Annotated in this window: 96 protein-coding genes and 1 tRNA gene; 47 read left to right on the top strand and 50 right to left on the bottom strand. The window is 70.2% G+C overall.

Going from position 1 to position 110194, the window contains the following annotated elements; all coding sequences use genetic code 11:
* Positions 1 to 88 precede the first annotated feature (88 nt).
* Positions 89 to 865, bottom strand: a complete 777-nt coding sequence (locus IT371_12210; GenBank protein ID MCC6748417.1) for a hypothetical protein — start codon at positions 863 to 865, stop codon at positions 89 to 91.
* Positions 866 to 1266: 401 nt separating this feature from the next.
* Between IT371_12210 and IT371_12205 the strand changes: the two genes are divergently transcribed.
* Complete coding sequence (locus IT371_12205) at positions 1267 to 2652, top strand: sodium:solute symporter family protein (GenBank protein ID MCC6748416.1); 1386 nt, start codon at positions 1267 to 1269, stop codon at positions 2650 to 2652.
* A 23-nt stretch (positions 2653 to 2675) separates the two neighbouring features.
* On the opposite strand, the gene IT371_12200 is transcribed toward IT371_12205, so the two are convergent.
* Positions 2676 to 3416 (bottom strand): C-type lectin domain-containing protein, encoded by a 741-nt coding sequence (locus IT371_12200; GenBank protein MCC6748415.1) that lies wholly within the window; start codon positions 3414 to 3416, stop codon positions 2676 to 2678.
* A gap of 320 nt (positions 3417 to 3736) precedes the next feature.
* Between IT371_12200 and IT371_12195 the strand changes: the two genes are divergently transcribed.
* The gene (locus tag IT371_12195) at positions 3737 to 4180 is read left to right on the top strand and encodes a CBS domain-containing protein (protein ID MCC6748414.1); all 444 of its coding nucleotides are present in this window, start codon (positions 3737 to 3739) and stop codon (positions 4178 to 4180) included.
* A 22-nt stretch (positions 4181 to 4202) separates the two neighbouring features.
* Here the strand turns inward: IT371_12195 and IT371_12190 are convergent, their stop codons facing one another.
* The 4 genes from IT371_12190 to IT371_12175 form a co-directional block, all read right to left on the bottom strand.
* Positions 4203 to 6395 (bottom strand): PAS domain S-box protein, encoded by a 2193-nt coding sequence (locus tag IT371_12190; GenBank protein ID MCC6748413.1) that lies wholly within the window; start codon positions 6393 to 6395, stop codon positions 4203 to 4205.
* Between the two features lie 18 nt (positions 6396 to 6413).
* Positions 6414 to 7640, bottom strand: a complete 1227-nt coding sequence (locus IT371_12185) for a C40 family peptidase (GenBank protein ID MCC6748412.1) — start codon at positions 7638 to 7640, stop codon at positions 6414 to 6416.
* Positions 7637 to 8719, bottom strand: a complete 1083-nt coding sequence (locus tag IT371_12180) for a hypothetical protein (protein ID MCC6748411.1) — start codon at positions 8717 to 8719, stop codon at positions 7637 to 7639. The genes IT371_12185 and IT371_12180 overlap by 4 nt, the downstream gene beginning before the upstream one ends.
* 217 nt (positions 8720 to 8936) lie before the next feature.
* The gene (locus IT371_12175) at positions 8937 to 10454 is read right to left on the bottom strand and encodes a tetratricopeptide repeat protein (GenBank protein ID MCC6748410.1); all 1518 of its coding nucleotides are present in this window, start codon (positions 10452 to 10454) and stop codon (positions 8937 to 8939) included.
* A gap of 265 nt (positions 10455 to 10719) precedes the next feature.
* On the opposite strand from IT371_12175, the gene IT371_12170 reads away from it, so the two are divergent.
* The gene (locus IT371_12170; GenBank protein ID MCC6748409.1) at positions 10720 to 11799 is read left to right on the top strand and encodes an adenylate/guanylate cyclase domain-containing protein; all 1080 of its coding nucleotides are present in this window, start codon (positions 10720 to 10722) and stop codon (positions 11797 to 11799) included.
* 44 nt (positions 11800 to 11843) lie between these two features.
* On the opposite strand, the gene IT371_12165 is transcribed toward IT371_12170, so the two are convergent.
* Positions 11844 to 12992, bottom strand: coding sequence for a hypothetical protein (locus IT371_12165; protein MCC6748408.1), 1149 nt, complete (start codon positions 12990 to 12992; stop codon positions 11844 to 11846).
* A gap of 390 nt (positions 12993 to 13382) precedes the next feature.
* Here IT371_12165 and IT371_12160 point away from each other — a divergent pair, with 390 nt between their 5' ends.
* Positions 13383 to 13871 (top strand): hypothetical protein, encoded by a 489-nt coding sequence (locus IT371_12160; GenBank protein ID MCC6748407.1) that lies wholly within the window; start codon positions 13383 to 13385, stop codon positions 13869 to 13871.
* 16 nt (positions 13872 to 13887) lie between these two features.
* Positions 13888 to 14574, top strand: coding sequence for an alpha/beta hydrolase (locus IT371_12155; protein MCC6748406.1), 687 nt, complete (start codon positions 13888 to 13890; stop codon positions 14572 to 14574).
* Here IT371_12155 and IT371_12150 read toward each other — a convergent pair.
* On the bottom strand, positions 14567 to 14980 hold the full coding sequence (locus IT371_12150) for a nuclear transport factor 2 family protein (GenBank protein ID MCC6748405.1): 414 nt from the start codon (positions 14978 to 14980) through the stop codon (positions 14567 to 14569). The genes IT371_12155 and IT371_12150 overlap by 8 nt on opposite strands.
* Before the next feature lie 163 nt (positions 14981 to 15143).
* Between IT371_12150 and IT371_12145 the strand changes: the two genes are divergently transcribed.
* The 4 genes from IT371_12145 (at position 15144) to IT371_12130 (ending at position 20357) form a co-directional block, all read left to right on the top strand.
* On the top strand, positions 15144 to 15551 hold the full coding sequence (locus IT371_12145; GenBank protein ID MCC6748404.1) for an ASCH domain-containing protein: 408 nt from the start codon (positions 15144 to 15146) through the stop codon (positions 15549 to 15551).
* The gene (locus tag IT371_12140) at positions 15548 to 16276 is read left to right on the top strand and encodes a hypothetical protein (GenBank protein ID MCC6748403.1); all 729 of its coding nucleotides are present in this window, start codon (positions 15548 to 15550) and stop codon (positions 16274 to 16276) included. Before IT371_12145 ends, IT371_12140 begins: the two co-directional genes overlap by 4 nt.
* A 174-nt stretch (positions 16277 to 16450) precedes the next feature.
* A complete protein-coding gene (locus tag IT371_12135) occupies positions 16451 to 17290 on the top strand; it encodes a hypothetical protein (protein ID MCC6748402.1) in 840 nt (279 codons plus the stop codon).
* A 316-nt stretch (positions 17291 to 17606) separates the two neighbouring features.
* A complete protein-coding gene (locus IT371_12130) occupies positions 17607 to 20357 on the top strand; it encodes a zinc-dependent metalloprotease (protein MCC6748401.1) in 2751 nt (916 codons plus the stop codon).
* A gap of 72 nt (positions 20358 to 20429) precedes the next feature.
* On the opposite strand, the gene IT371_12125 is transcribed toward IT371_12130, so the two are convergent.
* Both IT371_12125 and IT371_12120 read right to left on the bottom strand, forming a co-directional pair.
* Positions 20430 to 21122, bottom strand: coding sequence for a response regulator transcription factor (locus IT371_12125; protein MCC6748400.1), 693 nt, complete (start codon positions 21120 to 21122; stop codon positions 20430 to 20432).
* Positions 21123 to 21133: 11 nt separating this feature from the next.
* A complete protein-coding gene (locus tag IT371_12120) occupies positions 21134 to 22003 on the bottom strand; it encodes a sensor histidine kinase (protein MCC6748399.1) in 870 nt (289 codons plus the stop codon).
* Between the two features lie 242 nt (positions 22004 to 22245).
* Here IT371_12120 and IT371_12115 point away from each other — a divergent pair, with 242 nt between their 5' ends.
* Positions 22246 to 23907: a B12-binding domain-containing radical SAM protein gene (locus IT371_12115; GenBank protein ID MCC6748398.1), complete on the top strand. Its 1662-nt coding sequence runs from the start codon at positions 22246 to 22248 to the stop codon at positions 23905 to 23907.
* On the opposite strand, the gene IT371_12110 is transcribed toward IT371_12115, so the two are convergent.
* From IT371_12110 to IT371_12100, 3 genes are read right to left on the bottom strand one after another with little or no spacing between them, the layout of a single operon-like run.
* Positions 23798 to 24298: a hypothetical protein gene (locus IT371_12110; GenBank protein ID MCC6748397.1), complete on the bottom strand. Its 501-nt coding sequence runs from the start codon at positions 24296 to 24298 to the stop codon at positions 23798 to 23800. The two genes, IT371_12115 and IT371_12110, sit on opposite strands and share 110 nt — an antisense overlap.
* Positions 24299 to 24341: 43 nt before the next feature.
* Complete coding sequence (locus IT371_12105; protein ID MCC6748396.1) at positions 24342 to 25622, bottom strand: DNA-protecting protein DprA; 1281 nt, start codon at positions 25620 to 25622, stop codon at positions 24342 to 24344.
* Between the two features lies 1 nt (position 25623).
* On the bottom strand, positions 25624 to 27735 hold the full coding sequence (locus IT371_12100; protein ID MCC6748395.1) for a RecQ family ATP-dependent DNA helicase: 2112 nt from the start codon (positions 27733 to 27735) through the stop codon (positions 25624 to 25626).
* A gap of 330 nt (positions 27736 to 28065) precedes the next feature.
* Here IT371_12100 and IT371_12095 point away from each other — a divergent pair, with 330 nt between their 5' ends.
* The 3 genes from IT371_12095 (at position 28066) to IT371_12085 (ending at position 29724) form a co-directional block, all read left to right on the top strand.
* On the top strand, positions 28066 to 28950 hold the full coding sequence (locus tag IT371_12095; GenBank protein ID MCC6748394.1) for a hypothetical protein: 885 nt from the start codon (positions 28066 to 28068) through the stop codon (positions 28948 to 28950).
* 88 nt (positions 28951 to 29038) lie between these two features.
* Positions 29039 to 29401 carry a type II toxin-antitoxin system RelE/ParE family toxin gene (locus IT371_12090; protein ID MCC6748393.1) on the top strand — a complete coding sequence of 121 codons (363 nt, stop codon included), beginning with the start codon at positions 29039 to 29041 and terminating at the stop codon, positions 29399 to 29401.
* Between the two features lie 2 nt (positions 29402 to 29403).
* On the top strand, positions 29404 to 29724 hold the full coding sequence (locus tag IT371_12085) for an XRE family transcriptional regulator (protein ID MCC6748392.1): 321 nt from the start codon (positions 29404 to 29406) through the stop codon (positions 29722 to 29724).
* A 13-nt stretch (positions 29725 to 29737) separates the two neighbouring features.
* Here the strand turns inward: IT371_12085 and IT371_12080 are convergent, their stop codons facing one another.
* From IT371_12080 to IT371_12070, 3 genes are all read right to left on the bottom strand, one after another.
* A complete protein-coding gene (locus tag IT371_12080) occupies positions 29738 to 31396 on the bottom strand; it encodes a hypothetical protein (protein ID MCC6748391.1) in 1659 nt (552 codons plus the stop codon).
* Between the two features lie 109 nt (positions 31397 to 31505).
* Positions 31506 to 32138 (bottom strand): hypothetical protein, encoded by a 633-nt coding sequence (locus IT371_12075; protein MCC6748390.1) that lies wholly within the window; start codon positions 32136 to 32138, stop codon positions 31506 to 31508.
* Positions 32139 to 32293: 155 nt separating this feature from the next.
* Positions 32294 to 32890, bottom strand: a complete 597-nt coding sequence (locus IT371_12070; protein ID MCC6748389.1) for a hypothetical protein — start codon at positions 32888 to 32890, stop codon at positions 32294 to 32296.
* Positions 32891 to 33034: 144 nt separating this feature from the next.
* On the opposite strand from IT371_12070, the gene IT371_12065 reads away from it, so the two are divergent.
* Positions 33035 to 33964 carry a pirin family protein gene (locus IT371_12065; GenBank protein ID MCC6748388.1) on the top strand — a complete coding sequence of 310 codons (930 nt, stop codon included), beginning with the start codon at positions 33035 to 33037 and terminating at the stop codon, positions 33962 to 33964.
* Positions 33965 to 34044: 80 nt separating this feature from the next.
* Here IT371_12065 and IT371_12060 read toward each other — a convergent pair whose 3' ends face one another.
* From IT371_12060 to IT371_12045, 4 genes are all read right to left on the bottom strand, one after another.
* Positions 34045 to 35376, bottom strand: a complete 1332-nt coding sequence (locus tag IT371_12060; GenBank protein MCC6748387.1) for a hypothetical protein — start codon at positions 35374 to 35376, stop codon at positions 34045 to 34047.
* Between the two features lie 84 nt (positions 35377 to 35460).
* Positions 35461 to 36786, bottom strand: coding sequence for a hypothetical protein (locus IT371_12055; GenBank protein MCC6748386.1), 1326 nt, complete (start codon positions 36784 to 36786; stop codon positions 35461 to 35463).
* Positions 36787 to 36806: 20 nt separating this feature from the next.
* Entirely contained in the window at positions 36807 to 41006 is a 4200-nt protein-coding gene (locus IT371_12050) for a PKD domain-containing protein (protein ID MCC6748385.1), read from the bottom strand.
* Entirely contained in the window at positions 41003 to 43279 is a 2277-nt protein-coding gene (locus IT371_12045) for a hypothetical protein (protein ID MCC6748384.1), read from the bottom strand. Before IT371_12045 ends, IT371_12050 begins: the two co-directional genes overlap by 4 nt.
* A 365-nt stretch (positions 43280 to 43644) precedes the next feature.
* On the opposite strand from IT371_12045, the gene IT371_12040 reads away from it, so the two are divergent.
* The 4 genes from IT371_12040 (at position 43645) to IT371_12025 (ending at position 49056) form a co-directional block, all read left to right on the top strand.
* Positions 43645 to 44217, top strand: a complete 573-nt coding sequence (locus tag IT371_12040) for a hypothetical protein (GenBank protein MCC6748383.1) — start codon at positions 43645 to 43647, stop codon at positions 44215 to 44217.
* A 124-nt stretch (positions 44218 to 44341) separates the two neighbouring features.
* The gene (locus IT371_12035; protein MCC6748382.1) at positions 44342 to 45640 is read left to right on the top strand and encodes a trypsin-like serine protease; all 1299 of its coding nucleotides are present in this window, start codon (positions 44342 to 44344) and stop codon (positions 45638 to 45640) included.
* Positions 45641 to 45749: 109 nt separating this feature from the next.
* A complete protein-coding gene (locus tag IT371_12030; protein ID MCC6748381.1) occupies positions 45750 to 46946 on the top strand; it encodes a hypothetical protein in 1197 nt (398 codons plus the stop codon).
* Between the two features lie 115 nt (positions 46947 to 47061).
* Complete coding sequence (locus IT371_12025) at positions 47062 to 49056, top strand: hypothetical protein (GenBank protein MCC6748380.1); 1995 nt, start codon at positions 47062 to 47064, stop codon at positions 49054 to 49056.
* A gap of 29 nt (positions 49057 to 49085) precedes the next feature.
* Here the strand turns inward: IT371_12025 and IT371_12020 are convergent, their stop codons facing one another.
* Both IT371_12020 and IT371_12015 read right to left on the bottom strand, forming a co-directional pair.
* A complete protein-coding gene (locus IT371_12020) occupies positions 49086 to 49895 on the bottom strand; it encodes a hypothetical protein (GenBank protein ID MCC6748379.1) in 810 nt (269 codons plus the stop codon).
* A 153-nt stretch (positions 49896 to 50048) separates the two neighbouring features.
* The gene (locus IT371_12015; GenBank protein ID MCC6748378.1) at positions 50049 to 51023 is read right to left on the bottom strand and encodes a hypothetical protein; all 975 of its coding nucleotides are present in this window, start codon (positions 51021 to 51023) and stop codon (positions 50049 to 50051) included.
* 480 nt (positions 51024 to 51503) lie between these two features.
* On the opposite strand from IT371_12015, the gene IT371_12010 reads away from it, so the two are divergent.
* Positions 51504 to 51863 carry a hypothetical protein gene (locus IT371_12010; protein MCC6748377.1) on the top strand — a complete coding sequence of 120 codons (360 nt, stop codon included), beginning with the start codon at positions 51504 to 51506 and terminating at the stop codon, positions 51861 to 51863.
* 23 nt (positions 51864 to 51886) lie between these two features.
* Here the strand turns inward: IT371_12010 and IT371_12005 are convergent, their stop codons facing one another.
* Both IT371_12005 and IT371_12000 read right to left on the bottom strand, forming a co-directional pair.
* Entirely contained in the window at positions 51887 to 52243 is a 357-nt protein-coding gene (locus tag IT371_12005; GenBank protein MCC6748376.1) for a type II toxin-antitoxin system PemK/MazF family toxin, read from the bottom strand.
* On the bottom strand, positions 52240 to 52545 hold the full coding sequence (locus IT371_12000; GenBank protein MCC6748375.1) for a hypothetical protein: 306 nt from the start codon (positions 52543 to 52545) through the stop codon (positions 52240 to 52242). The genes IT371_12005 and IT371_12000 overlap by 4 nt, the downstream gene beginning before the upstream one ends.
* Positions 52546 to 52812: 267 nt before the next feature.
* On the opposite strand from IT371_12000, the gene IT371_11995 reads away from it, so the two are divergent.
* On the top strand, positions 52813 to 53955 hold the full coding sequence (locus IT371_11995) for a hypothetical protein (GenBank protein MCC6748374.1): 1143 nt from the start codon (positions 52813 to 52815) through the stop codon (positions 53953 to 53955).
* Between the two features lie 145 nt (positions 53956 to 54100).
* Here IT371_11995 and IT371_11990 read toward each other — a convergent pair whose 3' ends face one another.
* Entirely contained in the window at positions 54101 to 55111 is a 1011-nt protein-coding gene (locus IT371_11990) for a hypothetical protein (GenBank protein MCC6748373.1), read from the bottom strand.
* 240 nt (positions 55112 to 55351) lie between these two features.
* Between IT371_11990 and IT371_11985 the strand changes: the two genes are divergently transcribed.
* Entirely contained in the window at positions 55352 to 55876 is a 525-nt protein-coding gene (locus IT371_11985; protein MCC6748372.1) for a hypothetical protein, read from the top strand.
* Between the two features lie 62 nt (positions 55877 to 55938).
* On the opposite strand, the gene IT371_11980 is transcribed toward IT371_11985, so the two are convergent.
* The 6 genes from IT371_11980 to IT371_11955 all read right to left on the bottom strand — a co-directional run bounded on the left by IT371_11980 (position 55939) and on the right by IT371_11955 (position 61768).
* Positions 55939 to 56142, bottom strand: a complete 204-nt coding sequence (locus IT371_11980; GenBank protein MCC6748371.1) for a hypothetical protein — start codon at positions 56140 to 56142, stop codon at positions 55939 to 55941.
* 89 nt (positions 56143 to 56231) lie between these two features.
* Complete coding sequence (locus IT371_11975) at positions 56232 to 57935, bottom strand: hypothetical protein (GenBank protein ID MCC6748370.1); 1704 nt, start codon at positions 57933 to 57935, stop codon at positions 56232 to 56234.
* A complete protein-coding gene (locus tag IT371_11970; protein ID MCC6748369.1) occupies positions 57932 to 59062 on the bottom strand; it encodes a hypothetical protein in 1131 nt (376 codons plus the stop codon). Before IT371_11970 ends, IT371_11975 begins: the two co-directional genes overlap by 4 nt.
* Complete coding sequence (locus IT371_11965) at positions 59059 to 59730, bottom strand: sigma-70 family RNA polymerase sigma factor (protein MCC6748368.1); 672 nt, start codon at positions 59728 to 59730, stop codon at positions 59059 to 59061. Before IT371_11965 ends, IT371_11970 begins: the two co-directional genes overlap by 4 nt.
* 213 nt (positions 59731 to 59943) lie before the next feature.
* Complete coding sequence (locus IT371_11960) at positions 59944 to 60900, bottom strand: radical SAM protein (protein ID MCC6748367.1); 957 nt, start codon at positions 60898 to 60900, stop codon at positions 59944 to 59946.
* On the bottom strand, positions 60863 to 61768 hold the full coding sequence (locus IT371_11955; protein MCC6748366.1) for a hypothetical protein: 906 nt from the start codon (positions 61766 to 61768) through the stop codon (positions 60863 to 60865). Before IT371_11955 ends, IT371_11960 begins: the two co-directional genes overlap by 38 nt.
* Positions 61769 to 61938: 170 nt before the next feature.
* Between IT371_11955 and IT371_11950 the strand changes: the two genes are divergently transcribed.
* Positions 61939 to 62241 carry a phosphate starvation-inducible protein PsiF gene (locus IT371_11950; protein ID MCC6748365.1) on the top strand — a complete coding sequence of 101 codons (303 nt, stop codon included), beginning with the start codon at positions 61939 to 61941 and terminating at the stop codon, positions 62239 to 62241.
* Between the two features lie 41 nt (positions 62242 to 62282).
* On the opposite strand, the gene IT371_11945 is transcribed toward IT371_11950, so the two are convergent.
* The 4 genes from IT371_11945 to IT371_11930 all read right to left on the bottom strand — a co-directional run bounded on the left by IT371_11945 (position 62283) and on the right by IT371_11930 (position 65321).
* On the bottom strand, positions 62283 to 63068 hold the full coding sequence (locus IT371_11945; GenBank protein MCC6748364.1) for a hypothetical protein: 786 nt from the start codon (positions 63066 to 63068) through the stop codon (positions 62283 to 62285).
* A 150-nt stretch (positions 63069 to 63218) separates the two neighbouring features.
* Positions 63219 to 63944, bottom strand: a complete 726-nt coding sequence (locus IT371_11940) for an SDR family oxidoreductase (GenBank protein MCC6748363.1) — start codon at positions 63942 to 63944, stop codon at positions 63219 to 63221.
* Positions 63945 to 63975: 31 nt separating this feature from the next.
* A complete protein-coding gene (locus IT371_11935; GenBank protein MCC6748362.1) occupies positions 63976 to 64554 on the bottom strand; it encodes a hypothetical protein in 579 nt (192 codons plus the stop codon).
* A gap of 206 nt (positions 64555 to 64760) precedes the next feature.
* Positions 64761 to 65321, bottom strand: a complete 561-nt coding sequence (locus IT371_11930; GenBank protein MCC6748361.1) for a hypothetical protein — start codon at positions 65319 to 65321, stop codon at positions 64761 to 64763.
* Positions 65322 to 65600: 279 nt separating this feature from the next.
* On the opposite strand from IT371_11930, the gene IT371_11925 reads away from it, so the two are divergent.
* Entirely contained in the window at positions 65601 to 65921 is a 321-nt protein-coding gene (locus IT371_11925) for a hypothetical protein (GenBank protein MCC6748360.1), read from the top strand.
* 7 nt (positions 65922 to 65928) lie between these two features.
* Here IT371_11925 and IT371_11920 read toward each other — a convergent pair whose 3' ends face one another.
* Positions 65929 to 66762 carry a hypothetical protein gene (locus tag IT371_11920; GenBank protein MCC6748359.1) on the bottom strand — a complete coding sequence of 278 codons (834 nt, stop codon included), beginning with the start codon at positions 66760 to 66762 and terminating at the stop codon, positions 65929 to 65931.
* A gap of 117 nt (positions 66763 to 66879) precedes the next feature.
* Here IT371_11920 and IT371_11915 point away from each other — a divergent pair, with 117 nt between their 5' ends.
* Positions 66880 to 67293 (top strand): hypothetical protein, encoded by a 414-nt coding sequence (locus IT371_11915; GenBank protein ID MCC6748358.1) that lies wholly within the window; start codon positions 66880 to 66882, stop codon positions 67291 to 67293.
* Between the two features lie 121 nt (positions 67294 to 67414).
* Here the strand turns inward: IT371_11915 and IT371_11910 are convergent, their stop codons facing one another.
* Positions 67415 to 67837, bottom strand: a complete 423-nt coding sequence (locus IT371_11910) for a hypothetical protein (GenBank protein ID MCC6748357.1) — start codon at positions 67835 to 67837, stop codon at positions 67415 to 67417.
* Between the two features lie 300 nt (positions 67838 to 68137).
* Between IT371_11910 and IT371_11905 the strand changes: the two genes are divergently transcribed.
* Both IT371_11905 and IT371_11900 read left to right on the top strand, forming a co-directional pair.
* Entirely contained in the window at positions 68138 to 68344 is a 207-nt protein-coding gene (locus tag IT371_11905; protein MCC6748356.1) for a type II toxin-antitoxin system HicA family toxin, read from the top strand.
* Entirely contained in the window at positions 68341 to 68742 is a 402-nt protein-coding gene (locus tag IT371_11900) for a type II toxin-antitoxin system HicB family antitoxin (GenBank protein ID MCC6748355.1), read from the top strand. Before IT371_11905 ends, IT371_11900 begins: the two co-directional genes overlap by 4 nt.
* A gap of 65 nt (positions 68743 to 68807) precedes the next feature.
* Here IT371_11900 and IT371_11895 read toward each other — a convergent pair.
* Both IT371_11895 and IT371_11890 read right to left on the bottom strand, forming a co-directional pair.
* A tRNA-Phe gene (locus tag IT371_11895) sits at positions 68808 to 68880 on the bottom strand.
* A 260-nt stretch (positions 68881 to 69140) separates the two neighbouring features.
* Positions 69141 to 69467: a helix-turn-helix transcriptional regulator gene (locus tag IT371_11890; GenBank protein ID MCC6748354.1), complete on the bottom strand. Its 327-nt coding sequence runs from the start codon at positions 69465 to 69467 to the stop codon at positions 69141 to 69143.
* Between the two features lie 132 nt (positions 69468 to 69599).
* Between IT371_11890 and IT371_11885 the strand changes: the two genes are divergently transcribed.
* The 12 genes from IT371_11885 (at position 69600) to IT371_11830 (ending at position 84603) form a co-directional block, all read left to right on the top strand.
* On the top strand, positions 69600 to 70739 hold the full coding sequence (locus IT371_11885) for a hypothetical protein (GenBank protein ID MCC6748353.1): 1140 nt from the start codon (positions 69600 to 69602) through the stop codon (positions 70737 to 70739).
* A gap of 136 nt (positions 70740 to 70875) precedes the next feature.
* Complete coding sequence (locus IT371_11880; GenBank protein MCC6748352.1) at positions 70876 to 71214, top strand: thermonuclease family protein; 339 nt, start codon at positions 70876 to 70878, stop codon at positions 71212 to 71214.
* A gap of 561 nt (positions 71215 to 71775) precedes the next feature.
* The gene (locus IT371_11875) at positions 71776 to 72180 is read left to right on the top strand and encodes a helix-turn-helix transcriptional regulator (GenBank protein MCC6748351.1); all 405 of its coding nucleotides are present in this window, start codon (positions 71776 to 71778) and stop codon (positions 72178 to 72180) included.
* Complete coding sequence (locus IT371_11870) at positions 72177 to 72503, top strand: hypothetical protein (protein MCC6748350.1); 327 nt, start codon at positions 72177 to 72179, stop codon at positions 72501 to 72503. Before IT371_11875 ends, IT371_11870 begins: the two co-directional genes overlap by 4 nt.
* Positions 72504 to 72746: 243 nt before the next feature.
* Positions 72747 to 73898: a TolC family protein gene (locus IT371_11865; protein ID MCC6748349.1), complete on the top strand. Its 1152-nt coding sequence runs from the start codon at positions 72747 to 72749 to the stop codon at positions 73896 to 73898.
* Positions 73895 to 75250, top strand: coding sequence for an efflux RND transporter periplasmic adaptor subunit (locus IT371_11860; GenBank protein ID MCC6748348.1), 1356 nt, complete (start codon positions 73895 to 73897; stop codon positions 75248 to 75250). Before IT371_11865 ends, IT371_11860 begins: the two co-directional genes overlap by 4 nt.
* A gap of 14 nt (positions 75251 to 75264) precedes the next feature.
* Positions 75265 to 78348, top strand: a complete 3084-nt coding sequence (locus tag IT371_11855; GenBank protein ID MCC6748347.1) for an efflux RND transporter permease subunit — start codon at positions 75265 to 75267, stop codon at positions 78346 to 78348.
* Between the two features lie 19 nt (positions 78349 to 78367).
* Positions 78368 to 80653, top strand: coding sequence for a heavy metal translocating P-type ATPase (locus tag IT371_11850; protein ID MCC6748346.1), 2286 nt, complete (start codon positions 78368 to 78370; stop codon positions 80651 to 80653).
* A gap of 98 nt (positions 80654 to 80751) precedes the next feature.
* Positions 80752 to 81882, top strand: coding sequence for an AAA family ATPase (locus IT371_11845; GenBank protein ID MCC6748345.1), 1131 nt, complete (start codon positions 80752 to 80754; stop codon positions 81880 to 81882).
* 329 nt (positions 81883 to 82211) lie between these two features.
* The gene (locus tag IT371_11840; GenBank protein MCC6748344.1) at positions 82212 to 82577 is read left to right on the top strand and encodes a hypothetical protein; all 366 of its coding nucleotides are present in this window, start codon (positions 82212 to 82214) and stop codon (positions 82575 to 82577) included.
* Positions 82578 to 82808: 231 nt separating this feature from the next.
* On the top strand, positions 82809 to 83927 hold the full coding sequence (locus tag IT371_11835; protein ID MCC6748343.1) for an AAA family ATPase: 1119 nt from the start codon (positions 82809 to 82811) through the stop codon (positions 83925 to 83927).
* A complete protein-coding gene (locus IT371_11830) occupies positions 83920 to 84603 on the top strand; it encodes a DUF4276 family protein (protein MCC6748342.1) in 684 nt (227 codons plus the stop codon). The genes IT371_11835 and IT371_11830 overlap by 8 nt, the downstream gene beginning before the upstream one ends.
* Positions 84604 to 84648: 45 nt before the next feature.
* On the opposite strand, the gene IT371_11825 is transcribed toward IT371_11830, so the two are convergent.
* The gene (locus IT371_11825; GenBank protein MCC6748341.1) at positions 84649 to 85848 is read right to left on the bottom strand and encodes an IS66 family transposase; all 1200 of its coding nucleotides are present in this window, start codon (positions 85846 to 85848) and stop codon (positions 84649 to 84651) included.
* Between the two features lie 407 nt (positions 85849 to 86255).
* Between IT371_11825 and IT371_11820 the strand changes: the two genes are divergently transcribed.
* The 4 genes from IT371_11820 (at position 86256) to IT371_11805 (ending at position 90779) form a co-directional block, all read left to right on the top strand.
* Positions 86256 to 86996, top strand: coding sequence for a recombinase family protein (locus tag IT371_11820; protein ID MCC6748340.1), 741 nt, complete (start codon positions 86256 to 86258; stop codon positions 86994 to 86996).
* A gap of 21 nt (positions 86997 to 87017) precedes the next feature.
* Complete coding sequence (locus tag IT371_11815; GenBank protein MCC6748339.1) at positions 87018 to 87344, top strand: hypothetical protein; 327 nt, start codon at positions 87018 to 87020, stop codon at positions 87342 to 87344.
* Between the two features lie 418 nt (positions 87345 to 87762).
* Entirely contained in the window at positions 87763 to 89187 is a 1425-nt protein-coding gene (locus IT371_11810) for a recombinase family protein (GenBank protein MCC6748338.1), read from the top strand.
* Positions 89188 to 89516: 329 nt separating this feature from the next.
* Positions 89517 to 90779 (top strand): hypothetical protein, encoded by a 1263-nt coding sequence (locus tag IT371_11805; protein ID MCC6748337.1) that lies wholly within the window; start codon positions 89517 to 89519, stop codon positions 90777 to 90779.
* A gap of 25 nt (positions 90780 to 90804) precedes the next feature.
* On the opposite strand, the gene IT371_11800 is transcribed toward IT371_11805, so the two are convergent.
* Positions 90805 to 90972 carry a hypothetical protein gene (locus IT371_11800; protein ID MCC6748336.1) on the bottom strand — a complete coding sequence of 56 codons (168 nt, stop codon included), beginning with the start codon at positions 90970 to 90972 and terminating at the stop codon, positions 90805 to 90807.
* Positions 90973 to 91459: 487 nt separating this feature from the next.
* Here IT371_11800 and IT371_11795 point away from each other — a divergent pair, with 487 nt between their 5' ends.
* Complete coding sequence (locus IT371_11795) at positions 91460 to 95176, top strand: hypothetical protein (protein MCC6748335.1); 3717 nt, start codon at positions 91460 to 91462, stop codon at positions 95174 to 95176.
* A gap of 65 nt (positions 95177 to 95241) precedes the next feature.
* Positions 95242 to 98508, top strand: a complete 3267-nt coding sequence (locus IT371_11790; protein ID MCC6748334.1) for a hypothetical protein — start codon at positions 95242 to 95244, stop codon at positions 98506 to 98508.
* Positions 98509 to 98541: 33 nt separating this feature from the next.
* On the opposite strand, the gene IT371_11785 is transcribed toward IT371_11790, so the two are convergent.
* Positions 98542 to 99465: a hypothetical protein gene (locus IT371_11785; GenBank protein ID MCC6748333.1), complete on the bottom strand. Its 924-nt coding sequence runs from the start codon at positions 99463 to 99465 to the stop codon at positions 98542 to 98544.
* Positions 99466 to 99583: 118 nt separating this feature from the next.
* Positions 99584 to 99820: a hypothetical protein gene (locus tag IT371_11780; GenBank protein MCC6748332.1), complete on the bottom strand. Its 237-nt coding sequence runs from the start codon at positions 99818 to 99820 to the stop codon at positions 99584 to 99586.
* Between the two features lie 241 nt (positions 99821 to 100061).
* Between IT371_11780 and IT371_11775 the strand changes: the two genes are divergently transcribed.
* Positions 100062 to 100655 (top strand): hypothetical protein, encoded by a 594-nt coding sequence (locus tag IT371_11775; GenBank protein MCC6748331.1) that lies wholly within the window; start codon positions 100062 to 100064, stop codon positions 100653 to 100655.
* A gap of 25 nt (positions 100656 to 100680) precedes the next feature.
* Here the strand turns inward: IT371_11775 and IT371_11770 are convergent, their stop codons facing one another.
* Both IT371_11770 and IT371_11765 read right to left on the bottom strand, forming a co-directional pair.
* The gene (locus IT371_11770; protein ID MCC6748330.1) at positions 100681 to 101394 is read right to left on the bottom strand and encodes a hypothetical protein; all 714 of its coding nucleotides are present in this window, start codon (positions 101392 to 101394) and stop codon (positions 100681 to 100683) included.
* A gap of 116 nt (positions 101395 to 101510) precedes the next feature.
* Positions 101511 to 102173, bottom strand: coding sequence for a hypothetical protein (locus IT371_11765; protein ID MCC6748329.1), 663 nt, complete (start codon positions 102171 to 102173; stop codon positions 101511 to 101513).
* Positions 102174 to 102561: 388 nt separating this feature from the next.
* Here IT371_11765 and IT371_11760 point away from each other — a divergent pair, with 388 nt between their 5' ends.
* Positions 102562 to 104088, top strand: coding sequence for a hypothetical protein (locus tag IT371_11760; GenBank protein MCC6748328.1), 1527 nt, complete (start codon positions 102562 to 102564; stop codon positions 104086 to 104088).
* Here IT371_11760 and IT371_11755 read toward each other — a convergent pair.
* The 3 genes from IT371_11755 to IT371_11745 are packed head-to-tail and all read right to left on the bottom strand — an operon-like array spanning position 104072 to position 106894.
* Entirely contained in the window at positions 104072 to 104872 is an 801-nt protein-coding gene (locus tag IT371_11755) for an enoyl-CoA hydratase/isomerase family protein (GenBank protein MCC6748327.1), read from the bottom strand. The two genes, IT371_11760 and IT371_11755, sit on opposite strands and share 17 nt — an antisense overlap.
* Positions 104865 to 105470 carry a 3-isopropylmalate dehydratase small subunit gene (locus tag IT371_11750; GenBank protein ID MCC6748326.1) on the bottom strand — a complete coding sequence of 202 codons (606 nt, stop codon included), beginning with the start codon at positions 105468 to 105470 and terminating at the stop codon, positions 104865 to 104867. The genes IT371_11755 and IT371_11750 overlap by 8 nt, the downstream gene beginning before the upstream one ends.
* Complete coding sequence (locus IT371_11745) at positions 105464 to 106894, bottom strand: 3-isopropylmalate dehydratase large subunit (protein ID MCC6748325.1); 1431 nt, start codon at positions 106892 to 106894, stop codon at positions 105464 to 105466. The genes IT371_11750 and IT371_11745 overlap by 7 nt, the downstream gene beginning before the upstream one ends.
* A gap of 63 nt (positions 106895 to 106957) precedes the next feature.
* On the opposite strand from IT371_11745, the gene IT371_11740 reads away from it, so the two are divergent.
* Entirely contained in the window at positions 106958 to 107704 is a 747-nt protein-coding gene (locus tag IT371_11740) for a class I SAM-dependent methyltransferase (GenBank protein ID MCC6748324.1), read from the top strand.
* A gap of 25 nt (positions 107705 to 107729) precedes the next feature.
* Here IT371_11740 and IT371_11735 read toward each other — a convergent pair whose 3' ends face one another.
* Both IT371_11735 and IT371_11730 read right to left on the bottom strand, forming a co-directional pair.
* Positions 107730 to 109493 carry a mechanosensitive ion channel family protein gene (locus IT371_11735; GenBank protein ID MCC6748323.1) on the bottom strand — a complete coding sequence of 588 codons (1764 nt, stop codon included), beginning with the start codon at positions 109491 to 109493 and terminating at the stop codon, positions 107730 to 107732.
* A 378-nt stretch (positions 109494 to 109871) separates the two neighbouring features.
* Entirely contained in the window at positions 109872 to 110102 is a 231-nt protein-coding gene (locus tag IT371_11730; protein MCC6748322.1) for a hypothetical protein, read from the bottom strand.
* Positions 110103 to 110194: the final 92 nt, after the last annotated feature.

Below are 110194 nucleotides of genomic sequence, written 5' to 3'. Positions count from 1 at the left end.
GCTCGTCCCGGTGCTCCAACACCAGCCGCACCGCGCGCTCCCGTACCTCTGGTGAAAACGTGCTCGGTCGTCCCATGTCTCCATCCTCTCAACAAATGGAGCCTCCAGGAAAGCCGGGGCGGTTCAAGAGCTTCGAGGGGTTGGGCGTGGGCGTCGGCGTGGGAGGGACATCCTGCCACGTCGCGCTGGTCCAGGTGCAGCGCGCGCCGGGCTCGATTTCGCGTCCGAGGGGGTTGCAGAAGCAACGGTTCGGGTTGGTGTTGCCGCAGCACTCGCCTTCGCCGCAGTAGTAGTCGCCGTAGCAGGTGTGGCTGACGTTACCGCTGCGGTTCAGGCCGCAGGGCCCGTAGACGGGGTTCGACGAGACCGTCGACGGAGCGGGCGGCGAGGCCAGGAGCGAGGAGTTGACCCTCAGGGCGCAGGCGCGCTGGGCCTCGCACGCGGATTGCGAGGCGTAGTTCTTGAAGTAGGGCGAGCCGTCGTAGATCGCGCGGTTGTCGTAATGGCAGGCCACGCCAGCCGCCCAGAGCTCCGTGTCGAAGTACCAGCCCCAGTCGGCGCGGTAGGAGCAGGTCCCCGCGACGCTGAGCTCCTGGCAGACGGGCGGCTGGTTCCGCTGGCACTCGGCCTCGAAGGTGAACGTGGCGCTCTGGGCCGTGCTGCAGGTGTTGTCGTCGCGACGCTCGACCGAGACGAAGGCCCACAGGCCGCCGGGTCGCTGGGCGCAGCTCGCCGCCGCGCAGCGCGCCGAGGAGGCAGCGCGCGTGGGCTGGGTGCCGCGGGAGGACGTCCCACTCTGTCCGCACGCGGCGAGGAACACGACCACGCTGGCGAGGTGCAACACACACGTATCCTGTCGACGCATTGGGGCCTTCCTCTCGCGGAGCGCGTCGTGCGCTGAAAAAACTGGTTGTTCTGGCGCGCGCTCAGCAAGTCCCGTACCGCTGGCGCAACGCGGCGAAAGGACGCCATGCGTCACGTGGGGCGGCGGTCGGGTCGCGAGACGCGTCGGGCGCGGGCTCGGCGAAGTGGCGAGGATCACGACGTAGGGCGCCGGCGTGGCAGAACGCGCCGGCCTCCGACGGCGCCGCGCCGAGGGGCACTTTCCGTCGAGAATCGTGCCCCGCCGCGTTGGAGGCGGCGGACGCGGTGAAGCGCGCCACCGTGGAAGGCGCTGCTGCCGGTCGATGGGCCGTTCGCGACCGAAGCGCGCGTCGGGTCCTCGAGGCGGTGTGTCGGTGTGTCGGTGTATTATGGGCCTGCTCCATGACCGTCGTCTCCCTCGGTGTCCTCGGCTACGTCGTGCTGCAGCTCGTGGTGGGGCTCGTCGTGTCGCGTCGGGTGCACACCGAGGAGGAGTACCTGGTGGCCGGGCGCTCGCTCGGGCCCGTGCTCACCACCGCGTCGCTCTTCGCCACCTGGTTTGGCGCCGAGACGTGCCTCGCCGCGGCCGGCGAGGTCTACCAGCGCGGACTCTATGGCGCGACCGCCGACCCGCTGGCCTACGGTGCGAGCCTCGTGCTCGTCGGACTCGTCTTCGCCGTCCCGCTCTGGCGCCGCAAGCTCACCACGCTGGCGGACCTCTTCGCCCAGCGCTACTCCGGCTCGGTGGAGCGGCTGGCGGCGCTCATCGCGATCCCGAGCTCCCTCATCTGGGCTGCAGCGCAGGTGCGCGGCTTCGGCCAGGTCCTCGCCTCGTCCTCGGCGCTCGAGGTGCACACGGCCATCGGCCTCTCGGCCGCGATCGTCGTCGTCTACACCGTGGCGGGGGGCCTGCTCGCCGACGCGGTGACCGACGTGGTGCAGGGGATCGCGCTGGCCGTCGGACTCATCGTGACCCTCGTGGTGGTGACGCTGAACCTCGGCGGACCGGCCTCGACGCTGGCCGCAGTGAGGCCGGCCCTCCTTCCCGCGGCCGCTACGCCCCCCGGGTGGCTCGAGGTCGTCAACCTGTGGGCGATACCCGTCTGCGGCTCGGTTCTCGCGCAGGAGCTCGTCTCGCGCCTCATCGCCAGCCGGTCGGCGAGGGTCGCGCGTGGCTCCGCGCTCGTGGCGGGTCCGCTCTACCTCCTCTTCGGTGCGATCCCCGTCTTCCTGGGTCTGCTCGGCTCGCGCCTGCTTCCCGGGATCACAGCGCCCGAGCAGGTCCTCATGCGCCTGGCCCAGGAGCACCTGCCCATCTGGGTCTACGTACTCTTCGCCGGGGCGCTCGTGTCGGCCATTCTCTCGACGGTGGATAGCTGCCTGCTGGCCGCCGCCGGGCTGCTCGCGCACAACGTGATCGTCCCGCTCAAGCCGGGCCTGAGCGACGCGGGGCGTTTGCGGCTGGCGCGCCTCGCAGTCGTGCTCTTCGGCGCCATCTCCTACTTCCTCGCGGTGCACGCCGACGGGATCTACCAGCTCGTGAAGGATGCGTCGGCCTTCGGCAGCGCCGGAATCTTCGTCATCGGGCTCTTCGGGCTCTTCTCGCGCTTCGGTGGACCGCCGGCCGCCACCGCCTCGCTCGTGGTCGGGACGCTCGGCTGGTTCTCCGCGGCCTACTGGCTCAAGGTCCCGTACGCGTATCTGCTCTCGCTCGGGGGGGCGTTCGCGGCCTACCTCGTCGTCGGGTTCTTCGAGCGACGACCCGCGAACGAGCCCCTCGAGCGCTGACCGATCCCATGGCGCGCCGGACCCTACGGCACGCGCTCGCAGATCACGGTGTCGCGACCGGGGTCGGAGCAGGGGGCGTCGTTCCAGTAGCCGCGCAGGCTGGCGGTCGGCAGGTCGGGGGCCCACAGGACCACGCAGCTCTCGATGCCCTTGTCGTTGTTCGGCTCCCCTTTGGCCCAGCGGGTGTAGGTCGGCTTCTTGCCGCTCTCCCAGACGAAGTCGTTCAGGCCCGTTCCGTTGCGCCGTAGCCCGATGAAGGCCGCCCAGGAGTAGCGAGGGATGAGGTTGTAGATGAAAGTGTTCTCGGCCGCCGACTCGACGGATACCACCACGGCGCCCCTGCTCTTGCACACCTGCTTCGCCGCTGTGTAGTCGAGCCACTTGTAACCGAGGGCGCTGTAGCAATGCCCTCCGAAGGGGGTTTCCCCGTGCTGACAGGTGATCCCGCCGCCGGTGTCGGGCAGCGGCGGGGGCACGAGGTCCGTACCTCCGTCGGCGCGGGACCCGCCTCCGTCGAGACGATAGGGAGTGATGCCGTCGCGGGTCGGGGTCGGCGGCGGGCGGCGCGCGTCGGGCGGCGTATTCGAGAAATCGATCTCCCCTCCGCAGGCGGCCAGAGCCAGCAGCCCGAGCAGGAGCGAGCGCGATGCGGGGCGAGGCGAGGTCAGTCGTGACCGCCGGCTGGGGTCGCGGGTCGGAAGGCGCTCACCGCGCCATTCTGCCGAGGCTCGTGGTTTCCCGGCCTTCGGGCCGCACCGGTCCATGCCGTCAGCTCTCCTCCCCTCTAGGGTAGCAACGGGCGGGCCAGGCCGCATGTTTGGCGACGTGGGGGGCGACGATCGCCCGAGCCGGGCCGCGCCGGCCCCTTCCGACCCGGGGCTGCGCCGGATAGGGGTCAGCTCGCTACGCAGCGGGGACCCATCCCCCACCCGCGCTCGCCGGCGGCGTGAGCCAGGTTACGCTCCGAGGGCCCGCCACGGCGCGCAGTGGCCTGGGACCACACGCTTTCCCCTCCGCAGGCGTACGACGACGGTGGCCACGGCACATGGGTTGCTTCATTCAATAGGTCCAGCCGAGGAGTGACATGGGAACGGTGAAGGAGCTCTTGAGGGCGCGCAGGACGCAGTCGGTGCTCACGATCCCGGGAGACGCCACGGTGCTCGAGGCCGCGCGGCAGATGGCGCAGCACGAGCTCGGCGCGGTGGTGGTGGCCGAAGGGGAGGTTCCGGTCGGGCTCCTCACCGAGCGGGACGTGCTGGCGCGCGTCGTGGCGGTGGAGCGCGACGCCGGTGCCACGCCGGTCGCTGCGGTGATGTCGCGGCCGGTGCGCACGATCCGTCTCGGGGCGAGCATCGCCGAGGCGCGGCGCGCGATGGTGGCGGAGGGACGCCGGCACCTCGTCGTGGTGCGCGAGGACGGCGGGTTGGCGGGGGTCCTGTCGATGCGCGATCTGCTGCATCACGAGGTAGCGGAGCAGAAGCAGACGCTCGGGTTCCTCAAGGACTACTTCTTCGATTATTACCGTTAGGCGATTGATCGGCGGACGGCGCTCATTCCTCGTCGAGCGTCGCGCGCACGCGATGCAGTAGCTCGTTCGCGCGGAAGGGCTTCTGCACGAAGCGCGTCCCCGGCTCGAGCACGCCCCGATGCACGATGGATTCGTCCGGGTAGCCCGACATGTAGAGGACGCGCATGCGCGGCTGGAGGAGCCGCGCGCGGTCCGCCAGCTCGCGCCCCGTGATGCCGGGCATCACCAGATCGGTGAGCATGAGGTGGAGCGATCGATCGGGCTCTGCGCAGAGGGTCAGCGCCTCCTCGCCGCTCGCCGCTTCGAGCACCTGATACCCCTGGGCCTCGAGGAGGACGCGGGTGAGCTTGCGGACCTGCTCCTCGTCTTCGACCACCAGCACGAGCTCGCTGCCGCGACCGGCGGTCGGGGGTGAGCCGTCGCTCGCGGCAGCCGCCGCCGAGGGCGACAGCACGCGGGGCAGGTAGATCGAGAAGGTGGTGCCCTTGCCCGGCTCGCTCTCGACGACGATCTGCCCGCCGCTCTGGCGCACGATGCCGTAGACCGTGGCGAGGCCGAGGCCGGTCCCCTTTCCCTTCTCCTTGGTCGTGAAGAAGGGCTCGAACACGCGCGCGCGCGTCTCTGCGTTCATTCCCACGCCGGTGTCTTTCACACGAAGGAGCACGGCGCCTTCCAGGGCGAGTCCATCCGGCGCGATTCCCTCGAGCGGTGAGGGGCCCACGTTGCGCGTCTCGATGACGAGCTTTCCGCCGCCCGGCATGGCGTCCCGCGCGTTGACGGCCAGGTTCATCACCACCTGCTCGAGCTGGTGCGGGTCCACGCGGGTGGTGTGCAGTGCCGGCTCGAGGTCTACGGCGAAGTGGATGTCTTCTCCGATCACGCGCCGCAGCAGCCGTTCCGTGTTTCCGACGAGCTGATTCAGGTCGAGGATCTCGGGGGCCAGGATCTGTTTCCGGCTGAAGGCGAGGAGCTGGCTGGTCAGCGCCGCGGCGCGTTCGCCCGCCCGCTGGATCTCCTCGAGCTCGTCTCGAAGGCGCTCGGACTCGGGGCCTCGGGAGAGCGCGAGGTTGGCGTAGCCCAGGATCACGCTCAGGAGGTTGTTGAAGTCGTGCGCCACGCCGCCGGCGAGTCGCCCCACGGACTCCATCTTCTGGGCCTGGACGACCTGTTCCTCGAGGCGCTTCTGGTGGGTGAGGTCTACCCCGAGACCCACCACGCCGACCACCTCTCCGCGGGAGTTACGCAACGGCGCCGCGTGGACGTTCACCGTCACGCCGCGCCCGTCCTTGGTGGCACAGGGCATCTCGACCCCGGCCATTCCGGTGCTCTCTCCCGCGCGAAAGCGCCGCAGGCCCTCCCAGAAGAGCGGGCGAGTGGCTTCGGTCACGGTGGGCAGCAACTTGCCGAGAACCTCCTCGGCGGTCCAGCCGAAGAGGCGCTCGGCGGCCTTGTTCCAGAGCTTCACCTTTCCGTCGAGATCCAGGATATCGATCACGATCGGCGCGGCGTCGATGAGGGCCCGCAGCGTGTCGCTCGTCTCGCGCAGCGCCTCCTCCGTTCGTCGACGTCGCACGAACTGCCCGAGCTGGCGGCCGAGGTCGTCCATCATGTGCAGCATGAAGCTGTCGGGTTCGAGGGGCGCGGCGCTTAAGAGCTCGAGCACGCCGAGGAAGCGACCGTCGAGGACGAGGGGCGAGCCCAGCGCCGCGTGCAGGCCGGCCTCCGTACTCGCGCGGGCCCGCGGGCAATCGGGCAGCCCCGCGACGTCGGGGATCCACGTGGCGCGTCCCGAGGCCCAGACCTGCCCTGGCACCCCCACGCCGCGTTCGAAGCGGTGCCGGCGGCACGCGTCGGCGAAGGCCTCGAGCTCGGTCCCCGTAGAAGGCCAGAGCTGCGCGCAGCGCAGGCAGTCCAGCCCCTCCTCGGGCAGCCAGAGCGCGCCGAAGCGGAAGCCGAGCGTCTCGCAGAGGATCTGCAGGACGTCCCGGGCGGCGTCGTCGAGCGAGCTCGCCTCGGCGAGCGTGCGGGTGATGGCGAGCTGGGCTACGAGCCGTCGCTCGGCTCGCTTGCGTTCCTTGATCTCGCGGGTCCAGTTGGCCTGCTGGTCGGGCGTGGGGTCCTGCGCGCCGCGCAGCAGCCGAATGGTCTCGTGCGCCTCGGCGAGGAGGCGGCGGAGCTCAGCGACGTGGTGAGCCAGCGGCTCGTCGGTACTCATGAACGGAGGCTGTATCCATCATAGCGTCTTCGCGGAGCGACGGCGAGAGCGACGGGCGTGGATGAGCGCAGCGAAAAGCAGAAGCCCGATGGGAAGCGCCGTCGGAGAGGGCGCGTTCGCGACCGCGGCGCAACCGCCGACGGCCCTCTGCCCCGCAGGGCTCGCCTGGTCGGCGAGGGCCGGGTCCGTATCCTGCGACGCCGTGGGCGAGGGGGCCGAGGTCGCGGGTGCGGGGACGCTCCCCTGCGTGGGCATCGGCGTCTCGGCGCACTGGCCGCCGGGGGGCGTCGGCGTGACGGCGAAGGTCAGGCTGGCCTTCGGTCCGTACCACTCCGACAGCTCGCTGATGAGCTGCCACTCCGTGCGGTAGGTGCCGGGGGCGGTCGGCACGGCTCCTTCGATCGTGAAGCGCACCGTCTCGCCCGGGCGGACCTCCCGGTCGCTGGCCTGGTTCAGGCTGACGCGCGTCTCGCTGCTCAGCACCTCGCCGCCACGGTGACCGAGGCGCACCGCCTTGCCGGGGTCGGCGCCGCCCTGATCGGTCCAGGTCAGGGTCCCGGTGTTCTTCAGCTCCACCACGAGTCGCAGCTTCTGGCCGGGGCACACCGAGGCGGACGCGGCGCCCTGTCCGGCGAACGCCCCCTCGGCGCCCTGCCGGACGAGCTGCGCCGCCAGCGCGGGCGTGGTAGCGGGAGGCGGCGTGGTGGTGGGAGGCGGCGTGGTGGTGGGCGGCTGCGCGTCGTCGGTCGTGAGGTACTTGCGGCGGATGGCCTTGTGCTCGGGTCCGATAAAGCGCGTGGTGTTGACGATCCCGGTGCTCGGGTTGAGCGCTTCGTAGGTCTGCATCTTGCCCCACTTGTCGCCGCCCGCGTAGAGCAGCACGTGGTTGCCCGCGCTGCCATGCACGACCAGTCCGTCGCCCGGGAGGAGCTCGTCGCGCTTGATGCCCGTCCAGTGGGTCGTCTCGTTGTAGAAGTGATAGGTCGTGTAGGCGCGGGTGCAGGTCGTCGTGGGGGAGGCGTCGGGGACCTGCCAGACCTTGCCCATGTAACCGGAGCAGTCGGCGCCCTTCCAGCTCTTGTTGTTCGGGTCCCAGCAGCTCCCCCCCCAGACGTAGTTGCAGCCCACGCCGCTCGCCGCGCGGTCGATGATCTGCTTGCGCGACATCGTGGGGGGCGCGGCGGTCGCCACGCCGAGGAGCACGAGAGGAAGGCCGAAGGCCAGGGCCAGCGCACGGCGCGTCATGGGCGGCTCGCCTCTCGCGCGGCTGCGCTGAAGCGTCGCAGCGTGACGCCGTCGGGCGTGACGTGGAGCTGCACGACGGCGCCATCGGGAGCTACGGCCACCGGACGCGCGGGTTCGAGCGCCGTGGGGGGCGCGAGCTCGAGCTGACGAGGGGCGCTGCGGCCGTCGAGGACCACGAGGACCTGGCGCAGGCCGGCGGTCTCCGGGTCGGGCCCGCGCGCGACGACGATCACCACGAACAGCCGTCCCGCGGCGTCGGTCGTCACCTCGCGGATGGCGGTGATGGGGTGGGCGCTCTGCAGGTCGGCGAGCGGGCGAACGTGGCCGCGCTCGTCGAGCTCGCCCACCGTGAGATCGGTGCGGCCGGTGAGGGCCGCGACCAGCGGTCGGCGGGAAGAGCGCGTCGGCCGTCCGAGGACGGGGCGGAGCTGGGCGGTGGCGGGAACGGGGGCGCCGGCCCGAAGGAGCGGGACGCAGCGCAGCGGGTCGGCTTCGATCCAGAGATCGGGCGCGGCGGGCGAACCCGCCACGAGGAGAGCACCGGGGACGCGCGCGGCGGCCGGCACGGGGAGCGTGCGTCGGAGCTGACCGGTCGTCAGGTCCAGCGCGTGGACTTCGTAGCGGTCCGGGGCGCCGCTCGCGTGGGCCAGCACGAAGAGGTGCGCGCCGAGGGCGACGAGATCGCGGGGGTGACCGCCCGGCAGGGGCAGGGCGCGTTCGGGTCGCCCGCGCGGACTCAGCACGAGGACGCGACGGTTGGCCGCGTCCAGCACGAGGAGCTCGCCCCGGGGACCGAAAGCCAGGGCCGCCGGCCCGAGCCCCGCACCGTCGGGGTCGCGGCCGAGCTGGCCTGCCCCTCGACCCCAGCCGGTTCGCACGAGGAGCTCGCTGGCGGCCTGCGTGGCGTCGGCGCGCTCCGTGACGCGATGCGTAATCGACCGCGCGGCGACACGGTCCGCAGTGGCAGCGGCTGGGAAGCCGAGAGCCGCGAGCAGCCCGAGCCCGGCCACGAAGGTCCCCCACCATCGGGGGCGGCAGCCCGGCGCGGTCGCCGGGGAGAGTGAAATGGCCGGGTGCATGCGGCCTGGTTTAGCAGGATGCGTGCCGGCGGGCGGCCCGGGGAACGCGCACACGATATCAAGGCCTTGCCTGGCCTGACGGGCCTCCCGCGAGGTCTGGGCCCCCTCTTGCGCAGGCCCTGCCGCAGCCAGGTGACCCACCCAGGTTGGTGACCTTCGTCCCCAGCGGGGTCGTGGCCGGACCGAGCCAGCGGGGGCGGCCGCGCTGCCGGCGTCGCTACCGGCGTCGCTCGAGGTGCCTGAGCTCGGCCCGTGCGACGGCCAGCCCGCGGTCCACCGAGAGGGCCCGGCGGTAGTACGAGAGCGCCTTGTTCCGGCGCGACTGCGCGCGGTAGAGGCGGGCCAGCTCGAGGCAGCCGGTGGCCGAGGGCTCCCCAGCGTGGCACGCGGCGAGCAGCAAACCCTTCGCGCGGCGCAACTCGGGGTCTGCTCCCTTACGGAGCCAGCGGCCGAGGCGGGCGCGCGCCACTGCGGCCTGGCGCCGCTTGCCGTCTACGACGAGCTGCTGCAGCGCGGGCTGTCCGACGGCCCACACCTTGGTGTGCTGACCGAGCTGGCCGTAGATCTCGGCCACCTGCAGGCGCAGCTCCACGTCGTCCGGGCGCTGCGCGAGCGCTTGCTCGAAGAGCCGGTCCGCGCTCTCGAGCCGTCCTTGTGTGGCGTCGAGGTGACCGAGGGAGACGAGCGCGTCGGGAGAGCGCGCGGGGGTCGGCTCCGTCGGAGGTGGATTCGGGGCTGGAGTTGCAGCCGCCGCGGCTGCGGCGCGCGGGCCGGGCGGTGTGCCGCTGCGTTCGCCGGTTGCCGCGGGCTCGGGAACCGCGCGCGGCCCGGGCGCGCTCTCCAGCTCGAGGGAGGCGTTGCTCGCGGCGGGCGCCAGTCGCTCGGTGCGTAGCTGTCCGATGAGCAGTCCCGCGGCCAGGCTGGAGGCGGCCACGGCGACCGGTACGGCAATCCAGAGCCACGGAGGGCGTCGACGCGGGCGCACGAGCTCCGTCGGCAGCTCGGCGCTGGTTACCGGCTCCGCCGCGGGCATCGCCGCCTCGGGACCAGGCCGTGCGCTCTCCCGGCCGAGAGGCCTCGGCGTGGGGGTGCGGTCGGAGGGGGCGTGGCGAACCCGGAGCGCTGGATCGATCGGGCCTTCCGGGGTTGGGGCGTCGGCGCTCGGCACGCCGGCGCCAGGCACTCTGGCGCTCGGTGGCTGGGCAGCCGGAGAACGCTTCGCCTCGACGATCAGATCCCCGGAGGAGGAGACGCCGCGCGGCGCGGGCGCTCCGGGCTCCGCGCGACGCGGATACCAGGGCGCGCCGGTCCCCGTGCGGGACGCGACGTTGTCGCGTAGCTGGGACAGGTCCGCGGCGCTCAGGATCACCTGAGGCTCCGCCCCCGTCATGGACGGGGTCGGCGTACGTTCCGCCCCCAGCTGATGCCGTGGCCGTTCGGCCGTCATGTCCGTCAGGTCGAACAGCCGGTGGGCGGTCGTGCGGCGACCCACGGGCCGGATGGATTGGTCGAGCAGACCCGTGGTGCTCGAGAAGTGCGCCCGCGCCGCGTGCTCCTGCTCCACCTGCTGGCGGTTGAGCATGCCGAGGTCCACCAGCGCATCCCCGATGCGGCACTGGCGTCTCTCGGACTGCGCGAGGGCCACCGCGCGCTGGTGCTCGTCGATTAGCCCGCGGTGCACGAGCCAATCGCCAAAGCGCAGCGTCGAGCTGTCGGCTCGGTGATGAATCCGCATGTTTGGCTCCCTGACCCACCCGCGCCACTGCACCCGATGGGCCACATGCTAAGTGGCCAAGATGGAAGCCGTCTCTGCGCAGCGGGTGACCACCGGCCCTCCTGTTTTCAGCAGGTGGGCGGCAGCGCTAGCCAGGATCCGGACGTGGCGCGCCGCGGCGCCGGCGGCGGTGCCCTCCCGGGGAAGGATCCCGCATCGCACACGTCTTCCGCGTGGCTGCGCGGATCGCGGGCGCAGTACACTCGGCCCGTCTCGGGAGGCATCCATGGTGCGAGGTCAGGGATCGGAAGGCGCCTTCGCCGGAGGCCACAGCATCATGGGCCTCGAGGAGCTGGTCCTCGCGGTGGAGCCCGACGACCGGGTCGCGTATCTCAACTCGGCCATGGCGCGCCTGCTCGGGGTTTCCAGCCGTGAGGCGGCGCAGGGAATGGCGCTCGAGGCGCTCGATCGGGGACCGCTCGGCGAGGGGGTGCTCTGCGGCCTGGTGCGCGCCGCGCGGCAGTCCCCCGTGCCGGTGACCGTGGAACGACTCTGCCCGGGGCTGCCCGTCGAGGCGCTTCCCTCCTCGGGAGAGCCGCGACCGACGGGAGATCCGGTCCTGCGCCTCACCGCCGGCGCGCGCGCGGGGGCCGTGCACCTCGTGCTGCAGGACGTCACCCGGCAGCGCTGGCTCGAGGCCACCTTCTCGCGCTACGTCTCGCCCGCGGTGATCGAGCAGCTCGAGCGCATGGACTCCTCGGCCTGGCTGCGCATGTCGCGCCGCGAGGTGACCATCCTCTCGGCGGACCTGCGCGGCTTCAGCGGGCTCTGCCAGGAGCTGCACCCCGAGGAGGTGCAGGAGCTGGTGAACGCCTTTCTCGGCAACATGCTCGACTGCGTGGATCTCTTGCGTGGGACCGTCGAGAAGTTCGAAGGCGATGGGGTGATGGCCATCTTCGGCGCGCCCCTCGAGCAGCCGGATCACGCGCTCCGCGGCCTGGTCTGCGCGCTCGAGATGCAGCAACGGCAGCGGCGCTGGATCGGCGAGCGGCGCACGGCGGGACGGGCCGCGCCCGCGCTCGGCGTCGGGGTGAGCAGCGGCCCCGCGGTGGTCGGCAACGTCGGCACGCGCCAGCGCCTGCACTACACGGCGCTCGGCCACACGACCAACCTGAGCGCGCGCCTCTGCGGGCTGGCCGAGGGGGGCGAGGTGCTCACGAGTCCCGAGACGCGCGAAGAGGCGCTCCGCGCGATGGCCGATCCGCGCGTGCAGCTCCCGCGCTTGCCGCTGACCTTCACCAGCCGCGGCGAGCTCCGGTTGAAGAACCTGGCCGCGCCGGTCGAGGTTCTCGTCGTCGGGGGTTAGGCGGCCGGCCGCCTTAGCGCGGGTCCTGACTTAGCTCGTGGCCTTCAGTCGCTGAACGGGTCGAGCAGGTCGCCGCCCGCCACGCGCATTGCCGCGCGCGCACCGCCTTCCGAGGGACGCAACGCAGCCCGCGCCGGCCGCGCCGGCCGCGTGGGGCGCCGAGCCAGCGCGCGACGAACCGACGGGATGGACGCCGGCGCCGTCGTGCTGCCTCGCTCTGGATTCGCCGGCTGCGCCTCGGGGGCGTCCGGCTCGGCGGATTCGGTGATCTGGGGCGCGACGGGCGGGGGGGCCGCGAGGCGTATGGGCGCACGCACGGCAGGGGCCGCTGCGGCGACGCGCGCACGCGCCGCGTTCGACACGGCGTCCGGTCGCGCGCGGAGCAGCTGCCACGCGCTCACGCCGGCTCCTGCGACGAGCACGCAGCCGGCGAGGGCGCCGAGGAACGCGAGGGCGCGACGTCGAGCCTCCGGGGCCGAGCGTGCCGGCAGAGGTTCCAGCCCGAGGTGGAAGCGCTCGGTCGGCACCTGGCGCTGCGTCAACGGTGTCAACGGCGGCAGGGGCGGTGGCAGGGCCGGGAGCGGCATGGGCAGCGGCGGCGCCTGCCGCGGAGCATCGTCGGGGTCCGTCGACGCGAGAGCCAGGAAGCCAGGGCTCGAGCGCACGGGGATGCGCGTCGGTAGCGCCTCGGGGGGACGCGGCGCGGGGTCCCGCGGGCTCGGGTCTCGTGGGCCCGGGTCTCGCGGCGCACGCCCCGTGGCGGCCGGCGGCAACGTCGGTCTGGGCGGCAGGGCCTGCGTCCCGCATCGCCGCGAGCTCGTCACGACGAGGCCATACGAGAGGGCGGGGCTCGACGGCACGAAGGTGGCGAGCCGGTCGTCGGGGACGCCACATGCGAAGGTCGACCCGTCGGGGGCGAGGGTGCGAAGCTGATCCTCGGCCAGCGGCCCGGCGAAGCCCGCCTTCGCCGGCACGACCGTGCGCACGCGATCGGCCCCGAGAAAGGCCGTCGACCCTTCTCGTTGCTCCGGGGAGAGCAGGCTCGCCCGTCCCTCCGGAGTGACCGCGACGCCGCGTCCGTTGACTACGCGGTACTGTCGCTCGTGCGGGGCGCGGCGGAGTTCGACGAGGTCGCGCTCCGTGGTGAGGTCGGGGAGAGCGTCAGCAAAGGGGCGCTTTCGACCGTGGGCCACGAGAACACCTCCGCGAGGAAATCACGTTGCACGGGTCGGGCCACGAGGCGGGCGTGGCTCGTGCGGCGCGGAACTGACGGCCAGCGCTGCGCTTGGTGGATCCACTGGCCTCACGGGCCGGCGCACTTGGGGTCATGAGTCCCCATGCCGGATCCTCGGCCTTCACCGCCTCAGGTCCTCCCACATTGGATTACCGTGTGATCGTGTAACTATACAGACTTGACGGGCGGCGGAGGGCCCTAGCGCGTCGGTGAGCGGCGCGCGCGGCTCACGTCGGTCGCAGGGGCCAATCCGCCCGCAGCTGGGGTCATTAGTTCCCTCCTGCGGTCGGTCTCGCGCTGCAAAAAGTCGGCACCTCGTGCGGCCTCCGTCGCTATCATGGCCGCGACCATGACGAGCACTCGGCGCATGACCTCCTCGAGCTTTCGACGGTCGCGGTGTCTCCTCGTCGCGTGCGCGGCGCTCGGCGCGGCGTGCGGCGGGGGCGGTGCCGCGACGGATGGGCGAGCCGCCGCCGGCGACGGGGGAGCGCGCGCGGAAGGCGGGGTGCAGGTCCCGGCGGGGAGCTTCGGCGCGCACTGCGCGGTGCTCATCGAGCCCTGCACGAGTCCGCTCTTCTGTGCCGAGGCGCAGGCCGCGCGCGAGGGCTTCTGCACCAAGACCTGCGCCACGAAGGACGCGCCGTGCGCCGACGCGCCGGCCGGCACCCACGCGGTCTGTCTGACGGAGATCCAGACGCAGACCGGCCTGCTCTACGCCTGTCAGTTCCTCTGCCGCGTGCCGCAGCCGGGCGGAGCCGCCGCGACCTACGCCTGTCCGAAAGGCCTCCGCTGCCTCAACACGGGGGACCCGAGCGGCCGCTACGTCTGCCTCCAGTGAGCCGGAGTGCCGCGTCGTGGTGAGCGCCACCCCCCCCGGGCTTCCGCCGGCCGCCCCCGAGAGCTCCATCGCGCTGCACACGCGCGACGGGCTCGTCCTCGAGGCGCTCGAACATCGTCCCGCTCTGGAGCGCGCTCGCGGGCGCGTCGTGGTCTGCCATCCGCATCCGCTGCACGCGGGCACCATGCACAATAAGGTGGTGACGACGGTGGTGCGCGCGGCCGCCGCGCGAGACCTCGCGACGGTGCGCTTCAACTTTCGCGGCGTGGGAGGCAGCCAGGGGACCCACGACGAGGGTGCCGCCGAGCGGCTCGACGTGCTCGCCGCACTCGCGCGCGCCGACGAGCTTTCGGACCATCGGGGGATGCGCGTCCTGGCCGGCTACAGCTTCGGCTCGGCCGTCTCGTGCGCGGTGCTCGCGGGGGGCGAGCGCGTGGACCGGTTGCTCCTCGTCGCGCCGCCGCTCGACGTGCGAGCCGTGCCGCCTCCGCCGTTGCCCGCGGAGGGGCTGCTCCTCGTGGTGGCCGACGACGATCCTTTCTGCAGTGTGACGGCGGCCGAGCGCTTCGTCGCGAGCTACGGCGACGCCCGGGTGCGCCTGCAGCTCGTTCCGGGGGCGGGACACTTCTTTCACGGCCTGCTGCAGCCGCTGGCCGAGGCCGTGGGCGCGTTCCTCGGGCCGCGCGACGACGTGCTCAGTTAAGGAGCGTGGGCTCCCCGTCGCTGTCCTCGTCGTCCTCCTCGTCGTCGGTCTCGGCCAGAGGCCCGGCCTGATGGTGGGCCAGTCGCCAGCGCCCGTTCTCCAGGACGAAGAGGTTGGTCGCGATGAGCGTTCCCTCACCGGCCGTCTCGCGACAGACGACGTAGGCCGCGTCACCGCAGACGTGGATCGATTCGTGGCTGCAGACGATCTTGGGGGCCGAGGGGCTGGAGAGGATCGCGTCCCAGGCGGCCATCACCTGCTCGCGCCCGAGGAGCACGTCCCACCCCGGGTGGATGCACGCGACGGGAGCCTGCTCCGCCCAGACCAGATCCATCGCCTCGAGGTCGCGCTGGGCGAACGCCTCGTAGAAGGCTTCATTGGCGGCGAGGATGGCTTGTCGAGACATCGGTGCGGTTCCGTGCTCTCGCGCCGAGCCGAGCGGGCGAGTGTCGCGCACTCTACTTCCGCTCCCCCTGCCGCGCAACCGCTCCCTGATCCGTCGTTACGCGATGCGCCGCCGCCCCTTGGCTGAAGCGCGCGCGTGGGTCACACTCGTTGAATAGCGCTCCATGCACGGACTCGTCATCAAAGATGCGCCGCTCGAGGCGATCCTCGCCGGTGAGAAGACCTGGGAGATCCGCGGCAGCGCGACGACGCGCCGGGGCCTCATCGGGCTCATCCGCAGCGGCAGCGGCACGGTCACGGGCGTGTGCGAGCTCGTGGGCGTCCGGGGGCCCCTGTCCGTCGAGGAGCTGGCGGCGCACGCCTCCAACGCGGGGTTTCGCGCGACGCGCTTGCCCTACGCCCGAACGCACGCCTGGGTGCTGGCCGGCGCGAGGCGCCTTCTGCGGCCCGTGCCGTACCGTCATCCTCCCGGGGCCGTGATCTGGGTTCGGCTCGCCGACGAGGTGTCCGAGGCGGTGCAGGCGCAGCTCCACACCGTCCCGGCATCGTTTGCCCGAGGAGGTCGCGCATGAGGTTCTCGATCTGGAGCTCGCGCGCGATGCGCCTGGTTCTTGCCGCGCTGCTGGCCGGCGCGGCCGCGTGCACCGTGCAGAACCCGAACTTCGTGCCCGGCTCGGGAGGCGCGACCGACGGCAGCGCCGCGGCGGATCGTGGAGCGGGGTCCTCCGACCGAGGCACCACGACGCCCCCCGGCGAGTGCGACATCCTCATGCCCTCGTGTCTGACCTGCACCCCCGGCGTGACGGTGGCCATCTGCGACGGGCGCCTGTCCATCTCCTGCGGGTCCGACGGCCGGCCGGTGAGGCAGCTCTGTTCGGGAACCTGCAAGGACGGTCGTTGTCAGGGGGGCTGCACGAAGGTCGCCTTCTATCGCGACGCGGACGGCGACGGACACGGTGACCCCGACCGCTCGCAGCAGGCCTGCACGGCTCCGCCCGGGTTCGTGCAGAGCCGAGACGACTGCGACGACGACGACAACCTCGTCTTCCCGGGGCAGACCCGCTTCTTCGAGGAGCGCAGCAAGAACAACGACGACTTCGACTACAACTGCGACAACCGCGAGGAGGCGCGCAGCTCGACCATGATGGCCAAGTGCACCCAGAATGCGTGCACCTCGGAAGGCTGGATCGGCTTCGTCCCCGACTGCGGCGCCGAGGGGACCTACGGGCGCTGCACGAAGCCGCCGCAAGGCGGATGCACGCCTTCGACGACCACGGTGGTTCAGGCTTGCCGGTGAGCCGCCTCGCCCTCCGCGCCGCTCTCTGATCTTTCGACGAGCCTCCGACTTCCGAACGTTTCGGCCGTAGGTCGCCGCGTCATTGCGTCGTGATCTTCAGCTCGCGCCGCTGAGGGTGCGTGGTCTGGCCTTTGCTACCGCGTCGTGCGGACCCCTTACGAACAAGGAATGACGATGCGAATGTTTCGAGTTTCGAGCTGCGCCTTGGCCCTCGCCAGCCTCTTTCTTGCCGGGCCGGCCTTCGCGGTGCCGTGCGGTGCCATCGCGAAGGAAGGCTGCTGCGACGGCGAGACCATGAAGTGGTGCTCCTGCGGGATGCTGAAGACGAAGGACTGCAACGCGGCGCCCAACACGCCCAGCTGCGGGTGGGACGGCAAGTGGTACGCCTGCGGCACGAGCGGCGGCGCGGACCCGGCCAAGCTGTTTCCGAAGTCCTGCGGGCCGGCGAGCGATGCCGGGCCGGTGAAAGAAGCCGGCGTGGCGTCGACCTGCCCCGACGCGGGGGTCAGGGACGCGGGGGCCGGCTCCTGCGGCGCGATCACCTCGAAGGGCTGCTGCGCCGGTGAGACCGTGAAGTTCTGCAACAAGGGGAGCGTGCTCACCCGCGACTGCAACACCTCTGACGCGGGGCCCAAGTGCGGCTGGAGCGGTTCGAAGAACTACTACACCTGCGGTACGCCAGGGAGCGCCGACCCCGCGGGCAAGAACGCGATGAACTGCGACGTGGTGACCGATGGCGGCGTGAAGGCCGACGGCGCCGCGCCGACGCGCGACGGCGGCGTGCCGACGGCCGACTCCGGAGTCGCGGACGACAGCGGCGCGGGCGATGATGCCTCCACGACCGACGGAGGTTCGACCCCGACCGACGGAGGCGCCGCGGCTGGGGACGGCAGCGGCACGACCAAGAAGAAGGGCTGCGGCTGCGAGGTTACCGACACCCGCTCGGGCTCCGGTCTCGCGCTCCTCGTGCTCGCCCTGCTCGCCTTCCGTTTTCGCCGCGCGCGCCGCGCTTAGTACTCCCTCCTTCGCGGCGATCCACCGCTTCCCGTAGACCCTCGCGCAAAATCGGAAGCCACCTGCGTCGTCCGGTGGGCGAGAACCCGCAGGGTCCTGCGGGATCGCGAGTTGGTCCCACACTTGCTGGGGGCCGCGAGCATAACAAGTGGCGTCATCGTCGGCGACGCGCTCGGTGAAGCGTCCTCGACGAGACCTGACGAACGAACTGGCCCGCAACTCGGTGGAGTGGGCACGTCGTGGCGGCGAGAGTGCGCACGCGGACGGTGGTCGTGTGTCCGCGGTCCGGCTCGAGCGGTCGCAAGGAGGATGCGTGATGAGTCGATTCAAGGGATGGAGCTGGCTGGCCGTCGCCGCGGCGGTGGTCGCTGGCTGTGGCGAGGGTGCGGGGCCGGAGGACGTCGCCGCCGACCCGAACATCAACAACTCGTTCATCGTCGGGGCTCCGCAGGGCAAGGCGGACACCATCGGCACCAACCGCGCGAACATCACGATCAAGCGCGACGCGCTGGGCAAAGAATTCCTGCTGCAGAGCAACTGGATCTTCCCCTGGGGCGCCCCGATGTTCGGCGCGACGCAGAGCCGCATCGTCTACTTCAAGGAGGTCGGCCGCGAGCTGTTCATGCTCGAGGCGCCGAGCGACTACGCGCTCGACAAGAGCCAGGAAGTGGACATGAAGCTGGTGCTGGCCAAGTTCCCGATCGTGGCCCGTCCCTTCAACGATTTCCTGCGCAAGGAGATCACCTTCGACTTCAACCAGGGGATGGCCCAGATCTTCGTGGACTGGGACTGGTGGACCCCCGACTTCGACTATCCCGACCCGCTCCGCACCTTCGCCGTCCCCGTCGACGCGAGCTACATCGAGTCGGCGAAGGCCGACCGCGCCGACCGCGTGACCATCACGCAGGTGGGCAAGGCCAAGCACGAGTGGGGCAACTTCCCCTTCACGGTGAAGTACTACCTCTCGCCGTACCGCCCCGACCCGACCTACAAGCCCCTCGCGGCGCCGGCCACGATGGACGACATGGGCTTCTTCCAGGTGACGCCGAAGGCGGGCAAGAACGACCGGACCTACGTGTCGAAGGTGGCGCGTTTCCACCCCGAGAAGCAGACCACCTGGGCTCTCTCCACGAACACGCCGGTGCAGTTCCGCCAGGCGGTGCGTGACGGCGTGCTCTACTGGAACAAGGCGCTCGGTCGCGAGTTCTTCAAGGTAGTCGACGCGCCGGCCGGCGTCTCCGCGCCGAACCCCGACTACAACGTGATCCAGTGGGTGGATGCGCCGACCGTGGGCTTCGCCTACGCCGACGCGCAGATGGATCCGCGCACGGGTCAGGTCCTGCACGCGCAGGTCTTCCTGAGCTCCATCTTCGCCGTGTATGGCAAGGCGGACGCGCAGGCGCTCCTCCGTCGCCAGGAAGCCCACAAGCTCTCCGACCCGGTGTCGAAGTACCGCACCAAGCACCGCTGGGCCGGGCTGAAGGGCCTCGGCGCCCGCTTTCAGCACATCCGCGACGCGCGAGAGGTCTACGCTCTGGCGCGGCAGGCGCTCACCACGGGCGCGAGCGACGCGCAGGTCCTCGAGGCCGCCGCGAACGTGGTGCGCTCGGTCGTCGCGCACGAGGTGGGCCACTGCCTCGGCCTGCGGCACAACTTCGCGGCCTCGCAGGACGCGAACGCGGCGCCGGAGACCTTCGACAACCACATGACGAACTTCCTCAAGGGTCAGCCGACCCGCGCGGCCACGGCCATCCCGTCGTCCTCGGTGATGGACTACCTCACGGTGAGCGCGGACTTCGTGGCGGGTCAGCGCATCGCGCTCGGTCAGCCCGGCCTCGAGTACGACGTCCAGGCCGCGAGCGTGCTCTACAAGGGCGCGTCCGTGGTGCCCGGCAAGCACCCCATCTTCTGCAGCGACCTGCCCTCGGGCTGGGCCGGCCTCTTCGGGGCCTACCAGGACTGCCAGGCCTACGACGTGGGCCGTAACCCGATCGAGTTCGCCAAGTGGTACCGCAAGGAGATCCTCGACAACCTGGCCAGCCACTTCTTCGAGCAGTACGTCGGGGCGAAGTCCCCCACCCCCGGGGACCAGCCGGTGGCGCTGAACTACGTCGATCTGTACCCCAAGTACTACGCGATGGACGCCGTGACGCCGCTCTTTACCGCCTTCCGCGGCCTCACCACGGCGGCGAAGACCCTCGCCGTGCGCCGGACCTTCGGCGTGGCGAACGACGCCAACCAGAAGGAAGTGCTCCTGGCCGAGTACGCGGCGACGGCGAGCCGCCTCACCGCGAACGGCGGCTACGCCGGGGCCTTCGGCTGGATGCCCAAGGACTTCGCGGAGACCGCGGCGGCCAAGTTCGACAAGCTCGTCGCGGCGCACGGCACGACCACGGGCTTCTTCGACCAGAAGGTGAGCTTCAGCGACGCCGAGAAGACCCTGATGAAGGCGACCGCACGCGCGGCCTTCAAGAAGGTCGCCGAGCTCGGGACGCAGTACGACCTGACGCTGCTCGGCAACGGCCAGAATCCGTACGAGAGCGAGATCTTCATGCAGAACCCCTGGCTGATGGAGTACATGCAGCCGAGCGACTCGGGGAAGATCGCCGACCAGCCGATGACCAAGAAGCTGCCGGCGTACGCCGCGGAGCGGGTGGCCGACGTGCTCCTCTCCGAGACGGGCAAGAAGATCACGGGTGAGATCACCGTCACCGTCGAGCCCGCGCCGCCGGCCGAAGGGGAAGAGCCCCCGGCCGAGGCAGGTCCGACGGAGAAGAAGATCAAGGTCTCGCTGCCGGTCTACTTCTACCCGGTCGAGACGCGCGTGGTCGCTGCGGGCCTCTTCATGGGGATGCAGGCCGAGTTCGCCTACTACGGCAAGGTCGAGAAGAAGGCGCTCGACGAGAAGTACACCGACGCCATGAACGCCCTCTACGAGGGGACGGTCAAGGACCCGCACCTTCTCCCCTCGGCTCTCTCGCACTGGTTCGCGGACCGTGAGGCCGTGGAGGGCGCGCTCGGCGCCGACATGAGCGGCGGGATGCCCCCCGGCATGCCCCCGATGTAGCTCTTCCCTCCCGAGGCGGGGGGTTCCCGGTGGACCCCTCGCCTCTTTTTCCTTCCGCCTTACCGGCCCGCCCTACGGATCGAACCTGTAGCCCACCCCTCGTACCGTGAGCAGGTGACGCGGAGCCTCGGGGTCCTCCTCGATCTTCGCCCGGAGCCGGGCCACGAAGTTGTCCACCGTGCGGGGCGTGCCGTAGTGCTGGGGTCCCCAGACCGCGTGCATGAGCTGTTCGCGCGTGAAGACCACGGCCGGATGGGCGAGGAAGTAGCGCAGCAGGTCGAACTCGCGCGCCGTCATCTCCACCTCGCGGCCCCGCACGACCACGCGCCGCGAGGCGAGGTCCACCTCCAGGTCGGCGGGGAGCGCCACGCGCGGCTCGGCGGGCGGGGACTGGAGCTGGCGTCGTCGACGCAGGCCGGCGCGCACGCGCGCGAGGAGCTCCGCCAGGCCGAAGGGCTTGGTCAGGTAGTCGTCCGCGCCGAGGGAGAGCCCCAGCACCTTGTCCGCCTCGTGCCCCTTGGCCGAGAGCACGAGGATCGGCAGGTCCGGGTCGGCGGCGCGCACCTCCTCGATCACGCGGAAGCCGTCGAGCTTGGGGAGCATGATGTCCAGCACCACGAGATCGGGGTGGCGCTCGCGGATCGCGCGCAGCCCCTCCTCTCCGTCGCTCGCGCAGAAGACCTCGTACCCCTCGAGGCGCAGGTTCAGCTCGAGGCCTTGCTGGATCGACGGGTCGTCTTCGACGAGCAGGACCTTTTCCGCCATGGGGGGCTCTCTCAGCTCACCGCGGGGAGAGTGATCACGAAGATCGCCCCCCTCTCCGGGCGGCGGCAGAGCGCCACCGTGCCGCCGTGGGCCTGCACGATGTTCTCCACGATGGCCAGGCCGAGCCCGGTGCCGGGGACATTCCCGAGCTCGGCGTCGGGAGCGCGGTAGAACTTCTCGAAGATGCGGCGCTCGGCCACCTCGGGGACGCCCGGGCCGTTGTCTTCCACCTCGAGCTCGACGACCGGCCCGCGGCTCTGCGCGCGCAGGGTGATCTGCTTGTCGGCCCCGGTGTAGCGGTGCGCGTTCTGGAGCAGGTTCAGGAGCGCTTCGGTCATGGCCTGCAGGTTCACGTTCACGCGCGGGAGGTCGGGGGGGAGCTCGCAGGTCACGCGCGCGGGGGTGACGAGGAGCTGCGGGGCAAAGGCGTCGAGCGCCGATTCGACGAGGTCCTCGACGGTGTGCGGGGCCGTGGCGTAGCGGAGCTGGCCGGCCTCCATGCGGGCCCAGAGGAGCAGCCGGTCGATGAGCGTGGTGAGGCGCGCCGTCTCGGTGGCGATCACGTTCAGGCACTGGGCGGTCGTCTCGGGGCTCTCGACGCGCCCCATCTGCAGCGTCTCCACGAACATGCGGATGCTGGTGAGCGGGGTGCGGAGGTCGTGCGAGACCTTCGAGACGAAGTCGGTCTGCAGGCGCGCGATGCCGCGCTCTCGACGGACGTAGACCAGCGTCGCGATCACGCCCGCCACCAGCACGGCGGCAAAGCTCAGGATCAAGATGCCGAAAACCGTCTCGTGGGCCTTCTGGCCGAAGGCCAGCACCAGGATGCCGACCGACAGGATCAGCGCGCTCGGGGTGACGATGAAGATCAGCGCCAGCAGGCCGAGGCGGCGGAACTCCCCGGCTCTCGCCCGGCGCCTCGCACGAGGACGCGGCGCGGCAGGGGCGGGAGCAGGGGTGGGGGCGGCGGATACGCTCTCGGCCAAGGATTCGGTCACGGGCGCGCCGATCTCGGAGGGTCCCCGGACAGCCTCGGTCGGCCGGGGATCGCCGCCGTGCGGCAAGGACAAGGAATGATGAACCTGTGACACAACCGTGACATGCGCCCTCCCATAGTAAAGCCATGAGAGCGTTGCTTGTCTATCCGCGCTTCCCGCGCACGTACTGGGGCCAGGAATACACCCACGCCATCACCGGAAAGCGCGCGGTCTTGCCGCCGCTCGGGCTGCTCACGGTGGCCGCGCTGTGCCCCGCGCACTGGCGCCTGCGGCTCGTGGATCTGAACGTGGAGCCGCTGTCCGACGCCGACCTCGCCTGGAGCGACGTGGTGCTGCTCTCCGCCATGCGCGTGCAGCAGGAGTCGTTCCACGAGGTGGTGCGTCGCGCGCACGCGGCGGGGAAGCGCGTCGTGGCGGGGGGCCCGTACGTGACGACCGATCCCGAGGCGGCCCCCGAGGTGGATCATCTCGTGCTCGGCGAGGCGGAGGACCTTCTGCCGGGGTTTCTGGCCGCGCTCGAGGCGGGGGACGCGCCCGCTCGGGTGGGCCCGGCCGCCGCGCGGCCCGATCCGGCGAAGAGCCCGCCGCCGCGCTTCGACCTCCTCAAGGTCCAGCACTACACGGCGGTCGGGGTGCAGTTCTCCCGCGGGTGCCCCTTCAACTGCGAGTTCTGCGACATCATCGAGATCTTCGGTCGCGTGCCGCGGACCAAGTCGCCCGAGCAGTTCGTCGCGGAGCTCGACGCCGTGCGGGCTACCGGCTATCGCGGCGCGGTCTTCGTCGTCGACGACAACTTCATCGGCAACAAGGTCGCGGCGAAGCGCATGCTCGGTGCGCTTGGCACGTGGAGCCGGACGCACGCCTTTCCGTTCGATTTCTTCACCGAGGCCTCGGTCAACCTGGCCGGGGAGGACGCGCTCGTCGCGGCGCTCGTCGCGGCCGGCTTCTCCGCGGTCTTCCTCGGCATCGAGACGCCCTCGCGCGAGGCGCTCGCCGAGACGCACAAGCGGCAGAACCTGCACCTCGAGCTGGATCGCGCGGTGGAGAAGCTCGTCTCGAGCGGCCTGAACGTGATGGCCGGCTTCATCGTGGGCTTCGACGCCGACGACGCCCAGATCTTCGAGCGGCAGCACGAGTTCATCTCGCGCTCGCCGATCGCCATGGCCATGGTGGGGATGCTCACGGCGCTTCCTGGCACGCAGCTCTGGCGGCGGCTCAAGGCCGAGGGTCGGCTGCGCCACGTCAGCGAGGGGGGTAACCAGGGGCGGTCGAACTTCGTCACTCGGCTCCCCGAGGACGAGCTCGTGGCAGGTTACGAGCGCCTCCTCGCGCGGCTCTACGAACCGCGGGCCTACTTCGGCAGGGCGCTCCGGAGCCTCGAGCTCCAGCGCGGGGCGAAGGCGAGCCCCTATCGCCGGCCCCTCGGGTTCGCGGCGCGCGCGCTGGCCCTGTCGATCTGGAAGCAGGGGGTGCGCGGGAGCTACCGCGCCGAGTACTGGCGTTTCCTCGCGCAGGCGGCGCTGCTCGGCCGCCAGAGTTTCGCGCGCGGCATGGCCTTCGCCATCGCGGGGGAGCACATGATCCGCTTCACCGCGGAGGACGTGCTCCCGGCGCTGGCCTGCACGGGCGGACCCAGGGAGAGCGCGGTCGAAGAGGCGACGGCGAGCGCGGCGGCGACTACTTCGAGGCGGGCGGCTCGAGCGGCTGCTTCGCGAGGTAGCGCTTGGCCAGCGCCTCCACCTGCTCCTTCTTCTCTCCCGCCCCGAGCACAACCCACTGCTTCTTGACGTAGATGAGCGCGGCGTGGACGTCGTCCACGGCCTTCTCCCTCTCCCAGGACCAGATGTCGCAGTACACGATCCACGGGCCGCCGCGGCCCACGCTGGTGAGCTTCGAGAAGTCGGCCTTCAGGTACCACTTCTTGCGCGAGCCCTGGCCGAAGACCGCCTTGCCCGGTAGTCCCGAGCCGCCGACGAGGTTCTTCTCGTAGCCCGCGGGGAACCAGTGGGCCTTGAAGACCTTCTCGTTCGGCGTGCGCAGGGCGCCTTCCATGGCGGTGAAGATGCGCTGCATCCCGGCCACGTCCGGGTCGCTGGCGCGAGTGGGCGAGGGTGCGACGATGGTGACGAGCGCCGCACTGGCGGCGAGGATGGATCCAGCCAAGCGAGTATCGAGCATGAAGACCTCCATGGGGCCCGGTCATAGCATGGCTCCGGAGGGTTCACGTAGCGCGATAGCGAACCGGTCGGGCAAGCCTGGCCGCGTGTCCCTCGGTCACGGCGCGCTTCAGCCAGGTCGTGAGCTGGGGCTTCGTCAGCTCGAGCGCCGCGAGCAGCGCAGCCTCGGTGAGCGGCCCATCGGCGGTGAGGGCGCGTAGCCGGGAGAGGAAGAAGGCGTAGAAGGAGTCGGGTGGAGGGGCCTCTGTAGGCGGCGGGCGGGGCGGCGCCTCGGGCTTCGGGGCCACCGCTCGGGGTCGGAGGTCGAGCTCCACCTGAGCGGGTGCGAGGGCGACGGTGCGCGGCGTGCGCTCCCCAGTCGAAGGGGAGGCGACGGGTGCGGCGTTGGCAGGGGCCTCCGACGACGCGGCGAAGAGCGCTGCGAGGTCGAGCTCGCCGTCGGGAAGCGGCCGTGCTCCGCGCCCCAGCAGCGCCGCGTTGCCCGGCGGCGTATCGCCGGTGCGCCGCACCCAGAGCGGCACCCAGCGGTGCTTGAGGTCTTCGAGCGCGCCGGCCCAGGTGCCGCCCTTGCCCTCGGTGGAGGTGACGACCACAGCGGCTTCGGCGAGCGCGTAGATGTACTTGTTGCGCCCCATCGCGTTGCCCACCTCGAAACCGGTCTCGGGGCCGAAGGGAGAGACCAGCACGAGGTTCTTCGCGAGAAGCCCCTGGCGAAATCGCGCCGAGGTGGCGGACTTCAGCAGGTCGTCCGCCAGCACGCCGACGACGGTGCCCTCGCGGTCCAGCGCGCCGAGCATGGCGGCCTCGTCGATGCCGCGCGCGCCGCCGGAGACGATCGAGTGCCCCTGGGCGGCGGCGGTGCGCCCGAGCTCGGTGGCGAAACCGAGCTCCTCGGCCGTGGCGTTGCGCGAACCCACCACGGCGAGCCCCCCCTTGTCGAGGAGCTCGCGCTTGCCGCAGCCGAAGAGCACGGGTGGAGTCGCGTTCTGGAAGTGCTTCTTGAGGCGCGACGGATAGGCCGTGTCGCCGCGCGTGAGCACCCAGATCCCCGCCCGCGCCCAGCGCTCCGAGGCCAGGCCGAGCGCCGCGCCCCGTCCGAGCAGAAAGCCCACGCGCTCGGGGCCGATGCTCTGGTCGGAGAAGCCGTCGAGCCGCCCTGTGGGGTCGGCCTCGAGCAGGTCCTCGGGGCGAAGCCCGCGTTCGTGCAGCCAGAGCGCGAAGCGGCCCCACTCCGTCGGGGAGAGGGGCCGGGGCTCCGTCGGGCCGGGCTTGCCGAAGCGCGCGGTGAGGAGCAGCACCGCCTGCGTCTGGGGCCCGAGGGTCATCTCAGTCTCCGGTGCTCGTCGAGGCCAGCGCCACGGGCAAGACCGGGCCGCTCCCCGCGCGTCGGAGCAGCGCCGCGATCACCGTCAGGGTCCAGCCCGAGTCCACGATATCGTCTACCAGAAGGACGGGGCCCGGGGGAATGCCCTCTTCGACGGCGAAGACCCCGTCGAGGTTTTGGCACTGCTGGAAGCGATTCTGCTGCTCCTTCTGCGGCGCGTTGTCCCGCACCTTGCGCACGGCGGGCACGAAGGGCAGGCCGAGTCGCGCGGCCAGCCGGCGTGCGAAGTCGGGGACGAGCTCGGGGTGCCGCTGCGATGGGACGCAGGTGAGCCACAGGGGCTCCGGGCACGGCCTCCAACGTGTCGCGATCATCTCCGCCGTGGCATCCACGAGCCCAGCGCCGAAGTGGCCGGCCGCCTTCTCGTCAGCCACCACCTGACCCCATCCCGAATCGCGCCACCGACTGAGCACCCGCCCCTCCTCGGGCAGCAGGTGTGGCGGGATACGTCTGGAGAACCCATATTTCGGCAACGTCCCTCCGTCGAGCTCCTCCCGTGCAACGAAGGGGAAGTCACGTCGCGTGAGGAAACGTGCGGCGTCCTCCTTTGGCACCGCTTCGCTCGCGCCACGGACCACCGGCCGGCCCGTGCAATTCGCGCACCGACCACAGTCGGCGGCGCTCGGATCATCCAGCGCACGAGCGAGAAACCTCATCAGACACTCTTTGGTGTCGAGGTAGCGCTGAACCTCGCGCCATTCCGCCTCGCGGCGAGCCCTGATGTGTCGAACGTATTCCTCGTCGAGCCTGTACTCGACGGGAAGGCGCCTCCATTGGCCGTCCACCTTCATCAGGGGGGCCGACTCGAGGGCCTCGAGGAAGCGCAGCGTGTATCTTAGGCGCGTCTCCTTGAGGTTGGTGCTGCGAAGGAGGCCCTCCTCGCCGAGTCCATCGCACGCGTCGAGCGCGTCGAGCACGGTTTGCACCTCGCCGTCCTTCGGGAAGGCGGCGTCGCGGAAGTAGGCGTTCGTCTTTTCGTCCTCCGGCGACGAGAGCAAGACCCCGACGGCGCGCTCGAGAGCTCGTCCGGCTCGTCCGACCTGCTGGTAGTAGGAGACGAGCGAACCGGGGGCTTGGAGGTGAATCACGAACCCGAGGTCTGGCTTGTCGAACCCCATGCCCAGGGCCGTCGTACAGACCAAGGCCTTGACGCGGTTCTCGAGGAGCATCCGTTCCAGTTGGACGCGGTGGTCGGCCTTTCTGCGGCCGGAAGAGTCCTCGACGCCGGCATGGTAGGGCCGTGCGTCGATGCCTCTCTGCTGAAGCCACGTCGACGCTTCCTCGGCGAGTCGCTTGGTCAGCACGTAGATGATGCCCGCGCCCTCCAGGCCCGGCAGATATTTCGCGAGCCAGGTGAGGCAGGCGGCCTGGTCCGGGAGGCGAAGGTTCTGCAGGGCCAGGCTATTGCGCACCAGGGAGCCCCGCTGGATGCCGATGCCCCCCAGTTGGGTCACGACGTCGTCGATGACGCGCTGGTTGGCGGTGGCCGTGGTGCCCAGGACCGCGACCTGGGGCGTCATGTGTTGCAGGACCCTGACGATGCGCCGGTAGTCGGGACGGAAGTCGTGTCCCCAGTCGGAGATGCAGTGCGCCTCGTCGACGACGAGCATGCCGACGTTCCGTGCCACCGGTTCGAGGGTCTCCCGCACGAAGGCGTCGTTGCTCAGACGCTCGGGCGAGATGAGGAGGGCGTCGACCTGATTCGCACGCAGGGCGCGCTGGATCGCCGGCCAGTCCTGGCGGTTGGCGGAATTGACGGTACGGGCGCGCAGCCCCAGTCGTTTCGCCGCCTCGAGTTGGTTGCGCATGAGCGCAAGCAGGGGCGAGATGATGATCGTTGGTCCACGCCCTCGGTTGCGCAGCAGCCGCGTGGCGATGAAGTAGACGCTGCTCTTGCCCCAGCCCGTGCGCTCGACCACGAGCAGTCGCTCGCGCCGGTTGACCAGGCGGTCGATGGCTTCCCACTGACCTGGGCGAAAGTCCGCTTCCGGATTAGCCAGGGCCTGTCGCAGGATCTCCCGTCCTTCCAGCCGATCTCGTGCGAGCTTGCTCACGCGCCTTGTCCCCCCCTTCGTTGCCCTGCGATGGCATCGCGGTCCCCGGGCTCTATTCCAGACCGCACCCGGTCGGGTAGCAGACGCTGGAGCCCGCGAGAATCTGACAGGGGGTCAGGTCCTTTCTGCGGCGCGCCGCTTGGCCCTGGGCCGCACTCCCTACCTCTGGTAGCATGAGCCGCCGGAACAGCCCATCGGCTTCGCCAGACAGGGGGATGCATCCCGACCCGCAGCAGACCGGAGAAGACTTCGTCAACGAAGCGCGGCGGCGGAGCGAGCGGCGCCAAGGCCCAGGTCTGGGCCGTGCTCGGTCGACCGGACGGAGAGGGCGTGGAGGGCGATCCCACGCCGGGGGTCAGGGTGCGCTGGACGACGCCCCGCTCGCCGTACACCTGGCTCCGCGAGGACCTGGTGCTGGTCTGCGACGGTCCGCGGGAGCCGAAGGTGGTCGCCGTCGCCGAGCTCGCCGGGGTGGAGGGCATCGGCCCGCGCGGGCACTTCATCTTCTATCTGCGCCGACGGACGGGGCAGCTCGCGCGACCCGTGGCACTGGGGGTGCCCGTGCCGACACGGAGCGGCGTGGGCACTGTCGTGCGCGTTGGTCCCGTCAAGGCGAAGGCCCTGCTGGCGGCCATCGCGAAGCAGAACCCGAGCGCCGGGGAGGAGCTCGAGCGCGCGGCCGAGGCGAAGCAGCTCGCGGAGCGGGCCGAGCGGGAGGCGAAACGGGGCCTCGTGCGCCGCCGGATGGAAGCGCGAGCGGCCGCGAAGCGCATCCGGACTGTCGAATACGGGGACGCGTCGATGCTGCGCGAGGGGCCGAACGTCGCCCCCGGCCGAGGGATCGCCACGCTCAGCGTCCGGCAGCCGTGGGCCTGGGCCATACTGCACGCCGGCAAGGACGTGGAGAACCGCGCTATGAACTGCACGCGGCGGGGCCGGATTGCCCTTCACGCCTCGGCCGCGCCGCCCAGCCTCGAGGCGCTCGAGGAGTGCGAGGCCCTGTGCGGGCTCCACGTTCCCGACGAGCTGCCCCTCGGTTGCATCGTTGGTACCGTGGAGGTCGTCGGCACGAGCCAGGCCTCGCCTTCGCCCTGGGCCATCCACGGCGCCTGGCACTGGCAGCTCGCGGCCCCGCGCGTCCTCGAGGAGCCGCTCCCCGCCAAGGGCGCCGTGGGCTGGTGGTTCTTCGATGCGGTGGCAAAGAAGCGGGGGTAGGGGAGGGGAGGTCGCCACAAGCCAGCTCGACCGCCTGATCGCAGAATAGACACTCGACAGCATATTCACCATAGTTCATAATCATCCCATGGTCGAGGTGCTGGTCACCGACGAGTTCGTCGGCTGGTTCGAGACCCTCGACGATGCAGACGGCCGCGCGGTGAAGCGGTGCGTGGACCTACTCGAGCAGCGTGGCGTGGCGCTCGGCCATCCCCATGCGAGCGCGATCAATGGAAGCCGCTACGCGCTCCGTGAGCTGCGCATTCAGTCCGGAGGCCGTCCGTTGCGCGTGCTCTACGCTTTCGACCCGAGGCGAAATGCGGTGCTGATCATCGGTGGTGACAAGACGGGTGACGGTCGCTTCTACGAAAGGATGGTTCCGCGGGCGGAAAACATCTGGGCGCAGTACCTGGCCGAGCAGGCCGCAGGGCTGCACGACGAGGAGGATTGAGCATGCCGAGCAAGCCGAAGCGCTGGAAGGACGTCAGAGCGCGTCTCGACGCGCGGCTGACCCCGGCCCAGGTCGCCGAGGATGAGCAGTGGGTGGAACGAGCGTCGCTGGAGCTGGACCTGCGCGAGGTTCGCGAGCTCCTCGGCATCACCCAGGAGGAGCTCGCGCAGAGGGTCAAGACCACCCAGTCCGAGCTCTCCCGCCTCGAGCGCCGCGAGGACAAGCGCCTCTCGACCCTGCGCCGCTACGTCGAGGCCCTGGGTGGTGAGCTCGAGGTGACGATCCGCTTCGGCAACAAGATGGTGCGGCTGAGCGGTCGGTAGGGCTCTTCCCCGCTCAGCGGTTCTTCTTGCGCGCCTTGCTGGTCGCCGTGCGCTTCCCCTTCTTCTTTGCCCGCGCCTTTGCGCCCGGCGCGGCCTTCTTCGGGGCGCGCGGTGGCTCGCCGAACGAGGGCAGGCCGAAGGAAACCGGCAACGGCCTGGACTCGATCGCTCGCATCCACGCCTGCAACCCGGCCTCGGTGCTCGTGTCGTAGCCCGCGTCGCGGCCCGCCACGACGAGGGACTTCCCCATGCCAAAGTTGCTCGAGTCCGACAGCGCGGCCTCAAGCTTGGCCACGGCCTTGCCTCCGAGCACGCGCAGGCAGGCCTCGGCTTGCGGCAGCTCGAGCTCACGCTTGAGGAAGGCGTAGAACGCCCGGCTCTGCTCGATGGTCGATCGCGCGGCCTCCGCCTCGATCAATACCTTGCGTGGGATGATAGCGAAGACAATCTCCCGCAGCTCGCTTGGCCCGAGCGTCGCGATCGTGGCGCCGAAGTGGTCCGCGCCGAAGTCCATGATCATGCGGCACGCGCCGAGCTCGGTGAGTGACGCCGCCTCGGGAGACGCCGCGAAGCTCCGCATGAGCTCGTCCTCGAGTGGGCCCAGCGCGTCGGGATCGAGCTCCTCTCCGTCCTGGTCGAGCGCTCGTAGCGCGGCGAGCACGTCGTACGGGGGCCGCAGCTCCGTGGCCACCCGCTCGTACGGCGCCTGCAGCGTGACCTCGAGCTCGCCGACGTGGGTTCGAACGGAGAGGGTTTGGGCAAAGGGCCCGTCGCCGTCCCACGCCGCGTCGAGGGCCTCCCTGGCGCCGAGCACCTCGGTCAAGGCGAGCGCGAGCGCCTCTGCAAGCGTCAGCTCCTCGGCGGTGGTCGGGCGCACGACGAGATCCTCGTCGACCGCGACGAGCCACGGGTAGGCGTCTGCGGCGGCGACCTCCCAGCCGTGCTCCGCGATCTCCTTGCGCAGCGCCGGGCTGAGCTCCGCCCCGCGCTCGAAGTTGAGCGCGACGTGCGGAGGCAACGCGGGCTCGTCGCCCTCCTCGATGGCGTCGGCCGCGTCGACAAAAGCTTCGTAGTCGTCGAGGTCCGCGAAGAGGACCAGCCCGAGATGGTGCCCCATCTGGCCGATGACGGAGACCACCGCCCCGCGCACGCCGAGCGCCTCGATCGTCAGGCGGAAGAGGCTATTGTCGCCCGGCACGATCTCCCAGGGCTTCGCGCGAAACAAGGCCGCCGCGGCGCGGAAGAACGAGGCCACGTGGTCGGGCCCGACCTTGGGCGACAGGTACGATGTCTCGTCGTCGGCGTCCGCCGCCAGCGCCTCCCGCAGCGAGGCGAGCGCCGCGTCGATCTCCGGCGTCGGTGCGCACACCACCTCGAGCGTCGGGTGCCCCGCGCGGAGCGCTGCTGCAAGCTCGGGCGAGGCGACGCGCACGCGGGACGGGGCGCGCGCCGGCCCCCACATCGGGCGCTCGATTGTGTCGCGCAGTATGTCGGCAGCCCGCGCGAGGAGCGTCCCGGGCTTGCCGGCCCGGTGGCCGAGCATGGCCCCGTCGGCGTTCATCCAGAAGAGCGCCTCGGGTCGGTACGGCTCGCCCTCGCCCGTCACGTACGCCGGCATCGAGACGATGCCCCCCACCCACTCGATGCCCCTGCGCCGCGTGTTGGTCGCCATCGGCTTCGCCCTCCCGACGTGGGCGCGAGCCTAACGCTGGGGCGGCAGGGAACACCAGGGTCTCTGAGGTCGTGGCGCTCTCGAGGTCGCGGCCAGGCGGGGGCACTACTCAGTAGTCGTAACCCGACTCGTAGTCGTGGGTGTCCCAGTCGAGCTCGCCGCTCCCGAGGCCCTCGGGGGCCAGGTCGTCCTGGTCCGGATGGCCGTCGTCCCAGTCGTCCCCGCCGACCCCGTCGTCGCTGTCCTCGGAGAGCACGTTACCGTCACGGTCGAGGCGCGCGAACTCCCACTCCCCGTCGACGCCGTCGTCCTCGTCGGCACCGGCGTCCTCGAGCGCGCGCACGATCGAGCGGGCGTCCGTCGCCGACCAGCCCGGAAGCCGTCGACCGCGGAACGCCGCCCGCTCGGCGCGTGTCTCGAGCTCGGCCTGCGCGTCCAGCTCGGCCTCCCAGCTCATGGCCGCCTCGATCTCCCAGAGCTCGAGCCCGTCCACCTCGCCCTCGACCCGCGTCTCCTCCAGCCCCTCGAAGGAGATGGAGATCAGCGATGCCGCCGCGTCCATCCAGCTCGGCGGCTCCGCCGCGGCCAGTCCCTCCGCCGCGCGCAGCAGCCCAAAGAGTCCCAGCTCATCGCCGACCACGTCCTCCTCCAGCCCCTCCGGCGCCACCGTCGCGCGATCGCGCACGTCCACCACAGGCGGCTCCGCGCCCATCCACGCTGCCTCGTAGAAACCTCGATGCATGGCGTCACCTCCTCCGTCGAGCGGCCGCCTCGGCGGCGGCAGTGGTTGATCGAGGGTGAAGACGCTCCGAGGGCCGGGAATCTGACAGGGCGGTTGCGTACGAAGATGGCACGGGTGGCTGGCGCCGTTCGAAGGCCGTCGGCGCCGCGCGAAGGTCAGTCGCACGAGTTGGCGAGTGAGAGCTCGGCCCGGGTCCTCTTCTGGGCCTCGACGGTCACCGTGACCTTGCGCAGACCCGGCAGACAGGTGTCGCGGTAATCGGAGCTCGACGTGTCGTTCGCCCCGGCGTTCGCGTTGTCGTCGAGGAACGCGCGCACGTCCGTCGAGCCCGCGGCGAGGCAGCCGAGGTCTACGCTGAAAGACGCGCTCGTCGGTTTCAAATCGGAGCTCGGCAGGACCTTCCGGGCGAGGACGGAGGTGCCCTGCGTCGCGCTCACGATCAACGGGCCCACGCCATCTACCTCCGTCGGCCACACCTTCCAGGGGAAGTTGGACTCGTCGGCGAGCCGCGTGACCACCGCCAGGAGGCAGCCCTCCGAGGGGCCGCACGTGCAGCCGGAGGGTGCCGAGGTGTCCCCGGGGCTCCGATCCAGCGCGGGGCGCCCGTCGCCGGGGGACCTGCCGTCCACGGTTCGGCTGTCGCCCGAGGGGAGACTTCCGTCGGGCGAGGGACTGCTCGAGGACCCGCATCCTGGGCCCAGGGCGAAGAGCGGCAGGAGCAGAAGAGACCCGATACCGGCACGCACGCGCATGTCGCCCTCCTTGTGATCGATGGACCGTACCGCATCGAGGCGGCGCCACCGCTGATACCGGCACGCCCGCCCTTGGCAGTCGCTCGAGGAGACGTATCTTTACGTCAAGACCGTGGGCGGCGCTATCGCCGAGGAGGCTGAGACATGGTACCCGGACAGGATCTTCAAGGTCGCACGGCGGCGCAGCCAACCCCGGCGGCCGCGGCCAGGGCCATCGAGGGCATCTACCAGGCCCCCAGCCTCCACTGGGTGGGCGACGGGTTTCGCGTCGCCGGCTATTTCTCGGCGATACCGGACGCGGTCCGCAAGCTGGACCCGTTTCTCTTGCTCGACTACCACCCGACGTACGAATACCCGCCGGCGGTGCGCCCGCGGGGCGTCGGTGTGCATCCGCATCGCGGGTTCGAGACCGTGACGCTGGCCTTTCAGGGGAGCGTCGCGCACCACGACAGCACCGGCGCCGGCGGCGTGATCGGGCCCGGCGACGTCCAGTGGATGACCGCGGCCTCGGGCATCCTCCACAAGGAACACCACGAGGCCGGCTGGGCGAAGCACGGCGGCCCGTTCCAGATGGCGCAGCTCTGGGTGAACCTGCCCCGGGCGCACAAGATGGACGCGCCGCACTACCAGGCCATCGCCGCCGACCGGATGGGCCAGGTCGCGCTGCCCAACGACGCCGGCCAGGTGCGAATCATCGCGGGCGAATTCCAGGGCGCCAAGGGACCGGCGAAGACCTACACGCCGATGAGCGTGCTCGACGTCCGCCTGAACGCCGGGGGCACGGTCGAGCTCCCGTTCCCGGCCCGCCAGAATGTTGGGCTGCTGGTGATGCAGGGTGAGCTCACGGTCAACGGCGCGGCGAAGGCGACCATGCACGACTTCGTTGTCTTCGAGAACCAGGGCGACCGGATCGTCGTCGAGGCGGGCCCCGAGGCCCAGCTCCTGGTCCTCGGGGGAGAGCCGATCGGCGAGCCGGTGGTGCAGTACGGGCCCTTCGTCATGAACAGCCGGCGGGAGATCGAGCAGGCGATCCACGACTTCAACAGCGGGAAGTTCGGGGACCTCGAGGACTGATGGAGGAGACGGCCATGACGTCGGGCAGCTCGCGCCGGACGGCGTCGGAGCTCCTCAAGCTGCGGCGGTGGAACGCGGAGCTACCGCTTCGGGTGCGGCGGAGGAGCAGGCGGCAGGCCCGGCGTGCAGCTCGCCACGAACTCCTGCGTCGTGCTCGCCCCCTGCGCGTCGGTCACGCGGGCGCGGACCACGGCCGGGGTGGGCTCGCCTCCTTCTACCAGGGAGGGACAGTCCACGGTCCAGATCACCTCGCTCGTCGTGGCGGTCGTCGTGGGCGTCGCGAGTGTGCCGCCCGTGGCCGACCAGGCGAAGGTGAGGGCCTGTCCCTCGGGATCTCGGGCCTGCACTCGGAAGGTCATGGTCGTGCCCACCACGCCCGTCGTCGCCGACTGGTAGGCAAGCTCGATCTCCGGCGCGACGTTCGGCGTCGGGGCCGGGCCCACCTCGATCGTGATCGCCCCGCTCGTGCTCCCGCCGGCTCCGTCGCTCACCGCCACGCTCAGGGTGCACCGCCGGCCCGCCGGCGCCACCGCCGGCGCCGTCCAGGTCGGGCTCGGGCTGGAGGGCACATCGAAGGTCCCCGCGCACGCGCCTCCCCCGTCGCTCCAGGCGAACTGGAGCGCGGCCTGCTCGGGATCGAACGCGCTCGTCGAAAGGCTCACTACGCCGCCCCCGTCCACGCGGCCGGGCGTCGCGACGAGCTGGCTCAGGACCGGCCAGGTATTCAGCGTGGCCACCACCAGCGCTCCGCCACGTGCTCGCGACTGGCTCACGGTGATCGCGAAGCCAAGCGACCGCGTGCCGCCGCGCCCGTCGCTCACCTGCACGGTGAGCTGCGCCGCACCCTCGGTCGCGGGCGCAGTCCAGACGGGATCCTGCACCGCCGCATCGTCAAAGCTGCCGAGGGTCGCACTCCAGTCGTAGACCAGCACGTCTCCGGCGTCGTCATCGCGGGCCGAGAGATCGATCGTCACGGTCTGTCCCGGCGCCACCGCCTCGGACGAGAGCACAAGCCCATGGATGATCGGCACGCGGTTGGCAAAGGGGGGCGGAGGCGTCACCTGCTGGAGGACCAGCATTACCGTCGCGGTGCGCCCGGGCTCGATCAGCACCCCGCTCAGCTTTCCGCCGTAGACGCGCGCGCCGCCCGCGTCGAAGGCATCTCCCGCGAAGGTCCGAGCCGTGCCGGCGGGAATGCCGCTGATCGTCCCCGTCCACTGTCCGGAGCTGAGGGTGAGGTCCTGCACGATCGGCGTGGGGATCCCGGGCCCCGAGATCGTCACCGCCACACGGCGTACGTCCGCGGCCGAGAGCTTGGGCGTCACGACGTGGATCGTGCCGCTCTCGACCGTCCCCTTGCCGCAGCCCGCGCCCAAGCCCACGAGGGCTCCGACTAGACCCCAGACTCGCATCCCGCTTCTGCTTCCCATCGCCAGCCTCTACTTCGTTTCTCGGGTTACAGCTTCCGTCAGTTCTAGAACTAAACGTCTAAAAAACTAGGGCCCGCAGCTCGTGACGCCGAAGACATGCCGGCTGGCGCCTCCCGCCGGGTCGCGCGCCTCGAGCGTGATCGCATGCTGGCAACCCTGCGTCGGCGCCCTCCAGCGCACCTCGCTGCGTCCCGTCGTCTCGACCGGCACCTCGAGGGTTCCCCCCGAGGCACTCCACGCGAAGGTCACCCCCTGTCCCTCGGGGTCCACGGCCTCGCCCAAGAGCCGCACCGTATCCCCGGGTGCGACGAGTTCGCGCGACTGGTAGACGCTCGTGAAGCGCGGTGCGACGTTCACCCCCGCCGGGCCGCCGACGGCCACCACCACCGCGGCCCTCCCCGTGCCGCCGCGACCATCGTCCACGGTCACCTCCAGCCGGCAGGTCCTCACGGCTGGCGCCACCAAGGGTGCGGTCCAGTTCGGGTTACGTAGCGCGGCGCTGTCGAAGGCCCCGCCGCAGCCGCTGTCGGTCCAGAGGAACGAGAGCGCGTCCCCGTCGGCGTCGCTCACGAACAGCGTGATGGCGGTGCTCCCGCCCGGCTCGACGCGCGAGGGGCGCGGAGAGATCGCGCTCACGACCGGCCAGGTGTTGAGGCTGACCCGGACCTCCGCCCCGCCGCGGGCGAAGCTCGCCCCGACGGAGAGGGACAGGTCGAGCGCGCTCACCCCGCCGCGGCCGTCGCTCACCTGCACCGTGAGGGTGACCGGCCCCTCCGTCGCGGGCGCGGTGTAGACGGGCCTGCTCGAGCCCGGCTGATCGAAGCTCCCGGCGGTGGCGGACCAGGCATAGCTCAGGGTGTCAGCCGGGTCCGGGTCGTGCGCCGTGACCGCGAGGCCCACGCTGCCCCCGGGCACGACCCCGCTCGCCGAGGCCAGAAGGCCGTCGATTACGGGGGCGCTGTTCTCGAACGGCGGAGGTGGGGTGGTCTGCTGGAGCACGAGCGCGACGGTCACCGTGGCGTCGGCGACGATCGTCACCCCGCCGAGCTGTCCGGCGTAGAGCCTCGCTCCCTGCGCATCGAAGCCCTCGGCGGCGAAGGTCCGGTTCGTCCCGGCGGGGATCTGGGCCATCCGCCCGCGGTAGGCGCTGCCGTCCCAGGAGAGGTCCGTGACGAGCGGTGCGGCGATCCCGGCTCCCGTGACCGAGAGCGTAACGCGAGCGAGAGGCGCCCCGCCGAGCGCCGCGCGGTGGACTCGCAGCTCGGCCCCGCCAAAGGGCGCCGCCGGGCCGCAGCTCACAAGGAGCACCAGCAGCGCCGCCCGTCCCCGTATGGGATTAGTTCTAGAATGTACATTCTGCATCGTCGGCGCTCGTCCTTGCATCGCGCGCATCAGGTCCTCCGCAAGAGCGCCTAGGGCGCCACGCTCCAGAGCTCGGTGCCGACGAAGCCGTCGTTGGCCGCGAAGTAGAGCCGGCCGTTGGCCGCCTTGAGCTGGGTCGGCGAGCTGCCGCTGGGACCCGGGTAGAGATCCCAGACGAGCTTGGTCCCCGCGCTCGTGCCGTCGGTCCGCCAGAGCTCCGTGCCGTGAATCCCGTCGTCGGCGGGGAAGAAGTAGCTGCCCCCCAGCACCGCCACGGAGCCCGTGGACGAGGCCACGGATCCACTCACGCCGGGGTTGAGGTCCTTGATGAGCAGCGTCCCTGCAGGAGTGCCGTCCGAGACCCACGGCTCGCGCCCGTGGACCCCGTCGTCGGCCGTGAAGACCAGCGTCCCGCCGACCGCGGCGAGGTGCCCAGGGTACGAGCTCGCGGCGCCGGCGTTGAGGTCCGCGACCGGCGTGGTCCCGGCGACGGTCCCATCGCTGACCCAGAGCTCCGTGCCCCGCGTGCTGTCGGTGGCGGTGAAGAAGACACGGCTTCCGACCGGGGTCAGCGCCTTCGCTTCGCCCACGCCCGCGGGAGTGAGGCGCTGCAACGTGCTGAAGGTGGCAGTACCGTCTCTCGCGTAGAGTCCCGTGCCGAGCGGGACGAGAAGTCGCCCTGCCGCAGCCACCATCGGCTGGCCCGTGCTCTGCAGGCCTAGCCCCGTGAGCTGGCTCACCACCGAGGTTCCGGCGGCGGTCCCGTCGCTGCGCCACAGGTTGACGGTGTAGGTCGAGCTATCGTAGGCGATGAAATAGACGCCACCGTTCAGCTCGGTGAAGGCTCCAAGCGAGAAAGAGCCCGAACCGGCCTTGAGATCCTTGACCAGCACGGTGCCTTCTGCCGTACCGTCGCTCCGCCAGAGCTCCGTCCCATTCACGCCGTCGTCCGCGGCGAAGTAGACCAGACCGCCCGAGGCGATCCAGCGAGAGTAGGGGTACAGCCCGGTGACCGACGAGCCCGACCCCGGCTTGACGTCCTTGAGCCGCGTCGTGCCCGCTGCCGTGCCGTTCGTGCTCCACGGCTCGTACCCGAGTCCGCTTGCGACGTCGTTCCCCGCGAAGAGCACCTGCGAGCCAAGGGCCACGAACGAGTCCGCAAAGAGGCCACTATCTGCGCTGCCCGGATTGAGGTCCGCGACGACGACCGTGCCTCCGCTCGTGCCATCGGTGCGGCGGAGCTCGTAGCCCTCGGCATCGCTCGCCGCCGCGAAGTAGAGGAACCCTCCCGCCTCGAGCAGAGGCCTCGGGTAACTTGTGGAGGTCGAGGGCCTGAACACGCGCGGGATGCGCGTCCCGGCGGGAGTGCCGTCGGTGACCCAGAGCTCCTGGCTCGATGCCGCGTACCCCGTGAGGTAGAGCAGCCCTCCTGGCCCGGAGCCATGGAGCGACGGGCCGCGGATGGCCAGACCCGAGCGTGGGTCCACGATGGGCGTCGTGCCGGCCGCGGTGCCGTCGGTGCGATAGAGCACGCAGTTCACCGTGGCATCGCGGGCTCCGAAGTAGAGGAAGCCGCCATGCGCGAATGGCCGGGGCGGGGGATTGGTGCTCCCCCACGAGAGGCTCTGGCTGGTGACCTGCTGCGTGCCCGCCGTCGTCCCGTCGCTCCGCCAGAGGGTCCAGTCCCCGCCGCCCGACGAAGCATAGGACGGGAAGTAGATCCGGCCACCGAAAGGCACGAGATCGTATTCGCGCGCGACGGGATAGCCCGTGTTTGGCCACGATCCGATAGAGGTCAGGCGGACCGTCCCCGCGGCTGTGCCGTCGCTCTTCCAGAGCTCCTTGACCACCGCGTTAGAGGCACCGCTTCCGCTCGTCCAAACGATCATGTAGAGGGTGCTCCCGGCGACCTTCAGGAGCTCGGGGCCGTAGCCGTTGAAGGTCCTGACCGCGACCGTGCCCGCCGCCGTGCCGTCGCTGCGCCACAGCCCGCAGGCGCTCGCCTCGCAGGCCCGGAAGTAGAGTGCGCCGCCGAAGACCGTGAGACCGCTCGGGGCGGTGTAGTTTGCCCCGCCCGCGAAGGACTTCACGAGCGTCGTACCCCCGAGCGTACCGTCGCTCCGCCAGAGCGCGCGGCCGAGCACCGCGTCGGTGGCGGCGAAGTAGAGCGCCCCGTTGAAGACCACGAGGTCGGTAGGGGCGCCATCGCCCACGCCCGGATTGAGGTCCTTGACGAGGTAGGTCCCGTCGGAGGTCCCGTCGCTGCGCCAGAGCTCGCTCCCGCTCGAGGGGTCCCTGGCCGAGAAGTAGAGCACGCCGTTCAGCAGCGTGAGGTAGGAGGGCCTGCCGCTGGTGAAGTGATACTGAGTCAACGAAGGCTCCACTCCCGGATAGAGGTCCTTGACCCGCGCCGTGCCTGCGGCGGTCCCGTCAGTCTTCCAGAGCTCGAGGTCCCCGTCGGCCCCACCACCCGAGAAGTAGACCGTGTCCCCCACCGCCACGGCGTAGCGGGAGGGGTTGTTCGCCGCGTCTTCGGGCAGCGAGAGGGTGGCGAGCGCCTCCGTGTCGAAGGCCCCGCCGGCGGACCGCAGGAGCGTTCCGCTCGCGCTCCATGGACTGAACACGGCCAGATAGCTCTGCGCGGCGACGCCCGGCGACGCGGCCGAGGGGCAGGTATTGCTGTAGTTCGGAGCATCGGGCGTGTCGAAGTTCTTCAGCAGCGCTGGAGCCACCGTGCTCCCCAGGCAGGTGGTGTGACCGTTGCAGCTCGGCTCCCCGCAGTCCACGAGGCCGTTGCCGTTGTCGTCGACCCCGTTGGCGCAGCTTTCCGGTGGAGGCAGCGAGCAGCGGTAGGTGTCGAAGTTGCACCCGAGGCAGCTCAGAGTGCCGCCGAAGTAGCCGAGCTGGACGCAGCCCGTTCCGCCGAGGTCGCTGCCGTCGCACTGCTCTCCCGCCTCGCGCACGCCGTTGCCGCAGCTCGCGCAGGAAGAGAGAGGGAAGTCGAAGCGCGCGCTCGCGCCCACCGAGTCTCTCGCCTCCACAGTGACCGTCGCCACGCACCCCGCCTGGGGAGCGGTCCAGGTCACCTCGCTCGTGCCGCGGCTCTCGGTCGCCGCGGAGAAGGTCCCCTGGCTCGCGCTCCAGGTGAAGGCGATCGGCTGCCCCTCGGGGTCGGTGGCCGCCGCGCGAAAGAGGATCGCACCGCCCGGCGTCACGCCCCGCGCCGACTGGAAGAGGCTCGTGAAGGTCGGGGGCAGGTTCACCACCACCGTGCCGATCGGCACGGCCAGCGCCCCGGTGGCGCTGCCGCCGCGACCGTCGGTGACCGTGACCGAGAGCGTGCAGCTCGTGCCCGCGGGAGCCGTCCAGCTCGGGTTCTGCGCGGTCACGGCGCTGAAGCTGCCCGTGCAGGCGCCCTGCGTCCAGGCGAAGGAGAGCGGATCGCCGTCGGCGTCGAGCACGCTCAGGGCGAGCGTGGTCGCCGAGCCGGGCGCGACCGGGGTGGGGCTCGAGGTGAGCCCGCCGATCACCGGCCAGGTGTTCACGGTGACCTGCACGTCCGCGCCTCCCGCGCCCCCCGAGGTCGTCACCGTGACCGTGAAGCTTGCCGAGGCCGTGGCCCCCTTCGGGTCGCTCACGGCCAGGGTGAGCTGCAGGTCTCCCTCGGTCGCGGGCGCGGTGAAGACCGTGCTCGCCGCTCCGGGCGCGCTGAAGCTCCCCGCGGGTACACTCCAGGCGAAGGTGAGCGGATCGCCGTCGGCGTCGATCGCCGTGGCCGAGAGCTCGACCGTCTTGCCGGGCCCGACGAGAACGCGAGAGGCGGAGAGCGACAGGATCTCGGGCACGCGGTTGGCGAAGACCGAGGCCGGAGCCGTCTGCTGGAGCAGGATCGTCACCGCCGCGCGGGCGCCGTCCACGATGGTCACGCCCGTGGCCTCGCCGCGGTAGAGCTCGTCGCCGTTCGCGCCGCGGGCCGACGCGGCGAAGGTCCGCCCTGGGCCGGCGGGGAGCTCGTCGATCAAACCACGCCACGTTCCTTGCGCCGGGTCCAGGTCGTACACGATCGGCGCGCCGATCCCGTCACCCGTGACGGTCACCGTGACGCGCGCCACCTCGGCCGCGGAGAGCTTGCCCAGCCTGACCTGGATCGCCGCGCTCCCCTGGCCCACGCCGCGGCAGCCGAGTGCGACGAGGAGCCCTGCGAGCACGAGGAAGGAAGGAATGCGCAACACGAGCGAGGTGCGGATCATGGGGTCGCTCCACCGACGATCGAGAGGAGCGTGCCGCCCCCGCCGACCACGAGCGCCTCGCCCGAGGCGCCGCCGAAGATGCCGAAGAGGTCCTGAGTGGTGCCGGAGGGCACACGCGAGAGCGTCGAGCCGTCGAAGCGCAAGAGCGTCCCCGCGGCCCCGGCCATCCAGACGTCGTTTGGCCCGCTGCCCCAGACGGCGTGGAGGTCGGCCGTGGTGCCGCTCGCGACGCTGGTCCAGCTCCCCCCGTCGAAGCGCAGCACCGTGCCACCCGTGCCGACGGCCCAGACGTCGTTCGCCGCGCTGCCCCAGATGCTCGTCAGGCGCAGGGCCTTCGGGCCCGTGCGCGCCGTGGCGAAGCCCGTGAGGCCTCCGCGCAGGATCGTCCCCTCGGCCCCGACGGCCCAGACCTCTGTCGGGCCCGCCCAGAGGCCAGCGAGGGCCTTGGCCGTGGAGGTCGGGATGCGGGTCCAGCTCCCCCCGTCGAAGCGGAGCACCACTCCGGCGTCGCCCGCCGCCCACAGGTCGCTCGGCCCGGTGCCCGAGAGAGCCCGCAGACTGCCCGGGACGGGAGCCGGCCAGACGGCCCACTGCCAGCCACCGAAGCGCAGGAGCGTCCCGGAGTCCCCGACCACCCAGGCCTCGGCCGCGCTGCTCCCGAAGGCCGCGCGCAGTAGGGTCGTCACCGGCGACGGCACGCTCGCCGCCCCCGCGGCGGTGAGGCGCACGATCGCGCCCCCCTGGCCGACGGCCCACCGCGTGGAGGCGCTGCCGCCCACGCCCTGAAGCGCGCGCGTCGTCGGCGAGGACAGCCCAAGGAGGGCGCGGCAACCCGACAGGTCGAAGCCGCAGGTCGTGCCACAGCCGAGCCGCCCGACCACGAAGCCCTGGCTCGCGCAGCTCTGTCCTCCGAGGAGCGGGCCATCGCAGCTCTCACCGCTCTGCAAGGACCCGTCGCCGCAGGTCGGACAGCGCACCGAGAAGCGCCAGCTCGTCGCCGCGCCGGCCAGGTCCCGCGCGGTCGCGGTCACGACATGCCCGCAGCCTCCCGTGGGCGCTTGCCAGGTGACCTCGCTCCCCTGGGCGGACTCGGTCGGCGCGGTGAGGGTGCCTGCAGAGGCGCTCCAGCCGACGGAGACCGGCCCCCCTTCCGGGTCGCGCGCCGCGAGGCGCAGCACGATGGATTCGCCGCTCGCGGCTACCTCGCGCGACTGATAGGCGCTCGCAACCTCGGGCGCGCGGTTCGCGCTCGGCGGCTGCCCGACGGAGATCGTGACCGCGGCCTCGTTCTGACCACCCAGGCCGTCCGCTATTTGCGCTCGCAGCGTGCAGCGTCCGCTCGCCGGGGCCTGTGCCGGCGCCGCCCACGAGGGCGCGAGCCCTGCCCCGAGAAAGCTTCCTCCGCAGTTGTCGCTCCAGAGCACGTTCAGCGGGTCGCCGTCGGGGTCCGAGGCCACGAGCTGGACGCTCGCCGATCCCCCCGGCTCGAGCGCGGCCGGCTCGACCGTCAGGCGGCTCGCGATCGGCCAGGTATTGAGGCGCGCCGTGACCGCTGCCGAGCCGCGGCCCCCGACGGCCAGCGTGACGCCGAGGTTGGAGGTGAAGAGTCCGCCGTGGCGTACCGAGAGGCTCAGCTCGAGCGCGTCACGGTCCTGCGGCAGGAGCCACCGCGTGGACGTGCTCCCCGGGCTCTCGAGCAGCCCCGCGCTTGCGCGCCACTCCACGGTCTCTGGCCCCTCCGACGACGGTCGTCCGAGTGCGCGCACGAAGACCGCTTCGCCTGGCCCGGGTCGTGCCGGTGCGAGCAGCAGGCCGCCCAGTGGCGAGGCGTTCCGGGGGAACTCGCCCGGCGCGTCGATGGGCAAGATGAGCAAGGCCTCCTGGTCGGAGTCGAGCGCGAACGGTCCCACGAGTCCGCAGGCGAGCTCGCTGCCCGCTTGCCCAACCACGCAGGACTCGACGATCAGGGCCTCCCGCAAGGGAAGGCGCTCGAGGCGCGCCGCGAAGGGCGGCTGCGTGAGCTCCCCGCGCTGCACCACCCTCCTCGCGGTGCTCGTGGTCCGCGCAAGGAACCGCAGCCCCGTGGCCGAGGAGAGAAGAGCTGTCGCGGGGGCGGCGCTGAGCTCCAGGGTCCCGTCCTGCGCGCTCGCCTGGCAGGCCAGCTGGCAAAGGCCGAGCAGAGGGACCCCGAGGATGGTCCATGCCGCCCGAGTCCGCGTCGCCTGTCTTCCCTCGGCAGGCGGCGCCCACACGTTGAACCTCCACCCATCCACGCGGCGTCCTCCTCACTTCGTGGCGCGCGCGATAGGGGAGCAAGGCACGGACCATTGATCTGCTGCACCAACCTTCAGTCAAGTCGTGCAGGTCCGACCAAGCGTGCGAGAGCCCTCCTCTCATGACCGAAGGAAAGTCGTTCGGATCGTTCGAATCTCGGTGCATCCGGCGCTCGCCCGCGCGCGGACGCATCGACGCCGGTCTTCATTGATATCGATACGAAGAACAGCCCATGCGACGCGCCGTTCGCCGAGCCGGCCTCGGTCTAGGTACCCCTCGCCCCGCCCTGCCTACCCCCGGGGAAGGCTCCGTAGGCCACCCCGCGTAGGACGCTACGGGGTGGGGCTGCACGAAGGGAGCCGAGATGGATCGCGTGGCAGGTGTGTTTGGGGCGGTTGCGCTGTTGGTCCTTGTCGCCGGGTCGCCGACCGGGGCCGCGGAAGCTCCCGCCCCGGCTGCGGGCGCGAGGGTGGGCGCGAGCGGGAGCCCGGGCGGGAACGGGAACGTAAGCGCGAACGCGAACGCTGGTTCGTTTTCGGCCGGCGCGATCCTGGTCGAGACGCCGGCGGGACGGGTGGCGCTCGAGAGGCCCGGGCTTCAGCAGCTCGGCGGCCGGGCTTTTCTCGTGGGCCAGACGATCGACGCGCCGGAGCTGGGGACGGGCCTCGGCGCGCGCCGCACGGTCTGGCTCGCGCTCGAGCAGGTGCTGCGCTTCACGGAGTTCGACAGTGCGGCCCAGCTCCGGAAGGCGCTCGTGGCTGACGGACCCGCGGTACGCGAGGAGGTGGAGGTGGAAGAGGGCGGCACCTGGTGGCGTGCGCAGGTCCTCGAGGTGCGCCGCGGGCAGTACAAGATTCACTACGTCGGCTGGGGGCCGGAGTTCGACACCTGGGTCACGAAGAATCGCATTCGCCGCCTGCCGCGCGCCTCTCAGTAGCCCAACTGGTCCGACCGTTTCTCGACGGAAAACCCCCCTCCGGGCGTGAACGCTCCGCCGCGGCCAGGCAACCAACCCGCGTCCCGTCGAACGCTGTTTCCGCCAAGCCCCGGAGAGGTCTGCCATGCTGACATCCCCTCGCTCGTTCTTGCCGCTGCTCTGCCTGACGGCGGCCGCGCCCCTCGCGTGTGCTCCCGACGAGCTGGCCGCGCCTCCGTCCGCGGCGTCCGTTGCGCGTCGTGCGCTTCCGATCATCAACGGTCGCGATTGCAGCACGCAGGAGTACTCGTCGGCGGTCGGGTTGATCGCGGAGCTGACGCTCTCGATGGAGGGCCAGACCGTGACCGTGCCGATGCTGATCTGCTCGGGGACGCTCATCGCCCCCGACGTGGTGCTGACCGCGGCGCACTGCGTGGGGGACGAGCTGCCGCTGCCGAAAGAGGTGACGGTGACGAAGGCCGAGTACTACGTGAGCTTCCAGGCCGACCTCTCCGCGCTCGGTGGAGGCGCGGCCGCGGGCCTCGCCGGCCTGCCGAAGGATGCGATCCGCGTGACGAGCCGGCACGTGAACCCCGGCTACGGAGCCGCGGGCGGCAACGAGAGCGGGGGTCTCGGCAACGTGGGGGATCTGGGGCTCGTCTTCCTCGCGAAGCCGGTCACGGCGGTGCGGCCCGCGGTGGTCATCTCCGCCGCAGAGGCGAAGCAACTTGTGCGCGGCGCGCCCGTCGGTATCGCGGGCTGGGGCATGCAGACGCCGGGTGCGGATCCGCTGGGCGGCGGCCCTGGCGGCGGCCCTGGTGGCGATCCCGGCCAGGACGAGCCCGGGGAGGCGCCCCACGGGCGCAAGCGCTGCGGCCAGGCGGTGCTGAACGAGCTCGGCGCGCACGAGATGCAGATCGGCGCCGGGCCGGAGACGGTTCGGAAGTGTCACGGCGACTCTGGGGGACCGACCTACTTCGTGGCGAAGACCGAGGCGAAGATCAAGGAGCGGCTCATCGGCGTGACTTCGCACGCCTACGACGCCTCCGACTGCGCGAAGGGGGGCGTGGATACGCGCGTGGACGCGTGGCTCGGCTGGATCGAGCAGGAGCTCACGGACGGCTGCACGAGCAAGGAGCGCGTCTGGTGCGAGGTGAAAGGGATCGTTCCGGCGCGCCACTACGATGGACCGGCCCCCCTGCTCGGGCGCTTGACCGGGACAGCGCGGGTCCCGCCGGCCACAGCTGCACGGCCGTCAACCGATCCGGCGAGCGTGCCGGAAGACACCGCTCCCGGTGCGGCGGGCGGCTGCGCGCTGTCGGGTGCGCGGGGCGCCTCGCAGGAAGCCTCGACCACCGCCTGGCTCGCCATTGCCGTGGCCCTCGTCTTTGCCGGCCGCGCGGCACGACGGGCGCGCTCCCGGTGGGACACCTCCGCGCGCTAGACGTCCTCGCTCGCGCGGGGTCCGTCAACGGGCTGGACCCCCATCCTGCCTCCGGTTACCGTCACCTCTCCAGCCCCTCAACCGTCACCCGGGAGGTCGCATGTTCGCCATGCATCGATCGCTCCATCGAAGCGCGTTGCTCGTCGGCGCCAGCATCGTGACGCTGCTCGCGCTCGTCGGCTGCAACTCCTCCAGCTCCACGACGCTCGACGCCGCGGTGGGCACTCCCGACGTCGCGGTCGGCGCCACCGACTCAGGCTCCCGAGACGGTGCCGTCACCCACGACGGCAAGGCCCCCGCGGACCAGGGGACCTCCGACGCGACAGGCAGCAAGGACTCCGTCGCTCCCGCCGACGCCGCCCCGCCGCTCGACCTGACCATCGAGGGCTGCACGCAGGTCTCCGGGGACCGCCCGGCCTCGAACGGCAGCACGGCCGCTCCCCAGGTGGCGAACGCCAAGCTGGCCGCGGCCACGCCCGGGCAGCCGCTCTCCGGTTCCTTCGATTTCACCGACCCGCAGAGCGATACGGTGGACGTGATCATCCAGGTCAACGGCGCGACGGTGCACTACGTTTGCACGCTCTCCGGCGCCGAGAATGCGGCCAAGAAGTTCGACCTCTCCCGCCTCAAGCTCGGGGCGAAGTTCACGCCGGGGACCTATCTCATCTACATCGGCGTGCGCGACGCGGCGGGCAACGTGAGCGGCTACCTCGTCGTGTCGCTGGTCGTCGGGACCGGCGGCTCGATCAAGGTGTGCGCGACCGGCACCGGCTCCGCGGCTCCGTTCCAGCTCGCGGGCAAGGCTCCGAGCTACTCGACCTCGTTCTACGAGCAGAAGAACGGCTCGCACCCCGAGTACCGCAACGGCACCTCGGCCAGCGGCACTCCGCTGACCATCGTCTACCAGTCCGAGGCGAACCTGGATCTCGGCAGCTGCACGAAGCTCCTGCTGTCGGGCGACGCGGCCGGCACGAAGCCCGTGGGCTGGGACAACTGCATGCTGGCCCAGGTTCGCGACGCGCCCGGCGGCGCGATCGTCGCGCACTGGTACTACTGCTCGGGGGGAATCTCGGGAATCTACCACGTCCCGACGAGCACCCCGCTCGCGCAGCACCTGGCGCCCACGATTCCGGGCACGAGCCTCGATCCCGCCGTCCCGAACGGCGCCGCCTTCGGCTATCCGGCCAAGGCCATCGATCTGATGGCCAAGGTCCCCGCGGGCAAGACGCGCTTCGTGCTCACGCTCTACGTGCTCGACTTCGGCTCGGTGGGAAGCACGACCGAGATCTGGGCCCAGCCCCAGTAGCTCGCTCCCCTCCCGACTCCCGAAACTACGCATCCGCATCAAATACGGCGATCTTGACGCGCCGGCGGGGCTCCTGTAACCGTAGCGCCCCCACACTCCACAGGAGATGCGCCTCATGAGACGGTGGCTCGTCGCGTTCGGTGTCCTTGGACTCTGCAGCTGCTCCTCGACGAGCAGCACACCGACGGCAGATTCGCAGGCCGTCGACGCGGCGGTGGGCGACGGTCCTGCCGCCCAAACCGACGGCGGTCCCGACCGGAGCGCGAGCGACGGGGCTCCGAGCGGTGACTTCGCGGCGGGGGATCGCGGCCCGGCGGGGGATCGCGGCACCACGGACGGTCGCGCGTCCGACCGCGGCACCGTCGACGGCGCTGCTTCCAAGGACGCCTCGGCGCGTGACGGCAAGGTCGCCGACGCCGGCGTGGTGGGACACATCGTCTGGGCCGAGCAGACGACCCACGCTCCGTGCCAGCCCGATCTCCCCGAGGTGGTCGTGGCGGGCCGTGCCTCCGGCGACTTCTTCGCCGCCGGCACCTTCGCCGACTCCCTCGCGTACCAGGGGACGACGGTTGAGACGCAGCCGCGCACCAACATCGCGCATCGGGCGCAGGACCCCGAGGGTTTCCTCGCCCGCGTGACGGCCACCGGCACCCTGAGCTGGCTCATTCGTCTGGGGGGTGACCCCTGGGGCGCGCGGATCCACGCCGTCGCGGCCACGCCGAGCTCGGGCGCCTACGTGGCCGGGCGCTTCAACGGGCCGACGAGCTTCGACGCCACGACCTCCCTCACGTCGGCCGTCAAGACGGCCTCGCCCCCCACCTGGCGTGACGAGGGCTTCGTCGCGCGCTACGACGACGCGGGCAAGCTCGGCTGCGTGGTGCACCTCAAGGGAAACGGGACCTCCGACACCCGCGCGACGTCGCTCGCCGCCGACAGCGCGGGCAACGCCTACGTGATGGGTACCTACACCAAGAGCGTCGCGCTCGACGCCACGACGACGCTCACCGCGGCCAACCTTGGGGTCTTCGTGGCCAGCTACGACACGAGCTGCAAGTTGCGCTGGAAGGCGAACGTCGACGGCGGTATGACCCCGTCGCGTCCGATGGCCGTGGGTAAGAACGGCACCCTCTACCTGCACCTGATCATCGGTCAGAAGGTCACCTTCACGGATGGCGCGGGGATCACCTGGGACGTGAACCAGACCGTCACCTCGAGCACCCTGGTTCCCCTGCAGGCGGCGACGGGACGCTTCCGCACGGGCTCGTCCTGCGGCCTTTGCACGGGCCCGAGCGACTGCAGCGACCCGGGCAGCACCTGCGGCCCGCGCGGCGTGTGCAACAAGACCACCGGCGGAAATGCCTACGGCTGCTTCATCGAGCAGACCTGCCAGAGCTGCCCCTCGGACCCCTGCCCGACCGGCTCGGGCTGCGTGAGCAACCAGTGCCGCCTGGATGCGGACCCGACGAAGTGCGTGCGGCTCTACGCCGGCAACGGCGCGCAGCCGATCCTTCCGCGCAGCGCCGGGGCGCAGTGGGAGGCCATCGACATGGCCCTCGACGCGAACGACAACGTCTTCATCGTGGGGAGCTTCAAGGGCAAGGTGCAGTTCATCAACGGCAACGCGGCCCAGCCCGACGGGGGAACCTACGGCAGCATGTTCGTCCTTGCGCTCGACCCGTACCTCTCGACCAGGTGGGTCAACCGCGTGGGGCACACCGTGGGCGAGGTTCGCGGGCACGGCGTGGCGATCGACGCGCAGGGGCGCATCGTCGTCAAGGGCATGGCGGCCGTGGGCGCGGACACCTGGAGCCAGACCGTCAACACGAACGGTGCGACGACCTCCGTCTCGACCGACAAGGTGTCCTCCTACGGGCCCTTCTACGCCCTCTTCAGCGCCGACGGAAAGGCGCTCGGTTGGTCCGAGGCCTCGAAGGCGATCGGGATCGTGAAGAGCACCCACCGCTCCGCCAACCTCTCCGCCGCCGGGTCGGGCTTCGTCTCGGCGGCGCGCTTCAGCACCCAGGCCACCACGACGTATGGCCCGAGCACCTTCACGCAGCCACCGGGCCTCGGCGTGACGCGCTTCTACTTCGCACGCATTCTGCCGTAGCGCGAGTGGAACGGACCTCGCCGCCGGTCCTACACCGGCGGCAGGGTCTTCGATCGCAGCATCGTCGCGTTCAGCACGTCGACCACGGCGTGGACCACCAGGTGCGCCTCGTTGTGCGACGGGAGGTGCGGTACTCCCCGGGCGTGGATGGCGCTGATGCGGGCCTGATTGATCACGTTGCAGACGTTGGTGATGGTGGGCGGCAGCTCGCGGTCGAGGCCGAGCTCGCGGACCTTGGCCAGCAACGTGCCGACCATCGCCCCTTCGTTCGGGACTTGGTTGTACTGCAGGAGCAGCCAGCGCAGGGCGATCTCCAGCACGCGGCCGGAGAGCGCCACCGCGGCGAGGTTCGAGCCGTTCTCGACGCAGCGGCTGATCTCGGCGAGCGTGGCGACCAGGTCGTGGCGCACCTCGGGTTCCAGCCGGGCCTGCGCCGCAGCGTGGAGCGCCTGTGCCATGGCCTGCCCGGTTTCGGAGCCGGCGCGACCGATCTTCGCCGCCTGCTCGGCGAGGCTCAGATGCAGCACGTCCTGCAGCTCCCGCAGGCGCGGCGTGACGGAGAGGATCTTTTGCGCGCTCCGCGCGATCAGCCCGAGGTGCTCGAGCGCGTCGACGTGGGTCCGGAGCTGGCGCGAGATCGCCTCGCGGCGCAGGTCCAGAAACGAGGGCGACACGAATTCGCCAGCCGAACCGTCTCCGGACTGCCCGTGCAGCTCCGCTTGATGGACCAGATCGAAGAGCTCGAGCGACGAGAGGGGGCCGCGGTCGCGGATGAGCTGCAGCAGCACGGCCGGGTTGTTGTAGGCCCCCCTGGGAACGCTCGTACTGCTACTGCGCATGGCTCGGTGCTCCGTGCTGCCTTCGCGGCGCAGACGCCACGGCCTCTCGCGTCGTCGGCGCCGAACGCGGCCGGATGCTAGCACAGGCGCGGCGGGAGCGGTCGCCGTGGGAGGGCATCAGGGGCCTTGTCCGCGCACGAACGCAGCCCGGGATCATCTGGCGTGGTGGTGGAAGACGAGCGGCTGGCGGGCGCGGCTCGGGTCCGCGAAGGAGAGGGCCGCGTTGAAGGCCTGGCCCGCGCGTCCCTCGTGGCTCCAGAGGCTCGGATTGAGCTCTTCGGCCTGGGCAAAGGCCTTGCGCGTGTTTTCGGGGGAGCCGGCGAGCAGCGCGGCCTGCGTGAGGATCGCGCGGCTCTCGTGAGTCCAGCCGCCGCTCTCGAGCGCGTCCGCGAGCGCGAAGGCTTCGCGCAGCTTGGTCGTGCTCGGGGCGGTCAGGGCGGCGATGGTGAGGATGGCGCGGCCTTCGTGGGACCAGAAGTTGCCCTCGAGCTCCTGCGCGAGCGCGAAGGCCTCGCGCAGCTTGGTCGCGCTCGAGGCGGTCAGGGCGGCGACAGTGAGGATGGCGCGGGACTCGTGGGTCCAGCCGCCACCTTCGAGCTCCTGGGCTTGCGCGAAGGCGCGGCGCATGGCCGCGGCGCTGGGTGCCGTCGTGGCGGCGATGGTCAGGATCGCGCGGCCCTCGTGACTCCAGAAGTTGCCCTCGAGCTCCTGCGCGAGCGTGAAGGCCTCGCGCAGCGCCGCCGGACTCCGGGCGAGGAGAGCCGCCTGGGCGAGGAAGGCGCGGGCCGCATGGGACCAGCCGTTACCCTCGAGCTCCTGTCCGAGCCTGAAGGCCTCGCGGGTCGCGTCCGCATCGCCGGCGAGCAGCGCGGTGCGCGTCAGGATCGCGCGGCTGTCGTGACTCCAGGAGCCGCCCTCGAGCTCGTTCGCGAGGCAGCTCGCCGGACTCAGGCTCGTCGGCTCGCCGCAGCTCGGCTTGGGTTGCGGCTCGCGCGGCTTCGGGCACAGCCAGGCGGCGAAGCGGCAGAGGAGGTCGCCGAGGCCCTGGGCGGAGCGGCTGAGCCCTCCGCGCAGCTCGTCGCAGCTCTGTGACAGGACCGTCTGCGCCTCGGCGTCGGAGCAACCCATGGCGGGGGGCGTGGGGCTTTCTCCGAGGCAGGAGGCTACGTGCTCGGCCGCGCGTTCGCATGTCGAGCCGCCGCCGCACGCGACGAGGGAGAAACTGGCCGCAAGGCCTACAATCAGTCCAGCGGACCGGCCAGAACGAACGGCGTGGCGGAGCATGCGTGTCTCCAGAGGTGCAGGGAGCCCGGGAGGGGGTGTAGCAGGTCACGTGCCAGCGGGCGTTGCCCCCCGGGCCGGACGCCGGCCAAGGTATTTCAAGGACTATCGCGAGATGGCTCGACGCGCGGACGGCGCGCGCCTGGCCAGTCCGGTGGCCGAGGTGCCAAGGTGGCCGACCAGGTCACTCGCGGCGCCACCCAAGCGACCTACCCCGCGCGAAGCGATTCCGCGGTGATCCTCGTCGACGCTCGCGGACACGGCCCGGGGCTGCGCGGCCCGAGGCTTGCACCGGCGCGCCGCAGACCCGTCGAGGAACCCCAGCTCATGCCGACACCCGCCCGCACGCTCGCCTGCCTTCTCGTCTTCGCGACGATCGGCCTCTGCGGCGCTGCGCACGCCGGTCTGCCGACGCCGGCGCCGCCGGCGATGTCGCGCTCGACGACGCCGTCGCCAAAGCCCGGGTTCCTGCGCCCGCTCCTCTCGCGGCTCCCTACGCGCGAGCGCGTCTTTCGGGCTCTGCGCCGGCCGGCCGTGGTCCTCGTCGGCACCGCCGCGACGGTGGGCGGCACGTTCTTGCTGTATCGCCTGACCGGCGAGCCCCGACTTGCAGTCCCCGGCGGCTTGGTTGGCCTCTGCGGCACCCTCCTCGCCGCCGAGACGCTCTGGGGACCGGACGGGTATTGAGACGACGGGGGGAGACCGGGGAGTCAGGAATCGGGAGTCAGCCCGAGGAAGAGCTCGAGTCCTAGATCGATCGCCGCCAGCTCGACGCTCTTCAGCGAGCCATAGATACGCCGGATGCGGCGCTTGTCGATCGATCGCAGGTGATCGACGAGCGCGCACGACGGCTTGGTGAGACCGCTCTCGCCGGGGCTGAGTTGCGGATACAGCGCGCCCTCGCCAAGCGTACCCGTCACGGGGACGACAGCGATGAGAGGGAACCGTTGGTCGGCATTCACGGCCGGGTCGCTCACGACGACGCAGGGACGAAGCCCTCGCTGCTCGTGCCCAACGGTGGGGTCTAGCTCGACCAGCACGACGGTTCCGCGACCGACGACGGTCACGCTGATTCCTCGACCCAGCCCTCGCCTTCGATCCAGCGGACGGGCTTGCCAGCCGACGTGTCGACGAGTGCCTCGTCTTCCGACGGCAGTGTTTCGGCCCAATCGCGAAGCGCCACCTCCGCCTGGTCCGACGCCTCCGGGTGGGGGTTCGCCAGAGACTTCTTCAGCTCCTGCCGCCGACGCCGGGCAAGCTCCCGCGCGACGGCCTGAGCGATGAACCGGCTGCGATTGCACTCTATCCGATCGATGCCCTCGACCAGCTCGGACGGCAGGGTCACCGTCACGCGTTCCGTCGTCGCCACGCGCCACCTCTTGTATGAGTAAGGATATGATCATACCCATGCCTGGCCGTACCGGCCACCCCCGAGCGCCGCACTAGCCAGGGATGGCGGTCGACGCGCGAGGCGTGGTCGCGCGCTCGCCCCGAGAGATCCCACGATCCTGATGGGTTGTCACCGCTCCCGCCCGGCGCGGGGCGTGGTGGACGCGCCACGCGCTCGGTACGCCCCCTGCAAGGGACCCTGCCGCGGGGCTGCGCGATGCGGCCGAACCCCGGGAAGGGATCGATCATGATGGCCCGAGCACGCACCATCGGCCTGTGCGCGATCGCCCTGGCGGTCGCCTGCGGTGAGACCGTCCGGCCCGAGGAGGGCGCGTCGGCGCCGCCGGGCGAGCGCCAGGCGCAGGGCGGCCTGTGTGGGATCCTCGGTTGGCTCTTCCCCGCGCAGTGCGCGAACCCGAGCCCGTCCGGCCCCGAACCGGCGCCACCCGCGACAGCCATCCCAGCCCCGCCCCCGCCGTACGCCACAATCTCGTACGCGAAGTCTTTCGGCTGTTGCGAGTCCGGGGTCGGCGCGGCGCTCAACGCCTCCGGAGAGCTGCTCGTCGCCGGGCCGCGCGCGGCGTACCTCACGAGCGGCGGCGTCGCGCGCGAGCTTTCTTTCACCGAGAGCCTGGGTTGCTGCGACGCGGGCGTCGGCGCTTCGATCAACAGCGACGGAGACTATGTCGTGGCCGGGTCGCGCGCCGCCTTTGTCGGGCGCGACCAGGTGGCCCAGAAGCTCGGACTCGCGAAGAGCCTCGGTTGCTGCGACTCGGGGGTGGGTGCCGCCATCAGCGCTACCGGCGACTACGTCATCGCCGGCCCACGTGCCGCCTATTTCGGCCGCGGCACGAGCGTGCGGGAGATCGCGCTGCCGGCCTCCCCCGGCTGCTGCGAGTCCCACATCGGCGTCGCGATCAACGCGCGCGGCGACTACCTCATCGCCGGCCCGCGCCAGGTCTATCTCGGTCGCGAGGGCCACGCGACCGCGCTCGACAACGCCGGTGACTTCGGCTGCTGCGACTCGGGCGCCGGCGCTGCCATCAACGACGCTGGCGACTACGTCGTGGCTGGTCCGCGGCGCGTGATTGTCGGCAAGGGAACGACCTTCAGCGTGCTCGACGTCAAGACGAGCCTCGGCTGCTGCGACTCGGGCGTAGGTGTCGCGATCAACAACTCCGGCGATTATGTTATCGCCGGCCCGCGCGGCGCCCTCTTTGGCAAGGGCACCGAGCACCACGCTTTCGCCACCCAGGAGTCCTTCGGCTGCTGCGACGCGCAGGTCGGCGTGGCTCTCACCGACGCTGGCGACTACGTCATCGCCGGCCCGCGAGAGATCATCTCGGGCAACCTGAGCCAGCTCAAGGTCAGCCCCGCCCCGACGAACTAGGCCGCCGCGCCGCGGACGCCCGAACCACGAGCGGCGCGGACTATCGGGCGATCGTCGCTTGCAGGAACGCGAGCGTCCGGCGCCACGCGTCTTCGTTTGCGATGGCGTCCGCCGTGGGATCCCAGGCCCGCGGCGGATTCCTGGTCTACCGCTCCCAGGCCACGCCGGCCGAGGCGGCGACGTTGTAGTAGCTCGGGGCCAGGACGCCGCGCACGGAGACCGAGGAGAAGGCCTTCTCGAAGAAGAAGGTGGCGCGCAGCGAGAGCCCGCGCCAGAGGGAGACGCGTGCGGTGGGCTCGAGGGTGAGCACGGTGTCCGTACGCGAGAGGGAGCTCGTGCCCGTGGCCTCGGTTGTGACGAGCGGCTCGAGGTAGGCGCGACGTCCGACGCGACCGCTCAGGCCGAACGCGAGGCGCGCGAGGGGACGCCACCGGGCGAAGAAGAAGACGTAGTGCCCGTTCGAGGAGAGCGGCGCGCGCACGGAGACCGTCGTGCCGGTGCGCCCGGTGAGATCGTCGACGAGAGCTCCGACCCGGAGGAGCTCGAGGCGGTAGCCTCCGTAGAGGGTGAGCTTGCGGGGTAGGAAGAGCTGCGGATAGAGCTCGAGGGTGTGGCGCTCCCCTTGGAGGTAGGAGTAGGTTGCGTCGCGCACGTCGTAGCGGTGAAGGGCGTACTCGACCCCGGCCCAGAGGCGGCGCCAGAGCCGCACCTCGACGGAAGCCGAGGGCTCGTGGTCGAGGGAGAAGAAGGTGCCCTGGGGGATGAGGGCGGTCACGCCAAAGGCGTAGCCCAGCGCGGCTTCGACGCGGTCGTGGGTCAGCCGCGCCTCGAGCCCGAGGGTATGGCTCTGCGAGCTCAGCTCGGAGTCGGAGAAGTAGAAGGTCTGGCCGAAGCCGTAGGAGAGCTCCGCCTCGAAGAGCTCGCCGAGCCCGAGCTCGCCCCCGAGGCGCCCACCGAGCTCGAGGGTGCCCGAGCCTTGCTTCGCGCCGGGCCGAAAGAGCGAGGAGATGGAGATGTTGTCGTCGTAGCCCGCGAGGACGGAGACCGAGGCGTTCCAATCGAGGCTGGCGAAGGAGCGCGGGCGCGGCTCCTCGGCGTGGGCCAGGGTGGCGAGGAGGAACAGCGCGAGCGCGCCGGTCAGCAGACGTACGGTCATCGGTAGCCGGGCCGAGGCTGGCGCAAGCTCTGTCCCCTGGCAAGGCCCCTCGGCGGGGAGGCGAGAGGTCGTCCGGCCGCTTCGATCGGTCGATATTCCCCCCGGCGCGGCTCCCTGGCTGGCCGCTGGAGCCACCCGCGTACTCCGCTCGGCGCCGCGACCGCCCGAGAAAAGAGTGACACTTCGGCCATCTCGCCACGCGTTGCACTGGCCCTGATCACCCCTTTGGCCGTCGGCACGATGACCGTCTCCGCCCGCGCGGACAAGAGCAGCGCCGACCGCCTCAAGGTCTCCTTCAAACAGTTCATGAAGCAGACGCCGCAGGTGGCTCCCATGTACCGCGACCACGCGCGCGAGCTGAAGGTCGGCAGCTACCGCCTGAAGTCCTGGCTTGCCCTGGCCGCCGGTCCGGCGATCATCGGCGGTGCGTTCGCCCTCGCGCCGCACCTGGGCGTCCAGCCGCACGACCTCATCATCCCCTCCATCGGGACGATGCTCGCCGCGGGGTTCGTCAGCCTGGGTCAGCACTTCGACGCCGAGCGGGCCAAGCTCCTCGCGCGCGTGCGCACGGTGGTGCGGGCGTTCAAGGGCGGCATCGAGGTTCCCAAGCCGGTCATCAAGGACGCGACGTCGGCCATGTTCGTCGAGACGATGTTTCAAGCGGTCATGGCGAAGGGCGAGAAGCCGGAGACCGTGAGGCGCAACGTGTTGCTGCGCGAGACGGTCAAGACGCTCGAGGCCATGGACGTGCTTCCGAACGACTAGGAACACCCTCTAGCCTGGGCCCGAGCGCTCGCTCTCGAGATCTCCCTCGGGCTGTGCTCCCGTCAGCCGCGCGCGCGCGTCGAGCCGGGAACGACGTCTCCCTCGAGAAGCATCTGGATCGCCGCCGCCGCGGTGCGTGCCTTCGCCCCGACAGGGACGCCGGGGTCGGAGACCACGCGGGTCACGAAGCGGGTGATGCGGCCCGCCTGCACCAGGTGCGCGGCGAGGTGGGCGAGGAGCTGCATGATGCGACGGTATCCCCCCATGGGTTTGCTCCTCGGTTCGTGAGAAGCAGACGCAGGACGCCCCATCCTCCTGACAACCGAAGCCGAAGACAAGGAGGCCCTGCTGTCGATCAGTAGTAGACGGCGTCGATCTCGTCTTCGATGTCCGGCACCGGTGGACACGGACACTCGAGGAGCGCGACGAGCTGGCCGTGGAAAGCGGCAGCGGGGGAATACGCCTCGCGCAGCCGATGCGCGTGGATCGCGAGCGGCGCCGAAGCGGTCTCGTCGCTGCCGAGAGCGCCCTCCAGCCGGCCGAGCTCGGCCAGCCAGGTAACGAGGGGGCGTCCGGCGTGGGAGGTGAGGCGCTCCGCGAGCGCGCCCGCCCGGTCGGAAGCTCCTTCGCGGCGCAGGGCGCGGATCAGCACGCGCGCGGTGCTGACCTCCGGATGGTGCGTGATAGGGTCGGTCCCGTCGACGAGCGCGACCGTCGCGGCGCCTGGGGGGGCTCGAAACGGAGAGCGTGCGCCGCGGACCCACGCGAGGGCCTCGGCGGATCGGCCGAGGCGCACGAGCGCAAAGAGCAGCGCCCAGTCGTTATAACGCACCTGGTATGGCTCTCCCGCGTGCGGGTCGTCGAGGAGCAGCGCGGCCTGCTCTTCGACGGCGGCGTGCTCCCCGGCGCGAGCGAGGTCGCGCAGGAGGTGACAGCGCGTCCGGGGGAGCTCCGCGCGCATGGCCAGGCTCTCCTGTTGCGCGCGGAGGTTCTCGTGTCGCAGCGCGATCGCTTCGCGGTAGCTGCCGAGACTCGAGAGCACCTGCGCCAGCATGCCGCGACAACGCACGCGGTGGTGGGTGAGCTCGAAGCGGCCCGCCAGGCGCGCGCGCAGCTCCCGCTCCAGCGAGACGAACGCGTACTGATCGATGGCGGTGGCGAGCGCCTCGAGCTCGAGGTTCTCGAGCTGCACCGGCCCGAGGACGTTCGCGACCTCGCCGAGCAGCGCTCGACTGCTGCGGTGCAGCTCCCCGGCACCGGCGGCGTCGCCCGCGTGTCGTAGCTGGATGCCGAGCTCGAAGAGGTAGCGCGCACGGTCCGCCGCGGGGAGCGAACGCGCGTCGAAGGCGCGAAGTCGGGCCACGGCCTCCTCGGGCTGCGCCTGGGCCCGCGCGTCGTCGATCACCCGGTCGAACGAGCGAAGATTCGGATCCACGCGGAGGCCGTCGGGGAAGACCAGGGCGGCTGCCTCGGCCAGCGTCGAGACGGCGCGCACCGCGAGACCTTCGGGGGCCTCCGAGGCGTTCGCGGGGTGTACGAGGACGAGTCCGTCTCGCCCGCAGAGCTCCGCGTGCGCGGCGGCTAGCTTCTCGCGCGCCCCGGCCACGGGCAGCAGCGTGCCGGCCTCCCCGAGCTCGGCGGTGGCGAAGACGGGGCACCGCGGCTCGCGTCCCACGTAGCGCGCGAGGAAAGCCAGCGCACCCGGCAGGCCGAGGGACGCCCCGACCAGCGCGACGCCCTCGGGGAGGAGGAGCGCGAGCGACGGGAGCGTGGGCTCGCGGAGCAGCTCGCGGCAGAGCGCGAGCGCGGCGCGTTCGGCGTCGAGCGAGGGAAGGCCGCGGTCCGCGCGGAGCGGCACGGCGATCCCGGCGCGCTCCACCACGCCGAGCGCGTGGACGCCCGGCTTCGGCGAGGCCTGTGCCGCGAGGCGATCGGCGCGCGCACGGAGGCGGTTCAGCGCCGGGCCGTGCCCTGGGTGGATGCGGAGCAAGGCCGCGGCGGAGCTGGGCGTGCCGAGGCCGAGCAGGGCCTGGGCCAGGCGCGGGCCAGCGAGACTCATCGGTCGTCGTCGAAGGGCAGGGGCACCTCGAGCCAGCCGCGCGCCGTGGGGACGCGCAGCCGCGCCGAGGGGCGTGCGAAGTGCGGCGCCGACATGGGGAGCTCGAATCGGCCGGCGTAGGTGGGCCGGCTCGCGAGCGGGGGCACCTCCTCGGCCCAGAGCGTGGGCACGTCCCCTTCGGGTAGCGGCTCCTGCTCGGCGTAGTCGACGATCAGGTGCGTGTCGGTCGTCGACAGCGAGAGCTCCGGAAGCTCGAGCACCGTGACCTCCTCGTCCGCGCAGGCCACGGCGACGGCGGTCTCGGCCACGGCGGGTGTTTGGGGCGCAACGAGGCGCCGCGCGCGTCCGCGAAGGTAATCGGCGAGCGACACGACGCGTGCGCCGCGCCCAGGGGCTGCGCTGGGAGCGTGCGCTGCGAGCTGGCCGGAGAGAGCGTCCTCGAGCGCTCCTTCGGCGCGCACCAGCCGTTCGAGCAGCGTCCGCGTCTCGGGAAAGCGATGCAGGGTCCGCGCGACGAGGGCGAAGCTCTCGAGTGCGTCGGGCGGCAGGTCCAGACCCGTGCTCCACCACCAGAGCTCGGCACGGTGCTCGGGAGCTACCCGCGCGAGATGCTCCGAACGGCGGGCTCCGAGGCAGAGGAGCCCGTGGCGGCGTTCGCGCAGCGCGCTGTCGAAGGCAAGGAGCGCCGCCTCGTCGTAGGGGGCTAGCTCGGGTGGCCGACCCGCGAGGAGCCGCGCACCCTCGAGCACGAAGGCGACGCGATCGCGTGTCTCGAGGGTGCGCTCGAGCTCGTCGAGCTCCGCCTCCGTCGGCGGCTCGTCCCAACCCGCATCGTCGAACTCGGCGAGACGCTCGGCGAGCGTCAGGCCGGCGTCCTCCAGCGCGGGCAGGTCCAGCGCGGCAAGCGCGGGCTCCACGACGTCGGTCAGCGCCGCGCCGTGCGAGGCGACGAGCTCGTCGACGAACGCCGTGGCCGCGCCGAGGCGGGCCCGTCCGAGGAGCTCGAGGAGGTCGCGTCCGCGCGCCGCCTGTGCGGCAGCTTCTCCGGGCGAGCCGGCGAGCTCACCCGCGCGTTGTCGAAGCTCGGCCTCCAATTTGGCGCTCGGGATCCAGGACGGTGTGGTCATGGCGTGCCTCTTCGGGGGGGGCGGACCGTCGGGGGCGACCCGCGGTCGTCGTCCTGCGACGCGATCAAGGTGGCGACCCGGCGCGTGACGCGCGTTCGGATCTGATAGACGTTCTCCACGGAGGTGCCGAGGCTCTCGGCGAGCTCGAGCGGCGTGGCCTCGGGCCAGGCCAGCGTGGCCTCGAGGTAGCGCGCCCCCGGGGGATAGGTCGCGTTGAAATGCGCGAGCACCCGGGAGAGTCGCAGCCGATGATCGACTGTCTCCTCGGTGCCGAGGGGGTCGGTGAAGGTGGCCGTCCAGCCGATCGATCCCTCGGCGGCGCGGGCCAGCGCGGCCTGGTGGCGTCGTCGTCGGCGCAGGTCGATGAGGTGGTTGCGCGACACCTGGATGACCCACGCGAGCAGCGCGGGCAAGGCCCGCACGTAGGGGTCGGTGGGGCCCCGGCCGAGCTGGAGCTTGATCCAGATCTCCTGCGCGACGTCCTCTTCCGTCGTGTGCGGCGGGAGGCAGTTCTCGAGCCGGTGGCAGGTCCGCCGAACCGCCCCGCGGATCTCGGCGTACAGCGTCTCGAGCGCCCGATGCGCCGTGACGACGTCCTCCGAGGCCCACGCCTCGAGCAGGCGACGCGCCTGTCGTTCGAGGTGCTCTTCATGTGCAGCGTGGGACACGCGGCTTCCTCGTCCCGCGGATGGGGCGGACCAGCTGGCATCGTACGGGGTGGGTATGGCGCAAAGCAACGTTCGGGGCCTCCGCGGTTCACGGGGTCAGACGCACGAGGGGGTGCTGATCTGACAAGCCGTCGCGCAGCACGGGACCGTGGTCGCCGCTCAGGCCTGCTGTTACGCGGAATTCATGGGGAAAGCGCGAGGTGGCGCGCCGGCTCAGCCGAGGGCGGTCGAGCCGACGAAGGCCTGATACGTCGTGAGCCGCGAGGCGGGGCCCTTTCCTTCGGCCCGGGCGCGCTCGAGCGCCGCGAGCTGGAAGACGACCCACGCACCGCAGCGCGAGCAGTCCACGTCGTTGCCGTAGCAGCAGACGTGCGGCGTCGTGAGGCCCTGCTCCTCGAGGTAGAGGGAGAGGACGTGGGCGCGGGCCGGACAGCGGGCGGTGATGGCGGGGGCCTGCTCGGGGGTCATGAGGTCGAGCGCGGCCTCGCTGTTGCGGACGAAGCCCGGATGGGCGCGCGTCAGGCGGCGGACCTCCTCCACGGCCACGAGCCGCTCCTCGAGCGTGGGCCATGCACAGCCGGTCTGGTCGTTCGCCGCGGGGACGTGGAAGGTGAAGGTCATCCACTGCACGGCCGTCTCCTCGAGCGCCGCGACCAGCTTCGCGAGGGCGTGCTGGTTCTTGCGGGTCACTGTGCACTGAACCTGCACGGGGGTGCGTAGCTCCTCGGGGAGCCGGCCGAGGTTCCTGAGCACGCGCCGGTAGACGCCGTCCCCTCGCAGGGCGTCGTTCTCCGCCTCCGGCCCGTCGAGCGAGACGACGTAGAGCGCGCGCGGTCCGAGCTCGACCAGGGGAATTGTCCCGTTCGTGATCACGTGCGAGCTGTCGAAGAGCGCCACCCCCCGCTCGATCAGTCCGCGTCGGAGCATCGGCTCGCCGCCCATCCAGAGCATGACCTTGATCCCGTGCCGGTCGCGCAGCGCGGCGAGCGTCTCGAGCAGCTCGTCGTCCGACGGCTCCCGGCGCGGGTCCTCGGGGGCCGCGTTCGCGTTCCCGTCGCGATAGATGAAGCAGTGCCGACACTCGAGGTTACAGCGATTGGTCACGTTCACCACGCCGAAGGCGTAGCGCGCGTCAGGCCGGAAGGGGCCGTTGTAGCGTACCGAGAGCATCTTCACCTCCTAGGAACTGGGCGGCGGCGCGCGACTGGGCGGCGGCGCCGAGCAGCAGCGTGCGCAAGGCCGTGCGATCTCCGGGAACGGTACCCACGAACTCGGCCCAGCGTTCGTAGCCCTTCGCGCAGTAGCGATGGAAGAGCGCGCGCAGTTCGCCCGCGGGCCAGCTCGCCGGCAAGAGCTCCGTGGGCAGGAGCGGGTCCCGGAAGAGCAAGCGGATGACCTCGCCGCCCACCACGAAGCTCTCCTGGAGCGCCGCCTCGAGGGAGAGTGCGGGCAGCGCGGCGAGGCTGCGCTCGAGGCGCCGTAGCGCCTGGCGACAGGCCTTCGCCTGTTGCGGCAGGGGCCAGAGCCGGCGGGCGAGGGCCCGTTCGCGACGTCGATTCACGAAGCGGCAGACGAGGAGCGCTCCGGCCGAGCGACCGTCCAGGTCGGCCAGGCGCTCCTGGAGCTGGGCGTCGGTGAAGCTCAGGTTCGCGGGCCGGATCCAGAGCCCCCGGCGGAGCTGCGCGAAGTGGAACACCTCGAGGGCGGTGAGCCGCGGCGCGCGGGGGTCGCCCGTGCGCGCGCGGCCGCGGGGCAGGATCTGCCACCACTCTCCCGTCCAGGGGCGGACCGCGGGGGCGTCGAGCGCGGCGCGCACGTACCGGTTGAGCGCGCGCGTCGGCTCGGTGAAGCGGTAGGCGGGCGAGGTCTCGCCGGGGACGTGCTCCACCTTTCCGGCCGCGACGAGCCGGCTCAGCGCGACGCGCGTGGCGTTGCTCGAGACCCCGCAGAGGGTCGTGATGCGGACCAGCTCTCGCACCGGCAAGGGGAGCGGGTCGAGCACCGAGAGGACGTCCAGTATGATGGCCGGGCCCCGCATGTATTACACGATACCGTCAACAATGGAACAAAAATGTAATAGCACCGACCCGCGAGAAAGGAAAGGGGTAAGGAGGCCAGATCCGTGGAACGCCGGATTTTGACAGGGGTCCTGGGATGCGATAGGGGTTGGGCTCGGATCCCCGATCGACCGACGCAGAGGAGGACTAGATGCGGAAAGTAGCGATGCTGGTGCTGGCGGGCTGTCTGTTCGTGCCGCAGGTGGTGCGCGCCGCGGAGAAGAAGCCGAACGCGCAGCAGGAGAAGATGAAGGCCTGTAACAAGGAGGCCACCGACAAGAAGCTGAAGGGGGACGAGCGCAAGAAGTTCATGAGCGAGTGCCTGAAGGCCAAGCCCGCCGAGCCGCAGACGCCGCAGGAGCGGATGAAGTCCTGCAACAAGGAAGCGGGCGAGAAGAAGCTGAAGGGGGACGAGCGCAAGAAGTTCATGAGCGAGTGCCTGAAGAAGAAGTAACTCCTGCCCGAGCCCGGGCGCTTCCGGGCCCCCCCTTCGCGCTAGCGCGTCCTGACCAGCGTCATGTCGAAGATGTGTAGCGGGCCGTCGTCGCCGTCCCAGGTGACCCATTCCTCGGGGCGCGCGCCAGCCGAGCGCGTGGGAGAGAAGAAGGCGCGCACGGCCTGGCCGAGGCGGGCGACGCCTGCCTGCGACGCCACGTAGGGGGTCCCCACGGCGTAGAAGACGGTCCGGCCGTTGCCCTGACGAACGAGAGGGATGAAGGTCCCGTCGACCTTGATTCCCACCTCCGCGCTGTTTCGCCGGAGAAGCGTCTCGAAGCGGTACCACTGGTCGGCCGCGCGCTTGCTCGCTTCGCGCCGGGCGTACTCGTCTGCGCCATTGAGCCCCGTGACCTTGATGGCCTTGTGCTCGACATACTCGACGCAGACGAGCTGGCGTCCGCGCCGCTCGACGAAGACCTGATCCATGCGTAGCGGCGTGTTCTTGATCGTGACCGTGCCTGCGCCGGGCACCTTCACCGTGAGGCTCGCCTTTTCTCGAGCCGTTGGATCCGGCAGCGCCTTGACGCCATTGCGATAGACGATGAAGCACTCGCTGTGCCACGCGGCGTTACCGCGGCGTTGCCGCGCGTAGGCCTCCATGGCCTGGTCCTGCAGCTCGAGCCCCTTCTCGTGGTTGCGCACGACCTGCGGCCGGTCCCGTCCGAAGAGCGCGGCGAGGCCCGCACGCAGGTCGGCCCGCGCCGCGGGGGCGGCGAGCAGGAGGGCCAGCGCTGGCAACCACCCGAGGCGAGCCCGGGAGGTGCGAGCCGTGCGATAGACCATGCGCTGAGGCCAAGCACGAGATATGCCAGGGGTAAGATCGCGTGATCACGTGGCGGAGGCGCCGCGGAGGGCTCGTCGTCGGCGAATCTGCGGGCGGGCGCGGTGGCTCTACCAGCCATGGCGCCACCGTCGGAGGCTTGGTCCGTCGGGTCAGCCGGTGTACGGGGCGCGCTGGGGCCGAACCGTGAGCTCCACGACGCAGGCGTTCGGCGGGAGCGTCACGGCGGTGTGGACGAGCTCGGCGACGTCCTCGGGCTGGATCATCTTCGCGTAGTCCAGGCCGTCGCGCCCGGCGACCATCTCGGTGTTCACGAAGCCGGGGTGGATGCAGGCCACGCGCACGCCCTGCTCGCGCACCTCCTCGAAGAGGGCCGAGGCGAAGCCGCGCAGGCCGTGCTTGGCGGCGCAGTAGGCGGCCGAGTTGGGCAGCCCCTGCAGCGCGGCCACGGAGCCGAGGAAGACGATCGCCCCCTGGCTCTCGAGCAGGTGCGGCAGCGCGAGGGCCGTGAGCTGCATCGGCAGGCGCAGGTCCACCTCCAGCACCGCGTCCCATTCGGAGAACTTCGCCTCGAGGACCGGGCTTCGCGCGAGATAGCCGGCGTTCTGCACCACCACGTCGAGGCGACCAGCCTCGGTGGCCCACGCGACGAGCGCGTCCAGGGCGCCCGCGGTGCGCAGGTCGGACGCATGCAAGGCGACCTCGCCCCCCGCCGCGCGCAGGAGCCGTGCGGTCTCCTCGAGGGCCACGCGGTCGCGACCGTGGGCGCGAATCGAGAACCCCGCGCGGGCCAGGCGCAGGGCGCAGGCGCGACCGATGCCGCGGCTGGCGCCGGTGATGAGGGCGATGCGCGCCGGCGCTTCTCGAGGCTGTTGCATCTGTTTACCCTGCGAGGTTTGCCGAGCGCGGTCAATCGTTCAAGAGCAGACGCGCTCGCCGGACGAGATCGGTGGCTTGTGTCCTCGCTGCCGCGAGCTGGGGCAATTGGCCCGCCTTCTTGAGCGCGGCGGCGTTGCCCGCCTTCTCACCGATGCCGCGAACGTGGCGTTCGAGGAGCGCAGCGAGCCCGCCTCCGACGACGAAAGGGGCGGCCCAGTAGGCGACGTTCTGCACCGGTGCGAGCTCGAGAAGGGGGCGGAGGAGCGCCATGCCGAAGAGGGCCGCGCCGGCGAAGCCGACGTTGATGGCGTGGATCATACCGTAGTAGCCAAAGGGATTCTCCAGGTCCTTGACGGCGCGGACGACGTTGCGCGAGCGGGTACGGTAGGCCTCGTTCACGGCCGGGTCCGCGGCGCGCAGCCCCGCCACGCTCAGCCGGGCAGCAAGGGGAAGCACGATGCGACCCAGGATGGGCACCGCGGTGGCCTTCTCGAGGCGCGCGGCGGCGCGGGTCTGCCAGGGGACGCGGTCGGCGGCGACGGCTGCCGAGGGCGTTCCGAGGGCGCCCAGCAGCGCGGCCCACACGACGAACGATCCACGATGGCGCATGGTCAGACTCCTTCGGTGCGAATGCGATCCTTCATCACTGCATCGCGTGTGCCAGGCAGGTCAGGCCCGGACCCGAACAAAGGCAGTGCAATTCGAACGGCTTGGGCGTGCGCCCGCCGGCTCGGAGCGCGCTGTGGCCGGTGCCATGGCCGGCTGCCGGGGGACGCCCGACCCCGCCGGGGGCTGCTCTCGCCGGCGGACTGACCTCACTCGACCGGCAGGAGCTTCCCGCGGGCGAGGACGTCGTGGACGCGATGCGCGGCCGCATCAAGGCGCGGCAGGCGCAGCGCCTCGACGACCGCGGCGGTGTTTCCGGCTCTTGCCGACAAGAGGTGCGCGCGCGCTTCGATGGCGAGTGCCGCGCCGGCGGAGAGTCCGACCAGCCCCGTGAGCACGCGCGCGAGCTCGGCGGGGCCGCTCGTCCAGTTGAACGGAATGAACGAGCTCAGCACCGTCATGAGGACCACGCCGTTCACGAGGTGAGCGAATCCGCGCGACGTCCTCCGGGAGAAGCTCTTCCAGTCCCGCTCGCGCCCGGCGACGTAGGCCGTCTCGACGGCCGGGTCGGCGGCGCGCAATCCCGCGACTCCGAGGCGGGCCGCCACGGGAAGTACGAGGCGCCCGAGCACGGGAACGCGCGTGGCTCGCTCGAGGCGCTTCGCGGCGCGGGTCTGCCACGGCGTGGGGTTCGCGGCGGTGGCCGCGGAGTTCCACGCCAAGGTGCATACGGCGATGGCGCACAGGACGACCGATCGATGCTCGCGCATGACGTGGGGGCTCCGGGGATGCGTGACGCACCCGGGTCTGCACGATGCGTGCCCGGCTCTCGACCCGCTGCGGCGGCGCTACGTACGGAGAACGCAACGCCTTTGGTTCTGCCGCGGCGTCTCGAGGGTGGCGACGACGGTGGCCCGAGCCGGCGAGCCGAGGAGGCGCGGGCGAATGCCCTCGGGGCGCCGGCACCTCCGTTTCAGCGCGAGGACAAGGCGCCAGGCGAGGATTGTCGGGCGCGGCCGGCGGACGTACGCTGCGACGGTAGAGAAGCGATGGTTCGCCGCACGAAGAACGCGTCCGATCGAGCGCTCGTGGAGCTTCGAGCCTTCGGCTTGCCCCGGTCGAACGCAGTGGCGTTGATGCGGCCCTCCGCCTCCCCCACCGGCTATGGCCTCGGGCGGAGCGGATGGGTCACGGCGCAGTTCGCGGCCGGAGAGGCTCCTCCCGTCGAGCTGCTCAAGGAATGGATCGACGAGAGCTCTCGCGCGCAGGCGCCGAAGAAGCTCGTGGCGCAGCTGCCCGAGCGCGGGGCCGAGGGCGAGGGCGAGAGCGAGGGCGGCGGGCCCGTGCGACGCTCACGCAAGGCGCGCTAAGCTGCGCTCAGTCGCCCAGGCCGAACTGTCGCAGCAGCGCGGCCACCTGTGCGTTGACTTCACCGGCTTCCACGCCCGTCACGCGCCGTCCATTCACCATGGTGGTTTGCACGATGGTTCCGCCAGCCGAGACGTTGGTCACGCTTACGTTGCGCCGGGCGCCGATGGACACGCCGGTCGCGTTGGTGATCTCACCGACGGAGATGTTACCGTCCACATCACCGACCATGATCGTGGGCCCCGCGCCGCCGCTGATGCTGACGGAGCCTCCATTGCGGTCTCGCGCGGTGATGACCCCGCCGATGATGTCGAAGGCGCCAACGGCGACCTCGAGGCGGCGAGCCTGGTAGTCGAAGATCGTCGCGCCACCCACGTCGGCCGCGGCAAAGGTCGTGTCGGACCGGGACGAGCTCGCGCCGCCCGAGAGCAGCCTGTCGAGCGTGGCGAGCTGCGAGCCGTCGAGGCGGCCGATCATCCGGCGGAGGCGGTTGTCGGCCTTCTTGCGCTCCTTCGTGCCAAGCCCGTTCGGGTCGCGGACCAGCACGCGATACTTCTTCTCGTACGTCTCGCCCCCCACCTCCACCGTCTTGGTCCGCTTCACCGACCGTCGTAGGTCGGCATGGGGGGCCAGCTTGCCGAAGATCCCTTCCACCGGTCCGGCGCAAACAGCTGGCCGCACGGCGATTCGGCCGGCATCGAGTGTTGGAGCAATTCGCGCGCCAGCGAAGGTCGCCCGTACGATCAGATGGTTACGCGGTAGCGGGGCGGACAGGCCTGGTTGCGCGGGTCCCGCGAGCTGGCTTCTGATCGCGCCACGGCCGGGGCGCGCTTCCAGGGGCACGCTTCCGCCTTGCCAGCTCTGGGGGGTGGATCTACGCTCCGCGCATTGCAGTAAGACGTGCCCGCGAGGGCACATTCATTCGTGGCCGCAATGGCGGTGGCGTGGAGGAGAAGGAACATGGCACTCGGTGAAAAGCTTGGCGACGAGAAGGGGAAGATCATTGGTCAGCGCGTGATCCCTAACCCGAACGGTGGGGCTCCCCGCATGGAGGTCAGCTTCCGCAGTCAGGGACAGCTCCTCGGTATGGACGCGAACACCACGGCCACCTACTGGGCCGAGCCGCGTGGCAACCATTTCTGGGGCGAGGGGCAGGGGCTCGTGATGCTCAAGGACGGCGAGATGGTGTCGTGGAAGGGCAACGGCGTCGGGCGCCCGATGGCCGGCGGCAAGGGCATGCAGTGGCGCGGCTGCATCTACTTCGAGGCCCAGCCCGGCTCCAAGCACGCCCGCCTGAACGGAGTGGCGGCCTGCTTCGAGGACGAGACCGACGCAGAGGGCAACCACACCGGCGCCTTCTGGGAGTGGCGCTAGTCCGCTCGTCCGTAGCACCCTGCCTGTAGCAGCCCCCTGAAGCACCCCTCGAAATGTAACGCCCCGGTCGCTTGCGTGGCCGGGGCCAGCTGGCCACGGGAGGCGAGCTCGTCGGCGGTGTCTACCGTCGGCGCCGGCTGGTGAGCTCGCCGGGGCTGTAGTACCGGTTCGGATAGCGGGACGTCTCGACGTAGGTGCGGCCGCCACCGGAGAAGATGTTCGTGATCGAGGTCTCCGTGATGGGGCGGCCCGGAAGCTGGACCCGCTCGCCCACGCCGAAGCCTCCGGCCTTACCGACGAGCTCGAACCATTCGCCGGCTCTGGCTGTCCCCTTGTAGGCGTCGCCGTAGGGGCTGTTGCGCCCCGTGGTGAAGCTGCACGAACCATCCGCGCAGGTCTGGCCCACCTTGCGGGCCTTGAACTTCACGTTCACCCCTTGCACGAGAATGAGCTCCGCCCACGCCGCGCGAACTGCCGAGACGGAAAGGAGGCTGGCGAGGAACAAGCTCACGACGAGCTTCGACGGGCGCTCTCTCTTCATCATGATCCTTCTCAACTCGCCACCTTTCGGCAGACAGCGCCTGCGTGCGGTCCCGCGCGCTCGAGTGGCGCCCGCTGTGGCCGGCGGCCGGTTCTCTCCAACTCTTGTTGCAAGAACGTGACCACCGTCCGCAGGGTGGATCGCGTCTACGGGCGCCCTCACCGCCGCGCGCAACCCTGAGGAGGGAGAAACCGCCGCGCTCGGCCGGCCGACCGCCAAGGCGCTCGAGGAGCTCAACTCCAAGGGGTGATCATCCGTCTAGTCTGGTAGACGGGCCTAGCCACGTCCTGCTAGGCTAGAGCAGTGACGGGGAAGAACCTGCTCAAGCTCCTGCGGTCCCTGGGATGCGTGGAGGAGCGGCAGGCCGGCTCTCACGTTCGCGTTCGTTGCGGCAAGTGCTACAGCACGGTGCCCGTTCACGCGGGCGAGGACCTTGGCAAGGGCTTGCTGCGGCAGATTGAACGCGACCTCGAGCCCTGTTTGGGCAAGCGATGGATGGGCAAGCGATGAAGCGACCAGCGATGAAGCAACCTCGGAAGTTCACGGTGCAGTATGCGCGCGACGAGGACGGCTGGTGGGTAGCCTCGGTCCGGGGCCTTCGGGGCTGTCACACCCAAGGGCGGAGCCTCGACGAGGCCCGGCGGCGTGTCCGGGAGGCCCTCTCGCTCTGCGTGGAGGGTGCGGAGTCGGCCGAGCTCGTGGACGTGGTGAAGCTCCCCCGAGACCTCGAGCTCGAGCTCCGGCGCGCGGCGGCTCTGCGGCGGAAGGCCGTGGCCCTCGAGGAGCAAGCCCAGGCGCAAGTCAGCTCCGCGGCACGGGCCCTCCGGCGGGCGAAAATCAGCACGCGGGACGCCGGCCGGCTCCTCGGCCTTTCCCATCAGCGGGTTCATCAGGTCCTCGGGGAGTAGCTTCCGGCCGGCTCCGACGGCAGAAAGTGAAGCGCCCCGGCCACTTTCGCGACCGAGGCGCCATGTGCCCAGGGACGGAGTCGAACCGCCGACACAGGGATTTTCAGTCCCTTGCTCTACCGACTGAGCTACCTGGGCAAATACACAAACTACTAACGCCCTATACTATCAGGAGATTCTGCGCGCTCTCGTGGATCTCGCTGCCAGAATCATTGGCGTTTACGCCACGGTTGCTGAGCGCTCCTTGTGTAGCAAGGCGACCCAGCTTGGTCAACAGCAAAGCATCGCAGACGAACGGCTTCACGGCTCAAACTCCCACCATTCGGACAGGGCGTGCACCCACGCAGAAGGCGGCCCTGGCCCTCGGGGCGGGCGGGCGCAGCCCGGTCAGATGGCCTTCAGGAACTCCGGCGGCGACCACCGGAGCTTGCCTGACGCTGGCCGCGACGGGATCGGACCCTCCCCTGAACGGGCGTGGCAACAGTCCGCAGGAGGTTGCAGGGATCCACTTCGTAGGCATAAGCGAACCGCGCGATGGTGTCGAGCGGAACGTTGACGGTCTGGCGTTCAATGCGTTGCAGGTACTGGAGCGAGAACCCCACGAGTTCCGCGGCCTCTTCCTGGGTGAGCTCAAGGCGATGGCGTTCGGCACGGATATTCTCCGCGAACCACCGCCGGGCAAGCGCCCGGAGCCGGTCGTAGCCTCGTCGGCCCCGTTTCACCATCGGGAGGAAGGCTAGTCATTGAAACCCATTAGGTTGTAGAACCCAATAGGTTGCATTACGATGAGGTCGACGTCAGACGCCTCAGAAGCTCGTCAGGGCCACTTGACGCGGGGCGCGCCAAAGGAGGGGGGCATGGAGTCCAAGCATCGGTCTGCGGCGCGGACGCCGCGTTCAGACGTTCGCCGACCCGTCACGAAGCCATCACTCCTCGTCGTCGTTGGAGGCGGCTTCATCGGGCTCGGCGCGCTACTGTGGGGCTGCGACGGAAAGAAGGCCGCAACTGATCCCCAGGCGCCCGCGGCTTCGGCGCCCGCTCCGATGCCTGCCGTCCCCCCTGCGCGGCCTCTAGCGCCAGCGAAACCCGCCTCCATCGGGGGGCTCGTCGAGTACATCGCGAAGCGCGACCAGTCCATCACCTACGCCCATCTGAAGAAGAGCGCCGACAGGTACGCTGGTCAGGTCGTCTGGATGCGGGGGCAGATCCTAACCATCAAGGAGGACGGTGGCCAAACGCAGATACAACTGAACACTAGCAACAAAGGCTACGGCCTCTGGGACGACCAGGTCATCGTTGCCTATGGGAGCACGACTCCGTTCGTTGAGAAGAAGCTCATCCGCGTCGCCGGCAAGGTGGTCGGCAACCACACGTACACGTCGCAGGCGGGATGGCAGATCACGGTGCCGTTGATCCGCGCCGAGTACGTTGTCCCCGGCGGCGAGGAGTTCCTGGAAGAGATGAGCATGGCGCGCAAGCTCGTGGCGCGGAAGGGCTCCACGAAAGCCTGGGACTGCATCCTCGACGGGGTGGACGTGTTGACCGACCCGCAGACCCTGAAGTCGGACCCGGACAGGGCAAAGCAGTACATGACCGGGTGCTTGGCGACGCTGGGGCTCGATGACCTGCGGCCGGCCTGCGAACCGGCGAAGGTACAGCAGCGCAAGTGCGCGAGGCTTTGCGCGGGGGTTATCACGGCAAGCGCGATGCGGCAGGAGTGTACCTACTTCAGCGAGTCCATCAGCAAGGAGTGTTGTAAGCGCGGGCTGTGCGAGAAGTCAGCCGCAGCGACACGCCAGTCGGCGGCATCACCACCATCGGCCAAGGTCAGTGCGGAGGCGAGGCCCGTGCCTCGGGTGAAGGGAAGGCCGGAAGCGAAGCGGTCCGAGGCCGCGGTGACGCCATCACCGACACCCGAGCCCAAGGTCGAGTCCAAGCCCGAGCCGAAGCCCGAGCCAAAGCCACCAGCCGAGAGGAAGCAGAACTGGGGGGACTGAGGTGCCGGTGATGCAGAGGAGGCGACCTGCACAAGGGCTGGTGCTCCTGGCTCTCGTGTTGTCCAGCAGATCGGCCGCAGCAACGGAAGAGTGGCAAGCACGAGTAATCGGCGTCGCCGACGGCGACACGATCACCGTGCTCCGCGAGAAGGTCCCCATCAAGATCCGGCTCCAGGCCGTTGACTGCCCAGAGAAGGCGCAGCCATTCGGCGCCAGGGCCAAGCAGTTCACCTCGGGGATGGTCTTCGGCAAGCTCGTCACTGTCAGGGTGGCCACGAAGGACAAGTACGGGCGGACCGTGGCCTGGGTCAACGTTGGCGGCAAGAGCCTCAACCGCGAGCTGCTGAAGGCGGGGCTGGCCGGGCACTACCGCCAGTACAACAAGGACAAAGCCCTCGCCGCTCTGGAGCAGGAAGCGCACACGGCGAAACGCGGGCTCTGGGCTGACGCGACCCCGGCGCCGCGGTGGCAATAGCGGCACAGCGGGGCCGACCGCCAAACGCAGGCGAAGACGAAGTCGCCGGTCGCGTCAGGGCAGTTCCACGGCAACACGAAGAGCAGGGTCTTCCATCGACGAGGCTGCAAGGGGTACGACTGCAAGCACTGCACGGCGACCTTCCCGACGAAGGAGGAGACCATCAAGACGCGGCACAAGGCATGTTCCGCGTGCCGCCGGCACCGGCAAAGCCAGTGGATTCGATGCGGGCGTGAACGTGAAGGTGTTGCGCGACCGGAAGGTGGTCGGGGTCTACGACACCAGGACCAAGACCATCGCAACCAAGGACTCGCGCTGGTTGAAGCACGCCACCGAGGGGTCAAGCTTCTCAGCCCGGGCGGCAGCGGCAACGGACCGAAGGAGCACTGACCAGGGCTAGCAGACGCATGTAGACCGACTGAGGCTCGTCCTGCTAGCCGAAGATCCGCCCGACCAAGAGCCTCGGAGCTGAGAACACATGTCCGACGCGCTGGTTGACAGCTCCACCGTCATTCCTATACTTGTTCAAGTGGCGTAACGACGAGAGGGAAGCAAAGTCGGATGATCCCCGTACCGCCATCGGGCCCCGTCGAGGGAGCTGAGTTGCGCGAGAAGTGCAGTGTCTTCTCTCTTGACGAGGCGCGTGTCCAGCGTAGCCGCGAATCGCTCCTCCCCGATGAGCAAGCGCGGCTCGTTGCCGAAACGTTCAAGGTGCTTGGTCACCCGTCGCGCTTGAAGGTGATCCGGGCTCTCGCCGCTGGTGAGTTATGTGTCTGCGAGATCTCCGAGGTGGTTGGTCTGTCCGTCTCGGCGACCTCGCACCAGCTCCAGCAGCTGCGGAACCTCCGTCTGGTCCGCTCTCGGTCGGAGGGCAAGCTCGTCCACTACTCGCTGCACGAACGCTTCGTCGCCAGGCTCATCGACGACTGTGCGGGTCATGTCTCGGCCAGGGGGCAGCCAGCATGATCTCCCGCTCCATCGCGAGATTGGTTCTCCTCTGGGTCGTCGTCGGGGTAGTATCTCCGGCGGTGGGGGAGAGCCTGCTCGCGACGAGCGCCGACGAGGCGAGCCACGCCGGGTCGTCGTGCCCCGACTCCAGTGACAGCGGCCACCCCTGCGGCCCGGCTTGCCCCTGCGCCTGCTGTCCAGGCCACAGCACCGCGCCAGCTCTCGCCGTGGCCGGCGCGGTCAGAGGCTCTCCGGGCACGGCGCGCTTCAAGGTCGCGGCGCTCGAGTCGGCCCATCCCGAGGACGTCTACTTCCGCGTCTTCCACCCCCCGCGCTCCTGACCGTCTCCATCAGGTGACAAGAGCGCCGGTCACTCCAGCGGGGTGACCGGCCGGAGACGTTCACGCGCCCTCGGGGGCGCTGCTGCGGGAGATCAGGCGATGTCGATCATCGTGTCTCGTTCCCCCCGCTCTCGACGGAGGCGGGGCTGGCCTTTCGTGCTCTTGCTCTCAACCGGAATTGGCTCGGCCGCCGGCGGGCAACCACCGCCGAGGACGCCAGGTCGGGACCCGATCGCGGTAACCGTGACCTGGGCGGACATCGTTCGCCTAGTCGACCAGCACCCTCGGCTCGCGGTTGGACAGTCACAGATCGCCGCCGGACGCGGAGGCGTTCGGGCCGCTGGCGCCGCACCCAATCCGACGCTCGAGGCCAGCATCGGGCACGGCCGCGCTCGCGCTGGCAGCGACTCGATGGTCGAGTGGGGCCTGGCCCTGAACATCCCGCTCGGCTGGATCGCGCAGCGGCGCTCTCGGATCGACGCCGCCGAGGCCGAGCTGCATATGGCTGCGGCCGAGGCCAAGGCGGTCCGTCGGGAGGTCCTGCTCCAACTCGGCTCGCTCTTCTGGAACTTGGCCTACGACCAGGCCCGCGTGGACGCGCTCGTGGCGCTCGCGACGCAAACAGCGGGTTTCGCGCGCGCGGTGGGGATCAGGGTCACGAAGGGCGAGGCCCGACCCATCGAGCTGCCTCGCGTCGAGGTGGAGCGGGAGAAAGTCAGCGGCGAGCTCGAGGCGGCACGCATCTCGCTCGAGGCGCGGCAGGCACAGCTCTCGGTGTGGTTGGGTGCCCCGACGGGAAGGCGGATCACCGTCAGAGCGGAGTGGAACGGCATTCCGCCGCCGCTGGACCTGGGGACGGTGCGGGCCTGGACCCGGAAGCGCCACCCGCTTCTCTCAGTGGCCCAGGCCAAGGTTCGCGGGCTCGAGGCCGAGCTCCGGACCGAGAAGCTCGCGCGGGTGCCGCCCGTCACGATCTCAGGCTTCACCAACCACGAGCTGGACCGGCGCGTTTACGGCGCGGGCCTGTCAATCGAGCTCCCGATCTGGAACTGGAACTCGGGGAAGATCGCCCAGGCCAAAGCCCGGCTCGCCGTGGGTCAGCGGCAGCTCGCGGCCGCGAGGCTCGAGCTCGAATCCTCGGTCGTCGAGGCGGAGGCGGCCTGTCGCTCCGGATCGCGCCTCGCTGCCCGCTTCAAGAACGCCGTGCTGCCTCCCTCCGAAAAGTCGGCGGCCACGGTGGAGAGAATGTACCTCCTCGGAGAGGCGAGCCTGCTCGAGGTCATCGACGCGCGGCGCACCTTGCTCGACGCCCGCCGGTCGTACCTCGGGACCCTCGCCCAGGCCCAGATCGATTGCAGCCGCCTGCGGGCGATCGTCGGGAAGGAGCTGCCATGAGAAGCCATCGAATCGCTGGCATCGTCGTCATCGCCCTCGGTGGGGCGTGGTCCTGCAACAAGGGCAGCCAACGCACCTCCGAGTCAACCTCGCCGAAGTCGGAAGCCAAGGCCAGCCCGAAGGCCAATGAGTCAGACGGTCACGGGCACGGCGGACACGACGACGGCAAGGAGGCCAAAAGACCCTCCGATCTCGATCGCCCGGTGGCGGAGCTCTTCGCGGCAACCTGCGAGCACAAGAAGAAGACCTTCGAGTGCGGCGAGTGCCGCTACGAGATCGGCGTCGTCCGGGCGCCGCGGAGCCTGCTCGACGGCGGCCTGATCAAGATCGCCAAGGCGGCCCGGCAGCGAGTGGCCGCGCCGGTAACCCTGAGCGGAGAGGTGCGCTTCGACGAGCGGCGCGTCGCCCACGTCAGCACGCAGACGGAGGGGATCGTGAAGGCCGCGTTCGTCCGACTCGGCGACCTCGTCAAGAAAGGCCAGCCGATGATCGAGCTCCAGAGCGTGGCGGTCGGCGAGGCCCAAGCCTCGTTCCTCGAGGCGCAGGCGACGCGGGAGCTCGCGCGACGGAACTACGAGCGGGTGGCCGCGCTGCGCAAGGAGAACATCGCCTCCGAGAAGGAGTACCTCCAGGCGCGACAGGAGCTCGAGGCGGCCAAGATCCGGCTGGAGGGCGCGCTCGGCAAGCTCACCCGCCTCGGTATGGGCAGCGGCGCGGCGAGCGGGCTTACCCAGTCGAGCGCCCGCGGGCGGCTCGTGCTCCGCGCCCCGGTCGACGGCTCGGTCCTCATCCTGCACGCTGTGCCGGGCGAGATCGCCAAGACCCAGGAGTCCCTGGTGACGGTCGGCGACAACGCCAGGGTCTGGGTCTGGGCCAACCTCTACGAGCGCGACATCGCCACCGTGACCGAGGCCCAGGCCAAACAGAAGCTCGCCGCGGCGGTCGCGGTCAAGGCCTACCCGAAAGAGGAGTTTGCCGGGACGGTTGACTTCCTGAGCCCCGCGATGGACGAGGCGTCGCGGACCGTGAAGGTCCGGGTGGAGGTGAAGAACCCGGACCGACGGCTGCTCGCCGGCATGTTCGCCACGGTCAAGCTCTTCCTCCCGGGGAACGACGAGGCGCTTACTGTCCCCAAGGAGGCGGTGCTCGAGGACGAGGGCCGGTCGTTCGTCTTCATTCACCATCACGGCGACTACTACGTGCGGCGCCCGATCACACCGGGGCGGACCTGGGCCGGCCTGGTCGAGATACGCAAGGGCCTCTCCGCGGGTCAGGAGGTCGTTGGTGACGGCGCCTTCCTCATGAAGTCCGACGTGCTGCGCTCGAAGATGGGCGCGGGCTGCGCGGATTGAAAGGGGAGACCGCCGTGAAAAAGATCACTTTCCTTCTGAAGAACCGGCTCCTCGTGCTCCTCGGCACCGCGGTCCTCGTCGCCGCGGGCGTCTTCGCCTGGCTACACCTGCCGATCGATGCCTTCCCGGACGTGACCAACACGCAGGTCATGATCCTCTCGAAGTCCCCCGGGCTCGCGGCGGTCGACGTCGAGCAGCGGGTGAGCTACCCCATCGAACAAGTGATGCGCGGCCTGCCTCGCGTGAAGCAAGTGCGGTCGCTGTCCAAGGCCGGGCTCTCGCAGGTGGTCATTATCTTCGAGGACGGCGCGGATACCTACTGGACCCGTCAGGTCGTCTTCGAGCGCCTCAGCATGGCGCGCGAGCAGCTTCCTCCGGGCGTGGACCCCGAGCTGGGGCCGATCTCCACTGGCCTCGGTGAGATCCTCCAGTACACGCTAGAGGGCGACCGGAAGGGCGCGATGGAGCTGCGCACGGTCCAGGACTGGATCGTCTCGCCGCTGCTCAAGCCTATCTCCGGGGTGAACGAGGTCAACAGCTTCGGCGGCGAGGTCAAGCAGTACCAGGTCTTGGTATCGCCCGAGAAGCTCGTCAAGTACGGCCTGACCGTCAACGACGTCGTGGGGGCTGTCGAGCAGGGCAACGCCAACGCGGGTGGGGGCGTCGTGGTGCGAGGCTGGGAGCAGCTCTACATGCGCGGCGTGGGCCTGCTCAAGGACATCCCGGACATCGAGCGCATCGTGCTCAAGTCCAAGGACGGCGCGCCGGTCTACGTGCGGGACGTGGCGGAGATCGTCATCGGCGCCGAGCCCCGCCAGGGAGCGGTCTCGCGAGACGGCAAGGGCGAGGTCGTGGCCGGCATGATCATCATGCTCAAGGGCGCGAACTCCCAGGACGTCGTCAGCCGGGTCAAGGAGTCGATCAGCAAGATCCAGAGCACGCTCCCCGAGGGGGTACGCCTCAACGTCTTCTACGACCGGACCTCGCTCATCGAGGCGTGCATCAAGACCGTGGTCGACGCGCTCCTCGAGGGCGGCATCTTCGTCATCCTGATCCTCTTTCTGTTCGTCGCGGAGTTCAGGACCGCGCTCATCGTCGTGTTCTCGCTGCCGCTCACCTTCCTGGTGAGCTTCATCTTCATGGGCTCGGCAGGCATCAGCTCGAACCTGATGAGCCTCGGGGGTCTGGCGTTCTCCGTCGGCATGGTGGTCGACGCCTCGATCGTGGTCGTCGAGAACATCCGGAGGCACCTCGCGCACCGGACCGAGAGGGAGCACAAGCGCCGGGTGGTGGCCGAGGCGCTCCGCGAGGTCGCGCGGCCGGTCGCCTTCTCGGTGCTCATCATCGCCATCATCCTGGTCCCGCTCTTCACCCTGCAGGGGATCGAGGGCAAGATGTTCGCTCCGCTCGCGGCGACCATGCTCATCGCGCTCCTGGTCTCGCTCGTAGTGGCGCTGACCGTCATCCCCGTCCTCTCGGAGATCTTCCTCAAGCAGACCCCCGAGAAGGAGTTCGGCTTCATCCGTCGCTTTCACCGGGCCTACGTGCGGCTGCTCGGCCGCGCGGTACGGCGCCCGGGCGTGACGCTCGGGATCTCGGGCGGCGTGCTCGTCGCCTCGCTGGTGCTCCTCCCCTTCATGGGCACGGAGTTCATGCCGCCGCTCGACGAGGGCTCCATCGCGGTCAACGTGGTGCGGCTTCCGAACGCCTCGCTCGACGGTTCGGTGAAGGTCGCGACCTTCATGGAGCAGCGCCTGCGCAAGTTCCCCGAGGTCGAGGCCGTGGTGAGCAAGACCGGCCGCGCCGAGATCTCGGAGGACCCGATGGGGCCGGAGCAGACGGACGTGTTCATCATGCTCAAGCCGCGCAAGACGTGGGGCACAGGACGTGACAAGGCGGCCCTGGTCGAGGTCATCCAGAAGGACCTCGCGCAGATCCCGGGCCTACGCTTCTCGTTCTCGCAACCGATCGCGCTCCGGGTGAACGAGCTCATCTCCGGCGTCAAGAGCGACCTCGCGGTCAAGGTCTTTGGCCCGGACCTCGAGGTGCTCAAGAAGTTCGCGGATCGCGCCGCGTCGGTGCTGCAAGGGATCGAGGGCGCACGGGATGTGAAGGTCGAGCAGGTGTCCGGAATGAACCAGCTCGACGTGGTCATCGACCGCGAGGCGGTGGCCCGGCACGGCATCAAGATCGGCGACGTCAACGCCGCGATCGAGACCACCGTCGCGGGCAAGAAGGCCACGACCATGATCGAGGAGCAGCGCCGATTCGCGGTGGTCGTGCGGTTCCCCGAGTCCGCGCGAGGCGACATAGCGGAGCTCGAGCGGCTGCTGGTCACGGCCCCGGCCGGCGAGCGCGTGCCGCTCTCCCAGATCGCGAAGTTTCAGATCGTCGAGGCGCCCGCGCAGGTGAGCCGCGAGAACGGCATGCGGCGCGTGGTGGCCGAGGCCAACATCCGCGGCCGCGACCTGGGCGGGTTCGTGAGCGAGGTCCAGGCCAAGCTCGCACCCCTCGTGAAGGAGCTGCGGTCCGGCTACTACGTGGAGTACGGGGGCCAGTTCGAGAACCAACAGCGCGCCATGCGCCAGCTCGCCATCGTGGTTCCGGTAGCGCTCCTCTTGATCATGGTGCTGCTGTACATGGCGCTCGGGTCGATCTGGAGCTCCCTGCTCGTCCTGCTCAACCTGCCGTTCGCGCTCGTCGGCGGGGTAATCGCCGTCGTCGCCTTCCAGATGCCGGTGTCGGTGTCTGCCGCGGTCGCCTTCATCGTGCTCCTCGGCATCGCCGTCCAGAACGGCGTCGTCCTCGTGGCGTTCTTCCGCCAGCTCCGCGAGCAGGGAGAATCCGTGGCCGAAACCGTGACTAAGGGCTGTGACCTCCGCTTCCGCCCGCTACTCATGACCGCGCTCACGAGCTTCATCGGCCACCTGCCGATGCTCTACGCGACGGGCTCCGGGGCGGACATCCAGAAGCCTCTCGCCGTGGTGGTCATGGGCGGGCTCATCACCTCGACGCTGCTCACGCTCATCGTGCTCCCGACGATCTACTCGCTGTTCGCAACCCGCTTCGCCCTTGCCAAGGCAGAGATCGAGCCGTAGCAGACGGAAGGGAGGCACCATGCCGGCAGAATCAAAGAACGAGCCCGCGGCGCTGCGATTCAAGATCCGAGGCATGGACTGCGCCGAGGAGGTCACGGCCCTCAAGCGCGAGCTCGTGCCGCTTTGCGGCGGCGAGGAGCGCATCGTCTTCGATGTCCTGCGCGGCAAGATGACGATCGCCCCCGGGGCGCCGCCGGTCACCGCGCAAGCCATCCGCGAGGCGGTGGGCCGAACCGGGATGGAGGCCCTGCCCTGGTCCGAGGCCAGCCCTGGTCCGGTCAGCGGCTGGGCGCGGCATGGCCGCCTCTGGATGTGCGCGGCGAGCGGCCTTCTTCTCCTCGGTGGCTTCGTGGTGCAGGCGCTGCTGCGTGGCGGGGTGGTCCAGGCGCTCGCCGGCAAGGCCCAGGCGCTCCCCTGGTGGGCGGTCCTTCCCTACCTGGGCGCGGCGATCTCGGGCGCCTGGTTCATCCTGCCGCGGGCGCTGCTCGCGCTGCGCAAGCTGCGGCCCGACATGAACCTGCTCATGACCATCGCCGCGGCCGGCGCCGTGGCCATTGGCGAGTGGTTCGAGGCCGCGACCGTCACCTTCCTCTTCTCCCTGGCGCTGCTCCTCGAGAGCTGGAGCGTGGGTCGGGCGCGGCGGGCGATCCAGGCGCTGGTGGCCGTCACCCCGCCCATGGCCCGCCTCCGCTCCGGACCGGAGGCACCTGTTACCGAGAGAGCCGTCGCCGAGGTGCCGGTCGGCGCGACAGTCCTGGTGCGGCCCGGCGAACGCGTGCCGCTCGATGGGGTGCTGCTCGCCGGGACCACCGAGGTCGATCAGTCGCCAATCACCGGCGAGTCGCGGCCGGTGCCCAAGACGGTTGGGGACCAGCTCTTCGCCGGCACCATCAACGGCGACGGGGCGATCGAGCTCCGGACGACTAGCACCCTCGAGGACACGCAGCTCTCCCGCATCGTCCGGATGGTGGAGGAGGCGCAGTCCCGCCGCGCCCCTAGCGAGCAGTGGGTGGAGCGCTTCGCGCGGATCTACACGCCCGTCATGCTGGCCCTCGCCGTGCTCCTCGCCACCGTGCCTCCGCTCATCGCGGGGGGTGGCTGGGGCCGCTGGCTCTATCAGGCCCTCGTGCTCCTCGTGATCGCCTGCCCCTGCGCGCTCGTGATCTCGACCCCCGTGAGCGTCGTCTCGGGCCTGACCGCCGCCGCCAGGGCGGGCATCCTGATCAAGGGCGGCGCGTTCCTCGAGACCGCGGCTCATCTGAAGGGCATGGCTCTCGACAAGACCGGCACTCTGACCCACGGCCGCGCTCGCGTGCAGAAGGTCCTGCCGCTCAACGAACACACGGAGGGCGATCTTCTGCGTATCGCGGCAGCCCTGGAGTCGAACTCGACCCATCCGCTGGCCCGAGCCGTCCTGGACTACGCCGCCAAGGCGCTCGTCGAGGCCAAGCCCGCCGAGAGCTTCCAAGCGCTTCAGGGCCTGGGCGCGGAGGGGGTCGTCGATGGGACGCGGTACTGGATCGGCAGCCACCGGCTGCTCGAGGAGCGGGGCCAGGAGACGCCCGAGATTCATCAGCAGGCAGCCACGCTGGAGGACGCTGGCCACTCGCTGGTGGCGATCGGCAATGACCGACACGTGTGCGGCCTGATCAGCGTCGGAGATGGCGTCCGCGAGGCGGCGGACGGAGTCGTGCGTGCTCTGCACGACCTGGGCTTGGAGAAGGTCGTGATGCTGACGGGCGACAACCGGCACACAGCCGAGGCTGTTGGGGTTGCCACCGGCGTCGACGAGATCAAGGCCGAGCTCCTTCCGGGAGACAAGGTCAAGGCAGTCGAGGACCTTGCCCGTCGCCTGGGCGTCGTGGCAATGGTGGGTGACGGGGTCAACGACGCGCCGGCTCTGGCGGCGAGCTCACTCGGGATCGCCATGGGAGGGATCGGCACCGCGGCCGCCGTGGAGACCGCCGACGTGACCCTGATCGCCGATGATCTCGGCCGGCTCCCCTGGCTTGTCGAGCACGCCAGACGAACCCTGCGCGTCATCCACCAGAACATCTACTTCGCCCTCGGTGTGAAGGCGCTGTTCCTGGTCCTCGCTGCCGCCAATCTCGCCACCCTATGGATGGCCATCGCCGCTGACATGGGCGCGTCGCTACTCGTCGTGGCGAACGGCCTCAGACTCCTAAGCAGCGGCGTGAAAGGTGACATCGGGAAGCGTGCGGCAAATGCGGATGCCAGTCCTGCCCACGCGGCCGCCGTACCCAAGCGACTACCGGACAAAGGGAGAGATTGCTGGCCAAGCTAACGGAGCGAACGGGGTGATCGTCGAAGACTGATGATGGTATATGAAGATTGACGCTCGGCCAAAGCCGCCAAGCCGACCGAGCGTCAATGGAGGAAACGATGAAGAAGAGCGTACCTGAAGTTCGCATTGTCAGGAAGGTACTGCTCGAGGAGCCCGGGAAGCTTCCGATTGAACTGCCATCGGGACGAGTCCACTTGACGCACTTCCACGAGGCCAAGCCTCGCCCCACGGCGTGGCTGATCGACGGCCTCATCCCAGAGGATTCCTGCGTCGTCATGGGTGGGCAGGAGAAGGCGGGAAAGACGTGGCTCTGCTTCGACATCGCTATCGCTCTGGCGACACGCGGGCGCGTGCTGGACCGTTGGCGGGCCACCCGGAGCGGGCGAACGTTGATCGTATCGCCAGAAGGCAGCCCGAACGCCCGCTGCAATAGGCTCTACGGTCTGTGCTGGGGCAGGAAGGTCGCGCCGGAGGCCGTCGGGCCGTTACTCCCAATCTGGCCAGGTCGCATCGACCTGCACAGCAAGGAATCGATGGGACAACTTCGGGCCACTCTCGAGGCAGAGCAGCCCGACCTCCTGGTGATCGATCCCTTTGTCACGGCGACGAGCGGGTTGGATGAGAATACTGCGGGCGACATGCAGGCCGTCCTCAACCAGATCCGCGACCTTCGCGAGTTCAGCCGTGGGATGTCGATCGTCGTCACCCACCACGAGAGCAAGCGGGCTGGTATGCGCTCGCCGCTTCAGTCTCTACGCGGTTCGAGCACGCTCGGAGCCTGGCTTGACGGACTCATTCGGGTGCAAAGGGAGTCCGACGACGCGGCCTCGCCGAGGCGCGTTGACGTGGAGCATCGAGACAACGCGCCCGCCGACCCGGCGGGATTCACCCTGGAGTTCACCGATGGCAAGGTGAAGGACGTGCAGACCGTCCGGTTGCGCACCTGTGATCCCCCCGCGCCACATGGAGGCACCCGCCGGAGGACAGGCGAGAACCATGAGCGGCTCGTTTCTCTGATAATTCGTCATCCTGGCAAGTACGATGCGACGGCTGCGGGAAAGCTGCTGAATCTCGAGGCCAAGCGCTCCCAAAGGCTGGCGAAGGATCTCTGCGAGCAGGACCGGCTCAGGCGGTCCGGCGGCAAGCTCATTCCCGGCCGAAAAGCCGACCGTAGCGGCGACAGCCGGCCCGGGAGCTCTGTCGCGGTGAGCAAGCGACGACACCCCTAAAGGGGATGTCTGTCGTCGCTTGCATCCTCCGGCTGCGACCCCGGTGCCCTACAAGAAGCGAGCAGGATCACGCCCAGCAGCTGCAATCCGCTCCACGCGCCCTTGCGTTGTCATCAATTCGTCTTGCAGAGCACGGTCAGGCACGACTGATCTCCATTCATCATGCACAGGTACCAGTCTTGGGCAGCTTCGACGAGAAACGATGTGTTTTTGAGCATCGTGTTGTCATCTTCGTTGGCCGAGTGTCCCACCCAGGTTCGATGCTTTCGCAGGTGGCGTCGTGGCGGACGGGGTGCACACGGTGCCGTCCGTTCGCCCGGTGGGCCGCATTGGGCTGCAAGTGCAGCCAGGTTCGTGCAGTGCCGGCGCTGGAGCGGTTCGTCCGCATCGTGCTCGGTCCTAAAGCGGGCGACCAGGACACGCTGCACACCCTGTTGGAGAAGGCGACGAGCAAGAGGCTGGGACTCATCACGCTGCCCTACGATGACCAGGCCGACGGGATCAAGAAGATCACGGCCGTGCGGAACACCATGCTGCATGGCAACTACGAGCAGGCCACCATGGCCACGGGGTGCGGCTCAGTCGCGGACTACTTCAAGACGCAGTTCGCCAGTGAGATCGACACGCTGTTCAAGATCCTGGACCACATCATGCGGCAGATCGCCCCGGCCACGGGCAGGCCGGTTGGAGCGTGAGGCGGGCGGTGGCAGCGACGCCCATCGTAGGACTTCCAGACCATGGAAGTCTAGTCATTGCATGTTGTTATGATATGCAAATGTGGTGCTTCCTGCCCGCCACCCATAGGGTGCCTGGGAGACGGCGAGCCTGGTCAGAACTCTCGCCAATCGCGAAGAGGACCGATGGCAGGAAGGTGGCTGATGGAGGCTCGTGCGCTACGCTAGACGTGCACCCGACAGGGCAACTACATGGCAGAACTAGACACCATCACCATCAAGGGCTTCAAGAGCATTCGGGCCATCGAATGCCTGCAGCTGGAGCCAGTGACCGTTCTGATCGGCCCGAACGGTTCGGGCAAGTCAAACTTCATCGGGGTCTTCGAGTTCCTGCATGCCATCCGCGAGGGGGCCCTTCAGGACTACGTCGCACGCGCCGGTGGGGCCGACAGAATCCTGCACTTCGGGTCTTCTGGAACAGAGGAAGTGCGACTTCACGTCTCGTTCACGGAGGGCGTTAATCAGTACGAGATCGCGCTCAAGGCCAGCGAAACGGACCAGCTCTACGTCAATGAGGAGTGGGTCTCGTTCTGGGACAAGCGCAAGTATCAGCAACCGTACAGCGAAAGCCTCATCCCCAACCATGGGGAAGCGGGAATCAGCAGCCCCGACTGCGGGCGGATCGGCAACTACGTTCGACGGCACCTGGGCAGCTGGCGCCTATTCCACTTCCACGACACCAGCTCAAAGTCGCCGATGAAGAAGACAGCCGACCTCAACGACAATCGATTCCTGCGCCCCAACGGGTCCAATCTCGCCCCCTTCCTCTACTTCCTTCGCGAGCAACACGAGACGTCATATCGGTTGATCCGGCGGACCGTTCAACGGGTGGCTCCTTTTTTCGATGACTTCCAACTCGAACCGCAGAAGTTGAATCCCGACAAGATTCGCTTGGAGTGGAAGCACAAGGGCTCTGACTCATACTTCGATGCTTCGTCCCTTTCCGACGGGACCCTTAGATTCATTGCCCTGACGGCTCTGTTCCTTCAGCCGGGTCCACTTCGGCCGTCTGTGGTGGTGGTCGACGAGCCAGAACTGGGCCTTCATCCATTCGCGATCACAATGCTTGCGTCGCTGGTGAAGCAATCGTCCGCCGAGACACAGGTCCTCCTGTCGACACAGTCGCCGGTGCTGCTGGATCACTTCGACCCGAAGCAGGTTCTGGTTGCGGACCGCATCAATGGGGCGACCGAGCTTGCTCCGCTGGATCCAGACAGGCTGGCTGCGTGGCTTGAGGACTACAGCCTAGGACAGCTCTGGGAGAAGAATGAGCTGGGAGGTCGACCGGCGACCGAGCGAAGAGATGACTAGACTTCTCATCCACGTCGAAGGTCAGACTGAGGAGACCTTCGTCAACGAGATCCTCCAGTCGCACCTCCTCAGCTACGGCTATCTGAAGGTGAGTGCTCGGCTGGTCGGCAACGCACGGCAGCGTGCGCGTCGGGGCGGGATATGCCCATGGAGCTCCGTGCGAGACGATATCCTCAAGCACCTCAAGGAGGACGCCGGCTGCCGTGCAACCACAATGGTGGACTACTATGCGCTTCCGCAGAACGGTGACAGGGCCTGGCCATCGCGGAAGGAGGCGGCGTCTCTGCCCTTCGCTCAGAGGGCTGAAGTCGTTGAGCGAGCACTGTTGAAGGACGTCGAGGAACAACTCGGCGACGCTCGCCGCTTCATGCCCTTCCTGGTCATGCACGAGTTTGAGGGATTGCTGTTCAGCGACTGCGCGGCGTTTGCCACCGGGATAGGACATCCCGGGCTCGAGAAGGACTTCCAAAACATCCGTGATGCGTTCGCCAGTCCCGAGGAGATCAACGACTCTCCGATCACTGCCCCCTCCAAGCGGGTTGTGTCCCTCGTGCCGAACTATGAGAAGCCGCTGATGGGATGCCTTGCGATCCTGGAGATCGGACTCGAACGCATCCGCGCCGAATGCCCACGGTTCAAGCTATGGCTTGAGCAGCTGGAAACTTGGCTGCTGTAGGTTGACGCACGGGTTCTGCTGGGAGGCTCGTCCTGATGTATCCGTTCAACGAATCGCGTGGGTACTTGGAGGCGGTGGGCTGCTATCACGTAGGTCATGGTTGGCGAGCGGCAGGAGGGTGGCCTGGCGGAAGATGTTGGCGGCGAGACGCTGCTGAGTGTCGCTCTGCTGGGAGGTTTGTTGCCAGTGGAGGGGGGAGAGGTCGAGGACGCGGCGTCTGGGCCAGCTGGGGATGAGGCAGAAGAGGTCGCGGAGGTAGCTCCAGGGTTCGATGGCGTGGAGCTGACAGCTGGCGAGGAGGGAGACGAAGGAGGCGTTGACCTCGGCCGCATCGTCGTTACCGACGAAGAGCCAGTTTTTACGGCCCACGGCCTCGCGGCGCAGCTCGCGCTCGCTCCAGTTGTTGTGCAGGGGCAAGCGGCCGTCCGCGAGAAAGCGCTCGAGCGCGGTCCTCTGGTTGCGGGCGTAGCCGATGCCCTTGCAGATCGGCGTCTCGTCGAGCACCAGCTCGGCCTGCTCCTCGCACCAGGAGAAAAACCTTTCGACGATGGGGCGGGACTCCGCCTGGCGGACGGCCAGGCGCTGCTCGGGCGAGCCGCGGGCGCGGGTGCGCTCGAGGCGGAAGAGTTCGTTGATCAGCGCGAGGGCCAGGCGCGCCCGGTCGGGGTCGGTGGCCAAGGCCTTGAAGAAGTAGCGGCGACAATGGGCCCAGCAGGCGACCTCCACGACCTGGCCATTCCGATAGAGGTGGTCGAAGACCGTGTGCGCGTCAGCGACGAGGTAGCCGCGGTAGTCGCCGAGCAGCCGGTCGACCCCGGCGGAATCGTGCTTGGGCGCATAGCCGAAGAGCACGTGCCTCTCGGGGGCTGCGACGACCCAGAAGTGCCCGCGGCGGCACTTCTCGTTGGCCTGGACCAGTACGCCGGTCGCGTCGGTGCAGAGGTACGGCGACGAGAGCGCGTCTTCCCACATCGCGTCGATCAGCGGCTCGACGAGCGCCGCCAGCTCGGCGTGCCAGGTGCAGATCGTCGAGCGCGCCAGCTCGAGCCCCTCGCGGCCGTAGATGCGCTCCAGCCGATGCAGCGGCAGGTGGTCCTGCCAGCGCCGGACGATGGTGTCCGCGAGGAGCCCCGGACCGGCGAGGCCGCGCTCGATGGGGAGCTCCGGGGGACTGGCCTGCAAGACCTCCGTCGCCGCGCAGCGCTCGCGCTCCTTCGGCACAAACTTCGGCTTGTGCGTGCGCACGACCACGAGCGAGGCCGGACGCCGCCGACCTGTACCGAGGGCGAGTCCACGAACGCGCAGGTGAAAGCCGCGCAGCGAACACGCGGCCTCACATGCAGGCCCCGGCCCCGGCGCCACCCAACGATTCGGCGGAGTCTCACTGCTCCCGCGAAGGGGGCCCCAGCCGCTCCCAGCCCGCCCAGGACCGGCCAAAAGGGCCCGCCCCACCCCTGGTCATTGCCAGGCCCTCCGACCGTTTGACGAGGGGTACAGAAGATCAACAATGATACCAGTGCGTTACTGGCATGTCGCCTAACATCACAAATGATACTCATTGGTTGGGCACATGATGGGTATCGACTACCGTTCGCTAGTGCATACTACAACCAATATGCTATCATCATACAATAACACCGAGGTGCCAAACGATGCGACGGACGAGGCCCCGACAACCTGCCAGCGGACGCAGGGCCATCGCGTATTGCCGGGTTTCGACCGAGGAGCAGGCTTCAGGAGGCGTGTCGATGGAAGCGCAGGAGCGTGCCCTCCGCGCCTACTGCGAGATGAGAGGGCTCGAGCTGGACATGGTCGTCCAAGATCCCGGCGTGAGCGCAGGGCGGCCCTTTGCCGAGCGCCCCGGTGGCAACTTGGTGCGCGAGCGTGTTGACCGGGGAGAGGTCGGGGCCGTGATCGCTTGGAAGCTCGACCGCCTCTTCAGGGATGCCGGCGACTGTCTAAACACGACGAGGGGATGGGACCAGCGGGGTGTGGCTCTTCACCTTGTCGATCTCGGCGGGCAGGCGGTCGATACGACCTCGGCGATGGGCCGGTTCTTCCTGACAGTCATGGCTGCCGGCGCCGAGATGGAGCGGAACCTCGTCTCGGAACGGACGAAGTTCGCTCTTGCCTCCAAGAAGGCGAAGGGAGAGAGGGTCGGTCGCATACCCCTCGGTCAGCGCCTTTCCGCAGACGGGAAGCACCTAGAACCAGACTCCGGCGAGCTGGATACGATCTCCCTCGTCAAGAAGCTATACGCCGAGGGCTGGACCCAACGACAGATCGCGGACCATCTCAACGCCCTCGGCAAGAGGGTTCGCGGGCGGCGATGCGTAAGCTCGCCGTGGAGACAACCCACTATCAGCAGGCTGCTTCGGCGTGAGGGGAACTGAAGTGGGAAGGAGAAGAACACGATGCCCAAGAAGACGATAGTCGGAGACGAGGCGAAGACAACCACCACGCTGCGTCTCACCGATGAGATGGTGGAGCGCGCGGATACCCTCGCGGCCAGGCTGGGAATCACACGGGCGGCCGTGCTCCGAATGTCGCTCATGAAGGGCTTGAACGCGATGGAGGCGGAGTGCGGACCAGTGTACGTCCCCATTATCCGCAAGGTCGTGGACCCCGCGGTCCCCGGGGGGGTTCGGGGAAGGAAACCCGACGAGCCGGGCGACGAAGAGAGCGTGACTCCAAACGCCGACGCGGATCTCGGTAAATGTCGCAAGAAGGGTAAGTCATGAAGCCACGCAAGGTCGAGGTCTACCCGGTCCCCATCATCCGAGTGCCCGTCGGAGGGCTCCGGCGCAGGAAGCCGCCTCCGCTCACACGCGATGCCGACATGGCCGCGGTCTTCCACCGCACACTCGAGGAACCAACGACGGGTGAAGGCGCAGCCAGTGCATCCTGGAAGCCAGCGCGCACGGCCGGCGGCCAAGACAACCCGGTGAGGATCGTCAGGCTCCTCGTCGGGGCAACGACGGCGTCCCAGTCGCCCAAGGGAACAGAGGCGCACTGGCGCACGATCGGGCGGCTCAACGCCATCATGGCCCAGCGGCTCGTGTGCGGAGCGTGTGACGGGGGTGCCGACGGCAACAAGGTGTCATGCAGCGCTGCTTGCCCTCACTTCGAGCGCTGCGAATCGCGGGTCGCGTAGCTGAAATGCGCGCTGGCATCTACATCCGCAAGAGCCGGGAGGACAAGAGCAAGCCCGCGTTGAGGCTCGACGCCCAGCGCAACCAACTTCCTGCGGTGGCCGAGCGCAGGGGATGGGAGGTCGTCGTCGTGGAAGACGACGGCTTCGCCTCAGGGCAGGACCAAGCCCGGCTTCCCGGGCTCCAGCGGATCATCGCCGCGATCAAGCAACGGAGATTGGACGTCGTACTTGCCATCGAGCACACGCGCTTCAGCCGCGACGAGACCGCCAGACAGTCGCTTGAGTTCATCGAGCTGTGCCGCGCAAACGGGGTGAAGGTGGCGACCCCCGATGCTGTCTACGATCCCGACGAGCATCTGCAATGGTTCAACCTCTACCTCGCGGGCGGGCTCTCAGCGGTCGAGATGCGGCAGATCAGGCGCAGGATGGCCGAGGGCCGAGCCGAGGCGAGGCACCAGGGCAGATGGGCGGGCGGCCACCCGCCTCTCGGCTACACCCTCGGGGAGCACGGGCTTGAGCTGAGCAAGGATGCCGGTCGCGTGGAACAGGTGGTGCGCGCAGCGTTGGAGCAGGCGGCCTCCGGTGCGGCCAGAGCGACGGGAATCCCCGTCGGTACGGTCCGCAGGATGCTCAGGCCGCGCCGCTTGAACTTCTACGCTGGGTACCAGGACGATGGAACGGGCAACCTCGTCCGGGGCCAATGGCCTCCCATCATGGATCTGGATCTCGTTAGGCGAGTGCTGCTGGCCAAGAGCCGACGGAACGCCCGCGGCGGAAAGAGCACGACCGCTGCGCACCTCCTGACCGGCCTCGGCATCCTTCGATGCGGTCATTGCGAACGCAGCATGAAGACCTGGAAGGACCACAAGAAGAACCCGCGCACCGGCGAGCCATACGACCGGCCCACGTACTACGGCTGTGCAAGCAGGACCGAGGTGGCGGCCGAGTGTCCCGGCCGCAAGATGGTCCGCGCGGAGATCCTGGAGAGGAGGGTTCTGGAAGATGTCGAAAGGCGTCTCAGCGACCGTGCGGCGCTCAAGAGGGCCTTCGATGCCTACCGCCGCGCTGCCGACCTCGGGGGCGGAAGGAATCTGGAAGCCGAGCGCGACGCCAGCCGGAAGGCGAAACAGAGACTCGTGCGGGCCGTGGCCGAGGGCGTGATCTCCTTCGAGGATGCCAGGCCAGAACGAGAGCGCCTCGACATGGACCTCGCGCGGATCGACGAGCAACTGAGCGAGGCCAGGCTCGGACCGATCTCTCCCGACTTGATCCCCCGCGCGGTGCGCCTCGACGTCTTGAGCTTCGACGAGAAGCGCGAGTACCTTTGCGCGTGCCTGGAGAGCATCCGGGTACGGCTGCCGTTCGTGTACCTCGACTATCGGTTCGCCGTGCTGGGGAGCGGAAAGACGCGAGCGAGGCTGGAACTCTGATGCGGAAGGATGATCAGGGCATTTGCGGGGAGGCGCTCGTTCTACCGACTGAGCTACCTGGGCGTAGCGTCGGTGCCGGCCGATGTTGCGAGCCGTGACGGCCGCTTGTCTAGCAGGCTTTGGGGGGCGAGGTCAACCTCGTGGACGTCTCGGTTCGCGTGGAGGTGTCCGCTCGCTGCGACATGTCTCAGGGGGCGGACAACGGCCGTTGGTTTTCGGACGCTCTCTCGCGGAGTGCGATGGGGGCTCTCGTCATCACCTCGCATCCTCGCTCGGGAATTCGCCCCGGCACACCCGCTGCACTACGGGCGCTCGAGGAGGGTTTCGTCATGCGCGTGAGGTCGCGATTTCTCGTCGGAGCGGGGCTGGCCGTGACACTCGGCAGCGCGTCGTCGGCGCTCGCCGAGGGGCAGGGTTTCAACTTCGCGAACGTGCCGGTGCACGCGCGGGGCGAAGGCGCGGGTGCGCGCGCGGGGATGCCGCTCTACCTGGTGAACCGGCCGGTCGCGGTGCGCTTGCCCGCGCGGCAAACGCCCGAGCAGAGCCCGACGCCGGTGACGACGGGCCCGGTGCTCCTCTCGCCGAAGCCGCAGGTGGCGCGCTGCGAGAAGCCGTGGGCGAACTTCTGCACGTGGGTCACGACGGTCACCGAGACGCGCATCGCGCCCCGACGGGTGGACCCCTGGGAAGGGAGTCTCGGCGGCTTCAAGCGCGGGGATCGGCTGCGCATCGAGACGCAAGAGAAGTCGGCGGTGCTCGAGCTCCCCGGAGTGTGCGGCGAGAACGGCCGCCTGGAGGTGCTGCCCTGGCGCCTCGAGGGCGTGGATGCCGGCGCGCTGCGCCGTGCGGTGACGAGCGCCCTGCGCTTCGTGCCGTTCCGCGAGATCCTGGACGCCCCGGTTCCCGAGCCGGTCTTCGACGCCTTCGGGCAGGTCGGGCACACCGCGCCGCTGAAGCTCGCGGGCCCCGAGACGCTCGCCGTGCACACGCCCGTGCGGGTCTCCGCCGTGTGCACCGTCGGAGGTTCCCGCCGCGTGGCCTACGCGAACGCGCAGGGCAAGCGCACCGAGTGGAGCTCGACGGAGAAGCAGATCCAGATGCCGCTCCCGGGCGGCGGCTACGAGCGCGGCTACACGCGCGTGATCACCGAGACGGTGCACTCGGGGCGGCAGCAGCGCCACTATCAGCCGTGGGTCGTGGACGGGAACGTTTTCGCCACGCCGGCCTACCAGGCTGCGACCGGAGAGCGCCAGGCCGACCTGCTCTTCCTCGCGGCGCTTCCCATCGGTGCGCGTGTCTCCGTCACGAACGTGGACATGGAAGGGCGCTGGATGGCCGGCCACACGCTGACGACGCGCGTGAAGAGCGGCACGGGCTCGCTGAAGCTGGCCATCCCTGCACCCGAGGCCGGGGCGACCTACCGATTGGCGGTGCACTTCCCGGGGAGCCTCGACGCGTCGAACACCACGCGGCTCACGCACACCTTCCAGCTCCCGGGGGCCAGCGACAGCCGCGTGCAGCAGCACGGCCTGGCCTACTATCGTCTTGGGCTCGGGATGGGTCAGCTCGAGACCCTCGAGGTCCGGCCGTAGTCACCGGCCGGGAGTCCGCGCAGGGCTAGCGGGGCTTGGGCAGGGTCGGGGGGTAGCGGAGCGCCACGTACTGCGGGGCGGCGAGGCGAGAGGCGGCGCGGCGCGTTCGGCTCCAGTGCACGAGCGCACCCAGGGACGAGACGAGGCCTGCGCCGAGGAACAGAGCCACCAGAGCAACCAACAGCAGCGGCATCGCAACCTCCGTACCTATCTACTACGTGGCCGAGCTCGGCTCCTTCGATCAGCCGAATCCGCCGGGAATCGTCGGTTCACCCCGTCGGGTGGCTGCTCGGCGCCACCGCTTGTCAGTAGAGCAAGTCCTGTGCCTGTAATCGGCCACGCCGAATCAACACCTTAGGTCGTGCCCCCTCAGTCTTTCGGCGCGCCTGCGCCAAATGCCGGATCCCTGTGCCAGGGGTGCGCCTGCCTGCCCCGGGGCCGGGCTTCCCGCCTGACGCCTGCAGGCGGCGAACGCGGTGCGTCGGAATTTTGGGCGGAGCCCCTAGGCGCAGGACGTCGGCTGGCGTAAAACCCTTCGACCCCGCGGGCCGCAGGTTGGCGCGGCGCGACGCGTCCACGGGGCGCCCGGCCTCGGCGGGTCGGCGCGGGAGACGACAGGGGTGAGGTGGCGCGTGGGATCAGCTCTCGGCAGACCTTCACACAGCAAGGGAGACACGAGCATGAGGCGGACGTTCTCGGCCCTCGGGGTGGTCGCTTTCTTGGGCCTCGGCGCGGGTTGCGTGGACAACGCGGCGCGCGTCGAGGACACGCAGAAGACCTGCACGGACGGTGAGGACAACGACAAGGACGGCCTCATCGACTGCGACGATCACGACTGCAAGACGCTCGAGCAGTGTAAGGGGAATACGGGCGGGGAGACCTGCGGCAACGCGAAGCTCGACCCCGAGGAGAAGTGCGACACGAAGATCCCCGACGGGCAGCCGGGCTCCTGCCCCGCGCGATGCGACGACGGGGTGGCCTGCACGGCGGACGGGGTGAAGGGGGCGGGAACCTGCGCGGCCGTCTGCGCGAGCGAGCCCACCACCGCGTGCAAGGGGGGGGATGCCTGCTGCCCGCAGGGGTGCGACGCGAAGAGCGACAGCGACTGCTCGGGGAGCTGCGGCAACGGGGGCGTCGAGCCGCCGGAGAAGTGCGATACGAAGATTGCCGAAGGTCAGCCGGGCGCGTGCCCGTCGAGCTGCGACGACGGCGCCTCCTGCACCGAGGACAAGCTGCTGAACGCGGGGAGCTGCGACGCCGTGTGCGCTTTCACGGCGATCACCGCGTGCAAGGGAGGCGACGGCTGCTGTCCGACGGGCTGCGACGCGAAGTCGGACAGCGATTGCTCGCCCACCTGCGGCAACGGCACCGTCGAGCCTCCGGAGCAGTGCGACACCAAGATCCCGTCGGGACAGTCGGGGGCCTGCCCCACGGGCTGCGACGACGGCAACGCCTGCACGCAGGACACGCTGCTCAACCCAGGTACCTGCGGCGCGACGTGCACCTCGACGGCGGTGACGCAATGCAAGGGGGGCGATGGATGCTGTCCGTCGGGGTGCAACGCGCTCTCCGACGGCGATTGCTCGGCCACGTGCGGTAACGGCACCGTCGAGCCGCCGGAGAAGTGCGATACCAAGGTCGCGGCCGGACAGCCGGGGGCGTGTCCGACGGCCTGCGACGACGGCAACTCCTGCACGCAGGACAAGCTCCTGAACGGCGGGACCTGCGCCGCCGGGTGCAGCCAGAGCGCGATCACGCAGTGCCGGAGCGGGGACGGCTGTTGCCCCGTCGGGTGCAACGCGCGGAGCGACAGCGATTGCTCGCCGAGCTGCGGCAACGGCGTGGTGGAGGTGCCCGAGCGCTGCGACACCAAGATCCCCGTCGGACAGGTGGGCGCCTGCCCGACGAGCTGCAACGACCAGAACGCCTGCACACAGGACACGCTGCTGAACGGCGGGACCTGCGCGGCCACGTGCAACTCGGTGGCCATCACGCAGTGCAAGGCCGGGGACGGCTGCTGCCCGACGGGCTGCAACGCCCTGTCCGACGCGGACTGCTCGGCGAGCTGCGGCAACGGCGTGGTGGAGCCGCCGGAGAAGTGCGACACCAAGATCCCCGCGGGACAATCCGGGGCCTGTCCCACGCGGTGCGACGACGGCAGCGCGTGCACGCAGGACGCGCTGCTCAACGGCGGGACCTGCGCGGCCCAGTGTTCCTCGACGGTGATCAACCAGTGCAAGGCCGGCGATGGCTGCTGTCCGGTGGGCTGCAACGCGCTCTCCGACACGGACTGCTCGCCGACCTGCGGCAACGCCGTGGTGGAGCCGCCGGAGAAGTGCGATACGAAGATCCCCGTCGGACAGGCGGGCGCCTGCCCGGTGGGCTGCAACGACCAGAACGTGTGCACGCAGGACACGCTCCTGAACGGCGGGACCTGCTCGGCGACGTGCAACTTCAGCGTGATCACGCAGTGCAAGGGAGGCGACGGCTGCTGCCCGGTGGGGTGCAACGCGGTCACCGACGGCGATTGCTCGCCGACCTGCGGCAACGGCGTCGTCGAGCCGCCCGAGGTATGCGACATCAAGATCCCGATCGGACAGGCGGGCGCCTGCCCGGTGGGCTGCAACGACCAGAACGTGTGCACGCAGGACACGCTCCTGAACGGCGGGACCTGCGCGGCCACCTGCAGCTACACGACGATCACGCAGTGCCAGGCCGGCGACGGTTGCTGTCCCGTGGGGTGCAACGCCAACACGGACAGCGATTGCACCTCGCAGTGCGGCAACGGCGTGCTCGAGCCGAAAGAGCTCTGCGACACGGCCATTCCACCGACGATGAAGGGCTCGTGCCCCACCGCGTGCACCGACGGGAACGTGTGCACGACCGACCTGCTGCTGAATCCCGGCACCTGCCTGGCCCAGTGCAGCTTCACGGTGATCACGCAGTGCCAGGCGGGGGACGGGTGCTGTCCTCCGGGCTGCAACGCGGCCACCGACGGAGACTGCGCGGCCGTCTGTGGCAACGGGGTGCTCGAGCCGACGGAAAAGTGCGACATCAAGATTCCACCCACGTCGGTCGGGGCCTGCCCGCAGGGGTGTGGTGACCAGAACGTGTGCACCACGGACACGCTGCTCAATCCGGGGACCTGCCAGGCCCAGTGCGTCTACACGCCGATCACGCAGTGCCAGAGCGGGGACGGCTGTTGCCCGAGCGGCTGCTACAAGAACACCGACAGCGACTGCGCCGCCTGCGCGCCGGGGACGCACGACTGCAACGGGAAGTGCGTGAGCGACTGCTTCGTGGGCAGCTGCGGCTCGCTCTGCGTGACCTGTCCCGCTCCGGCGTACGCCACCCCTGCCTGCGTGAACTGCAAGGCCTGCGACTTCACCTGCGGGCCGGGGCGCGAGAAGTGCCCCGCGAGCCCGACGCAGTGCCGCCTGACGTGGGGGGACGGCTCCGATGGGGCGTTCAATACCAACGACTACCCGAGCGACGGCACGCGGGACATCTATCTGCCGCTCGGGATCACGCGGAACGCGCGGTCCTTCGTGGTCAACACCGACGCGTCGCCGCGCTACGGGACGTACAACTTCAAGTCCATCTACGTGGCGCTCGGCGATACGCTGACCGGCGTCGGCACCCGGCCCGTGATCCTTCGCAGCACCGAGGGGCTGACGCTGAGCGGGGCGATCGACGTGAGCGGCCTGCCCGGCAAGCTGACTCGGACGGGGAGCGCTCCGGGCGGAGCCGGAGGACCGGGGGCCGGCGCGGGGGGCGCGGGTCTCGTGAACTGCTGCCAGGGCTCTACCGGTGGAGGGATCGGCGGCGGTGGCGGCGCGAACACGCTCGCGGCCTCTACGAGTGACTGCGTGTGCGGCATCGGGTGCGGCGGGTCCTTCGCCACGGTGGGCGGGAGCGCCGACTACGGCAAGTCGGGGTGCCGCGCGGGAGCCACGTACGCCTTCCTGGACGGCTCGGGGAGCCTTCGCGGCGGCTCCGGAGGCGGCGGCGCGGGGGCGAACCAGTGCACGATCACCCTCGCGGGCTCGTCGGGCGGCGGCGGCGGCGGTGGCGCCCTGCGCATCGTCACGGCGGGTTCGATCTACATCGCGAGCGGGACGATCGCCTCGCGCGGCGGCGTGGGAGGTTCGGCGGCTGGCGGCGGCGGGTCCGGCGGCGCCATCGAGCTCGTGGCTCGGGGCACGATCATCAACAACGGGCTCATCATCGCCACCGGCGCAGCGGGCTGGCCCGGCGCGCCGAGCAGCTGTCAGGGGGCCCTGCAGGGAGGCGACGGCGTGATCGCGATCTACACCGCGTCGGGCATGTCGGGGAACGGCAAGATGTCCCCGACGCCCACCAAGAGCGACGGGCTCCCCTCGGGCTGCGAGAAGTAGCCCTCCTCGACAACTCCCGGCATTGAAGCTAGAACGCAGCTCGACCTGAGCTGTGGGAGGGGACGATGCGCGCTGTTTTCTGGGCCTGGGGAATCGTCGTTCTGTGCGGATTGGCGACGGGCTGCGCGGACAACGCCAGCCGCGCGGAGGACACGCAAAAGACCTGCACCGACGGGGACGACAACGACAAGGACGGCCTCGTCGACTGCGACGATCACGACTGCAAGACCCTCGAGCAGTGCAAGGGCCTGACGGGGGGGCAGACCTGCGGCAACGGCGTGGTCGAGGGGGACGAGCTCTGCGACACGAAGATCCCCGAGGGGCAGCCGGGGGCCTGCCCGGGGAAGTGCGACGACGGCCAGGGGTGCACGGCGGACTCGTTGAAGGAGGGCGGGACGTGCAAGGCGGCGTGCGCGCACGAGGTGATCGCGAAGTGCCAGGGGGGCGACGGTTGCTGCCCGAAGGGGTGCGACGCGGCCTCGGACAGCGACTGCTCGGGCGCGTGCGGTAACGGGGCGGTCGAACTGCCCGAGCTGTGCGACACGAAGATCCCCGCCGGGCAACCTGGGGCCTGTCCGACGAAGTGCGACGATGGCCAGGCCTGCACCGCGGACGAGCTGCTCGGCGGCGGGACCTGCGACGCGAGCTGCCGCGCGACGGTTATCGTCGAATGCGGAAGCGGGGACGGCTGCTGCCCGACGGGGTGCGAGGCGAAGACCGACGGGGACTGCTCGGCGAGCTGCGGCAACGGGGTCGTCGAGGCCCCGGAGACGTGCGATACCCAGATCGCCGCGGGACAACCGGGGGCCTGCCCGACGAGCTGCGACGACGGCAACGCCTGCACGCAGGACAGCCTGCTCAACGGCGGGACCTGCGGGGCCACGTGCAGCGCGCCCACGATCACGCAGTGCAAGGGGGGCGACGGGTGCTGCCCGACGGGGTGCACCAAGCTCTCCGACGGCGACTGCTCCGCGACCTGCGGCAACGGGACGGTGGAGCCGCCGGAGAAGTGCGACACCAAGATTGCCATCGGCCAGCCGGGGGCCTGCCCGATCGGCTGCAGTGACGGTAACGCCTGCACGCAGGACAGCTTGCTCAACGGCGGAACCTGCGGGGCGGTGTGCAGCTTCGCCGCGATCTCGCAGTGCAAGGCCGGCGACGGTTGCTGCCCCGCGGGGTGTAACGCGCTCTCCGACAGCGATTGCTCGGCGAGCTGCGGTAACGGCGTCGTCGAGGCGCCGGAGAAGTGCGACACACAGATCGCTCCCGGGAAGGCCGGGGCGTGCCCGGTCGGCTGCGGCGACGGCAACGCGTGCACGCAGGACGTGCTCTTGAACGGCGGGACCTGCGCGGCGACCTGCGTCTTCAACGCGATCACGCAGTGCAAGGCGGGGGACGGCTGCTGCCCGACGGGGTGCAATGCGAACTCCGATTCTGATTGCTCGCCGAGCTGCGGCAACGGGGTGGTCGAGGCGTCGGAGCGGTGCGACACCAAGATCGCCATCGGCCAGCCGGGGGCCTGCCCGATCGGCTGCAGCGACGGGAACGTGTGTACGCAGGACGTGCTGCTGAACGGCGGGACCTGCGCGGCGAGCTGCGCCTTCAACGCGATCACGCAGTGTCGGGCGGGGGACGGCTGCTGTCCGACGGGGTGCAATGCGAACACGGATTCTGATTGCGCGCCGCGCTGCGGGAACGGCGTGCTGGAGGCGCAGGAGGCGTGCGACACCGCGATTCCGACGGGGCAGACGGGGGCCTGTCCAGTGGGCTGCAGCGACGGCAGCGTGTGCACCGCGGACGCACTGCTGAACCCGGGCACCTGCCTCGCGCGGTGCAGCTTCACCGTGATCACGCAGTGCCAGGCGGGGGACGGGTGCTGCCCCCCGGGGTGCAACGCGGCGACCGACGGGGATTGCTCGGCGGTCTGTGGTAACGGGGTGCTGGAGCCGAGCGAGCGCTGCGACACGCAGATCGGCGCGGGGCAGACGGGGGCCTGTCCGACGAGCTGCAACGATCAGAACGCCTGCACGCTCGACGCGCTGCTCAACCCGGGCACCTGTCAGGCCCAGTGCAGCGCCACGGCGATCACCCAGTGCACGAGCGGCGACGGCTGCTGCCCTTCCGGGTGCTACCGCAACACGGATAGCGATTGCGCGAGCTGCGCGCCGCAGACCCACAACTGCAACGGGCAGTGCGTGAGCGACTGCCAGGTGGCGACCTGCGGCACCGCATGCTCGCCCTGCTCGGCGCCGCTCTACGCCACGCCCACCTGCAACTGCCTGGGGTGCGACTTCACCTGCGGCCCGGGACGCGAGAAGTGCCCGAGCTCGCCCACGCAGTGCCGGCTTGCGGCGGGGGACGGCTCGGACGGGGACTTCAACACGAGCAACTACCCCGACACGGGGGCAAACGATGGCGCGCTGCCCCCGGGGATCACGCGCTCCGGTCGGTCTTTCGTGGTGAACACCGACGCGGCGCCGCGCTACGGGACCTACAACTTCGGGACGATCACCATCTCTCTCGGCGACGAGCTCATCGTGCCCACCGAGCAAACTGGCCTCTCTCGGCCTCCGCAGCGCACGAGGCCGCTCGTGCTGCGTGCGACGGGGGGGCTGACGGTCACGGGGCAGATCCGGGTGAGCGGTGGAGACTACCTGTACCAGGAGGGCTGGTCCTCGGCCCGGTCCGGCGTGGGGGGGCCCGCGGGAGGATCGGGAGGGGACAACCTGGTCAACTGCTGCCAGGGCGCCAACGGCGGTGGGCTCGGTGGCGGAGGTGGCGCGAACAGCCTCGCGGCGTCCACGGCGGGCTGCGTGTGCGGCGCGGGGTGCGGGGGCTCGTTCGGCACCGTGGGTGGCAGCGCGGATTTCGGGACCTCGGGGTGTCGGGCTGGGGCCACCTACTCGCACCTCGACGCGCAGGGGAGCCTGCGCGGGGGCTCGGGCGGTGGCGGCTACGGGCTCGGGAGCTGCGCGTCTCCGAGCGGGCAGTACAATGGCGCCGGGGGTGGTGGTGGGGCTCTGCGCATCGTCACGGCCGGCTCCGTCTATCTCGCGAGCGGCGCCATCGAAGCGCGAGGCGGCTACTTCGGTGGCTCGGGCGGGGCGATCGAGATCGTGACGCGCGGGCAGCTCATCAACAACGGACGCGTGGACGCGACGGGGGCGCCGGGGATGGCGGGGAGCCCGAGCACCTGTCCTGCCGTCGGACAGCAGTTTCTCCGCGGCGGGGACGGCGTGATTGCGCTCTACGCCGCGGGGGGGCGGTCGGGTAACGGCACGTACGCGCCCACGCCCATCACGAGCGACGGGCTCCCCTCGGGCTGCGAGTAGGGGCCCGGCCCGGGAGCACCTGCTCGAGCCTCCTCACTTGGCCGTCGGCGCGAGCGCTTTCACGAGCAGCGGCGGGACCCGATAGATCGCTCGCACCAGATTCCCCTGAGAGCTCACCTCGGCCCCCCTAAGGGCGCGCACCGCCTGCCCCGACGCCTTCTGGTAGGCGTCCTTGACCACCTGGACCACGGCCTCGGCGCGACGCGTGCGACACCAGAGGCCGACCTCGAGCGTGAGACCGCCGCTCTCACCGGCCCGCGCGTCGACCGTCACGGCCTCGACCTCGGTGCGCTTCGCGTGCTCCGGGCTGGCGAGCGCGCGCAGCTCGAGCACGAGGTCGCTTCGGTAGGTCGCGAAGGGGCGCCAGAGCGCGCGAGGTTTGCCGACGGTCCGCTGCCCGAGCGCCGTCACCAGCGTGCGCGCGCTCGCGTCATCGGCGAGGGCGAAGGTCTGACGGTCGAGAACCAGGGTCCCGAGGCCGCTAGTCACGGGCGCGTAGCCCAGGCCCTCGAGGCGCGTCGTGCTGCGACTCGCGCGGCTGCTGGTTCCTCGCGGTGCGAGCAGGAGCGCCGTGGGCCTTCCACCGCCTGCCCGCCACAGGAGCGCGAGCGGGCCGAAGTTGTCGCCCCCGGCGGCGGAGGCCAGGCCGCCGCGCGCGAGGGGCCCCGCGGCAGCGACCAGCTCGACGAGCTCGGCGGGCAGGGGGAGCGGCCCGAGGAGCTCCTCGAACGCCAGGAGGTGCCGGCCCCGCAGGTTCAGCAGCACGAGCTCGGCGACCGCATTCGGCGCGTAGCGCGTGAGGCGTTCGGCGCGGACGAGCTGCTCGGCGGGCTCGGCCACTGCGGTCACCGTTCCCACGGCGCCGGGCTGCGGCGGGTCCACTGTGCGTTTCGTGCACCCCGTCGTCGCGAACACCACGCCGAGCACGCCCGCGGCGAGCGGCGATCCTTTGCTCATCGGAAGCCCCCAAGCCGTGCGCGCCGGCCCGGGGCGGCGCACGCAAAAAAAACCCGCCAGGGGTTAGCCTGACGGGCTTTCGTTACGACGTGGTCTTACGAGTCAGAGCGACGACCGCTTACTCAGCGGCGCCACCCTCCTCGCCCTTGGCCTTCTTGGCCTTCTTGGCCTTCTTGCCGCCCTTCTTCGCGCCTTCCTCACCACCAGCAGCGCCGCCCTCTTCGCCTTCCTTGGCCTTCTTCTTGCCGGCCTTGGCAGCCTTCGCCTCGCCGTCGTGTCCGTGACCGAACGCGACGCCGGAGAGGGCCACAGGAGCCACAATCAGGGACAGCACCACCACGAGCTTCTTCATCATTGGTCTCGCCTCCATTGGCAAAAAAGTCGCGTGCACGATACACAGCGCCGCCGGGCGATGCAACTGCGTTTAGCACGGAGCGGGGATCGTGCTATCTACCACCGCCCGATCGGAGGTCATGAACATGATGTCGCACACCGTCGTGCCTGTTTTCTGCGTCCTCGCGTTGGTCGCGGGCTGCTCCTCGAGCTCCGGCACCAGCGATGCGCGGGCGGCTGACAGTCGGGTCGGAGACGCCGCGATGACCGATCGCGGGGCGCGCGACCTCGTCGAGGTGGATACGAGCACCGCCTGCAATCCGCCGAACAACGCGGTCACGGCTACGGGGTCGTTCCAGGCCACGCTCGTCAACGCGGGTGCGAACCTCGGCCAGCCCAGCCCGGGAACGATCCCCTGCGCGGCGACCTTCGACGCGAACTCCGGTATCAGCCTCGGGGGAGGCAAGTATTCGGGGGCCTTCAACCTCAGCTGCTACGGCGTGGCGGGTGAGAGCTACTTCGGCTTCGCCACGGTCTCGCTGGCCAAGCCCGCGGCGGGGACGACCTCGAGCGTCGGCCGCGCAGGGTCGATCTTCCAGGGCGGGACCTACGTCTGGAACGGCCAGAGCGACGTCGCCTACGAAGAGGGCCCGCGCTGCGGGACGAAGCAGGACCTGTCGAAGGCCTGGGAGGGGCAGACGGGCGGCAAGCTGACGCTCGACACGCTGTCCGGCGACGACCTGACCTTCCACCTCACCGAGACCACCTTCACGCCGGGCCAGGGCGGGCTGAACTACAAGGGCACGGGCAGCTTCAAGCTCTCGGGGTCGGGCGCGGTCAAGATCAAGAACCTCTGAGTCGGGCGGCTTGCCGAGCCTCGCATCAGAAGGTGAGCCCCGTCGTCTTGAGCGTGCCGTTGACGGTGCACAGCGCGTGGGTGGAGACGTTCTCGAGGGTCACGCCGATGAAGCCGATCTCCGCGAGCCCGGACGCGGGCTGCCACTGCTTCACGAAGAGCGTGCCGCCGATCGGGTCGGGCTTCTTGCCCTGGTAGTAGAGCGTGTCGGTGGTCAGGTTGGTGTAGGTCGTGCCGTCGATCAGGTTGACGATCACCCCCGTCTGCTGGCGGTGCTTCGAGGAGAGCGCGATGCTCCCCACCTGCCCCTTTAGGTCGAGCTGCAGGCTGCCCGTCAAGCTCCCTTGCACTGCGCTGACGGTGAGCACCCCGCCGCTGTGTATGACGTACACGTTGCCGGCGAAGCTCGGGTGACAGCCGCTGTAGGTGAGCTGGACCTGCGCCTTGCTCGGGCCCCCCCCCGTGTCGGCAGCGCGCCGCTGGTCTGCGACGGGAGCTCCGCCGTCGCGACGACGGGCCGCATCACGTCTTGTCGCGCCGTCCGGGCGAGGGCCGCCGTCTGCTGCCGGGCCCGCGCCGCCGTCCGAGCTCGAGGGGCCCGGGCCGCCACCGTCGGTCTGCGTGGCTGCTCCCCCGTCTCCGCCGGGAGCGTTGCCGCCGCCTTCGCAGGCCGCTTGACCGAGGCCGAGAAGAAGCGTCGCGAGGGTGCCGACAAGTCGCGAAGCCGCTGCGTGCTGCATCACCTGTGCTCCGTGCGAGGCTGTTCGCGCACTCTTACGGGCCGACACCCCGATTCTTCCCGCCGACCGCGGCGGTGCTCCGGCGGTCGCGAGCCCGGCCGCCGTCCTCTCGAGGCTCAGCGCCCTGGAACTTCGTCGGTACGCAGCTTCCCTCGCAGCTTCCAGCCCGTGTGCAGGAGCCAGGTTCGTGGCTCACCGACCGTGGGCTCTCCCGAGGGTGGCACGGGCGCGACATCCCTCCAGCCGCCCTCGAGATAGCGCGCCGAGGAGCACGGATCGAGCTCGCGCCTGGGCACCCACTTGCCGCACTCGACGCAGTGCTTCCGTCGGTTCTGGAGCACGTAGGCGACGGCACGCTTCGTCTCGCTCGGCGTTTTCAAGATGCGCTGGTGGTAGCGGTCGGCGAAGACCCGCCCGTGTCGCCCGAGGCTATCGTTGAGTCGCCGGGCGAGGCGAATCGCCAGGCCCCTGAGCCCCTTCATCAGGACGTCCCGGTCCTTGGCCTCGGCGATGAGGTGCAGGTGGTTCTTCTGGATCGAGTAGTGGGCGAGGTTGAGCCCGTGGCGGCCGAGCGCCGCCCGAAATGCACCCTCGATCAGCCGGAGCTGCGGCTTGGCGCGCAGGTTGGGCAGGTCTGACACGACCTTCATCGTCAGGTGCACCGGAAAACGGCTCGCGAGGAGCGGCCGCATCCGATGGGGGAGGCCGCTCCCCGGCTGCTTCTTCCGCCCCGCACCCTTCCGCTTACCGCCCCACCCCGTCGCCTCCCGCAGTGGCAACGGGAGCTGTTTCGCAGAACCCGCCGGCAGACGTGTGCCAGAAGCCCGGTCATCTCCCGAGGAGGATTTGCGTTTTCGTGCCAATATGAATAAGGCTAATACTAGCAAAGTGCTGGTCTGACGTCAAGCGATGTCCTTGCACGAACAAACACACAAACACCCCTCTTCGCCGCACCGGTCCACCCCCGCCCGCGCCCTCGCTCACCCCCACCTTTCCCAGGGCAGTGCCATCAGCTCTCCCGGAACCCTTGACCGGCGGCATGCGATCACACCCCTCCCGCGCTCGCGCCTTGACAGTGCGGCGGCTCACATGCGACGGACCGTCGATCGGGGAGGGTCCATGCCGCATCGTCGCAGTCGCAGGACGCATCGTTTCGCGCGCCGATTCGTGTCTCGCCTCGGCGGCTGCCTGGCGCTCCTCCTCGCGGGTGCCGCGTGCGACGGGGACCCCGAGGGCATGCGCTTTCCGGAGCTGGGTCCGCACGACGGGCTCTCGCCGCTCGTCGAGCGGGTGGGCCTCGCGCACGCGTTGCCGTGGGGAGAGGAAGGGGCGGCGCGCACCGAGCGAGCCCGGCAGCTCGCGCTCCTGCGGGGCCTCGGCGTCAGGCACGCCCGCATGGACTTCACCTGGCACGCCCTCGAGAAGAAGGCCGGGGAGTGGGATTTTCGCGCGCTCGACGCGGTAGTCGAGGACGCGGCGCGGGCGGGGGTCTCGCTGCTCGGGGTCGCGGCCTACGGCAACCCCGCCTACCCGTCGGCCTCGGGGAGCGAGCCCGGCACGCAGCTCCCGCTCGACGCACCCCCCGAGGTCTACTTCCCGCCGGTCGATCCGGCGCACTACGCGCGCTACGTGGCGACGATCGCGAAGCGGTACGCGGGTCGCGTCCCGGCCTATGAGCTCTGGAACGAGGAGAACATCGGCTTCCGCTTCTGGCGCCCCAAGGCCGACGCGGCGGCCTACGCGCGCCAGACCCTGGCGGCGGCGCGCGCCGGACGGGCCGCGTGTCCCTCGTGCCTCTTTCTCCTCGGCGGGCTGTCGATGCCGCAGCCCTATCCGAAGCTCGAGCTCTACCCGCCGGGGCCGGGCTACCTGGGCGAGCTCTACCGGGCCGTCCCCGAGCTCAACGAGGCGCTCGACGCCGTGGCCTACCATCCGTACCAGTACCCGAAGGACCCGCCGGAGTTCGAGACGGCGGCCTGGCCCGAGAAGCCGCAGGGAAGCCTGGCCACGCAGACGCGGCAGATCGCCGAGCGCGTGAAGAGCCAGAGCCGCGCCATCCCGCTCTGGATCACCGAGAACGGCTGGCCCACCAACCCCAAGGTTCCCGAGACCGACGAGGAGGTGGCCCGCATCTTTGGCCTCGAGCTCTCGCTGGTGAAGCTCGCGCGCGGCTTTCTCGGCGAGCCGCAGTTCCGGAAGCTCGTGGAGACGATCCGCGGCGTGAGCGAGCAGGACCAGGCGCGCTACCTCGTGCGTTCCGTGCTCATCGGGCTCGTGTCGGGGGTGCACCGCGCTTACCTCTACACGCTCCTCGACTTCCCCGTGGAGCCGGAGATCAATCAGGAGGCCGCGTTCGGCCTCTTCCGGCCGAACGGCGCCGAGAAGCCGTCGGCGCGGGCGCTGCGCACGCTGCTCACGCGCTTCGGGAGTTACCGGTTCGTCGGCGAGGTGACCGAGGCGCTCCTCCTCGGCGCCGACGACCGCGCCGTGGCCTTCCGCGACGGGAACCGGCTCCTACTGGCCTTCTGGCGCTGGAAGGGCGCGGCGGGGAGCGTCACGCTCCGTCTGCTTCCGGGCCAGCCGACGCTCTACGACCTCGAAGGGCGTGCGCTGGCCGCGGGCGGGACTCCGGCGTCGGTGAAGGTGCCGCTCGGTCCGGACGTGGTCTGGCTGGAGATCACTCCGCCCCTTTGACCGGTCGGCGCAGCGCGGCCATCCCCTGTGCGAGGTGTCCGGGCAGATTCGGCGAGGTCACGAGCACGCTCTGCACGAGCCCTTCGAGCGCCTGGTGCGTGCCGCGGTCCAGGTCCTGTCCCACGTCGATCAAGCGCTTCGCGAGCCCGAGCGCTGCGGCCGGCCGGGCCAGCAGGCGTGCTGCGAGCCGGCGCCCCGCGGCCTCGAGGTCGGCCGGCGCGACGACCTCGTGGACGAGGTTCATGCGCTCGGCCTCGGCGGCGGTCACCGTGTCCCCGAGGAGGATGAGCTGCTTCGCGCGGGCCGCACCCACGAGCCGGACGAGGCGCGTCGTGCCGCCGCAATCGGGGACGAGACCGAGGTAGATCTCGGGGACCCCGAGGAGCGCGTCCTCGGTGGCGATGCGGAAGTCGCAGGGCAGGACCAGCTCGAGACCGAGCCCCGCGCAATAACCATGGATGAGCGCGATGGAGGGCTTCTCGATCGTCTCGAGCAGGCCCAGCGTGCCCTGGATCGAGCGCACGAGCTGACGCAGGCGGACTCCCTCCGCGTCGGCTCCCGGCTGGGCCGCGCCCGCGAGCCAGCCGAAGTCGATGCCCCCCGAGAAACACGGTCCCTCGGCGCGCAGCAGGATCACGCGCGCCGCCGGGTCGGCCTCGAGGCGCAGCAAGCCGCCGCGGAGCTGCTCGAGGACGACGTCGTTGATGGCGTTGCGCTTCTCGGCGCGACGGAGCGTGACGATGCCGAGCCCCTCCTCGAGGTGGGCGGTGACGAGCTCACTCATGGAAATCCTCCTGTCGTCGGGCCTCGAACTCGTGCACGGCGCGGGCGTGCTTCAGCACGAAGGCCAAATCGTCGTTGCCCGAGATGAGGCACATCTTGGCGTAGTGATCGATCGCGAAGCGCAGGGGCCGGCCACCGGGCCACTGGACGGCCTGCGCCGGCAGGTCGATGGCCAGCCAGAGGTCCGGGTGCGCCGCGAGCTCCTGCACGAGGGCCGCGTGGTCCGGCGCCGAGAGCGCGATGGGGATGAGGCTGCTCTTGAGCGCCGAGATGGCGAAGGCCTCCGCGAAGGAGCGCGCGACGACGGCCCGGAAGCCGGCACCCACGAGCGCGCCGGCGGCCTGGTCGCGGGGGGTGCCGCAGCCGAAGCGGCTTCCCGCCATGAGGACGCGCGGCTTCTTCCCCGGGCGCGCCTGGTTGAGCGGAAACGAGGGGTCGGGGGTGCCGTCGGGCAGCAGGCGCAGCTCGGCGAAGAGGTGCTGGCCGAGGCCGGCCTTGTCCGGGCAGGTGAGGAAGCGCGGCGGCAGGAGCTCGTCGGTGGTGACGTCGTTGCGCGGCAGTGCGATCACGCGCGAGGTGAAGCGTTCGACGATCAGCACGAGAGCACCTGGCGCGGGTCCACGACCGCTCCGGTCACCGCCGTGGCGATGGCGGTGAGCGGAGAGGCGAGCAGCGTGCGGGCTCCCGGGCCTTGCCGTCCCTGGTAGTTCCCGGCCGTGGTGGCGAGGCAGACCTGCCCGTCGGGGATCGCCTCGTGGGCCGCCGCCATGCAGAGACCGCAGCCGGGCCGTCGCCACTCGGCACCCGCGGCGCGAAAAATGCGGTCGAGACCCTCGGCCTCGGCCTGCGCGGCGACGGGTTCGGCGCCCGGCGCGACGACGAGGCGGACTCGCGGGTCGACCCGCCGTCCGGAGAGAGCCTGGGCCGCGAGCCGGAGGTCGGAGAGGCGTCCGTTGCTGCAGCTCCCGAGGTAGACCACGTCCACGGCGATCCCTTGCAGCGCCTGCCCCGCTTCGAGCCCCATGTAGCCGAGCGCGCGAACCAGCCGCTGGCGCGCGTCCTCGTCGGCGAGCGTCTCGGGGTGCGGGATGCGGCCCGTAACGGGCAGACTCTGACTCGGCTCGATGCCGTAGCTCAGCATGGGCGGGACGGCCGAGACGTCGACGCTGAGGTCGTTCCGGAAGAAAGCTCCTTCGTCGCTGCGCAGGGTGGCGATCAGGCGCTGGAGGCGCTCCCACTGGCGATCCTTCGGCGCGTGGCAGCGTCCCACGAGGTAGGCCAGCGTCGTCTCGTCGGGGGCGATCAGGGCGGCGCGCGCCCCGGAGGCGAGGCTCAGGTTGCAGAGGGTCATGCGCCCCTCCATGTCCAGGCCGCGGACGGTGGGACCGGCGTACTCCACCACCTGTCCCTCCAGAGCGCCCACCCCCAGCTCGGCCGCGAGAAAGAGGCCGAGGTCCTTGGGGGTGACGCAGGGGCCGAGGCTGCCCGAGATGGTGATCCGCGCGCTGGCGGCGGCCCTCTGCACGAGGCACTGCGTGGCGAGGACGAGCTCCACCTCGGAGCCGAGGAGCGGGAGGGGGAGCGCGCCGAAGGCCCCGCACGCGACGATCTGGGCCTCGCCCGACGCGACGGACATGCCCGGGTGGATGAGCCCGAGCTCCGGGGCCAGTACCGCGAGGACCCCTTGCTTCCCGCTGCCGGGGGCGTGGAGGGCCACGCCGAAGTCGCGGCAGTCGCGCGCGAGCTGGTCGAGCTGGCGTGCGGCGAGCTCGTCGGTGGGGGGAGCATCGGTGGCGGTCAGCACCAGGTGATCCATGCTGGCGAGTGTGCGTGCCGGCCGGCGGACCCCCACGCCGCGCGTGCGCAGGCCGGTGAAGGCAGCCTGGGAGGTGACGTCGTTCAGGAGGTGCAGGTCGACGTAGAGGATGGCCGGGTCGTCACCCTCGCGGACGACGAGGTGCTGCTGCCACAGCTTCTCGTAGAGTGTCCTGGGCGGGTCGGCGGCGACCGATGGCTCGAGCATGGCGCGGCATTGTCGCATAGAATCGTTGCCTGGTGAGGTAGCGTCAGAGGGAGGGCGAAGCCCGTGACCTTCAAGGACCACTTCTCGGGGCACGCGGGGGCCTACGCCGCCGCGCGTCCGCGCTACCCGGCGGAGCTCTTCGCGGAGCTCGCCGCGCGCGTCGCGTCGCACGCGCTGGCCTGGGACGTGGGGACCGGGAACGGACAGGCGGCCGTGGGCCTCGCGGCGCACTTCGATCGCGTCTGGGCCACCGACGCGAGCGCCGAGCAGCTCGCGCGTGCCGAGCCGCACGCGAGGGTCACCTACCGTGTCGCGCCGGCCGAGGCGAGCGGGCTCGCCGACGCGCAGGTGGACCTCGTCACGGTGGCGCAGGCGCTGCACTGGTTCGAGCTCGACGCCTTCTACGCCGAGGTGCGCCGCGTGCTGCGGCCGTCGGGATGCCTCGCGGCGTGGTGCTACGCCCGCTGCCAGGTGGAGGGGGCGCTCGGCGCCGCGCTCGACGCGTTCTACGACGAGGTCGTGGGGCCGTACTGGCCGCCCGAGCGCCGTCACGTCGAGGCGGGCTACCGCACGCTCCCCTTCCCGTTCGCGGAGGAGGAGACCCCCGAGCTCGCGCTCTCGGTGCGCTGGCGCCTGCAGGAGCTGCTCGCCTACGTGGAAACGTGGTCGGCGCTGCAGCGCTACCGCGCGGCCCGGGGAGAGGATCCCTTGCTCGCGCTCGCCGCCACGCTCGCTCCGCTCTGGGGGGAGGCCGAGCAGCCGCGCGCGATCGTCTTCCCGATCTTCGTGCGCCTCGGTCGCCGAGGGTGAAGCGAGCGTCCCGCGAGCGGGGCGATCAGATCCCCTGGCCTCCGGTCTCGGTCTCGTCGCGTTCGCGCAGGGGGCGGCGCAATTCGTCGCGCACGGCCTCCGGAACCTCGGGCAGGCAGAGCGTGTTCGCCTGCCGGCGCTCGGCGACGACGCGGCTGGCCTCGGCTCCGTGGCCGGCCTCCGACGGGGCCACCTTCGTCTCGTAGACACGCTGCGCGGGGAAGGCCATGGCCGCGCCCGCCTGCCGCACCGTCTGCCCGAAGGAGAAGAGGAGCTCTTCCTTGATGGCGGTGAAGCGGTAGACCTCGGTGGTGAGGACGTAGCAGAAGACCTCCACATCCACCGAGGAGCTCGCGTAGCCGAGGAGCCGTACGCGGATCATGTCCTGGAAGACGTCGGGGTGGGCGGTGAGGGTGCGCTTGAGCTCGTCGATGATCAGCCGGAGCTGGTCGCCGGTCGTCTCGTATTCCAGGTTCAGCGTGAGGTAGAGCCGGATGCGGTCGCGGGCGGTGAAGTTCTCCACTCGAGCGTCGGACATCTGCGCGTTCGGGACGGTCACCAGCGTTCGCTCGAGGGTGCGCACGCGCGTCGAGCGCAGGCCGATCTCCTCGACGGTGCCGCTCACCTCGCCGGCCTTGATGAAGTCGTTCACCTTGAAGGGGCGGTCCACCGCGATCAGGATCCCCGCCAGCATGTTCTCGACGGTGGTCTTGCTGGCCATGGCCAGCGCGAGGCCTCCGATCCCGAGGCCGGCGAGGAGCCCCGCGACGTTGAGCCCGGCGTTCTGGAGCGCCATCGCGGCCACGAGCACCACGAGCAGGGGCTTCACCACGCGGCGCGCGACGGGGACCATCGCGCCCCCGGTGGCGTCGCTCCGCTCGAGGAAGAAGCGGTGGAGGACCTCGGTGGCCACGTCGAGGGCGCGCACCATGAGCCAGCCCACGGCGACGATCGCGAGCACCTTGCCGAGGCGTAGCACGACGGCCTGCGGTGTGTCCGCGAGCGAGAGGAGCCCCGTCGCGATGACGAATCCCAGGGCGAAGCTGGCGAGGCGCAGCGGGTCGCGGATCGCGCCGGGGACGAGGTCGTCCCAGGTCCAGCGCGTGAGTCGGACGATGCGGACGAGGAGCTTCTCGGCGATGGTGCCGATGAGCCAGCCGAGGAGGAGCGCGGCGAAGAACGCGAGGAGCAGGCCGATCCACTGCCAGAGCTGGACGCTCCAGAGCTCGAGCGTGAAGAAGGTGGGTGGCAGGCGGTCGCCGGCCCACCCGTAGCCTACGGCTTCGTAGAGGCCGTCCACCTCGGCGAGGGTGGGTGCGCTGAAGAGCCAGAGCGCGGCCTGCCCCGGCAGGGGCACGCGAGCCAGGCGGATCTCCACGCGGTGCTCGTTCACGCGACGCTGCACGACGAGCGCGTCGTCGGCGCGGGAGCCGGGGTCGGCGCGTCCGCCGGCCTGAACGCCGAGCTGACCCGCGTTCCAGCCGCGCACGCGGTGCAGGAGCAGCGCCAGCCGTCGGGCGAGCCGTGGTCCCTCGGTGGCTTGCTGCGGCGCAGGGACGCCGCGCAGATCGAGCAGGTGCGCGGCGCGGGCGAAGTCTCCCGCCTGGGTCAGGCGCTGGAAGCTGCCGAGGGCGGCGCGGGGGGTGCTCGCGTCCAGCTCGGCGGGCCTTGGGCCGAGGCCCGGGTTGACCGGCGGCGAGGTTGCGCCCTGCGCGAGAGCGGCGTACGGGGCCCCGAGGGAGGCCCCGAGGAGGGCGAGGGTCAGAACGAGGCGCGTGGCGGGTCGCATGGCAGCTCCTTGGGGCAGGCGGGGGGCCCAGGCTACCGAACGGGGCGCGGCGTCTCAAGTTGAAGCAGGGTCCGACGCACGTTCCGGGCGCGGCAGTGGTCGGGGCTGGGTGTGATCCACGATGAGCGGTCATGCGCCTTGAGGCGGCCCACTTTGCCGGAGGCGGTCGCAAGGTGGGCCGCGCGGCGGAGCGTCAGCGAGCGCACGCGACCGTGAGCGGAGAGAGCGGTGCGTCGGGGAGAATGGCTGACGAGGCGGAGGAAGATCGGTGCGGCGGTGGGCACACGCGCGCGTCTGGGGCGCAGGAAAGGGTCGGGGAGGTGTAACCCCAGAGCTCCGGGCGGCCCAGGGGCTCGGCGGCCGCCGTCCTCTCGAAGCTCAGCGTCCCGGGACTTCGTCGGTACGCAGCTTCCCTCGGAGCTTCCAGCCCGTTTGCAGGAGCCAGGTTCGTGGCTCGCCGACCGTAGGCTCCCCCGAGGGCGGAACCGGCGCGAGGTTCTTCCAGCCGCCCGCGAGATAGCGCGCCGAGGAGCACGGATCGAGTTCACGCCTGGGCACCCACTTGCCGCGCTGCACGCAGTGCTTCCGTCGGTTTTGGAGCACAAACACGTCACAATGCGCGTCGTACCGAGGTGCGGGTCGTCCACTATCGGTGGCATCCGCTGCACGGCCGCGAGGTTCTTGTCTGCGTCGACGAGCGC

The sequence above is a fragment of the Deltaproteobacteria bacterium genome, assembly GCA_020848905.1.
Lineage (GTDB): Bacteria > Myxococcota_A > Polyangia.
This window is presented reverse-complemented; position numbering and strand designations above follow the sequence as displayed.

Bases quoted from the DNA above. Each gene is read 5' to 3' on its own strand.
- IT371_12015 (MCC6748378.1), bottom strand. From the start codon at position 51,023: ATGGGTTGCTCCGACGCCGAGGCGCAGACGGTCCTGTCACAGAGCTGC.
- IT371_11815 (MCC6748339.1), top strand. From the start codon at position 87,018: ATGCCCAAGAAGACGATAGTCGGAGACGAGGCGAAGACAACCACCACG.
- IT371_11875 (MCC6748351.1), top strand. From the start codon at position 71,776: ATGATCCCCGTACCGCCATCGGGCCCCGTCGAGGGAGCTGAGTTGCGC.
- IT371_11790 (MCC6748334.1), top strand. From the start codon at position 95,242: ATGCGCGCTGTTTTCTGGGCCTGGGGAATCGTCGTTCTGTGCGGATTG.
- IT371_11850 (MCC6748346.1), top strand. From the start codon at position 78,368: ATGCCGGCAGAATCAAAGAACGAGCCCGCGGCGCTGCGATTCAAGATC.
- IT371_11810 (MCC6748338.1), top strand. From the start codon at position 87,763: ATGCGCGCTGGCATCTACATCCGCAAGAGCCGGGAGGACAAGAGCAAG.
- IT371_11915 (MCC6748358.1), top strand. From the start codon at position 66,880: ATGGCACTCGGTGAAAAGCTTGGCGACGAGAAGGGGAAGATCATTGGT.
- IT371_12010 (MCC6748377.1), top strand. From the start codon at position 51,504: ATGCCGACACCCGCCCGCACGCTCGCCTGCCTTCTCGTCTTCGCGACG.
- IT371_11985 (MCC6748372.1), top strand. From the start codon at position 55,352: ATGACCGTCTCCGCCCGCGCGGACAAGAGCAGCGCCGACCGCCTCAAG.
- IT371_12210 (MCC6748417.1), bottom strand. From the start codon at position 865: ATGCGTCGACAGGATACGTGTGTGTTGCACCTCGCCAGCGTGGTCGTG.
- IT371_12190 (MCC6748413.1), bottom strand. From the start codon at position 6,395: ATGAGTACCGACGAGCCGCTGGCTCACCACGTCGCTGAGCTCCGCCGC.
- IT371_11980 (MCC6748371.1), bottom strand. From the start codon at position 56,142: ATGGGGGGATACCGTCGCATCATGCAGCTCCTCGCCCACCTCGCCGCG.
- IT371_11780 (MCC6748332.1), bottom strand. From the start codon at position 99,820: ATGATGAAGAAGCTCGTGGTGGTGCTGTCCCTGATTGTGGCTCCTGTG.
- IT371_11800 (MCC6748336.1), bottom strand. From the start codon at position 90,972: ATGCCGCTGCTGTTGGTTGCTCTGGTGGCTCTGTTCCTCGGCGCAGGC.
- IT371_12060 (MCC6748387.1), bottom strand. From the start codon at position 35,376: ATGCGAGTCTGGGGTCTAGTCGGAGCCCTCGTGGGCTTGGGCGCGGGC.
- IT371_12130 (MCC6748401.1), top strand. From the start codon at position 17,607: ATGAGTCGATTCAAGGGATGGAGCTGGCTGGCCGTCGCCGCGGCGGTG.
- IT371_12080 (MCC6748391.1), bottom strand. From the start codon at position 31,396: ATGGCGACCAACACGCGGCGCAGGGGCATCGAGTGGGTGGGGGGCATC.
- IT371_11910 (MCC6748357.1), bottom strand. From the start codon at position 67,837: ATGATGAAGAGAGAGCGCCCGTCGAAGCTCGTCGTGAGCTTGTTCCTC.
- IT371_11735 (MCC6748323.1), bottom strand. From the start codon at position 109,493: ATGCGACCCGCCACGCGCCTCGTTCTGACCCTCGCCCTCCTCGGGGCC.
- IT371_12185 (MCC6748412.1), bottom strand. From the start codon at position 7,640: ATGACGCGCCGTGCGCTGGCCCTGGCCTTCGGCCTTCCTCTCGTGCTC.
- IT371_11995 (MCC6748374.1), top strand. From the start codon at position 52,813: ATGATGGCCCGAGCACGCACCATCGGCCTGTGCGCGATCGCCCTGGCG.
- IT371_12135 (MCC6748402.1), top strand. From the start codon at position 16,451: ATGCGAATGTTTCGAGTTTCGAGCTGCGCCTTGGCCCTCGCCAGCCTC.
- IT371_12160 (MCC6748407.1), top strand. From the start codon at position 13,383: ATGACGAGCACTCGGCGCATGACCTCCTCGAGCTTTCGACGGTCGCGG.
- IT371_11745 (MCC6748325.1), bottom strand. From the start codon at position 106,894: ATGCTCGAGCCATCGGTCGCCGCCGACCCGCCCAGGACACTCTACGAG.
- IT371_12025 (MCC6748380.1), top strand. From the start codon at position 47,062: ATGAGACGGTGGCTCGTCGCGTTCGGTGTCCTTGGACTCTGCAGCTGC.
- IT371_12085 (MCC6748392.1), top strand. From the start codon at position 29,404: ATGCCGAGCAAGCCGAAGCGCTGGAAGGACGTCAGAGCGCGTCTCGAC.
- IT371_11835 (MCC6748343.1), top strand. From the start codon at position 82,809: ATGGCAGAACTAGACACCATCACCATCAAGGGCTTCAAGAGCATTCGG.
- IT371_12105 (MCC6748396.1), bottom strand. From the start codon at position 25,622: ATGACCCTCGGGCCCCAGACGCAGGCGGTGCTGCTCCTCACCGCGCGC.
- IT371_12150 (MCC6748405.1), bottom strand. From the start codon at position 14,980: ATGTCTCGACAAGCCATCCTCGCCGCCAATGAAGCCTTCTACGAGGCG.
- IT371_11990 (MCC6748373.1), bottom strand. From the start codon at position 55,111: ATGACCGTACGTCTGCTGACCGGCGCGCTCGCGCTGTTCCTCCTCGCC.
- IT371_12175 (MCC6748410.1), bottom strand. From the start codon at position 10,454: ATGCGGATTCATCACCGAGCCGACAGCTCGACGCTGCGCTTTGGCGAT.
- IT371_12195 (MCC6748414.1), top strand. From the start codon at position 3,737: ATGGGAACGGTGAAGGAGCTCTTGAGGGCGCGCAGGACGCAGTCGGTG.
- IT371_12205 (MCC6748416.1), top strand. From the start codon at position 1,267: ATGACCGTCGTCTCCCTCGGTGTCCTCGGCTACGTCGTGCTGCAGCTC.
- IT371_11795 (MCC6748335.1), top strand. From the start codon at position 91,460: ATGAGGCGGACGTTCTCGGCCCTCGGGGTGGTCGCTTTCTTGGGCCTC.
- IT371_11925 (MCC6748360.1), top strand. From the start codon at position 65,601: ATGGTTCGCCGCACGAAGAACGCGTCCGATCGAGCGCTCGTGGAGCTT.
- IT371_12110 (MCC6748397.1), bottom strand. From the start codon at position 24,298: ATGCTCGATACTCGCTTGGCTGGATCCATCCTCGCCGCCAGTGCGGCG.
- IT371_11930 (MCC6748361.1), bottom strand. From the start codon at position 65,321: ATGCGCGAGCATCGATCGGTCGTCCTGTGCGCCATCGCCGTATGCACC.
- IT371_11955 (MCC6748366.1), bottom strand. From the start codon at position 61,768: ATGCGGGGCCCGGCCATCATACTGGACGTCCTCTCGGTGCTCGACCCG.
- IT371_11945 (MCC6748364.1), bottom strand. From the start codon at position 63,068: ATGGTCTATCGCACGGCTCGCACCTCCCGGGCTCGCCTCGGGTGGTTG.
- IT371_12030 (MCC6748381.1), top strand. From the start codon at position 45,750: ATGCATCGATCGCTCCATCGAAGCGCGTTGCTCGTCGGCGCCAGCATC.
- IT371_12200 (MCC6748415.1), bottom strand. From the start codon at position 3,416: ATGGACCGGTGCGGCCCGAAGGCCGGGAAACCACGAGCCTCGGCAGAA.
- IT371_12020 (MCC6748379.1), bottom strand. From the start codon at position 49,895: ATGCGCAGTAGCAGTACGAGCGTTCCCAGGGGGGCCTACAACAACCCG.
- IT371_12180 (MCC6748411.1), bottom strand. From the start codon at position 8,719: ATGCACCCGGCCATTTCACTCTCCCCGGCGACCGCGCCGGGCTGCCGC.
- IT371_12055 (MCC6748386.1), bottom strand. From the start codon at position 36,786: ATGCGCGCGATGCAAGGACGAGCGCCGACGATGCAGAATGTACATTCT.
- IT371_12075 (MCC6748390.1), bottom strand. From the start codon at position 32,138: ATGCATCGAGGTTTCTACGAGGCAGCGTGGATGGGCGCGGAGCCGCCT.
- IT371_12115 (MCC6748398.1), top strand. From the start codon at position 22,246: ATGAGAGCGTTGCTTGTCTATCCGCGCTTCCCGCGCACGTACTGGGGC.
- IT371_11805 (MCC6748337.1), top strand. From the start codon at position 89,517: ATGCGCGTGAGGTCGCGATTTCTCGTCGGAGCGGGGCTGGCCGTGACA.
- IT371_11960 (MCC6748367.1), bottom strand. From the start codon at position 60,900: ATGCTCTCGGTACGCTACAACGGCCCCTTCCGGCCTGACGCGCGCTAC.
- IT371_11935 (MCC6748362.1), bottom strand. From the start codon at position 64,554: ATGCGCCATCGTGGATCGTTCGTCGTGTGGGCCGCGCTGCTGGGCGCC.
- IT371_12040 (MCC6748383.1), top strand. From the start codon at position 43,645: ATGGATCGCGTGGCAGGTGTGTTTGGGGCGGTTGCGCTGTTGGTCCTT.
- IT371_11890 (MCC6748354.1), bottom strand. From the start codon at position 69,467: ATGGTGAAACGGGGCCGACGAGGCTACGACCGGCTCCGGGCGCTTGCC.
- IT371_12090 (MCC6748393.1), top strand. From the start codon at position 29,039: ATGGTCGAGGTGCTGGTCACCGACGAGTTCGTCGGCTGGTTCGAGACC.
- IT371_12125 (MCC6748400.1), bottom strand. From the start codon at position 21,122: ATGGCGGAAAAGGTCCTGCTCGTCGAAGACGACCCGTCGATCCAGCAA.
- IT371_12070 (MCC6748389.1), bottom strand. From the start codon at position 32,890: ATGCGCGTGCGTGCCGGTATCGGGTCTCTTCTGCTCCTGCCGCTCTTC.
- IT371_11950 (MCC6748365.1), top strand. From the start codon at position 61,939: ATGCGGAAAGTAGCGATGCTGGTGCTGGCGGGCTGTCTGTTCGTGCCG.
- IT371_12170 (MCC6748409.1), top strand. From the start codon at position 10,720: ATGGTGCGAGGTCAGGGATCGGAAGGCGCCTTCGCCGGAGGCCACAGC.
- IT371_11860 (MCC6748348.1), top strand. From the start codon at position 73,895: ATGAGAAGCCATCGAATCGCTGGCATCGTCGTCATCGCCCTCGGTGGG.
- IT371_11885 (MCC6748353.1), top strand. From the start codon at position 69,600: ATGGAGTCCAAGCATCGGTCTGCGGCGCGGACGCCGCGTTCAGACGTT.
- IT371_11770 (MCC6748330.1), bottom strand. From the start codon at position 101,394: ATGCAGCACGCAGCGGCTTCGCGACTTGTCGGCACCCTCGCGACGCTT.
- IT371_11785 (MCC6748333.1), bottom strand. From the start codon at position 99,465: ATGAGCAAAGGATCGCCGCTCGCCGCGGGCGTGCTCGGCGTGGTGTTC.
- IT371_11830 (MCC6748342.1), top strand. From the start codon at position 83,920: ATGACTAGACTTCTCATCCACGTCGAAGGTCAGACTGAGGAGACCTTC.
- IT371_12140 (MCC6748403.1), top strand. From the start codon at position 15,548: ATGAGGTTCTCGATCTGGAGCTCGCGCGCGATGCGCCTGGTTCTTGCC.
- IT371_11975 (MCC6748370.1), bottom strand. From the start codon at position 57,935: ATGAGTCTCGCTGGCCCGCGCCTGGCCCAGGCCCTGCTCGGCCTCGGC.
- IT371_11820 (MCC6748340.1), top strand. From the start codon at position 86,256: ATGCGACGGACGAGGCCCCGACAACCTGCCAGCGGACGCAGGGCCATC.
- IT371_12145 (MCC6748404.1), top strand. From the start codon at position 15,144: ATGCACGGACTCGTCATCAAAGATGCGCCGCTCGAGGCGATCCTCGCC.
- IT371_11940 (MCC6748363.1), bottom strand. From the start codon at position 63,944: ATGCAACAGCCTCGAGAAGCGCCGGCGCGCATCGCCCTCATCACCGGC.
- IT371_11970 (MCC6748369.1), bottom strand. From the start codon at position 59,062: ATGACCACACCGTCCTGGATCCCGAGCGCCAAATTGGAGGCCGAGCTT.
- IT371_11755 (MCC6748327.1), bottom strand. From the start codon at position 104,872: ATGAGTGAGCTCGTCACCGCCCACCTCGAGGAGGGGCTCGGCATCGTC.
- IT371_12035 (MCC6748382.1), top strand. From the start codon at position 44,342: ATGCTGACATCCCCTCGCTCGTTCTTGCCGCTGCTCTGCCTGACGGCG.
- IT371_12050 (MCC6748385.1), bottom strand. From the start codon at position 41,006: ATGATCCGCACCTCGCTCGTGTTGCGCATTCCTTCCTTCCTCGTGCTC.
- IT371_12065 (MCC6748388.1), top strand. From the start codon at position 33,035: ATGGTACCCGGACAGGATCTTCAAGGTCGCACGGCGGCGCAGCCAACC.
- IT371_11845 (MCC6748345.1), top strand. From the start codon at position 80,752: ATGAAGAAGAGCGTACCTGAAGTTCGCATTGTCAGGAAGGTACTGCTC.
- IT371_11900 (MCC6748355.1), top strand. From the start codon at position 68,341: ATGAAGCGACCAGCGATGAAGCAACCTCGGAAGTTCACGGTGCAGTAT.
- IT371_11775 (MCC6748331.1), top strand. From the start codon at position 100,062: ATGACCGATCGCGGGGCGCGCGACCTCGTCGAGGTGGATACGAGCACC.
- IT371_11870 (MCC6748350.1), top strand. From the start codon at position 72,177: ATGATCTCCCGCTCCATCGCGAGATTGGTTCTCCTCTGGGTCGTCGTC.